This window comes from Pseudoalteromonas sp. APC 3355 (genome assembly GCF_030407615.1).
GTDB lineage: Bacteria > Pseudomonadota > Gammaproteobacteria > Enterobacterales > Alteromonadaceae > Pseudoalteromonas > Pseudoalteromonas distincta.
Genome location: NZ_JASDDB010000011.1, coordinates 1 through 115,343, shown reverse-complemented (window position 1 = coordinate 115,343; position 115,343 = coordinate 1). Strand labels below are relative to the sequence as shown.

Here is a 115,343-nt window from a genome sequence, read left to right as displayed (position 1 = left end):
CAGCAACACGCATTGCCTGCGTTAAGCTAGTGTCTTGAAAGTCTGCCAAGCCTATACTTGTAGTAATTTTAATTGATTTATCGCTGATAGAAAAATCATAACTAGCCAGCTTTTTTCTAAATGCTTCAAAGTATTCACGACCACGTTCAAGCTCTATCTCAGGTAATATTATGGCAAACTCTTCTCCACCAACCCGTGCAACTGTAAACTTTGAAAACGTAGTACGTATTAATGAACCAACCTGCTTTAAAGCCTGATCGCCACCCTCATGGCCTAATGTATCGTTAATATTTTTAAAAAGATCGATATCTAACAATGCGAGAGTATTTTTCTGGTTTTTACTTTTAAGGAGCTTTTCTGCATATTGATAAAAATAGCGTCGATTATGAAGCCCTGTTAAATGATCTCTATGCGCGCTTTCTTTAATATCCGAAATTAACGATAGTTGCTCCATTGTTTGAAGTACTCGACAATGAAACTCCTCATTCATAAATGGCTTTGTTAAAAAATCATTGGCGCCATATTTAATAAATCGCGCTGATAGCCCATGTTTCCCCGCGCCCGACAAGCCAATAATTGCTAAGTCGTCTCTGCCTCTAAAGTTACGTACCGCTTTTACAAGTTCAAAGCCATCCATAGAAGGCATAGCGTAGTCGGTCATAAGTAGCTTTATATCAGGATTAGCTTTTAATATTTCGAGTGCTTGTTGCCCATCGTGGGCATCTGTCACATCAAACAATTGCTTTTCAAGCATTTGCTTCATTAACGAGCGGCTCAGTAATGAATCATCTGCTATTAATGCTTTACAGCCTTGGTTTCTTAGCAATTGCGCAACGAGTTTAACGGCGTAGTGGTAAGAGTCGCGATTATCTTTAATAACATAATCAACAACACCTAATTCAAGCATTTGTTGGCGCTTGTACTCATCTATTTTTGAAGTTAAAACAACCGTAGGAATCTTTTTAGATAAAGTATATTTTGCAACTTCACCGTGAGGAGCATCTGGCAAGGTTAAATCAACTAACGCAAGCGTGTAGTCGTATTTTTCTACGTAAGTGGCACATTCAGCTAAAGACCAAGCAAAATCGATTGCCACATCAAGGTATTGTGCAGTTAAGTGGCGAAGTACCTGCTGCACTACTTTACTGTCTTCAACCACTAATACTCTTTGCATAAAGCTTCTCTTTACCTTTAATTAGTTTTGTCAAAAAACGACAAATACAACACTATTACTGCAATAGCATTAGTCATAAACATCCGGTGTAGAGTGCACTTATTGTGCTTGAAAGCGTAATCCGTTAGATTTTTTTGGTGATAGCCTGTATAAAAAATCAATACAAGTAGGCCGCAATATACCTGAGTTTTGCAATTAACTAAATAAAGAAAGTAAATCCAAAATGACTATAAAAGCGATTAATACGCGTCTTTCAATGTATTAATACCTTACTTAACCAGTATTATCGGCCACTAGTCTCAATACTTTTGTTATTTAACTTATTTTTATCTTTAATGATGTATCAACAATAATAAGGACACCTAATGAAGCTTAGTCGTATTATCAGTTTACCGATAACCGTTATTGCATTAATAATTAGTACAAGCACGCTTGCCGATAACCAACGTCGTATTGATGTAGACAGCAAAGTAGTTACCCAACATAAGGCTAAAATTAATGGCCAGCGTTTTAGTTATACCGTAGCTACAGGCACACAACCTGTATGGGATGATAAAGGCGACGCGGTTGCTACACTACAATACACCTACTACACACGCGACAAAGTTGACGACAGAACAACTCGCCCATTACTTATTTCATTTAATGGCGGGCCGGGTTCGGCTTCTGTATGGATGCATCTTGCTTATACTGGCCCTCGCGTATTAAAAATTGATGACGAAGGCTATCCAATTCAACCTTATGGCGTAAAAGACAATCCATATTCTGTACTTGATATTGCCGATATTGTTTACGTGAACCCGGTAAATACTGGCTACTCACGCGTACTTGAAAACGAAAAAGGCGAACTGCCTTCTAAGGCAAAACAAAAAGAGCTATTTTTTGGTGTTAATGCCGATATTAAATATCTTGCTGAATGGTTAAATACTTTTGTAAATAGGGCTGAGCGTTGGCGCTCGCCTAAATTTTTAATTGGTGAAAGCTACGGTACAACACGTGTATCTGGACTCGCTCATGAGCTTCAAAACAGTCAGTGGATGTACATAAACGGTGTTGTTCTCGTATCACCTACTGATATTGGTATTAAGCGCGACGGTCCGATTAAAGCCGCTAACCGCCTACCTTACTTTGCAGCGACTGCTTGGTATCACAAAGCACTTAACGCCGATTTACAAGCTAAAGATCTTGATGAGTTATTACCTGAAGTTGAAGAATTTACTGTAAACGAGTTAATCCCTGCGCTTGCTAAGGGTGGCTTTATTAATGCTGAAGAAAAACGTCGAATTATTACAAAAATGGCGCACTACGCTGGCTTATCAGAAAAATTTATTGAGCAAAATAACTTAGATATTCCAACTCAATTTTTCTGGAAAGAGCTACTACGTGAACGTGGTCAAACTGTAGGTCGCTTAGATTCTCGTTATTTAGGAATAGATAAACGCGACGCAGGTGAATCCCCAGACTACTGGGCTGAACTTACCTCTTGGTTACACTCTTTCACTCCTGCAATTAATCACTACTTACGTGAAGAGTTAAACTATAAAACTGATGTAAAATATAACTTATTTGGTAATGTCCATCCATGGGATAGAACCGGTAATAATACAGGCGAAAATCTACGTTTAGCAATGGCGCAAAACCCTTACTTAAACGTGATGATCCAATCAGGATACTTTGATGGCGCAACCAATTACTTTGACGCTAAATATACGTTATGGCAATTAGACCCAAGCGGTAAAATGAAAGACCGTTTGAGCTTTAAAGGCTACAGAAGCGGACACATGATGTACCTTCGCCACGCTGATTTAGAAAGCTCTAATAACGATTTACGTGACTTTATACAGCACGCTTTACCCAAAAAAGGGCAAGCGGCTAAATACTAAAATACCTAAAACAAAAAATGGCTCTTTAAGAGCCATTTTTTATGTGCGTTTTTCATATCGTAAACAATAGCTTTTAAGTTGTGTGACTACAGCGTTAAAGCGCTCTTCCAGCTGCTGTATATATTCATTTTTGACTGTTTCGTTTTCTGCCTGCGTTTCTATCTGCTGGCATATATTTGCCAACTCAATAGCCCCAACAGACTTTGAAGATGACTTTAATGCATGAGCCTGAAAAGCTAAATCAACATAGTTTTTACTCTTAGCATACGCGTTAGCTAATTTAATTTGCTCCCCTGCTGTTTGTAAAAACGCATTAAATACCATGCAATGTACGCTAGGATCATCACCAAGCATTGCTTTTAGTAGCGTAATATCTAATTGATCAAAACTATCTGAAGCTATATTTTCACCATCTGATTTTTCTGAACGTGTATTGACCATAGTTTGAGAATGCTCCATCAATAACGACTTTAATTTAACAAGCTCAATAGGCTTTGTTAAAAAGCCATTCATTCCACAACTATAACAATTATCTATGTTGTTTTTGGTAATGTTGGCTGTAATTGCAATTATAATCAGTTCATCAAAATGAGTGTTTTCGCGTATTTTTTTGGCTAACCCTAACCCATCGAGTAAGGGCATTTGAATGTCGGTTAGTAAAATATCAAAGCGTTTATTTTGTATGGCCTCCCAAGCTTGCTCACCGTTACTTACAAAAGTAGAGCACACTCCAAGCATAGTTAATTGCTGTTTTAACACTTGCTGATTTGTAACTTGATCTTCTGCCACTAAAACCTCAAGCGTAGGAAGCGTTACCGCATTTAAGCTTTGCTGTGTTATTTGAGGGGCTTGCACTTGTGCTGGCAAGTCAGTTTGATCAAAACTGTTAAAGTTTAGCGTAAAACAAGAACCTTTGTGCTGCTCGCTCTGCGCGCTCAAAGACCCTTGCATACGCTCTACCAGCTGCTTAGTTATCACTAAACCAATACCTGTTCCATTTACTTTACTGGTTTCAGCTCCTAAGCGGTCAAAAGGTTTAAATAGGCGAGAAATGTCATCTGGAGAAAATCCACATCCGGTATCTATTACATCTATTTCGCATTGTTTATTACTTAACACCCGACAATTAATATTAATGCTGCCATTTGGTTTGTTGTATTTAATCGCATTTGAAAGCAAGTTAAGCATCACTTGTTTAAAGCGGCGCTGATCAATATAAATACTCAACCCTTCTAAGGACTCAAAGCCGTGAGTTTGCAGTGTTATTGATTGCCCTTTAATAAGCTCAGTGACAAGCTCTACTGACTCTTCTAATATGCTTTTAATAGGCACATAAGAAAAACTAAACTGCATATTACCCGACTCAATAGCCGTTAAATCAAGCACATCGTCTATGAGTAATAGTAAATGTTCTCCAGCTTGATAAATGCTTTTCGCGTTTTCTTTTTGTACTTTATTAGCACTCTCATCATATCCATACAGCTGGGCTAAGCCTAAAATTGCATTTAATGGAGTTCTTAATTCGTGGCTCATACTGGCCATAAAATCTGACTTTGCTTTACTTGCAGACTCAGCTTGAATTCGTAATGCATTTAATTTTTGATGGTTATTCGCAACCTCATCAACCATATTATTAAATGCATTTATTACACTGCCCACTTCATTTTGTTGTTGTTTATCTATATGGCAATCAAAGTCGCCTTTGGCTAAACGTGAAAACCCAAGTTTTAGCGTCCTCAAAGGCGATGTAACCCTGTAATCCACCAGCCAAGCTAAACCTATAAAAACGATAACTAAAATAATAAATTGTATATATATTAAGGTGTAATGAAGTTTTGAAGATTCGTTAATTTCATTCGTAAAATTAACAACCAAGCTAATATTAGCCAGCGGTTTGTCTAAAAATACCACCTGTTGAGATAACAGCATGTCGCCGTTTTCATTTGCTCCAACCCAATTCTCAAGCGGATACAATTGGTTTTTTGAATCAACATCAACAATTTTAATACTTTTCCAATTAGGGCGAGTTTGAAGTTGACTGTCTATCTCTTCATATAGCTCTGCATATTGCCTAGTTAACAACGGAGTCGTTATAGAAGTCGATAACTGCGCTAAAGAACGCTGAGCAGCCTTTGAAAGGCCATCGTTTACCCAGCGCGCTTGTTCCGGTAAGGCGTAAAACATAAAAAGACAGGCCATAAGCAAGCCACAAAGCAATACCACAATAAAGCTTTGTGCTCTTAGGCTACGAAACCCTCTAATTTTCAACATAAAAAGAGCGCAACCCCCACTGAGTTAACTGCTGATACTCAGCTAAAGTTGCAATACTAGGTTTAATAATTGGGATACCTGCAAGTAAATGTTTATGCTCTGCGCTTTGCCCTATATCTAAAATAGCTTGCTGTACTTTTAACTGTATTGCAGCATCAACCCTTGGGTGGGCGACAATTGGGTGGCGACTAATTTCACGCGTTTTATAAAGAATTTTAAGTTTATTTTGTAAGCTTTCTGGTTGTTGTTTAAATGTGCCCATTACACCACCGCCCGCCATTGTTGAGTGCAGTGCAACATTTAAATATACCGATGGATGAGTTTGGACATATACAGGCTTTATTGTTAGCCCGTATAACAATGCTAAATCAGCTCTCATTAATAATGACGCACCTAATGCGTTAGGTGCAGGGAATGCTATTTCGGCGCCCTCTAGTTGGCTTAAATTATCAATATCACTGTCTTTGTTTACGAGCAAAATACCTTGCAGCTTTCGCCCTGCATCTTTTATTAGTGGTAAATACCCCTGTTTTTCGTATGCGACAACACTATGCCATGGGTTCATGTATGCAAAGTCGTACTCGCCATTAGCAAAGGCTTTTTCAAATACAGGAATAGACTCAACTGTAATTAGCTTTATTGTTACTCCCGTTTGCTTACTTACTTGCTTTAACAAAGGTTGCCAAATAGCATTTAGCTTTTGCGGCTCGTATTGCGGCACTACACCAAAGGTATATTCTTGAGCTAATAAGAATGAGCTGTGTATCAAAGATAATATAGCCACTAAATACTTCATCAATTCTCCAAATAATAGCGTGTCATTATTGCTTAAGCGTAGTTAAAGACTACTCAACACACCATTAAATTATTATATATTCGATATTTAGCATTGACCTGCTTTGATTACAGGTAGTTTTGGAGTGTATTTTTTATCTATGAGCATATGATGCAAGTTCATAAATGTGGTGTAAGTACTTTTCAATCCGACCTTATTGCTTAGCCAAGTAGGTATTGCCCCATCAGGCAAAGCATATACTTGGTACTCAATATCAAGACGGCCTTTGTCCTCACTCAGTAGCCAGCGTGCATTTAAAGTAGTAATTCTTATAACGCCATTATTTCTGGGCTGCTTATTAGGGCGAGCATTAATAAGCAATTGGCTTTTATTTGCAGTTAACTGTGAATAACAAGAATAAGTAATGCTATCTCTATCTCTAACAGGCCAAGGAGAATTAAAATAACTGTACACTAAATTTTCTGATGGGCTTATGTGCTTAATAACCTTTACCTGAGATATATTTTCGAGCCATTGGGGTGCGGCATCGGTATCACTGAGTAATTCTAAAAACTCATTGGTGGATACGCCTTTCACGCTCATCTGCGCTTTTACCTCAAAGGTATTATCACTGTGGCTTTGATAATACACACTTACGCCATTTTTGTTTTTATACAAATGCCATATGGGCTCAGCGTAAGTGTTAAAACTAACTAATAAAAAAATAACGAATAAACACTTTTGCAACTGAATTTTATTACAAAAGCGCTTCATTTATTTTTGCCAGTAAGGTTCTATGTCAAGTGAAGCAAGGCGACTTTGCTCCATGGCACTCACCAAATATTCAGACTTTTGTTCAAGCCATGACTGGATTTTAGCAAGCTGTTCGTCTTCTTGTCCTGCACATAATTGCTTTAAATACTCAAGCGTACTTAATTCATAAATACCATGAGAAATATCAAGCCAAGGCAATCTAAACTCTAGGCGTTCTTCTTTATCAAATAACGATCCTAAACAGTTACCGCTCAGTAGGCTATTTTCAAGCTGAGTTCGCAGGTTTAAATACGAAGCGACATCGAGTGTTTGCTCCTTTGGAAGCAACTCGTGCAGGTTTTTCCAGTCTTTATTAAAAAGCCTATTGGCAATAGACGAAACATTTTGCTCAGCCGCTTGAAGCTCTGCTTGCCCCCAGTCTTTACGCCATTGCTTATCGATTAACCAGGTAGTTAACGATAGTAATAAACGATTATAACGTGCGCTGTGAAACAGTGCATTTATATCGTCAATGCTTGGCTGTAACTCTTTTAAGTCTCCAATGACTTGAGCAAGTGCTGGCGCCGCATTAATTTTTTTATAAAAAGCATGGCGTTTAGACGTGTACGTTTTTAATTGAATCGCATTTTCTACCCACGCTAACTCACTTAATAACCATTTAAGTTCGGTACGTAAGTGCTCTGTACTTTCTTTAGATACTATATCGTCGTATAGCCAAAAAGTATGGCGGATTAAACTGATGCCGTCAGTTACGCGTTTAAGTGTTTTTAAACTTGGCTTATCGAAATAGCATTGCTCGTGCTTTTGTACAAAACGAATGCCAAAGTTCATGGCTTCAACTAAAGCACGCTCTTGAGTAGTCGACTTTGGTAATTGTACAAAACCAATAGATTTGCTTGGCATTAAAGGTTTTTCATCAGCAAGTCGATAACCACGCGCGGCCTTAGAATACAAACCTAAGCGTATGCAGTTTTGGCTAACTAGTATATCTGCAAATGCAAACAGCTCATTACGACTACCCTCAACAAGCTCAATTTCTAGCTCGCTAATAATTTCAATTTTACCCGAAGCCGCAATTTCACCTTTATCGAGCACAACTTCAATTTTAGCGCCACTTTCGGTTTCAATTAACCAAGTACGACGAATAAAGTTAGTACTAAATATTGGATACAGGTTTTTTGAGATGGCGCTTATTTGCATGCCATGAGGCCAAATATCAGCATCAAACGCCATTAAATTAGGGCGGCTTGATTCAATTGGTAAATTGTACTCTGGACGTTGGTGTAAACCACCTACCACTTCACCTGCAAGCTTTATAGTTTGCTCGCATTCGCTGTCAGAACAACGCGTTCTAAAGCCTATATCAAGCGCTCTAAGCTCTCTGCTTGGCGTATCGTAGTATGCATTTTGTAAGCTGCGAGACGGTTTATTATTCACCGTTTTTGCAAATTGAGTAATTAACGAGGGGATCAGTGGAATAACGGCATCTGATACCAAAAATTTCAGTTCTATCTCAGTATCCATTCGGTTTGCGGATTACCTTTAAAATAAATAAGTGCTCAAAATAAACAAAGCGCCTTAACAATGCAAATTTTTTAACCTTATTTTAGGGCCTGATGACCTTTGCGGATTAAAATTCGTTCTATCTAGGAGCAATTTAATCACAGCGTGAGGTTTGTAACCTAGTGGACTCGATAACTACTCCTGCGTTACCGTACTGGGTTACAATATCAGTCTTGCTATTGATCTATTTAATCCATACTATCTAACTACTTATGTGAAATAAAAATCACGTTCATAACGGACGCAGTTAGATCAACAAGGTAGATAAATGCTAAAACATTGTTTATTAGGGCTACTTTTAACAGCCACCACATTCATGAGTTATGCACAAGAAGCACAACCTGCAAATTCAACGAATGCAAACACCGCTTATATTATCGATAATCTATACACTTTTATGCGCTCTGGGGCGAGTAAAAATTATCGACTACTCGGCTCTGTAGATGCTGGAACAAAGTTAACCTTGTTATCAAATGAAGAAAACGGCTTTATAAAAATTAAAGATGATAAAGACCGCGAAGGCTGGATAGAAACTAAGTTTATTACTAAAACAGCGGGCTTACACCAACAGTACAAAACACTAAGTAGCGAAATGAGCTCTATACAAGAAAAGCTACGTCAAGCTCAAATAGAACTTCCACAGCTACAAGAACAAAACCAAACTTTAACAGATCAAAATCTGCAGTTATCTGCTCAAATTACTAAGCTTAAAACAACGCTAGAGCAAGAGCGCACTCAAAAAGAAGCTGCTAGCTCAAAAGAGAAACGCCAGCTACTTACTTACGGTGGTGCTATTGCGTTTTTAGGCCTGTTTTTAGGTATTATATTAACGATAGTGCTGTCACGTCGTAAGCGCTACGAAGGTTGGGCGTAAAGCTCCATCCAACTAAATACAAAAAAGCCGCTTTATAGCGGCTTTTTATTCTCTGTATTTTCATGCAGTTCGAGTTTTGGTGCACTCATACCTTTGAGCAACCGACCAAATATATCAGCGCCGGTAATAATGCGTTTCACGTCGCTCCACACTAATACCACATCGTGATCAATGGCCCCATCAAACGATTTATCTAAAGAATGATTAGCCCGTATTTTTAAAATCACTTCACTCAAACGCATCGCTTCATCAGCAACAATTATAGGTCTGTGACAATAATGATAAGGGTCAAACGTATCTGGCTCAAATAACGCTGATCTTAAAAAGCCGTCAGCATCTACCACTAATAAAGGCCAACCGTCTTCATTGGTAATGATCACCCAGTTATAACCTGACTTATGTAGTTTGCGTAAAAACTCATTATCAGTTGTTAATGTAAGGTCTGGGAAAATAGGCAAATCAAGCTTAGTAGGCAAAGCAATAATAGAGTCTGGATCAATTACCTCACCCTCTTTGGTTACGCTTATTTCATCTAAGCTAAAAAAGTTAAGCGCGCCTATTCCCTCAACGTGTTGAACATCAGCTTCTTCAGCCTCTATGTGTTTGCGAATAATACCTCTGAGCTCACTTTCAGCAAAGTACGTAATCCCCTCTTTACCTAACCAAGCATCGAGTATTAAAGCCGTTGGCTTAGCAACTATATAAAACAGAATCTGATAAAACTTAATTAACGGCGAAAGTAGGCTTGCCATTTTTAACGCATTACGCGAAAAATAAGCCTGTGGTGTTATTTCACCAATAATAGTAATTGCGATAGTTGAGAATAAAAACGAACTTGCGCCCATTAATACCGAATCAGAAAGTAGTGTAAGTAGTACGTTAATACCTACGTTGCCCCACAAAATAGTCGACAATAAAAAGTTAGAGTCGTTTCGAAGGGCCATTACTTTTATGGCCGCCTCGTTCCCTTTTGCACTTTCCATTTCAAGCTGAAGCCTACTTAGTGAAAAAAACGCTAAGTTTAAGCCCGAAAATATTGCCGATTGTGAAATACACAAAGCAATTGCACACCAAATCATGACTTCAAAGGTCATTGTATTTTCCTGTTAGTAATACCAATTCACTTAATTAAGCGAATTGGTATAAGGCTTATAAAAGCAATAAACTGCCTAAACCTAAAAAGGTAACAAACCCAACAATATCGGTAACGGTAGTTAAAATTACCGAACCAGATAACGCAGGATCAATTTTCATTTTGTCTAAAATAGACGGAATAACAACACCTGCTAGTGACGCGGCCACTAAATTCAATAATATGGCTACCGTAATCGTAATACTAAGCATTAAGTCGTTAAACCATAAAAAGGTTAGTAGGCCTATTACAAACGCCCATACCAAGCCATTTACAGCGCCAACACGCAGCTCTTTTTTAAGCAGCGCATTACGGTTTGAATCTGTAACCTGTCCAAGCGCTAAACCTCGCACAATAACGGTTAATGTTTGACTGCCAGCAATTCCCCCCATAGAAGCGACCACAGGCATTAATACAGCTAGTGCTACAACTTGTTCTATCGTTGCGCCAAATAAACCGATAAACCACGACGCTAAAAAGGCAGTAGCTAAATTAATACCTAACCATATGCCACGGTTTTTAGCACTTTTTCGCACACTTGCGAACAGGTCTTCGTCTTCACGTAAACCACCGGCTTTAGCGGCCGCTTCATCAGCAATTTCTTGTCGTAATTCATAAGCAGAGGCAATAGTTAATCGCCCAAGTAATTTGTTATCAGCATTCACCACTGGCAGTGCCATTTTTTCACTGTGGATCACCACCTCTGCCGCTTCATATAAATCATCATCAGCATGGAGTGATGAAAAGTCATGATTTGCCAATGTCATTAAGTTATCGGTGTCGCTGGCTTTTATTAAATCATTTACCGCAACCTCACCTATTAAACTACCCTTGCGGCTTACTAAATAAATAACTTCACTGTATTGCGGTAAACCTTTGTGTAGCAATTTTTTAGCACCACCGGCTGTTAGCTTCTCCGATACTTTTAAAAAGTCAAAACCTAACCAGTGACCTAATTGTTCTGGCGGGTATTGCTGCGCTAAATCATATTGTTTGGTTTGCGCTTCATCGAGTTGCTTTTTTGCATACTCAACAAATCGCTCTGGTATAACTTCTTCAAGTTCCAGTAGCTCTTCTACATTAACTTCATCAAGAAGTTTAAAAGCCTCAGTGTCTTCTAGCGTTTGCAGCAACCACAAACAACTATCTTCACTTAAATTAACAAAAATTTCGTGTTGCGTGTCTTCATCAAGCAACTGCCAAATTTCAAGTCGTTGTTCTTTTGGTATCGCCTCAAAAAGTAATGACAGGTGCTCTGTTGAAAGCGTTAACTGCGCATCTGCTAATAATTTATTTTTGCGTTCTGTTGTATCGCATTGCAATAAATCATTTATGAGCTGTGGAAGTTGGTCTACCGGATACTCAATCATCTTAAAACCTTAAAATTTAAAAGCGCACATTATTTATAGTCTACTTGAACAATAAAAAATTGCAGAAAAAACGTGAACTTATTAAGCATGCGCAAGCTATTTTTGCGCATTGTATGGGCAAACTAAATGCAGTACTAATATTTATTTTAAAAAATTAAAAAAACAGTAAAAGGAATTGTTTTTGAGGGATCAAACAACAAGTAAGCAAACCAAATGGATTACTTATAATAAAAAAAATCCCATATTAGCTAGGCTAATATGGGCAAAATCACACAATGAATTAGGTGTTTTTAAATTACGGTTTATGCTTTAAATTAAAGTCTATCAGTAATATTTCGTACTAAGTCAGAATCTACAAATTGAGTAATAAGTGCAGCGCCCCACGCATAGCCTCGCTGTATTGGGTAACCTTTAAAAATCCAGCGTTTACGCACGTGATTAAAGCGCTCTAAATAGTCTTGTTTTTTTTGTGGCAGAGGTTGCTCACCCAATTTATTCCATGCTTTATATACGCCTGACATGTCAGATCCTCGCATAAAGCGTTGCAACCAACGTGGAAAACGAGAAAAGCTAATAGTGGACTGAAAATCAATAAAATAAGGTTTACCGTCTGCGCCGCATAAAATATTACCCATATTACGCAAGTCTAAATGCACGATGCCTTTGCGATGCATTTTTGCTACTTGACGCTCAAGCTCACTAAAAAAGTTAACAGGTAGTGTTTTGTCTTCATGAATTAAAGCGCGCAGTGGCGTGCCTTCAATATAGTTATAAGCAACCGCTATCGGCGACAATCTACAAAAGCGGTTAGCAACTGCGTCAAGCTCAGCTAAACGGCTCAACCCTTTATACTCTTGATTTACCGACATACGTGCAAATGTTTTGCGGATAAACCACGGGCTTTGGCTAAAATCTTTAACAATTAAATCAAATTCATTATCTTTATATCGATACACAATCGCGTTAGCAAAACGTCCCTTATGGACAACACTTAAGTGATGTTGCATAAAAGTATGTTCTGGATATTGCTGCTGTAATTGTACTAACAAATTATTTTCAATCATAACAAACCTAACAAGATGATAACTTTAATTGCCTAGGCAACTATATTATCAAAGTTAGATTCTACGCACAATCAGATCAACTAATTAGCACGCTAACTTTCTGTTGAAACAGTATCGCTATTTTATTGATAATCTACTTTTGGGGGGAGTTTGGCAGTGAATCAAGATTATTTATAGCTTTGAATAGTAAGTCGATTATTTGGTTTTTTTCTGGCTCTGAAAAACCATTTAATGCTTGCGCATAGACTTCGTTCACTACAGGCATAATTTCAGGACAAAGAGCTTTACCTTTTTCACTTAAACACAAAATAGTTGAGCGCTTATCAAGCTCACATTGCGTTTTAATAATGAGTCCTTTTTCTTCAAGTCGGTTTAGTAAGCGGCTCATAGCGCCACGATCATAAACCATATATTCGCAAAGTCCTGCAAGCGTATTAACCGACTCTCTCGCAAGTAGTACAACCACAATATATTGCGCAGAAGTTAAGTCCATAGGAAGTAACTTGGCATCAACATGAATGGCTAATCTCGAACGTAAAAAAGAGACTAAACGCCCCAAATCTTGCTCTGGCGCTAACTCTTCTCGAGTACAACGTTTAATTGATGGCATGTTTTGCATGGTTATTTCACTGTATAGGTATATTTGCATGCTGATAGACCTTAACGCATGCAAAAAATTCAATAATTTTTATAAAAAATCGCCCACAAAAATAAAGCCGCTATTAGCGGCTTTTAGTGTAGGGCTTTGAGCTTTGTTAAATCTTAAACTGGCCAACTAAGTGTCCTAAGCTTTCACCACGCCCAGCTAAATGCTGACCAACTGAAGAGGTGGTTTTACTTGAAATAGTTAGCTCATTAACTATTTCTTGAATAGCAAATACATTACGGTTTATTTCTTCTGTAACGCTACTTTGCTCCAGCGCCGCTGTCGCAATTTGCGTACTCATGTCGTTAATTGATCTAACTGAGCTTGTTACCGCGCCTAAACTTTCTGAAATAGCACGAGAGGATTCAACAGAGCGATTACAACTACTTTGGCTTGCTTGCATTGCTGCAACTGCATCTGATACTAAGTTATGTAGCTCACTCAACATTTCACTAATCTCTAATGTGCTAACTTGAGTACGACTTGCTAGGCTTCTTACTTCATCAGCAACAACTGCAAACCCTCTGCCTTGCTCACCTGCTCGCGCAGCTTCTATTGCAGCGTTGAGTGCAAGTAAGTTTGTTTGCTCAGCAATTCCACCAATTACACTTAGTACGCTATTAATCTTTTTAGATTGATCACTGAGTGAATCCACTTGTTCAGCAGCTAGGTTAATTTCGCCCATTAAGTTTGAAACCTCACTGAGTGAAATATCAACACACTCTTGAGCTTTAGCAACTTCTTGCGTTGCCGCTTGAGTTGACTCTGCCACTTGATTTGTATTTTGAGCCACCTCATGAGAAGTAGCCGACATTTCGGTAATAGCCGTCGCAACAAGATCTGTTTCATGATTGTGATTAAGTAACTTGTCTTCAATTAATCGTGTTTGTGTATTTATGTCACCAGAAGCTGTTTTTACATCGTGTGTTACATCAACCACATTAGCAATAATGCCATGTAGCTTACTTACAAACATATTAAATGCTTCGCCAAGCTGACCTATTTCATCGTTAGTATCAATGTCTAGACGCTTGGTTAAATCGCCCTCACCTTTTGCAATATCGTCAAGGCTTTGCGCCATGCGCTGTATTGGTTTTACCATTGTATTTGCGGCAACTAACGCACATATAATTGTTAAAACAACCCAAAATAAAGCAATTAATAATAAGGTCATTATCTTATCATTCATGTGCTTTTGCATTGCTGTTTGGTATTTAAGTAGCTCTGCGTCTATATCATCCATATATGCGCCAGTACCAATCATCCAGTTTGTGCCTGGTATCATTGCTGCATAGCCCATCTTTTCAACTAAGCCTGTGGTATTTGGTTTTTGAAAATGATAGTTAAAAGCGCCGCCGCCTTTTCTAGCTTGCTCTAATAAGCCCACTATTATTTTTTTACCGTTAGGGTCAGTCATCCCTATTTTATTTTGTCCTTCAATAGCATCACCTAGTAATGCATGAAAAACACTAATGCCATTGGTGTCGTATATAAAAAAGTAGCCACCTTGGCCAAATGTTAAGTCTCTTAAAGCGTTTTTAGCATCTTGCTCAGAGCCATTTGCTAATTGATAGCGAACAATTTTGCTAGCAATTTCAATTTCGGTACTTAGTAACGTTTGCTTGTCACTTATTAACTTAGTTTGAAATGCTTCAAAATTTTGTTGCTGATTTTTATTCTCTAAATAATAAGAACTCAGCATTAAGCTGATCAAAAGTAGCATTAGCGGTAAAATAGCTAGTAACAGCAATTTGTTTTTCAAGCTTAAATTACTCATTTTTTCTCCGAGGTGAATAAAGGTGTGTGTGCAGCAACAACTAAAATCTAGCAAAACTAATATAGTTTGCAGATTTACTTATTTGCCCAAAATAACTTCACTCATTTATATCGCTTTAAACTTATATTAAGAAAAGCATAGGTAAAATTAGGTAGGACCAAGTTAGTTAGAAGTCAGCTTAGCCATATTATAATCCCAACTCAGCATTTTAGACACCAATAACGCAGAGACCTTAGTCTTAATAAAAATAATTCATCCAACGTTTATCCATTATTTAAAACACTCTCTATAAATAATATCCACGTAGCCTTACTGCTTTTATTTAAGTTAATTAGTTTTAATTGCAGCGAGTTAGATTATTTGTAAGCGAGTATAAATATTGACCTCAAGGTTAAATTAATATGTAGAGATTAATTTATTATTAACATATAATAATCCTATCTTCCTAGTAACAAATAATCAGATAGATTAAAACATATTGTTTTGAGCCACTGTTATGAATTAATAAAAATGAATTACTAATGAAATATATTTTATATCTTGTGCTTTTAATCTCTAGTCAAGTATTTGCAAAGCCTGTAAATAATAGTATTGCATTTTACTATTCATACCCTATGCCTCTAGCCGAAATGACCTTTTATTCACGCGTTGTAGTTCAGCCAGAACACGTCACTGAGCACGAACTTAATTGGTTGAAACAACGTAATATTGCTGTTTATGCTTATTTAAGTGTTGGCGAGTCTTTTAATAGAAATAAGTCCTCACTTAGTATAAACCCCAACTGGAATAGCCATATTGCCGATTTAGCGTCAGCACATTGGCAACAACATATTCAAAGGAGCGCTGAGACATTAAAAGCACGTGGTTTTAGCGGCTTATTTTTAGATACTCTAGACAGCTATCAACTTTTAGATGACAAGCACAGTAAACCCGAACAACAAGCTGGATTAGTCACCATAATAAGCTCTCTATCTAAAACTTTTGATAAGCACCTTATTCTCAACCGGGGCTTTGAGTTATTGCCTAAACTCGCTGATTTAGCCAATGATTTAGTGGCTGAAGGTTTATATAGCCATTACAACCCAAATGACAATAGCTATAAACTGACCAACAAAAACGACCAAGATTGGCTAAGCGCACAATTAAAAAAAGCAAAAAACTTAGGCCTCAACGTCCAAATTATTGATTATGCAAAGCCCGATAACCGCCTCGCTATGGCACAAAAGATTATAGACGCAGGTTTTAATCCGTGGGTGACAGATGGCCACTTGCAAACATGGGGGACATCATCGATAACACCTGTGCCTAGGCGAATATTAATCCCTTATAATAGCGATATTTCACCCTTAGTTAAAAAATCCGTTCATTCAAAGCTTGCTACAGTCATAGAATACTTAGGGTATATTCCTGATTATGTAGATGTAGCTAAAGAAAGCTTACCTAAAATAGATCCCAGTCTACATGCCGGCATTATTTCTTGGACTACTCATAGTATATTTTATAATACTGAGATTATTAAATGGCTGGAAGGGGGTTTGAAAATAGTACCGGAGCTAATATTAGGGGAATTACCTCAATCAAATAAATTACTAATTAGTTTAGGCGTAGAAAATATAAATAATGCGCAACCTGGCCCTTATGAAGTTAAATACTTTGCCGATTGGCTAAAAGGTGAAACTACAAAAGCACCTGTAATTATCAGACCAAATTTCCTTAAGTTAACCTCAGACGCCACAGCGTTAATTAGCATTAGTTCAGCAAATGGTAAAATCCTAGCGCAAGGAAGTAAGACTAAACTAGGTGGCATAATAGTAGCCCCTTGGCTAATTGATAATTTACCACTGGAAGGCAGTAAATGGGTGATAGACCCTAAGAACTTGTTAACAAAAGTACTAAATTTACCCACAATATTAGCTCCTGATACAACAACTCTGAGCGGAAGGCGTATGTTAACTTTGCACATAGATGGCGATGGATTTAGTAGCGTTGCGCACTTCAAAGGTAAGCCATACAACTCAGAAGTTATTCGCGATGAAATAATAAAAAGGTACAAATTGCCATTAACATCCTCCATAATACAAGCAGACATAGAGCCTAACGGCTTACATCCAAAACAAAGTGAAGAACTTGAGCAAGTTGCAAGAGATATATTTAAACTACCTTATGTAGAGATTGCATCACACACATACAGCCACCCTTACTTTTGGAAAGCATTATCAGGGATACAAAACATAGAGGAAGATGATACGGTATATGGACTTAATTTAAATATTCCAGGGTATCCCTCTGTCGATTTAGAAAAAGAAATTTCAGGGTCAATTCAATACATTAATGAACGACTGACGCCAAAATATAAAAAAACAGTACTAATTCTATGGTCAGGCGATGCAGTTCCAGGACCAAAGGCTTTAGCCATAGCAAGAAAAGCCGGCGTGCTTAACGTCAATGGTGGTAATACTTCTGTAAAAGCTGATAACCCAACACTTACAAATGTATCGCCAATTGGTCGACCTGAAGGTGACTTGTTATACCAAATTTATGCACCCATTATTAACGAAAACGTATATACCAACTTGTGGCATGGCCCTTATTATGGTTTTAAACGCCTAATAGAAACATTTGAAATTACAGAAAAGCCATACAGATTAAAGCCATATAGTATTTACTTTCATTTTTATTCTGGTGAATTACCTGCAGGACTTGATGCACTGAAATACAACATAGACTACGTACTTGCAAGACCGAATACGCCAGTACATTTGAGCCAGTATGCAAAAATAGCTAAAGACTTTTATTTTTCAGCTCTTGCTAAAAACAGCAAGAACGAATGGTTTTTTAGCTCTCAAAGCATTCGAACATTACGTATTCCCAATGATTTCGATATCCCTAACATAGCTCAAAGCTCAGGTGTATCTGGCATCACTCAAAAAGGTGATTACATTCATATAACTGATGATCTAGCAAAGCTTAGCTTTGATCACAGCCAGAAAAACAATGTACCTTATTTAGCTTCAGCTAATGTCTCCATGGATAATTGGCAAGTAAATGGAGCTGTCAGTTTTAAAGCATGGGTGCCTGCTAAAATTGATTTAGTTAATGGTCGTTCTTGTGAATTTGTTTCTAATGATGGAAAGCGCTTTAGAGGTAAATCGGATGTTGATATCACACAGTTTAGTCTGCCAAAAGGACAGTTCTATGGCTACTTAAAATGTAAAATAGCTGCATGATGGTGAGCAATAAAAAACTAAACTCTTATTATAGTTAATATATTGATGCACTCTTTTATCGTTTTTCTAAGTATAGGTTTATAGGCTGATCTTAATAACTTGAGTGGTAAACCAATAAGTTTTACTGCTGTGAGTTAATCAAACCTACATGTAAATTTAAACTATTGAGTATAAGGTTGAATTTACATGTAGAGATCAATCTTTCATTAACATATAATAGTCCTATATTCCTAATACTAAACAACTAGCATTAAATCGGAACACATCACTTTGAGTCACAGTTATAATCTAATAAAAATGAATTATTAATGAAGTATATTTTATACCTTACACTTTTAGTGTCGGCTCACGCATTCGCAACGCCTGTAAATAATAGTATCGCTTTTTACTACTCAGCGCCGATGCCATTAGCCGAAATGACCTTTTATTCTCGCGTTGTAGTTCAGCCTGACCTTGTGACTGAGCACGAACTCAATTGGTTTAAACAGCGTGACATAGCTATTTATGCTTATTTAAGTGTTGGTGAGTCGTTTATTGAAAGTGAGTCTTCACTCGCAGTTAACCCTAACTGGAATAGTCACATTGCCGATTTAACATCTACGCATTGGCAACAACATGTGCAAAATAACGCAGCTACTTTAAAAGCACGAGGCTTCAGTGGCTTGTTTTTAGATACCCTAGACAGCTATCTGCTTTTAGATGACAAGTACAGTAAATCAGATCAACAAAATGGCTTAGTCGCAATTATAAAAAGTCTGTCTGGCACGTTTAATAAACACCTTATCCTCAACCGAGGCTTTGAGTTACTACCTAGACTTACCGGTTTAGCCAGTGATTTAGTGGCTGAAGGTTTATATAGCCATTACAACCCAATCAATAATAGCTACAAATTAACCACCGAGAACGATCAAGCTTGGCTAAGTGCACAATTAAAAACGGCACAAAAGCTTGGTTTTAAAGTACAAGTTATTGATTATGCACAGCCTGACAACCGTCTTGCTATGGCGCAAAAAATAAAACAGGCAGGTTTTATTCCCTGGGTAACTGATGGGCACTTACAAACATGGGGTACATCAACTATATCACCAGTACCAAGACGCATCCTCATTCCGTACAACAGTAACGTTAAGCCACTCATTTACACTACCGTACATTTAAAGCTTGCGACCATGATTGAGTATTTGGGGTATATACCTGATTACATAGATATGGCAAAGCGCGATTTACCTTTAGTTGATCCTAGCTTACATGCTGGTATTATTTCGTGGACCTCAAGCGACGCATTTTACACACCAACACTAAACAATTGGCTTGAAGCTAATTTAGGTGTGGTGCCAGAGCTTATTTTAGGCGAGTTACCACAATCAACTAAATTATTATTAAGCTTAGGTATTGAGTCGTTAAACACACTACCTGAAGGTCCATATAAACAAGATAGCTTTGCACCTTGGCTCAAAGGGGAGTCCACAACACCTCCCCCTATTGTTAAACCATACTTACTCAAATTATCAACTGATGCGACTCCTTTAATTACAATAAAATCATCGGATGACACAATAGTTGTACAAGCTGCTAAAACTAAATATGGTGCAGTAGTAGTTGCTCCTTGGCTAATTGATACATTTCCGATGGAAGGCAGCAAATGGGTTATTGATCCGCGTACATTACTTACTCAAGCAATGGGGTTACCACCTATATTAGTGCCAGATACAACCACCGAAAGCGGCAGGCGAATTCTTACTTTGCATATCGATGGAGATGGATTTACAAGTGTTGCCCACTACGCAGGTAAGCCTTATTCAGCAGAAGTAATTCGAGATGAAATAATTAAACACTACAAACTACCGTTAACGTCATCAGTGATCCAAGCTGATATTGAAGAAGGCGGTATTCATTCTAAACAAAGTGCCAAACTCGAAGGCATTGCGCGTAGTATTTTTAACCTGCCTTACGTAGAAGTTGCTTCACACACTTATAGTCATCCCTATTTTTGGACAGCACTATCTGGGCGAAAAAAAATAGATGAAGACGACACAGATTACGGTTTTCATCTAGACGTGCCTGGCTACAACACAATTAGCCTTAAAAAAGAAATTACCGACTCGATAAAGTACATTGATGAAAAACTCACACCTAAAAATAAAAAAACAGTAATGATGCTATGGTCTGGTGATGCAACACCTGGCCCAAAAGCACTTGAACTTGCTCGTGACGCTGGCGTATTAAATGTCAATGGCGGTAATACTGATGTAAATGCTGATAACCCAAGCCTTTCCCACATCTCCCCTATCGGTCGCCCTGAAAGAGATTTGCTGTATCAAATTTACGCCCCCATATTAAATGAAAATGTTTACACAAACTTATGGCATGGCCCTTATTACGGCTTTAGACGCTTAACCGAAACATTCGAAATAACAGAAAAGCCATATAGATTAAAACCTTACACTATTTATTATCACTTTTATTCAGGTGAAGTTCTTGCGGGCTTAGACGCTCTTAAACACAACATTGATTATGTTTTAGCAAGGCCAAATACACCGGTGCATTTAAGCCACTATGCAAAAGTAGCAAAAGACTTTTACTTTTCTGCACTTGCAAAAAACAGTAATAATGAATGGTTATTTAGCTCAAAGTACATTCGCACTCTGCGCATACCTAGCGATTTTGATGTGCCAAACATAGCTCAAAGTGAAGGTGTATCTGGTGTAACTGAAAAAGGTGACTACATACATATTATAAATAACATAGCTCGCCTTAGCTTTGATCATAGCCAAAATAGTGAAAAACCTTATTTAGCGTCTGCAAATGTTGTTATTAATAACTGGCAAGTTAACGGACCTGTTAGTTTTAAAGCGTGGGTGCCCGCTTCACTTGATTTAATTAATGCACGCTCTTGCGAATTTGTATCTAATTTGGGTGAGCGCTTCAAAGGTATTAACCGGGGTAAATTAACACATTTTAAAATACCTACAGGTGACTTTTATGGTTACCTTAACTGCAACGGATCTGCTCTATAATGAATACTAAAAAGCGCCCTCAGTTAATTTCTATAAAAACAATATTAGCGATACTAGCTGTAAGTTGTTTTGCACTTTATGCGTTATTTCCCCATACCTTATTTTTTGAAGATGATGCACTTTCACAAGATTATACCTTTGAGAAATCTTACCTCAATGCAGCACTCAATGCAGAGCCCGACAACGAAAAGCTTCGCGCAAAATTGGTTGAGCTACATATAGGGCTTAGTGAGTATTCACAAGCCACTAACGAGCTTGAAAAGCTACCTAGAGGCGAGCGCAAAGCAACACTTGAAATAAAGCTGCTTTACTCATTATGGCTAGCAAGTGGTGCTAAAGTTGACGACCGCTTTGAAGAGCTATCTTTAAAAATAGGAGCTCATAAAAATTGGAACGAACAAATACTTACTATTGCAAAAGCCGTTGGGTTAAACGCAAAAGTTGCTCAGTATTATCAAAAAAATAAACAGCCACTCCTTGCAGCCGATTACTGGTTAAGCGCAGGGGAACCTGACAAAGCATTCGCTATTTATAAAACAAATATAAATGCTGACATTGCAGCTAAAGCGATTGAAACTGCACTTGGCGCAAATAATCCGATTCAAGCTTATGCATGGTGGAACACCTACGGTGACAAAGCCGATGTTAAACGCACCCTTTATTTAGCAAACTTGGCTGGCAATACAGAAGATGCAGCTCAAGCGATTGAAAGCTTATTAAAGACCGACCCAAATAACAGCGATTACTTAACACAAGCAATGCACCTGCGTTTAGCAAATGGAAATGCAAAAGGGGCTGAGCAATTACTTGCAAAGCTATTACTACAAAGCCCAGATGACAAAGAGCTACATTTATTAAATTGGAAGATAAAGCGCTGGCAAAACAAGCCTAAAGAGGCACTTCGAGAGTTTAAATGGCTAATGTCTAACAAAGCCGTAACCCCTGCGATGCTTACCGATAGTATTAACGATGCCACCGCTTTATATTTATACCAAGATGCTAATGATATATACGAATATAAAGCCCAAAATAGAAATCTAAAAGGAAATGGCTTTGCTAATTGGATGCAAGCTAACGAATTTATTGGTAACACCAAGCAAGAGTTAAATAATATTGAACGCTTTGAGCAAATAAATGGTAAAAGTGCATTATCACAATATTGGAAAGCAAAAGTACTTCACGATACTGGTAATTTAAAAGCCTTAAGAGCTTTGTGGCCTACATATAAAGGGCCTAAAAATGAAGAAGATTTACTTTGGATTGCCCGCGCATTTTGGCTAGAAGATGACTTTTCTACAGCTCTGCAAGTACTAAAAAACAAACATGAAAGTTCTGACGATGAGTTTTGGAGTGCCCATGTAGACATGGCAATGCGAGTCCAAGACAAAGCTCATGAGCTATATGCATTAGAGCAGTTGCAACAAATAAGCCCTTTAAGCGTAGGCGACATGCTGCACTACCAACAATTGCGCTTTGAAGGTAGGCCTCAGGAGCTTCTTGATTATTTATGGAAAAGTGAGTCGCAAACTGACCGTCAATTGATTCAAATTGCATTATTAAGCACACAAGTAAATGATGCTAAATCAGTTGCACGTATTCATGCTGAACTTGATAAACAACGATATAATAAAGCTCTCTATCCTGCTTGGTTAATTCTTTCTAATTGGTATCAAAACCAAAGTGATTTAAATTCAGCTTATACAACCTTAAACCGCGCTGCTAAATTAAGCGAATATGACTCTGATGTTGTGCTTGCACAAGGTTGGTTAGCGCTGCAAATGCATGACACTGTAATGATTGGCCGCATTTTAACGCGCTATTCTCAAAGCGACACTTCCTATGCGTGGACGCAGCTCTTAGCTAGCCTATCTATTTATGAAAAATCATATAACAGTGCCTACTTTTATTTGCGTAAATTGGCCATTGCAGAGCCAAGTGACTTAACAACACTGGTTAACTTAGCCGATGTAATGAAACAACTTGGATATTATGCAAATGCTGCTGAACTTAATCACTATTTACTGCAACACTTACCTAAAGATAAATATGCATACAGAGGCCTAATGTTCCGCTGGGCGGGCGCGATGGCTGTTCCTCATTTAATGCAATTAAACACAATGGAAGAACTTGCCCCCGACACTATTGGTGAACCTCAAACAAACTGGTGGTTAGCGCGCAGGGCTGCACAAAAATTAGAGCCATGGCAAAAGCTACAACTTTATATGACCAACGGCGAGTTTAATAAAGCGAAACAGCTTATAGCTGAAGGTTCACTAAGCAAATTAGATGAGCTAAACGCCCTACTCTATTTAAAACAACCCTATGCCACCATGCAACGTTGGTACGAAGAACTCACTGAAGAACCAAGTCAATCGCAATTGAGTTTACTTAGAAATGCACGCTCATCCTATTTTAGAGCGCTTGAAATTAACCTATCGCCAGAGGCTGGTTTAAACAGTAGCCAGTACGATGTAAACGTTTATTTTCCTTATGCTAAGGGGCAATGGAAATTAAGTTTAAGTAATCAGCAAAATCTTGATAACAACGGATTACTGTTTGCGATAGAAGATAAAATGACCTTTGGTCGTTGGTATTTTGATGCAAAAATAGATTCGCACCAAGGCAGCTTAGTTAGCCGCCAAGGTCTTAGCTTAGACTCTCGTTATCAATGGGATTCACGAACACAGGTAGGTTTAAAGCTTGAATATAATGTTGAAAACCGCCAATCAGAAGCACTACTTAGCTATGCTCAGCTAGATAAAGCCACGGCCTATGTTAATTACAATATTGATGGTAGACAAAACGTACAGCTATCAGCAGCAGCGATGTCTTTTTCTCGAAGAAGCGATGGCAGCTCACTAATAAACGGCCAAGAATATAATGCTCGTTACCAATACAGCATTTTAAAAGAACGCCCAATTTGGAACGCTTATTTTAGTGCGCAATGGCAAGACTTTGAACGTGTTAATGCATTAATAAATACAGATTCAAGCAGAAGACCGCTAAGAGTTGACCTTCAACCATTTAGACGTTTTGCACTAGGGACCTCATTTGCTTCAACTGGCTCATTAGAACCTCCTTATTTAGGCGCAAGCCCTTCGTGGTTATTTGATATAAGTACTGGCTATCAAACACTTAACGATACAGTAGATGTATCAGTTTCAAGTGGCGCAGGTTGGTCTGTACTGGGCGATGATTTATTTAAATTACAGCTGGGTTACCAAAGTAGTAATAAAGTGGGTAACTCAGATACACAATTACAATTAGGTTATTACGTACATTTTTAATGTTAGGAGAGAGTATGTTTCGTTTAATTATACCGTGTTTGGTATTACTATTATCAGCATGTACCACCAGCAGAGTTGCTGATGATATAGAGCTTAGCCCTTCAAAAACAGTGGCACTAATGCCGCTTGTTAATCATGCTCAAACACCGCTTGCAGGTGAGCGTGCTGAAGATATTTTAGCCAGCATTTGGCAACAAAATAAATTACCAACTTTAATACGTGCACCTCGCGTAAACAGCAAAGAGCTTCCACCGCTGGATGATCAATACCGTTTAGACAATGCTATGCAATGGTTAAGCACTCAACAAGCTGACTATGTACTAACAGGCAGCATTGAAGAGTGGCGCTATAAAGCAGGCCTTGATGGCGAACCTGTTGTTGCACTTACATTATCACTCACTGTAAATGGACAAACCACACCAGTTTGGACAGGTACTATTGCTAAAAGTGGCTGGGGTCGCGATAGCATTGCAGCAACAGCACAAGATGTGATTGCCGATTTAATTTCTTATATAGAGGTTAGTGAGTGAAAACACATTTCCTTAGACCAAGAGACGTTCCTGAGCTACAAATATGGGCTGAGGTATTTATATTTACCGCGCTTGCTTTAGGGCTGCCTGTATTATTTAACGCACAGGACCCATTTTGGACTGAGGGAGGGTTTTCGTGGCCTGTACTTGGCCCACTTTTAGTTTCTTTACGCTATGGCTTTTCAAAAGGCTTTATTAGTATTTTATGTTTGCTTGTTGGCCAACTTTTTTTACTTCAAGCAAATATTTTATCACCGCAAAGCGACTTCAATATTAACGCTATGATTGGCTACATTATTGTAATTATGATCACTGGCGAATTTAGGGATGTGTGGGAGCGTACTAATCAACAGCAAAGTATTCAGCTTGAGTACGTAACAGATCGTCTTGAAACATTTACTCGTCAGTATCATTTAATTAATTCATCTCACGATAGAATTGAGCAAATGCTAGCTGGCCATACGTTGAGTTTACGTGAATCGCTACAAGCAGTAAGAACCTCTATCGGGCTATTAAAAGAAAGAAGACTTGATAGCGCAGCGCAAAAAATAATCGACTTATTTGTTGAGTACGGTTCGCTAGAAAGAGCAGGATTGTATAAAGTTGAAAACGACAGTGTTTTAGAGCCACCACTTGCCTCTATAGGTAAAATGAGTCAAATAGCTAAAAACGATCCTCTTATATTAGCGATGATCGAAGAAAAGGAATTAGTATCGGTAAAAGACGAAAAAGCATCATCGGGTATAAGTAAATACCATATGGCAATCCCACTTATCGACGTAAACAATACTATTTACGGCGCTATTTTGGTTGAAAGAATACAATTTTTTGCGCTTAAAAATACAACTCTAACATTACTTGCTGTAATGGCTGGGCATATAGGCGATTTACTTCGTCATGAAATAACAAACCCAGTAATGACGTATGAAGAGTCTCCATACTTTATTCGCCAAGTTAAGCGCGCAAATAAAGAAGCAAAACGATACAACATTCCATCGCAGCTACTAAAAATAAAAGCCAACAATATTACTGATAAATCGACTCAACTTATGAGTTATTTAAGTGAAGCCCGCCGTGGTTTAGACATTTATTTATATGATGATAAAAATCAGATATTACTGCTATTAATGCCATTAGCTGATGAACTTGAAAAAGCAGGCTTTATTGCCCGAATGAACACTTGGTGTAAAGAGCGCACTGGTAGCACTTTAGCTGAGCTTGATATTGTTATTGAGCAACAACTTGCACTACCAATAAGCTCAGATGACATAAAGAGATTGGTTTCACTTTCATGATTATAATTATTGTAGCGGCTATTTTAGGGTGTATTTGTCAGTACTTTGCACTAATAGAAGTACTGGAAACACCTGATTGGTTTTTAGCTATACTATTGCATGCTATTGCTAGCATCCTTTTTGCTTTTGTTAGCTATTTCCTGATACCTAAAAAATACAAAACGACTCCCTATAGCTCTTTACTACTCATGTTTTTATTGTTGTTTACATTGCCTGTACTTGGAATTATAGGCGTTGTAGTAGCGCTTACGTTTGCTCTGTGTAAACCACTCAAAAACGATGACATAGAAATTGAAGAGCATAAAATACCTGAGCTTCCTTTTGAAGCCAGAGCAATATCAGCAAACCCGACCTATTCTATGGGCGGACTTAAAGCAATTTTGAAGCATGCTAGTGAACCAAATAAACGTCTAAGTGCCGTAATGGCGGCTCGTCACATGAGTGACTCACAAGCTATTCCTATTTTAAAGCTAGCACTTAAAGATTTAGAAGATGATATTCGCCTACTCGCCTACTCAACCCTTGATGGTAAAGAAACCAAACTCAACGAAAAAATCAGTTTGTACCAGCAAGAAATAGCCATTACGACTAAGCAGCCAAAGTTAAGTAATTTACAAAAACAACTAGCCGAACTTTATTGGGAACTTAGCTACTTAGGTTTAGCACAAGGTGCGCTTCGTAAATACGTTTTAGAAAAAGCCGAAGCACTTGCACAGCAAAGTATTGAGCACGTAAAAACACCTGCAACCTTTATATTTTTAGGGCGTATATCTTTAGCCTTAAACAAATACGAAATAGCCCATGAGTACTTACTAAAAGCAACTGAGTCGGGCATGGCAAGGCGTCATGTTCTCCCCTATAAAGCCGAAGTTGCCTTTTGTATGAACAAGTTTGACGACTGTAAACGCTACTTAAAAGAACTCCCAGAACAACCTAAGGGCAGTGAATTACGTCATTTACAGGAGTATTGGCATGAGTAACAAAAATGCAGACATTTTACTGCTTTTAGAAGGTACTTACCCTTATGTGCGTGGTGGCGTATCTAGCTGGGTCCATCAAATAATTGAAGGGTTACCTCATTATAACTTTGAGCTTGTTTTTATAGGTGGAGCGCCAGAGCATTATGGCGAGATTCAATATACCTTGCCTGAAAACGTTACCAAGCTGCATATTCATTATTTAGTACAAAATGATACCTCTGAAATAAAAGCTAAGCACGGGGTTAAATATAAAAAAGAACTCTTTGATTTTTGGCAGCAACTACAAAATTATTTTAGAGATTGTAACGAGCCAATCCCGACTGAATTACTAAAGTTTGCATTTGAAACTTTAGCTAAAAAAGACGGTATTAACGAAGCCGACTTTTTATATAGTGAATCGTCATGGCAAGTACTCACTAATTATTATTCAACTTTTTGTGATGAATCCTCTTTTATTGACTTTTTTTGGTCATATCGCAATTTATATAAGCCGCTATTTAAAATAGCCGAAATTGCACGAGGGCTTCCTAAAGTTAAACTTATTCACTCAATATCTACCGGGTATGCGGGTATTTTAGGATCTGGCGCCAGTGTAATAAGTAATACTCCCTTTTTGTTGACCGAGCATGGTATTTACACCAAAGAGAGAAAAATAGATCTTATTCAAGCCAGTTGGATCAAAGAGTCAGAACAAAGCCTAGGTAAAAACTTAAATACCGAGATGGGCTTTATTCGCCGAATGTGGATCAGCTTTTTTGAGCAAATTGGCCGAACAACATACCAAGAAGCAGATAAGATCATTTCGCTATACGATGGTAACAGGCAGCGCCAAATAAAAGATGGTGCAGCGCCAGAAAAAGCATTTGTTGTGCCTAATGGCATTAAAACAGTGCGCTTTATTGAAGCGCTTGATCAGCGTCCAAAACAGATACCACCGGTTGTTGGATTAATTGGACGTGTAGTGCCTATAAAAGATATTAAAACCTTTATACGTGCGATTAAAGAAGCGCAATCGATATTACCAGAGGTCGAAGGCTGGATCATCGGCCCTTTCGAAGAAGATCCACAATACTACAAAGAGTGTGAGCTACTGGTAGGCAGCCTTGATTTACAAAACAGTGTTAAGTTTTTAGGTATGCAAGATATTACTAAAATTTTGCCTCAGCTCGGAATTGTAGCTTTAACCTCGATTTCTGAAGCGCAGCCTTTAGTGCTTTTAGAAGCAATGGCGGCTGGTGTGCCTGTACTTGCTAGTGATGTTGGCTCGTGCCGCGAAATAATCGAAGGCGGAACCGATGAAGATAAAGCGTTAGGTAAAGCCGGTGAAGTTGTCCCAATTGCTTCTCCGAGCGAAACAGCAAAGCAAATATCAAACATGCTAACAAATGAGCAAACTTGGCTTGAGTATCAAAAAAGTGGTTTAGACCGCGTACAAAAATTTTATGACGAGAGCCACATGTTTGCCCGTTACGATAAACTTTATAAGGATACAATAGCATGGCTGGAATAGGTTTTGAGATACGAAAAATTCTCAAAAAAAATACCCTGCTCTCAGTTTTTGAAGCATACGGCTACGCAGGTTTAATAGGCTCAGGGCCTTGGTTGCTCTCTATTGTAGCGTTAATGCTTATTGGTATTTTAAGTTTAGGAATTGTATTACCTAAAGTACTTATTATTCAATTTTTAACGCTTGTTACCTACATGATGGCCGCCTCACTTATTTTAACGGGTGGTTTGCAGTTATTACTAACTCGATTTATTGCCGATTTATTTTTTCAAAAAGAAGAGGCAAAGGTACTGCCTAATTTACTTGGTGCGCAACTTATAACAACAATAGCCGCGCTATTGGTAGGCTTGGCTGTATGGCCTATGCTCCCTATACCTGTTGTTACTAAGATTATAATTTTAGGTGCCTTTGTAAGCTTATGTAATCAGTGGCTTGGCGCTATTTTTCTATCAGGTATGAAAGAATACCGGTTAATTTTAATAACTATGCTAAGTGGTTACGCCTTTATGGTATTGCTTGCATATTTATTAAGAGACTGGCAGTTAGACGGCTTATTTTTTGCGTTTTTTGCAGGCGAAGCTCTGCTCTTTTTTAGCTTTTTGTTTATGATTATTCGCCGCTACCCAGGTGAAAAACTTATAAGCTTTGACTTTTTAAGCAATAAAAAAGTGTATTACAGCCTATTCTTTTGTGGTCTGTTTTATAACATTGGTGTGTGGGCTGATAAAATCATTTTTTGGTATTCACCAAGCACATCAATTCAGATTATTGGCACGTTAAGAGCCAGCCCAATTTACGACTTACCTATATTTTTAGCCTATTTGTCTATTATTCCCGGTATGGCAGTATTTTTAGTAAAAATGGAAACCGACTTTGTAGAAGAATACGACCGTTTTTACACAGCTATTCGAGAGGGTTCATCGTTAGAAGAGATTTACTATTTAAAAGACAATATGATCCAAACTGCACGTGCCGGTTTATACGATATATTTAAAATTCAAGGTATTACCGTTGCCTGCTTATTATTATGGGGCGAGCAAATACTTACCTTTATTGGTATTGATCCAAACTATAAAACGCTTTTATTTATTGATGTAGTTGGTGTGGGTGTACAAGTTATATTTTTGTCTATTTTAAATATTTTGTTTTATTTAGATAAACGCTCAACCGTCCTGTTTTTAGCGGGACTATTTTTGGTAATAAACGTTGTTTTAACTTTGCTATCAATCGCTTTTGGGCCGCAGTTTTATGGTTACGGCTTTGCTCTCTCAACTATTATTACCTCTGTTGTTGGCTTATTTTGGCTTTCTAAACAATTTGAAGATTTAGAATACGAAACGTTTATGCTGCAATAGCATAATATAAAGGCTGCTGATGCAGCCTTTATATTTAAAGCTTTTCGTACAAAATAAAATAATTAAATATTGGAAAGCGGCTGATACACACCATGTTTATAGCTCATATAAGCGCCTCAGTTTAAAGTAAAAAAGACTAGCTCAGTAAAGATATAAAATGGGTATAAAACAAAGGGCTTATAAAAACCAAGCCCCTACCTTGGCTTAGCTAATCTCTTATACAATTAGACTTAACTAGTTTAGCTTTATACTAAATGAGGTAGCCGTTGCAATTACTTACTCACCCATCGCGCTTTAAAACCACGCGTATCAACATGTATAAATGCGCCTCTGTGCGACTTAGGCCCATAAATACCTAAACCACCTAGCAAACCTTTAAATGATTCACGTCTAGCTAACGACTCCACTATATCGGCCATCGCTTTAGCGTCACCAATTGAATGCTTACCGTCATTATTTATATCATCCATACGGTAGTTGCCATCGTTATCTATAAAAATATCGGCAGCATCACCAAATACATGTCGGCTAAGTTTTACATTGCCAATTGATTTGTTGTAGTACGGAGTTCTATAACCGCTCATAACCACCATATTACTAACCGGTATACCTTCTAAAATCAGTTCTTTGCGTATTTTTTCTAGTTTAAGTAGCAACTTATTTTGTAAAAATAAATACTTTGGGTACTTACTTCGCTGCTTACTAACAAATTCTTTTAGTGAAAAGTGAGGTGATATTTTTACGTTTTCATTTTCAGGCGTTACCTTAACAAAGCCATCGGGCACTATGTAGTGTGAAGCGTCTTTAATCTGTGAAGGTTTAGGATAGTGCCCAATGTGGTAATACTTGAGCTTTCCTCCTTCAACATTGTCTGCCGGTACTTTTACAAATACGTTGATTTTCATACGCTGTTTTTTATCGGGCGACTCAATAATTACCGTTGTTAAACCAGGCTCTTTGGGTGCTTGCCATTGCCAGCGGTTGGTGTCTGTAAGCTTAGATTTCCCTTGAGTGTTAATTAGCGTGTAAGCATTTTTTGATTGCGCAAAAAGCACTTCAAACTCAACTTGCTCTTTGGGCATTACAAATACTGAAAACACCGAATATGGCATAACTATATCGTTAATTTTTAGGCTAAATTCTGCATCTTCAAAGTTGGCTTTGTTTTTTATATCAACTACCTGATGTGCAGGCTTTATAGGCGCGGCAGCAAATACACTATTGCTAAATATAATTGTGAATATGGCGATAGAAATATAATGAATAAATTGCATAAACCCTCTCATTATTTATTTTTTAATAAAGCGGCAATCACCGATTGTTCGTCATTTTTTAATAGCGCTTTTTTATCGCGTTGATATATGTCATCTCTAAAGTTAACCAGCTTATTTTCGTCAACCCATGCAGTCCAATAAACTAAATGAATAGGAAGAGGCTCATCTAAATAAAACGTCTGAGTACTATTTTGAGCAAGTGCTGTGTCCATATTATTGAGTGTTTGCGCTTCTCCTTCGTACTTAATAATTTCACGCGCTAACGAAAAAGGCTTTTCTATTCTTATACAGCCATGCGATAAAGCTCGATTTGCTTGGCTAAAACGGTGCTTTGCTGGTGTATCGTGAACATAAATTGCTTCGGCATTGGGGAATAAATACTTAACCTCCCCTAGGGGGTTTTCTTCACCAGCACGTTTTACTAAAAAGTGATCAAATTGGTACGGCTTAATAGAATCCCAATCAATGTTGCTTGGATTAACAGTTTGTGAGTCTAGGTAGCTGTTTTTTCTAATTTCAATATTATTTTTTACAAGGTAGTCAGGATCCTCGGCTACCTTTGGAGCAATTTCTTTGGTGGCAATTGAGGTGGGTATACGCCATTCAGGATTAACTACAAACTTTTCTATTTCGTCGCTAAATGCAGGTGTTTCCCAACTTGGTTTACCTACAATTACGTTATTTTTTAATTTTACATCGCCAGCTTTTACAAATCGTAAGCTGTATTCAGGAATATTTACATACACATATTGCTCATCACTTGCGCCTGCAAAGTTAGTTATTCTATAAAAGTTAAGTTTTAATTTATCGAGTTTTTGCTGTGCGGGCACATTAAGCGATGCAAAAGTACGCTTACCCACTCGGCCATCAACTTTTAAACCATGGCGGCTTTGAAATTGCTTAACAGCTTGCTCTATATCTTTATCAAACGTGCATATAACTTCGTCGCACACATTAGTTTTTAAGTCACGCTCTTGGTATAAACGCTGTGCAAGTAAGCTCACTTGTTTATTATTACTGCCTAGTTCAAGCAATTCATCGTTATATAAGTGTGTAAAACCACCTTTGTTAACTATTTCTTGATACCAATTAATGGCTTTTTCTGTACGTTCAATTAACTGCGCTGAATATTGGTCAAAGTAGTAGGTGTCATCTGCTTGCACGTAATTTTGTGAGTTGTAAGCAGCTAGTGAAGAGTTAGCGAGTACCACACTTTCAAGCTCATTGGCAGCGAGTGTTGGTGCTGAGCATAAACCGCTCATGCCAATAAACAATGCAGTTATTAAAGTAAAACCCTTTGCTTTAGTATGCGCTTGATTTGAAAATGACCCCTTCACTGTGTACCTCCTCGCTAAATATCGTTGATAAATGCTTTTGTACTTACCACTAAGTAGTACTCTGGAGGTGCAACGGTAATGCCAAATTAAAGTTTCAAAATAAACAATTGAAATTTAATGACTTTTTAAAAACCCTTATTCTAAACGTTAATAAATTAAACTAGAGAATATGTAATTAATATGCTCAAGTGTGTAAAGTTGCTATGGCAATTAATCTTTTAAAAAAGCTAAAAAACCACGTTCATAACGACTCAAGTACTTTGTTTTTCGTGGTAATGAAAGGGACTCTCTCCACGCAGTTTGAGTATCTTCATCTTCTTTACACAGCGTAATTAAATCGGGATGCACATAAGATTTGCGTGCTATAGCGTGAGTATTACCAAGTTGCTCAGATACGCTATCAAGCATGCTTTTTAAACTAAGCGCCCCTTTAGCTTTAGCTAATTGTTTGAATGCAATAACGCTTGCTCGCCAAGTTCTAAAGTGTTTTGCACTAAACTCCTCACCCATTATTTGCTGAATGTATTGGTTTATTTCACTTGATGTAACATTTGTGCGCTCACCTTCATTTATATACTGAAATAAATGCTGCCCGGGTAAATCTTGTAAGTCTTTTATAACATGGCTAAGCACCCTGTCGGTTATATTTACTTCACGTTCTTTACCTGACTTGGCACGATATTTTAGCTGAATATTTTTGCCCGTGAGTTTTGCATGGCGTGTTCGTAATGTTGTAGCACCAAAACTTTTATTTTGCTTTACGTTACGCTCGTTACCTACCCTCAGCGCACCTAAATCCATAAGTCTTACAACTGCTGCTAAAGTGCGCTCAATATTAAGTTCATCGCCTTGTAAGTCTGTTTCTAAACGCGCTCTTAACAAAGGGAGTTTATTACCAAATACTCCACATGCTTGGTATTTTTTTGCTTCTTGTTGCGCCCTAAATTCAGGATGGTAGCGGTATTGCTTTCGCCCCTTACTATCAAATCCTGTCGCTAAAATATGCCCGTTTTCTTCTGGGCAAAACCAGGCGTTTTTATAGGCAGGCGGAAATGCCAATCCATTCAAACGATCAATCACATTTTGCTCTTTTATTTGCTTACCGATTGGATCAAAGTAAAGCCAACTTTTATGTTTAAGTTTACGAGTGATCCCTGGTAAATTATCGTCTACATAAATTAGCTTCATTAACCCTCCAGTTATATTTAAGCATGCGTCGGAATATAAAATGTATCACTTTAAAATAACCTTAAACTGAACAAGATTATTGATATATAATAAAAAACCAACAACAATTATAAATACTTAATATATATTAATAATTCTATTTAGGTTTTCGCAAAAGTAGGTCTAACTTACGCGCCAGCAACAAGTCTATTACGATTAAACTCGATGCACTTAGCGCTAAAATAAAGCTACTTGAGATAGATTTATTATCCTAAGTTCAGATTAATTACACTTTGTCCCCCGCAATTGGGGTGCTGTTTAAATGGAGAATTCAATGGCTTTTGATTATGGATCGATTGATCTTGGACTAAAAAACCCCTTCAAACTGGAAGGTAAAGTAACAGCATTAAGAGGACTCATTGAGTCTATAGCAGGTATTAGTTTACTTGTTATTGCTGCGGGCTCTGTGAAAGAAGATACAACCGCAGGTTGGATTTTAATGGTGTTTGGCATGCTTATTTTAGCATTCGGCATTCGCTCACTATCGTCAGGTATTTATGCAACACTTAAATACTTTGTAGGTAGAAACCACCCAACTTCACTTGCTTATAACTACAGTAAATCGCAAGCATCAACCGCTCAAGAAGAACAAAAAGAAGTAGCCTACACAGCGCAATCACTTGAAGAAATGCTGGTTGGTCGTAAAAACAGTACATTTAAAGAGCCTAATGGTTTTTTATCACGCTTACTTCACAGCTTAATCCCTAAGTTATTGTTTCTACCATATCCAATTCGAAATGTTGCCCAGCGATTATTTGGCTCATGGGTAAGCACCTTTGTCGCCCTTATTGCTTATGGCCTTGTTGCATTTGTATCTTTGTCGGGCTTTACCGGTGAAGCTGGGGAATTAGCATTTCCGGTTTATAGTGCAATATTAATGTTTTACGTGCTTTTTTCTTGGCGCTCTACAGGTAAACCTATCTCTCGAAATGCAGAAAAGAATATTGAAGCACTTGGTACTGGTGCACTTGCTAAAATTATTTCGTTATCTTTTATTTTACCCATCGCTATTGGTCTTTCTATGTCATGGTTGATGAAAGAGCAGCACATTAGTAAACAAGAAATAGATAGCTGGCTTGAGCAACTGCCTAGTCTTCATGCTGGAATGTACTTAATTGCAATTATTATATTAGCAACTCTAAGCTGTGCGCTTGCTTTTATCATGATTAAAGCGCGTTTAAATTCAGTTACCCCTTCAGCTGAAGTATCTGAACTACGTGAAAACTGGCAAGAGTCTGTTCATCCAGACGAGATTTTCATAAACCTCGATAACCTAGTAATGGCTAATCGCCGTTATAAAGAAGTACCTAACAGAGTTTACAGAGAATTAGACCCTAAGCTTCAAGAACAAATAGAAGGTAAAGGCGGTTTTAAAGGTGAAATGATCCAAGAGATTCAGCCTAAACTGCACTCAATGGACTTAGGTAAAAACTTTACACTCGCGAGATTACTTGCTTTGGTGAGCGGTAACTTACTTTATATTGTAGCGTTAGCATTTACTGTACTTTTAGCGTATTCGTTTATTAATATTTACCATTACATTGATGCGGCAAATATTAATAGTTTTAAACAGGCATTTAATAACCAACATGTTATTCAATTTAGTGAGCTATTAATGACAAGCTTTCACTTATTGCTAATAGGCGTACTTATTAAAGCATTTGCGCAATTACTTGCAAACACAGCGCATCTATTTTTTGCAGAAATGCAATTTGAGTCACTGCTTGTGTACTTTAAATGTGAAGGCACTTTTACTGAGTCTAAAATATCAACAGGTACTGGTATTCACGATAGCACCCGTTCAGAAAATACTTTAGTACGCAGTAGCATAACGCCTTGGATTATTGTTTCTCGTGTTATCTCTACTACGTTTGCTGCAACAGGTATGAAAAACCTTGAACATCCTCGCCACATTATGGAAATGCATAAAGACGAAGGACAATTACAAGCAATCAAAAAAGACGTTATTGCATTCTTAAAAGACCGCGAATCTATCGCCTCAATCACCAGTGAGCGTGATTTAGGTAATGCGTCACAAATACATCAACTAAACCAACAAACGCGCGCTATACCTACTCAGCAAGCGATAGCGAAAGATGATGAAGAAGCTGCCGGGTATTTAAGACAAGAAGAAAACTTATCTCCCGAGCCCAAGGGTTAATTAACCTCAAACCTAGATAATTTTTATTAATGCCACCTTGTTAACTTAGGTGGCATTTATTTTAACCTCTATTCAATACTTTTTAACTTTATTACCTCTTTTGCACTCAACAACATGATTAATATTGGATTAGTTCACAAAGCCCTTGCTTTATGTGCCAAAACACAAATAATGAAAGGATTAATTACAGGGTAAGAATGAGGACAATGAGCTATATACTAACCACCCAATGTGCTGATGATGTAGGCTTAATAGCTAAAATTACAGGGCTTTGCCATAAAAATAATTTAAACATTACGCGTAACAACGAATTTGTAGATAAAGACGCGCAGCGATTTTTTATGCGTACAGAGCTTACAGGCGAGCCACAAAGCGACTTTTTAGATCAACTACGCGCATTGTTGCCACAAGGCGCTAAACTTGCGCTACATTGCGGCGCAAAAACTAAAGTAGTTTTACTGGCAACTAAAGAAGCTCATTGTTTAGGTGGTATGCTGTTAAAGCAATTTGAACAAACTCTTAATATTGAAGTACTCGCTGTAATTGCTAACTATGCTGATTTAGAGCCGCTAGCTAAAGGGTTTGGGGTGCCATTTCATGTTGTATCGCACGAAGGGTTAACCCGTAGCGAGCATGATAAAAAGGTAGGCGATTTAATTGCCAGTTACAATCCTGACATTATTGGCCTTGCCAAATACATGCGTATTTTAAGTCCTGAATTTGTGGGTCGATTTGAAGGTAAAATAATTAATATTCATCACTCATTTTTGCCAGCATTTATAGGTGCTAAACCTTATCATCAAGCATTTGAGCGCGGCGTAAAAATTATTGGTGCTACCGCTCACTTTGTTAATAATGAGCTTGATGAAGGTCCTATTATTTTGCAAGATGTAACCAGCGTTACACATGCGAATACCGCCGAAATGATGGCAAAAATGGGCAAAGATGTTGAAAAGACTGTGTTTTGTAAAGCACTTCAACTTGCCTCAGAGCATAAGCTATTTATTAATGGTAATAAAACCGTGGTGTTTTCTTAGCATTACTCCAACTGCTTAATTATTCTACACATAAAAAATGCCAGCATTGTTGCTGGCATTTTTTTGCTCATAAATAAGCTAATAACTTTTTAAATGTAAATTATGCCTGCTCTATTGGTTCGAGCTTTAATTTAGCGGCAATTAAAACGGCTTGGGTACGATTGTACACACCGAGTTTTCTAAATATGGCTGTAATGTGTGCTTTTACTGTCGCTTCTGATATGTGTAGTTCATAAGCAATTTGCTTATTAAGTAAACCTTCGTGCAGATATTGCAGCACTCGGTATTGTTGAGGCGTTAATGAGGCAACTTGCGCTGCTATTTCTCTATCTTCACCTTCAATTTCAGCTACTTTGTTTTTTAGCTCTTTTGGTAGCCATGTATCGCCTTCAAGTATTTGGTTAATTGCACTGGCAATATCATCAGACGATGATGATTTAGGAATAAAACCCATAGCGCCGTAGCCCATTACTTTAGAAACGATATTCACGTCTTCACTACCCGAAACAACGGCAATAGGTAAGCTTGGGTATTCTTCTCTAATACGAATAAGACCATATAAATCACCATTACCTGGCATGTGAAGGTCTAGCAGTAATATATCAAGATCCTCTTGCTCGCTTAACACTTGCAGTGTGCTGTCAAAATCGGATGATTCAAAAACCTCTAAACCCTCAAATTTTGCGCTCAGTGCGCCCTTTAGTGCTTCACGAAATAACGGATGATCGTCCGCTATTAAAAACTGACTCATGGTTCACTCCTAATAAATTCGGCTGCCAGTTAGGTTTAAAACCTTTACTGACAGCCGATATACTACGTTTAGAATCAACTTGTAATCAAGTTTTTAACGCACATTTAACGATTTAATCTGTTCTCGATTAGTTCATCGACAACTGAAGGATCGGCAAGCGTTGACGTATCACCGAGTTGTTGGTGCTCATTTGCAGCGATTTTACGTAAAATACGACGCATAATCTTGCCTGAACGTGTTTTTGGCAAACCCGGTGACCATTGAATCATATCTGGAGATGCGATTGGGCTGAGCTCTTTACGAACCCAATTACGTACCTCTTTAGTTAATTCATCGCTTACTGTTATGCCTTCGTTAGGCGTAATGTAAACATAAATACCTTGGCCTTTAATATCATGCGGGTAACCTACAACAGCAGCTTCTGCTACCGCTTCATGCGCAACTAACGCACTTTCAATTTCGGCAGTACCAAGGCGGTGCCCAGACACATTAAGTACATCGTCCACACGACCTGTGATCCAGTAATAACCATCTTCATCACGACGACAACCATCGCCTGTAAAGTAAACTCCTGGGTAGGCGCTAAAATAAGTTTGTTCAAAACGTTCATGGTCGCCATAAACAGTTCGAGCTTGCGATGGCCAACTATCTAAAATAACTAAATTACCATCTACGGCACCTTCGAGTGTATTACCTTCAGCATCAAATAATGCAGGCGCAATACCAAAAAATGGATGTGTTGCAGAACCTGGTTTTGTATCAGTAGCACCCGGAAGTGGTGTGATCATAATGCCACCGGTTTCTGTTTGCCACCATGTATCAACAATCGGGCAATTAGATTTACCAATACTCTCGTAATACCATGTCCACGCTTCTGGATTTATTGGCTCACCTACTGAACCTAAAATACGTAAACTATCGCGATGTGACGAAGCTGTAGGCTCATCACCTTTAGCCATTAATGCTCTAATTGCTGTAGGGGCGGTATATAAAATAGTAACACCGTGTTTATCAACTACTTCGCCCATACGCCCTGCAGTTGGATAAGTGGGGACACCTTCAAATAAAACCTGAGTACAACCGTTTACCAATGGCCCGTACGCAATGTAACTGTGGCCTGTGATCCAACCGACATCGGCACTACACCAATACACATCATCTTCTTTCAAATCAAATACGTATTCATGTGTCATTGATGAGTAAACTAAGTAGCCACCTGTAGTATGTACAACACCTTTAGGCTGACCAGTAGAACCTGATGTATACAATATAAACAAAGGATCTTCAGCATTCATTGGCTCTGGCTCGCACTGTGCCGGTAAGTCAGCAACTAGCTCGTGCCACCATATATCGTGCTCATTCCAATCAACTTCACCGCCTGTTAATTGGTGCACAATAACGTGTTCAATTGTGGTTACAGTTTCTTGCGCTACCGCTTCATCTACATTTGCTTTTAATGGAACACAATTTCCTGCTCTGCGTCCCTCATCAGAAGTAATAACAACCTTAGCGCCAGAATCTCTAATACGATCAGCAATAGCCGATGGTGAAAAACCACCAAATACAACAGAATGAATAGCACCAATACGTGCACAAGCTTGCATTGCATACACCGCTTGTGGGGTCATTGGCATATAAATAGCTACGCGGTCACCTTTTTGTACACCCAGTTTTTTTAAACCATTGGCAAATTTAGCCACTTCATCATGAAGTTTTTGATAAGTAATGTTCTCACTTTGAGAAGGGTCATCACCTTCCCAAATAAGCGCAATTTTGTCTGCTTTCGTTTTTAAGTGGCGGTCAATACAGTTGTAAGACGCATTTAAATAGCCATCTTCATACCATTTAATACTGATGTGGCCTTTATCAAAAGAGGTGTTTTTAACTTTAGTGTAAGGAGTAGACCAATCGAGGCGTTTGCCATGCTCACGCCAAAAACTTTCAGGGTCATCAATAGATTGCTTATAAAGCGTATTATATTTATTTTTATCAATGAGAGTCGCATCTTTAATATGCGCAGGAACTGGATAGATACTTTGTGACATCTTCGTCTCCATTTAAATTACTTGCCTTAAGCTTTTATCAAGGATTACTCAGCAGTACTTTATTAAGTATTAGACCTTAGTTGTACTCTACTCCAATTTACTCATTAGTAGTTTATAATCCACCTGCTTTCAATTTTTTTACATAAATAATACAACGCGTTAAATGTAAGTAAATGCAAACTAATCAACTCTAAAACCTTAGTCTTATAGACCAATAGGTAATTGAGTAAATATTGCACATATTCAAAAGTGTTTGTGTACTTTAATAAAGATATTTGCGGTATTACTTGCCAAAGCTTTATTTAACGAATGAAAACAATATGTGTATTGAAAAGCCAAATTAACACCCTTTTTTATTCGTAAGTAATACTAGTAGCAAGTAATACAACCTTACATGAAAAAAAAAGCAACAAACAACAAGTAGCCTATAAAGGACACCACAATGAAATTTACCCCATTAAAAACATTAGCAGCAAGCGCTGTATTATGTGCACTATCAAGCACTGCTTATGCAGCGACTGCCGCAAAAATTGGTGATACGGAATTTACTTACGGTGGATACATTAAACTCGACTCTATGTGGAGTGATTATTCAGCGGGTGCGCCTGCAGGCTCAAACGTAGGTCGTGACTTTTACGTACCAAGTACGTTAACAGTTGGCGATGATAACAGCTCAGATGCTGTATTTGATATGCATGCTCGTGAGTCACGTTTTAACTTTGGCACAGCCACTGTTATGGATAATGGTAAAACCGTTAATACTAAAATTGAAATTGACTTTTTGGCCTCGGCTGCTGGCGGTAATGAGCGAGTTTCAAATTCTTACGCCCCGCGTATTCGCCATGCCTTTGTGACTTACGATGGTTGGTTATTTGGTCAAACATGGTCTAACTTCCAAAACGTGGGGGCGCTTGCTGAAACGCTTGATTTTGTAGGCCCTGCTGAGGGCACTGTGTTTGTGCGTCAATCGCAAATTAAATACACCACTGGCGCATGGTCGTTTTCATTAGAAAACCCAGAAAGTACAATTTCTACTACTAGCGGTATGGTAGTAACTGATGATGCATCATTGCCTGACTTTACAGCTCGTTACACACACAAAGCCGATTGGGGTAACATTGTGGTTGCAGCGCTTGCTCGCCAACTTACTTATAAAGTAGGCAGTGTTGATGCAGATGAAACTTCTTTTGGTATTAGTGCATCAGGTAAAATAAACCTTGGTGAAGACAACCTTAAATTTATGCTTACTCAAGGTAAAGGCTTAGGCCGTTACGTAGGCTTAAACGTTGCTCACGGTGCAGTACTTAATGACGATGAACTAGATGCAATTGATTCGACTTCTGGTTTTGTTGCTTACCAGCACAAGTGGACAAGCCAATGGCGTTCAACGTTCTTATATTCATTCTTCAGTGCTGATAACAACACTGATTTATTAGCTATTTCTGGTGATCCGACTGAATCAAGCCAAAGCTATAGTGCTAACATTCTATACTCACCGGTTAAACGTCTAACTTTTGGTGCTGAGCTAAAGCATGCTGAGCGTGAAACTGAAAGCGGCGTTGATGGCGATTTAGACCGCTTACAGTTTTCTGTTAAATACTCTTTTTAATAGCTAAAAAGCTAACTACTTTAAAAAGCGGCCTAGGCCGCTTTTTTTATAAGCGAGATTGAGTTCTATATAATTCATCAATTCGTACCTAAAATCTTTATATGTGGCGCTAAAATCCAAAAAAATAGAATTATTATTGATAAAAACACTAAACACAATTGCAAATCGATATCATTTAGATTAAGTTACGCACTTCTTTTGAACTAACTGGAAAAACTTATGTCGTCCCCTCAAGTTTTGCGTTTATCTAAACTAAGCTTTGCTACTTCTTTAATTTTATCTGGTTATGCACTTGCTGATGAGGCAAATGTAAAATCTGAACCTCTCGAAAAAATTGCGGTATATGGTCAGCATCATAAAAACTACATTACTGAAGAAGCGCAATCGGCTACCAAACTAGGTTTAACAATTAAAGAAACACCACAATCAATCTCGGTAGTTTCACGCGCACTAATGGACGACTTTTCACTAGACGACATAAACTCAGTACTAGAAAGCACGCCAGGCGTAACAGTAGAGCAAATAGAAACAGATCGTACTTACTTTAAGGCCCGTGGTTTTGAAATTACGAACTTTCAAGTTGATGGCTTAGGGATCCCACAAAGCTCAGGCTCTATTCAAGGCAGTCTTGATACATCAATTTATGACCGTGTAGAGATAGTTCGCGGTGCTAATGGTTTAATGACTGGCGCTGGTAATCCTTCTGCAACTGTTAACATGGTTTTAAAAAAGCCAACTTATACAACACAGGCAAATGCATCAGCATCTTATGGCTCATGGAATAAAAAACGTTTAGATTTAGATGTATCTACGCCAATAAATGAAGACCACGCTGTACGCGCTGTATTTACGAAGCAAAAAGCTGACTCATATTTAGATCGCTACGAAACAGATAAAACCATTGTTTACTTAGCCTACGAAGGCAAATTAACAGACAACACATTATTAAGCGTTAACTACGTTAACCAACAAAAAGACGCAGATAGCCCGCTGTGGGGTGCACTACCTCTTTATTATACAGACGGAACAGCAACCGATTACGACGAATCAACCAGCACCGCTGCTGACTGGTCTTACTGGGATAACAGTGCTGAGCAAGTATATGTAACACTTGAACAAAACTTATCGGCAACATGGGTAGCTAGAGCACGTTATGCTCACATCGAAAACGAACAAGACTCAGAGTTGTTCTACGTATACGGCACCCCTGATAAAGATACTGAACTTGGTTTAACAGGTTATGCTAGCCGTTATGATTACGAAGATAAGCATGACTTATTTGATTTATATGCCAGTGGTAAGTTTGATTTATTTGGCCAAGAGCACGACCTATCATTTGGTGTTAGCCAAGCTAAAATGGATTACAACGAGCAGTCTCTTTACGATTACACTACAGGCAATGGTTTTCCAGCTATGCCATCACTTAAAACGTGGGATGGTGTAGTACCAGAGGCAACACTTGCTGATGGCTTAAATGGTAGTGATATTACTAACGAGCAAAAATCAGCTTACATATCTACTCGCATTAGATTAAGTGAGCCTTTAAGTGTGCTCGCTGGTGTGCGTTATACCGATTGGAAAACAAAAGGGAACGCTTACGGTGTTGAGCAAACAAGAAGCGACTCTGAAGTTATTCCTTATATTGGCACGGTGTACGACTTTAACGAGTCTCTATCAGCTTATGCAAGCTACACAGAAACATTTGTACCGCAAAAAGAGCTTGATATTAATGCCAACCAATTAGCTCCCGTAATAGGTAAAAGCAGTGAAGTTGGTATAAAAGCACAGTTACTTGATGACCAAATTTTCGTAACTTTTGCTTACTTCGATGCAAAGCAGGAAGGGCTTGCCATAGCTTTACCCGACTCATTACCTAGTGATACGCGTTATTATGCAGCAGATGGTATCAACAGCAACGGCTTTGAAGTTGAACTAAGTGGTCGAATAACAGATGATTTAAGCGCAAGTGTAAGTTTTAGTAACCTAACTATTGATGGTGATGATTTAGTTAAAGATTACACACCTGAAAATCAACTTAAGCTGGCCGCAACCTACCAAGTACCTTTAGTTGATGGTTTATCATTTGGTGCAAACTATCGCTGGCAGGATTCAACTAGCCGAGTCCAAGTCGAAGATACAAATGGTATTGCAAGCGTCACTACTCACCAAGATGCATACGGGTTACTTGATTTAATGGCCACTTACGAAATTACAGATAACGTAGGAGTCACTTTCAACGTAAATAACACCACCGGTGAAAAATATTTGCACAGCCTGTACTGGGCACAAGGTTACTACGGTGCACCTCGTAACTACGCCCTATCTGTAAACTGGCAATTATAAATATATTTGATTAATTAAAGACTCTAGATTTTTTCTATTGAATTAAAAAACGACACATTTTTAATGTGTCGTTTTTATTTTATCTAACCTGATGTAAGTTTTTAATAACAAAAAAGCGCTAATCATTACTGATTAGCGCTTTTCAAAGCTCGGGTCAAATCAAGCTTAAAAACTCATTTGGGTGCAGTTTAAAGGTCTGGATCGTCGCCTAACTTATCTTCACCGTCTTCAGGTTCAATAGTTGCTTTTAGTAAAAGCATTTCGCGTAACTTACCTTCAATCTCATCTGCAATTTCTGGGTTTTCTTTCAAAAACTTAATTGAGTTAGATTTACCTTGGCCAACCTTGTTGCCACTGTAACTGTACCAAGCACCTGCTTTTTCAACAATTTTATGCTTAACACCTAAATCAATTAACTCGCCTTGCTTAGAAATACCTTCGCCATACATGATGATAAATTCAGCTTGTTTAAATGGCGGCGCTACTTTGTTTTTAACAATTTTAACGCGGGTTTCGTTACCAACAACTTCATCACCTTCTTTCACAGAACCAATACGACGAATATCAATACGTACCGATGCGTAAAACTTAAGTGCATTACCACCCGTTGTTGTTTCTGGGTTACCAAACATAACACCAATTTTCATACGGATTTGGTTAATGAAAATACATAACGTGTTAGAGCGTTTAATATTACCAGTAAGCTTACGTAATGCCTGTGACATTAAGCGTGCTTGTAAGCCCATGTGCGAGTCGCCCATGTCGCCTTCAATCTCAGCTTTTGGTGTAAGTGCAGCAACCGAGTCAATAATAACAACGTCTACCGCGCTTGAACGTACTAACATGTCACAAATTTCTAGAGCTTGCTCACCGGTATCTGGTTGAGATACAAAAAGGTCATCAATATTTACACCTAGTTTTTGTGCATATACAGGATCAAGAGCATGCTCAGCATCAATAAAGGCACATGTTTTACCTTCTTTTTGAGCTTCTGCGATAACTTGTAAAGTAAGCGTTGTTTTACCAGATGACTCAGGACCATACACTTCAACAATACGTCCCATAGGTAAGCCACCTATGCCTAAGGCAATATCAATACCTAGTGAACCTGTAGATACAGATTCAATGTTTAACGCTTTGTTGTCACCCAATTTCATAATTGAGCCTTTACCAAATTGACGTTCAATTTGTGATAGTGCTGCGTCTAACGCTTTTTGTTTGTTATCGTTCATTTTGTTCTCCAATCCAGCTAATGCGAACAAGTATACTGTATGAAATCACAGTATCAAGCTAATTTTTTCATTTTATCTCATCTATTACGCTTTTTAATGCAAATACAATAGCTTGCAGTCTTACTTGAGCCCTATCACCAGTAAATATTTGTTTAAAGGTCAGTACTTTGTCATTAATTTGTATGCCAAACCATACAAGTCCAATAGGTTTACCTTCTGTTGCCCCGCCAGGCCCTGCAATGCCCGATACAGCTATGGATATATTAGCGTTTGATGCTTTAATAGCACCTTCTGCCATTTCATGGACTGTTTGCTCGCTCACAGCACCGTATTGATTTAATGTACTAGCACTAACATTGAGCAAATCTTGCTTTGCTTGGTTACTATAAGTGACAAATGCACGGTCGATATAAGCTGAACTTCCAGGTGTATCGGTAAGCGCATAACTCACTCCGCCACCAGTACATGACTCAGCAGTAGTGATCCATAAGCATTTATCCGTTAAAATAGCGCCTAATTGCGCAGCAAGTGTTTTAATCTCTTGATGTAATTCCATATTCAGCCTTTGGGTAAATACATGTCGTTTGATCTTTATGCACCACACACTATAAAACAACAAACCCCTATGATGCAGCAGTATCTAAAAATAAAATCAGAGCATCGCGATATTTTATTGTTTTATCGTATGGGCGATTTTTACGAACTTTTTTTTGATGACGCTAAACGCGCCGCTCAATTACTCGATATTTCGCAAACGCATCGTGGTAAAGCTGGCGGCGATCCTATCCCTATGGCGGGTGTACCTTACCATGCGGTAGAAAACTACTTAGCACGTCTAGTCCAAATGGGTGAATCAGTCGCTATCTGCGAACAAGTGGGAGACCCTGCAACCAGTAAAGGCCCTGTTGATCGTAAAGTAGTGCGTATAGTTACACCCGGTACAATTTCTGATGAAGCACTTTTACAAGAACGACAAGACAATCTCCTTACCAGCGTTTGGCAAAGTAAAAAAGGCTTATACGGGATTGCTTATTTAGACATTAACTCTGGTCGTTTTAATATTGTCGAGGTAAATACCGACGAAGCCTTTAGCTCAACTATTCAGCGCCTATCACCAGCCGAACTTCTGTATAGCGAAAGCTTTGAAAACGTTCATTTAATTGAACATATAAAAGGTGCTCGCCGTCGCCCAGAGTGGGAGTTCGACTTAGATACGGCTCAGCACTTATTATGCGATCAGTTTGGTACTAAAGATTTAGTTGGCTTTGGTGTTGATAAAGCCCATAGCGCGCTTGTTGCTGCAGGTTGCCTAATGCAATACGTAAAAGATACACAACGTATTGCACTGCCACATATTCGTGCAATTACGCTTGAGCACAACGAACACGCTGTTATTTTAGATGCCGCTACCCGTAAAAATTTAGAATTAACTGTTAATTTATCGGGCGGGTTTGAAAATACACTTGCTCAAGTACTTGATAAAACAGCCACACCTATGGGTTCTCGCTTACTTAAGCGCCGTATTCATACACCAATTCGTAATAAAGACGAGCTAAATTCACGTTTAAATGCAATTAGCGCTATTTTAGATGCGCAGCTTTGCGGTGAACTACACGAATCATTAAAAGAGATTGGTGATGTAGAGCGTGTTATTGCACGCCTAGCTTTATGTACTGCACGCCCGCGTGATTTAACTCGCCTGCGCAGTGCATTGCAAGCACTTGCACCACTGCATACTTTGTTAGATGATGCTAACGATCCTCGTATAGCGGGTATTATCAAGCACTCGCCTGAGCTCCCTGATTTACAAGAGTTATTAGAACGTGCAGTGATAGAAAACCCACCAGTACTTATTCGTGATGGTGGCGTTATTGCTCCAGGTTACAACAGTGAGCTTGATGAGTGGCGCAACTTAAGCAAAGGTGCCACTGATGTCCTTGAGCAATTAGAACTGCGAGAGCGCGAACGTACGGGCATTAGTACGCTTAAAATCGGTTATAACCGCGTACACGGCTTTTTTATTGAAGTTAGTAGAGCTAATGCGCACTTGGTTCCAGCCGACTACATTCGTCGCCAAACGCTTAAAAATAACGAACGCTATATTATTCCTGAGCTTAAAGAGCACGAGGATAAAGTACTCGGTAGCCAATCAAAAGCTCTCGCGCTTGAAAAACAACTATACGAGGAGCTATTTAGATTTATTGCTCCACATATTGAGCAGTTGCAAATGATGGCAGCAGCATTGGCTGATTTAGACGTTTTAAATAATTTAGCTGAGCGTGCATTCGCACTCAATTATGCAAAACCAGAATTGTGCGATAACGACAATATAAGCATTAAGCAAGGTCGTCACCCTGTTGTTGAACAAGTAATGAAAGAACCGTTTATTGCTAACCCTGTTGAATTAAACAGCCAACGTAAAATGCTAATTATTACCGGTCCAAACATGGGCGGTAAATCAACCTATATGCGCCAAACGGCACTTATTGTTCTAATGGCTCACATTGGCAGTTATGTCCCCGCTGACAGCGCTAAAATTGGTAATATCGACCGCATATTTACACGTATTGGTGCAAGCGATGATTTAGCATCAGGGCGTTCAACCTTCATGGTAGAAATGACCGAAACAGCGACTATTTTAAATAATGCCACGGCGCAGTCTTTAGTGTTAATGGATGAGATTGGTCGCGGTACAAGTACCTACGATGGACTCTCGCTTGCGTATGCAACAGCCGATCATTTAGCGTCAAAAATATCTGCTAAAACATTGTTTGCTACGCACTACTTTGAATTAACAGAACTTGCTGAGCAAACCACGGGCCTTGTAAACGTGCACCTTGATGCAATAGAGCATAACGACACTATTGCGTTTATGCATACAGTTCTCGACGGTGCAGCAAGCAAAAGCTTTGGTTTACAAGTAGCCGCTCTTGCTGGAGTGCCAAAAGCTGTGATTGCACAAGCAAAGCAAAAACTTAAGTTGCTTGAAAATCATCAAAGCGTTACTGCACCAAATACAGAACAACAAGCCTTTACTTTTAATAACGAAATTACACAAAGTACACCTTCAGAAGTTGAAGAGCAGTTAAGCGCAATCGACCCTGATAATTTATCGCCACGCCAAGCGCACGATTTGTTATATAAACTAAAAGCATTGTTGTAATTTATACCAACCTGCATAAATCTTTGATCAATTTAACGAATTAAATTGCACTATAACGTCGTTAAAAATTTTTTATTTAGAACAACTAGATACAAAAATTTTTGCCTAGTTCTAGCGTAATTTTCTTAACGTTAAATAGACCCCATATATAAGCAGATTGGTATTATATCATCTAATTTACAAGCATAAAAAAAGCCGAAGAATAAATTCTTCGGCTTTTTAACACACATAGTCTCTTATACTATTTAACTAGTTACGAAAACTGATTAAACAAGCTATCTGTACTTAAACCTTCTTGTTGCAAAATGTCTTTTAGACGACGTAATGCCTCTACCTGGATTTGTCTTACACGCTCACGTGTTAAGCCTATTTCACGACCTACATCTTCAAGTGTAGATGGCTCATAGCCAAGCAGTCCAAATCGACGTGCTAACACTTCACGTTGTTTAGGGTTTAATTCTCCTAACCAATCTACAATATGTTTATTAATATCATTATTTTGTACTTCGCCTTCAGGACCAGCACTTTTTTCATCAGGGATGATATCAAGTAGTACACTGTCGTTTTCGCCACCAATAGGCATGTCTACTGATGCAATTCTTTCGTTTAAACGTAGCATTTTAGTAACGTCTTCAACGGGTCTATCTAGGCAAGCTGCAATTTCGTCAGCTGTTGGCTCATGGTCAAGCTTTTGAGTTAACTCACGCGCTGTACGTAAATAAACATTAAGCTCTTTAACTACATGAATAGGTAAGCGAATGGTACGCGTTTGGTTCATAATGGCACGTTCAATTGTTTGACGTATCCACCATGTAGCGTAAGTAGAGAATCTAAATCCACGCTCAGGGTCAAATTTTTCAACTGCGCGAATTAAGCCTAAGTTACCCTCTTCAATTAAATCAAGTAGAGCAAGGCCGCGATTATTATAACGACGTGCTATTTTAACAACCAAACGTAAGTTACTTTCAATCATACGTTTACGTGAGGCTTCACACCCTCGAAGTGATTTGCGAGAAAAAAACACTTCTTCTTCAGCACTTAGCAAAGGAGAAAAACCAATTTCGCCTAAATAAAGTTGAGTTGCGTCAAGATTTTTAGTTACTTCTTCTTTAGCAAAGATTTCATCGTCGTCTACTTTATCTAGTAGAGCTGTGCTTTCGTCAATATCGATATCATCGAATTTTTCGTCAGTCGTAGTGTGTTTGTCAAGTTTTGCTGCGCTAGCCATAAGCCTTCTCCCGAGCAATTATCAATACCTAAAAATTAGGGTAGGTATTTAGCAGGATTGACAGCTTGCCCTCGGTAGCGAATTTCAAAGCGAAGCGCGGTGACCGGAGATTCTGAATTACCAATTTCTGCTATTTTTTGTCCTGCCTTAACTTTCTGCTTTTCTTTAACAAGTAATTTCGAGTTATGTGCATAAGCACTTAGGTAATCATCATTATGTTTCAATATGATTAAACTACCATAACCTCGAAGGGCGTTACCCGCGTATACCACTGTTCCTTGTGCCGCAGCTAAGACTGAAGCCCCTTTGCGATTAGTAATCTGTAAACCTTTATAACCGTTTTCCTTATTAGAAAAGCGTTTGGTAATTTTGCCCTGTGCAGGCCAAAACCACTTAACTTTACTGCTCGACAAACGTTTAGTATTACTAATTTTGTTACTGGCTTGTTTCTGAACATACTCTCGTTGTTTTGGGGGATCAAGCTCTTTCTTTAAAATTTTGTTATTTTTTTGTGATTTTTTTATAGACTTTTTACTCGAATTCGTATAATTTCCATCCCTTTTTGTTTTTTCGGGCTTAGGGAGTAAGGAGATGTTTTGCCCAGGGAAAATTGTGTAAGGTGATGGAATTGAATTGTTTTTTGCAAGTAATCTAAAGTCTTGCCCAGCACTAAAGGCAATAGAGTAGAGCGTATCTCCTTTTTGTACTTTATAGCTAGCCCCATTAATGTTAACAGTATGACCTAAATCATTAACATTATTATTTAAGCTACTAACAGGTGCAGGAACATGGCGAGAAGAGCAACCAAAGAGAAAAATACTAATAAATATAGTTACATACAGTAAACACTGTTTATTCATTGTATTTTCCCCCTAAATTAGAAAATTGATATTTTTAACGCTTAACGCAATAAAAAGTAAGCTAGCGCAATTAATACCACTAATCCCCAACCAAGTATTTCAATATACTGACGTAATTTTCGCTCCATTTGAGCTCCGCCCCACTTCATTAAGGCTGAAACTAAAAAGAATCGCGCACCGCGCCCAATGGCTGATGCTATTAAAAATGGCAAAAATGCCATTTGTAAAACGCCTGCGCCAATCGTAAATACTTTATATGGTATAGGCGAAAAACCGGCTAAAAACACAACCCAAACACCGTAATCCTTAAACCAGTTTAGTGCTATATCAAACTTTTCTTGCCAGTGCATTTGTGCAATCAATGGCTCTACAACGGGTTCAAATAGCCAAAAACCAAGTAAGTAACCAACCACTCCACCAATAACCGATGCTATTGTGGCAAAGCTTGCAAATCGCCATGCTTTGTTTGGTTGCGCAAGTGACATAGGTGCAAGCATTACATCGGGTGGTATCGGGAAGAAAACTGATTCTGCAAAGCTCATCGCAGCTAAGTAACGTTCCGCATGACGGTGTTTTGCCCACACTAGGGCCATATCGTATAACTTGGTAAACAACTTCAAAATGAATTCCTATTCAATATCGCCAGGTACTAACGGCACAAATCTAACGGGAGCAATAACATGCTCTTTATAATTATCGCCTTTGCGGATAACCATTACTAATTTTTGATCGCTCTCACCAATTGGGGCTAATAACACGCCACCATCGGCCAACTGAGCAAGTAAATCTTGCGGAACTTTAGAGGCTGCAGCAGTCACTATGATACCATCAAACGGCGCTTGTGATTGCCAGCCTTGCCACCCATCGCCATGCTTCATGGTTACATTATATAAATCGAGTTGCTGCAAACGCCTTTTTGCCTGCCACTGAAGTGTTTTAATACGCTCTACCGAGTAAACCTTCGTAAACGTTTTGGCCAATATTGCAGTTTGATACCCAGATCCTGTACCTATTTCTAACACTTTATTGCGCACACCAGCTAAACGAAGTAGCTCTGTCATGCGCGCTACTATGTAAGGCTGAGAAATTGTTTGCCCTTGCCCAATAGGGAGCGCTGTATTTTCATAGGCTTTGTGTTTTAGCACATCATCTATAAAAATATGGCGCGGAATATCAGCTATAGCACTAAGTACTTGCGTATCTTCAACACCTTCACGCTTTAGTAAGTCAGAAAGCGCTTTTGCACTGCGGGTATAATTAGCGAGCACGATTAATCTCCAAATCGGCTAACCATTCTCCTACTGCCTTTAAGCTATCTTTAGCTGTCATATCAACACTCAGTGGCGTAACTGAGGCATAGCCATTATTAATTGCGTAAAAGTCGGTGCCTTCACCAGCATCGCTTTCGGTGCCAAGCGATCCGTACCAATAAATATCACGGCCCCAAGGATCGGTTTGTTTCGTCATCGTTTCGGCTTTATGACGAGCACCTAAACGTGTTACTTGCACCCCTTTTAATTCACTTAATGGAATATCTGGCACATTAATATTTATTATTTGATCTTTTGGAAGCGGATGCGAAGCCAAGCCTTTAATAATATTTACGGTAACAGCAGCGGCTGTTTCAAAATGATCGCCATTATGTGAGCAAAGCGATACCGCAATTGCAGGCAAACCTAAATGGCGACCTTCAGTTGCAGCGGCAACAGTACCGGAATAAAGCGTATCATCACCTAAATTAGCACCATGGTTAATGCCAGCAACAACAAGGTCTGGCTTTTCATCAGCTAACTGATTTACGCCTAAATGTACACAATCAGTAGGTGTGCCATTAACTGACATAAAACCATTTTCGAGTGTAGTCGCTCGTAGCGGGTTCATAAGTGTTAAAGAATTACTCGCGCCACTACAGTTGCGATCAGGTGCAACAAGGGTTACATCTGCAATTTGTATAAGCGCCTGATATAAAACCGCAATGCCTTTGGCATTTACGCCATCATCGTTACTTAACAGTATCTTCATTTATGCCATTATCCTTTTCTTTGCGCTCTCGAGGGCTAGCATCAGTGTAATCCACCAGCTCACGTAATAATGCGGTTGCAAAACACCCTTTTGGCAAACCAAAGCTTAGTTTTAGTGTGGTTTCATCAAGTGTTTCAACGGTTAAGTTTTGTGGAATTAAGCGCAGCATTCGGCGCTCATTTTTAAGGCCTAATTCACCTAAACCATCACACCATGTTTGGAAAGGTTCGAGCCATATTTTCTCTTGTTCGGTTAAGCCTTTTTCGCTTTTTCCCACCATAGGTGCCGACATCATAATATCGCCGGTAGCTAATCGCTCTATGTTTTCGTCATTAATTGCATCTTCAAAAAATGCATTGCTGCCGCTGAGCATAAATACTTCACGGTGCATTGTTTTAGCTAAACCATGCTCTTTTACACGTAAGCTCACTAACTGATTAAATACATGCGATCGTGCTGCTGAAATAATAATACCGCGCAACTTTTTATCGCGAATACGCTCACCGGCAAACATTTTTTCAGCCATAACTAAGTTATGACCGCCATGCCCAAAGCGCTGTTCGCCAAAGTAATTAGGCACACCTGCGCGCACGGCATTAATACGGCATAGAATATCTAGAGGGTTGGTTACGTTACGAAGCGTAATAGTAAATTTATTACCTTTGTGGCAGCCCGTACGTAACTTACGATCGTGGCGCTGTTGCGACACAATAAAAATACTCTCACTATTTAAATCACTAAAATCGATAGGCTTTTTAATTGGTACTTTTACACTAAACCACTGCGAACACACACCGTGGCGATCTTTCATGCCTGCATAGCTTACGTCTCGCGGTGAAACACCCGCACGCTGCGCAATTAGCTTTGCAACGTATTGCGTGTTTTCGCCTTTTTTAACCACCTGCAAACACACGTGTTCGCCACTGCCGGTAAATTCTATACCTAAGTCTTCATCAACCATAAAGTCTTCAGCTGTGGTTTTAAAATCAGCTTTAGAAAGCGGTGCACCGTATAAATAATTTAAATCGCTCATGCGTTTTTTGTACTCGCAAGCTCTTTACTCATAATAACCACCGCATGACTAGAAATACCTTCTTTGCGCCCTTCAAAGCCTAGCTTTTCGGTAGTAGTGGCTTTAACGTTAATTTGGCTAAGGTCGCAATTTAAATCGCTGGCTAAATTAGCGCGCATAGCTTGAATATGTGGCAACATTTTTGGTGCCTGAGCAACAATAGTCACATCGCCATTACCAAGTACATAACCTTGTTCTTTAGCTAAGCCCACCACATGGCGAAGTAAAATACGGCTATCGATATTTTCATACTCGCTAGCTGTATCGGGAAAGTGCTTACCAATATCACCCATTGCAAGTGAGCCTAAAATAGCATCGCATAATGCATGAATAGCAACATCACCATCTGAGTGCGCTAAAAAGCCCTGTGGGTAATCAATTTTTTCACCACAAATAGTTAACGGGCCTTCGCCGCCAAATTTATGTACGTCAAAACCATGGCCAATTCGTATCATAATGCACTCTCGTTTTGTTGTTTATGTAATAAAAACCCAGCCAGGTCTAAATCCTCTGGCGTGGTTATTTTAATATTATCGCTACGACCTGCTACAAGCTTAACCGGTTTACCCGCCCACTCAATTGCACTGGCTTCATCGGTAATAGTAGCCCCGCTTGCTAATGCGTTTTGCAGTGCATTTTTAAGCTCGTCATATTTAAAAAACTGCGGGGTAAGTGCTTGCCATAAATCGTCTCGCGGCACAGTTTGTAGGGCATGAGTGTGGCCGCGTTTTATGGTGTCTTTTACTTTGATAGCTAAAATACCGCCTTCATCAGCGCGTATACATTCATCAATTAAACGCTCTATATCTGTAATATTAACTAGCGGACGCGCAGCATCGTGCACCAACACCCATGTTGGTGGGTTAGGCGCTAAAAAAAGCAGACTGTTAAGCACCGAGTCGGCTCGCTCTTTTCCGCCACTGGCTCGCACAATGCGATTATCAAGCAATGGGAGTTCGTCAAAATAGGGGTCGCTGTCGCTAAGGGCAACAACAATAGTGCGTAATTGAGGTAATTGAGAAAGTTTAGCTAAGGTGTGTTCTAAAATGGTTTTACCGGCTAATTGTATATATTGCTTAGGCGCATTGTGCTGCATTCTACTGCCAACACCCGCAGCAGGTACAATTGCTGCAATAGTCTGTTTATTTGTCATATTGTTTGCCCGGTAAAACACGAATAAATGTTTCGTCCGGTTTAATCATTCCCAATTCGTTGCGTGCACGCTCTTCAATGCCTTCTTGGCCAAGCTTTAAGTCTTCAATATCTGCTTTAAGTACTTTATTACGTTTAATGAGTTTTTCGTTGGTTTGATGATGCGACGTTACTGCACCTTTTAGTCGTGTGTAGTCTTGTAAACCATTATGACCAAACCATAACCTGTATTGTACAAACAGTGCTAAGCACAGTAAGCCAACTTGAAAAATACGCATTTAACACTCCTTATTTTAAATTCCAAATACCTTAACTTTAATACGCTAAGGGGCGCTTTAAATTGCGCCAATTAATACTACCCGCTAAAAGCATTTCGCGTAGTGATAAAACCCGTGGCATGCAACGCTTCGAAAATTGCCACTGATGCCCGCAACATGCAGCGGTTAAACTCACTTTACTTGGCTTTATTAGCTGAGCATTTTGCTGCTCTAACCCATTTCCTAAAAAATCAAACCAACCAAGCTCGTTACAATGCAGCTTATTTTCGCCTAACTGATCGATACTGTCTATTCTAAGACGCACCTGATCGTAGCCATGCAATATAACGGGCACTATAAGCCCCACTTTGGCATACGTTTGATAAAAAAGTTCATTAGCTTGAACATTCACATCGGGTGGGGTCGGTTTTTGCTTTTCAAGCCACGTACCATTTTGTGCATCAAGCGTAAAAGGCGTGTCACCATTGGCAACAAACGTTGCCGCTCGCTCAATATAATAAGGTAGGCTTTTTAACTGGCGGCGCAGTTTATCGGCATTAGGCTCTGCAACTAATCGCTGAACCTCACGCTGATAAAACGCATTGCACAATTGTGCATACAACACTTTTTGTGCATCAGTTTGCCAAATTTCAACTTGCTGTTGAGCACCAAGTGACTGATTTTTAGCGACCAAAAGCTGTACTCAAAAATATTCAGGTAAATGTTTTATAACACAGTATTGAATGTTTTTTAAGCGCAGCGCACTATTTTAAGCGCTTGGCTTTTCACCTAATTTTGCTTTACCTGATTCTAAAAATTGCACAACCGTATTACGCTTTTTACCAATCAATAAACTGCCATCAGCTAAAAACATAAAGTTTTGCCAATTGCGTTTAAATACATCAAATGTTGTTTCGATAATATTATCGCGTGCCATACAAAAATAAACCGTGGTGTTAGCTTCCCAATCTAAAAACGTTAAGATTGCTTCTGGTGGTAGCGCATCACCATTTTCCCACGCATCTTGCCAATCTACTTCTTGGCTAAAGCTTTTTTCTTGGCCACACCAATCGGTGTCTTCAAAAAAATCAGGGTGATCAAACTCACGGCTCACCATGGTTGTCCAAAGTACGGCTGCGCGCTCGTCGCTCATAGGCTTTATTTTTGCTGCGTCTTCATCAGATACAGGTAAATCTTTGTGGCGAAAAACCCACGCCTTTTTGTAATCATCTAAAGAAATATAGTTCATAGTATTGGCAAATTAGTTAACATTAAAAGTGCAAAGCCAAATTATACAAGAGATCAAAACATGACTACAGCAATAAAACCACTTTCCCTAAAACCAGGCATATACCAACACTACAAAGGCCCGCAATATAAAGTTATTCATGTTGCCACCCATAGCGAAACCGAGGAACAGCTTGTGATTTACCAAGCACTTTATGGTGAATTTGGTATATGGGCGCGCCCACTTAGTATGTTTTTAGAAACTGTTGAAAAAGAAGGTGAGGTCATACAGCGTTTTGCTTATATTGGACCTGCTGCTTAACTATGGCATTATAACAAAATAACTTACTGCTCAGACCAGACAAGGGTACACCGTGCAATTTAATTCAACTGACAATTACATAGCGAGTAGCGCGCTTAAACAAGCTGTAAATGCTGCCATTATGCTCGAAAAACCACTTTTAATTAAAGGCGAACCTGGCACAGGTAAAACCATGCTGGCTGAGGAGTTGGCTAAAAGCTTAGATACTACGCTTATTCAGTGGCATATAAAATCGACTACTAAAGCGCAGCAAGGCTTATACGAGTACGACGCGGTTTCGCGCCTGCGCGACAGCCAACTAGGTGACGAGCGCGTACACAACATTAGTAACTACATCGTTAAAGGTAAGCTTTGGCAGGCATTTACATATGCAGAGCTCAACGGTAAACGCCCACTGCTTTTAATTGATGAAATAGACAAAGCCGACATAGAGTTCCCAAACGACTTACTACTTGAGCTCGATAAAATGGAGTTTCATGTTTATGAGACTAACGAGCGCATTGTCGCAAAAGAGCGCCCTATTGTGATCATCACATCAAATAACGAAAAAGAATTGCCGGACGCATTTTTACGCCGCTGCTTTTTTCATTATATTGATTTTCCAAGCTGCGATGAAATGCAGCAAATTATTGACGTGCACTACCCTAACGTTAAACAGGATTTAGTACGCCAAGCACTCGAAGTGTTTTTTAACCTGCGCGAAGCAAACGGCCTTAAAAAGAAACCTTCCACCAGCGAATTACTCGACTGGTTAAAGCTTTTAATGGCTGAAGACATAGACGCTAAAACACTGCACGACAAAGCTAAAAAAGGCGGTTTAATGCCAATGTTTGGCGCTTTACTTAAAAATGAGCAAGACATAAGCCTAATCGAAAAGCTCGCGTTTATGAGCCGTCGCTAGGGCCTGTTGACCTTTCAGGATTAAAATTTGTTCTAACTAGGGACGATTTAATCGTGGCGCGAGGTTTGTAACCTAGTGGGCTAAGTAAAAGCCGAGCAACAAAGAGTTAATCGTCCCTAGGACGAACCTTCAGGCAGCGCGTGTTTGGTATTTATGCTGTGTTATCGCCTATTTATGGGGAATAACCACACTACATAGGCTCTGCCTTGCCTAAATACCAAACACACTGCTGCAAATTTAACCTCGAAAGATAAACAGGCCCAAACATGTTAGTACAGTTTTTTTTCAAATTACGTGAATACCGCCTACCTGTGAGCCTGCGCGAACTGCTCGATTTAATTAACGCCTTAAAAAAAGGCGTTATATTTGCCGACGTAGACGCCTTTTACCATTTAGCTCGCACCATAATGGTAAAAGATGAAACGCATTTTGATCGATTCGACAAAGCCTTTAGCGACTACTTTAGCGGTATTGCCGATCTTGATTTTCTCGAGAGCTTAAAGCAGCAACACAACTTGCCTGAAGACTGGCTACGTAAAGAGTTTGAAAAAAACCTAAGCGATGAAGAAAAAGCCCAACTTAAAGCCATGGGCGGGCTCGATGAGCTTATGAAAACCCTAAAAGAGCGTTTAGAAGAGCAACAAAAACGCCACGCAGGCGGCAATAAATGGGTGGGCACTGGCGGCACATCACCTTTTGGTGCATACGGCTATAACCCAGAAGGCGTGCGTATTGGGCAAGACGGCAACCGTAACCGCCAAGCGGTAAAAGTGTGGGATAAACGAGAATACAAAAACCTCGACACCGACAGAGAAATTAGTTCGCGCACAGTTAAACTCGCCCTTAAAAAGTTACGTAAGTTTGCCCGCACTGGCGCAAGCGACACGCTTGATTTAAACGAGACTATTCGCGCTACTGCAAAACAAGGCGGCATGCTTGATGTAAAAATGGCACCCGAACGCCACAATGCAGTAAAAGTATTGATGCTATTTGATATTGGCGGCTCAATGGATGACTACATCCACACCTGCGAAGAATTATTTAGCGCAGCCCACAGCGAATTTAAACACCTAGAGTTTTACTACTTTCATAACTGTTTATACGAGCACGTTTGGCAAGACAACGCACGCCGCCATTCAAACGTGATTGACACCATGACGCTCATAAACAAGTTCACCAGCGACTACAAAGTAATATTTGTTGGCGATGCCACTATGGGCCCTTACGAAATAGCTTATGCGGGCGGCTCCGTAGAACACTACAATGAAGAGCCCGGCAGTGCATGGTTGCAACGTATAACAAACCACTTTGATAAAGTCGCCTGGCTCAACCCACAACCCGTTGAACACTGGCCGTACTATCAATCAATTGGCTTTATAAAAGAGTTAATGAACAACCGCATGTATGCGCTGAGCTTAGATGGAATAAGTAGAGCGATAAAAGAGCTGAGTTAAAGTGAATAATAGAAATATATTAAAATTAATTTTGTTTGCATCACTTATTATAAATTTGGTTTTTATAACTATCTTTATAAGTGACTCTAAAAAGGATAAAAGCATTTATTTATTAGCAAGCAATGTTGAAGCTAAATGCTTGAATGATTGGAAATTACAAGACTCTAGGGTGCCTTTTATTACCTCTCATCAAATTTTAGGACCAGATCCCTTTACTGAATATAACCTTTTAGAGCTGGGAGGTTATGATCAGTCAACATCTTTCACATACGAATTCTCAGCATGTTTTAAAGATAAATTTTCTACAGTAAGAACAATTGCAGAGATGAAATATGCTATTGATTTCATGGGTAAGCAATCAAAAAATGTTGGATTTTATAAATTACCAAATTCTGACGAAATTATTGTTTACTCAAATGAGTAACAATTAGGCTAGATTGGCTAAACTCACAACTCGTCGAGCATTGGCTGCACTACCAATCAATTGGCTTTATAAAAAAGTTAATGAACAACCGCATGTATGCGCTTAGTTTAGATGGGATAAGTAGAGCGATAAAAGGGCTGAGTTAAAGTTTGACTCAGCTATATTTGTATTAGAGTAGTTCGAATCATCAATTTAAAAAGTAATAGTAGCTTTAGTTATTTACATCAAAAAGAAATACCAACATTACAATTATCTGCAACACATCCAGATAACTCTGAAGAACCTCCATCAGGAAAGGTTACTTTTAAATAATCACCATTAGCTTCAAAATAGAAGCCTGCAAAAACCATATCCAGACGCGAAACCAAAATATCACACTGCTCAGTGATAGTTAGTACAAGATGTATTTTTCGATGCCTTTCTCTAATAGTTATACAAGGGCCTTTAACTTCTACATCCCAGAGAGAAGAATTAGCTTTCCACTCATTATCTTTAATTTCTAGTGAGACTTCTCCATTAGAGTCTGTAAATAGACCAGATAGCAAAAATGGTTGACCTAAGTACTCTGGTTTTTTTAATTGAAATAATGGGTAATTTGCAACTTGAATAGGGATTTTACAGTTGCTTAACTTTACACCACCAAAAATTAAAGAAGGATTACGCTCTGGGAAATCAAAAAACTCATTAGAGTAACCTTGTTGTAAACACTTTGGCATCCGCATTGCTAATTTTACACGTGACTTTGACCACATTTTTGTAGTTACCTTTGAATGGCATTGTGGACATAGGAGGGTCATATTAGCCGGGTCATGTTTTTTTGCATCTTTAAACTCAGGATCTACATGTTCATATTGAATTATTCCTAATCCACAAATAACACACCCGAACCCACATTGCTGACGAATCTCTCGCTTTATTTCTGCTGGAATTACTCTACTCAAACCAAATTTATTAACTTCCATATTATTCTGATCCAGTTAAATTATTATATTAAAGACATTTTATTTTTTCTGTAGAATTTTATTTACTTAATAAACTTACACATTCCTAATCCTAAAACATCTCCATCACGCTTTACATAACCATATTGTCTATAAAAACTTTCTTTACCGTGAGCACTTAATAAAGCTATTGTCGCGCCATTAGAGCAGGTGTTGTTTAGGTAGTTTTCAATGTGGGTCATAACTAAATGACCAATACCTTGTTTTTGATAACTAGGCGCAACAATTATATCTTGAATATAAAAATACATTGCGCCATCGCCGATTACTCTACCAGTGCCTATTAACTTATCAGTATCGTATACGGCAACCCAAAAAAGTGAGTTTTCAATGCTTGCTTTTAATGTTTTATCGTCAGGGTTTTGCCACTTTACTTGTGTGCGTAAATTTGCAAATGCGTCTGATACTGGAGCGGTATGTTCAATTTTATATTTCATAATCTCCCCACTCTCACTTTTAAAGTGCTTTACTCATAAACAAGCTGTACGGATCTAGCTCATAATAACCAAATGGTTCGCATTCTTTAAAACCAAACTGAGTGTAAAGCTTTTGTGCGGGTAAAAATGCTTCAGCAGTGCCGGTCTCTAAACTTAGCTTTTTATAACCACGAAGTGTTGCTTGCTCAATAATATGGGTGAGTAACTTAGCGGCTATGCCTTGGCGTAAATAGCTGCTTGATGTGCGCATTGATTTAATTTCGCCATGCGTTATATTTAGTGCTTTTAAAGCGCTAACACCCGCTAAATTATTATCAATCCATAAGCTATAAAAAGTTATATCGGGCTGAGTGAGTTTGCTCACATCTAGTGCATGTACGCTCTCAACGGGTGAGTGTTTTAGCATATCGTTATGGTGTGCTTGTAGTAGCTCTATAACGTGTGGGTTTGAAAGCTCGCCTGTTCTAATATCCATTTATACCTCATTTAAACTTTAAGCTTTAGGGCTTTAATTAAAACCCTAAAGTAAGTGGCTCTATTTAGGCTGCTAGTTTCCATACTACAAACGCAACAGCAAAGCCTACTAAATACACTAGCCCTAACCACGTTAAACTACGTAATAGCACGCTGTGTTTTATAGCAGGCTCTGAGCGCACAAGGCTAAAGTTAAGCCATGCAAAAACAGGCGTTGTTACAAATGAAAGTGTCATTGCAAAGGTAAGCATGGGGCCAAGGGCTGATTTAAAAAATAAAATAACGGCCATACCGGCAAGGGCTTGTAGTATTAACCAAATATTTAAGCTGTGTTTTGATTGCCCAAAGCCAAGTAGTTTATGGGATTCGTTAAGCGTACGGGCGTAGCCATCAAGCACGGTAAGTGTAGTACCAAACATACATAAAAAAGCGATTGCTGATACAAGCGGCCTTGCCCACTCGCCTATTGTTAATGCGTACATATCAATAAGCTGCTTGGCAAACGCGACACCGCCGAGTTCTATACTACTGGTTTGCCCGTACTGCACTAATACACCTAAGCTAAAAAATACCAAGGCTAAGCCAGCTGTAAGCCAGTAACCTACGTTAAAATCGAACAAGCCTTGGCTTTTAGAAACTGTTTGCTGGGCTTGTTTTTCTTTTAGCCATAAAGAACTTAATGCAGATATTTCGATAGGGGCTGGCATCCAGCCCATTAAAGCCACCATAAAGCTAAGCATGGCAAGTTCATACGGTGAAGGTCCCACATAATCAGCAGGTGCCATTGGGCCGTTACTAAATGCAATGGCAAGGGCGATCAAAGTAGCGAGCGTAAGCAGCCCCATAATGCCTTTGGCAACGTTATCTAGCGCTTTAAAGTGTCCAAGTAGCAATATAACTAAACATACACCCAGCAGCATCCAACAAAGCAAGGTTACTTCAATAACCATGGGCAGCGCGTAATGCAGTAAGCTTGCGGTAAGCAGTAATACGCCGGCGGTATTAACAACAGCGGCAACAATGTTTAAGCCAATAAAACTGTAAAAGTAAAACGGGCCTTTGCTTTTATAGCCCTCCACTAGGCTATTTTTAGTGGCGAGTGTGTATTCCATACCAAAGCGAAAAAACGGGTACTTTAAAACATTAACAACGAGGATTAGCCAAAATAGTTGCCAGCCAAATATTGCTCCAGCTTGCGTAGAGGCAACTAGGTGAGATCCGCCAATAGCGGCTGTTGCCATGAGTATTCCAGGCCCAAGCGCACCTAGTCGAGACTTCCATACTGCTTTTGTTGTGTGCATTAATTTCTCAAAATATGTGTGTTGTGTGTTCTTTTTATTAATTTTTTTAATTAATAAACTGCAAGAACGCATAACTTACCTAAATTACAGGCAATAAAAAAGAGCCATACGGCTCTTTTTTACAATACTTTGGAACTAAATTTTATTTAAGATCCATCTCTTGGATGATCTCGTGTGCGATTTCAGGTGTAGTGCTAACAGGCTTTTCGTGTAAGTTTGCTTTTATCTGCCCTTTTCGATGTTTTAGTGCCGCATCGAGTTTTTTAGCTGCGCTTGCAATGGCTGGGTACATAACTTCGTTTTCCCCTTTTACCGATATGCGAGTGCCTTCGTAATTAGTGCTAATTTCAGCTTGGATTTTATGATGTTCTTTTGACAAAATAATATCGAGTGCAATAAGCGATGGAAAGTGGCTCTCGATTTTTGAAAATTTTTCGTTGATGTGCTCTCTAATAGAGTCAGTAACTTCAACATGGTGACCAGAAAGATTAATTTTCATAGGGTATCCTTTTATTTGTTACCTCATAAATAGTATTGGGGGCTATTTAGATTAACACAAGGAAAAAAGAGAGATATTTGAGGTTTATTTGCGGTTTTTGGTGATTTAAATCATGCGTTGTGCAAAGTTTATGCAAAGCCCATAGTACATGGGCTTTCAGACGTCTAGCTGTATTGATTAATCTGTGTACGAACAACAGTAGTCAGCAAAATCAGATACTTTTACTTTAAAGCTTACATTTGCATCAACATTAAACGATTCACCTGCGTTAAATGTTTTCCACTCACTTGCCCCTGGTAATAAAATATCCCATTGGCCAGCTAAAAGCTCCATGCACTCTTTTTGGTTTGTATCAAAAACAAACTCACCAGGTTGCATAAAGCCTAACGTTTTCGCTTCGCCATCACCTAAAATAACGGTACGGCTCGACACTTTTCCGTCAAAATATACATTGGCTTTTTTTACTACACTCACGTTATCGAACTTTGGCATTTTTAGCTCCTGCTATTAATTTAAGATTTTTATTTATAAATTTTATCGCACTACCTTGCCTGATAGCTTACTTTCTTGCAAGGAAAGCAGCATTGTTCAAGGTGAAGTTGCTTCATGTTAGGGCATAAAAAAACCCGCAACATGTGCGGGTTTTTCAATTACTTACTTTATTTAATCAAAGCGATTAAAAAAGCTCGTTTGCTTTGCTTACAATGTTTGCCACTGTAAAACCAAAGTGCTCAAACAGCTCACCAGCAGGTGCCGACTCACCAAAGGTAGTCATACCTACTACTGCGCCATTTAGACCTACGTACTTGTACCAGTAGTCAGCAATACCTGCTTCTACTGCTACGCGGCGTGTAACAGATGCCGGTAATACGCTTTCTTTGTACTCTGCGCTTTGATCTTCAAAGGCATCAGTACATGGCATAGAAACAACACGTACCTTTTTACCTTGGCTGCGTAGCTCAGTTGCTGAATCTTGTGCTAGTTGCACTTCAGAGCCCGTCGCAATGAAAATAATTTCAGGATTGCCGTCACAGCTAAGGATGTAACCACCCTTTTTAACATCGCTTAATTGCTGTGCGTCACGCGCTTGTTGCTCAAGACCTTGTCGAGTAAAGATTAGCGATGTAGGGCCGTCTTTACGCTCAATAGCTTGTTGCCATGCAATTGCCGACTCAACTTGGTCACATGGGCGCCAGTTGTATAAGTTAGGCGTTAAACGCATGCTTGCAATTTGCTCTACTGGTTGGTGAGTTGGACCATCTTCACCTAAACCGATTGAATCGTGCGTGTATACAAAAATGCTTGGTTGCTTCATTAATGCAGCCATACGTACGGCATTTTTTGCATATTCAACAAACATTAAGAACGTAGCACCGTAAGGAATAAAGCCTTTATGAAGGGCAATACCATTCATAATTGCCGACATACCAAACTCACGTACACCGTAGTAAATGTAGTTACCGCTTGCATCGTCGTGTGTTAAACCTTTAGAGCCATCCCAAATTGTTAAGTTTGAGCCTGCTAAATCGGCTGAACCACCCATAAATTCTGGTAATAACGGACCAAATGCGTTTAATGCATTTTGCGATGCTTTACGAGACGCTGGGTTTGCAGGGTTTGCTTGTAATTGCTCAATGTACGCTTGAGATTTTTCAGCCCAATCGCCAGGCAGTTCGTTATTAATACGACGCTTATATTCAGCTGCAAGCTCTGGGTATGCTTTTGCGTATGCTGCAAATTTTTCGTCCCAGCTTGATTCAAGCTGCTGACCTTTTTCTTTGCTATCCCATTGTGCGTAAATATCATCAGGAATTTCGAACGCATCGCCAGTCCAACCTAAAAATTCACGAGACGCTTTAATTTCGTCATCACCTAGTGGTGCACCGTGACAATCGTGGCTACCAGATTTATTAGGTGAGCCGTAACCAATAATTGTTTTACAACAAATTAGTGATGGTTTATCGGTAACACTTTTAGCTTCTGCAATTGCAGCACTTATAGCATCGCTGTCGTGGCCATCAACACCACTGATTACATGCCAACCGTATGCTTTAAAGCGAGCTGGTGTGTCATCTGTAAACCAACCTTCTACTTCACCATCGATTGAAATGCCGTTGTCATCCCAAAATGCAACAAGTTTACCAAGACCTAATGTGCCTGCAAGTGAACCTGCTTCATGAGAAATACCTTCCATAAGGCAGCCATCGCCCATAAATGCATAGGTAAAGTGATCAACAATATCGTGACCTTCACGGTTAAACTGTGCAGCTAGCGCTTTTTCAGCAATTGCCATACCTACGGCATTTGTGATCCCTTGACCTAATGGACCCGTAGTAGTTTCGATTCCTGGTGCATAGCCATATTCAGGATGACCTGGTGTTTTAGAATGCATTTGACGGAAGTTTTTAATTTCGTCCAGTGGTAAGTCGTAACCACTTAGGTGCAATAGAGAATAGATAAGCATTGAACCGTGGCCGTTTGAAAGAATAAATCTGTCACGGTCAGCCCACTCTGGATTTGTTGGGTTGTGTTTTAGATAATCGCGCCATAATACTTCTGCGATATCAGCCATGCCCATAGGGGCTCCAGGGTGACCAGATTTGGCCTTTTGTACTGCGTCCATTGACAAGACGCGAATAGCATTTGCAAGTTCTTTGCGAGATGGCATGAATTCTCCTACCTTTATGTGTATTTGCGCGGGTATTTATGTGTTTGTTTATGCACCCAAGTAACTTGGGTTTGTTTATATCGACCATTCTTACTTATTGTGGGGGCTGTGTGCAATTAAAAACCCTATAAAAGTGAGGCATTATGAATATTTTTTAAGACCAAAAAGTTATTAGTAATTTTATTTAGACGTCTAGGCGTAAAAACACTATGCAAGGTGTTTTGTTTTCGATAAAATACGCCCCTTAATTTTTTAGCGCTAATACCGACGTTTGTGAAGCGCAATATTTGTGAGCAGAAATACAATGGCAAAACATTTATTTACTTCTGAATCAGTTTCTGAAGGTCATCCGGATAAAATCGCCGATCAAATCTCTGATGCGGTACTTGATGCTATCCTAGAGCAAGACTCTCATGCCCGTGTTGCGTGCGAAACTTACGTAAAAACAGGTATGGTTATGGTTGGTGGTGAAATCACTACTAGCGCATGGGTTGATATTGAAGAAATTACACGTAAAACAGTACGTGAAATTGGCTACACGCATTCAGACATGGGTTTCGATGCAGATTCATGTGCAATTTTAAACACTATTGGTAAACAGTCTCCTGACATTAACCAAGGTGTTGACCGTACTAGCCCAGAAGAACAAGGTGCTGGCGACCAAGGTCTTATGTTTGGTTACGCATGTAACGAAACAGAAGTGCTAATGCCTGCGCCAATTACTTACTCACACCGTTTAGTACAGCGCCAAGCGCAAGTGCGTAAAAGCGGCGAGCTTAACTGGTTACGTCCAGATGCAAAATCTCAAGTTACTTTTGCATACGAAAATGGTAAGCCAGTAGGTATTGATGCAGTAGTACTATCTACTCAGCACAGCGAAGACATTTCGCAAAAAGATTTAGTAGAAGCGGTGATGGAAACTATCATCAAGCCGGTACTTCCTGCAGAGCTTATTACAAGCGCGACTAAATTTTTCATTAACCCAACGGGTCGCTTTGTAATTGGCGGACCAATGGGCGATTGTGGTCTAACAGGTCGTAAAATCATCGTTGATACATACGGTGGTATGGCTCGTCACGGTGGTGGTGCTTTCTCTGGTAAAGATCCATCAAAAGTTGACCGTTCAGCTGCATACGCTGCACGTTACGTTGCTAAAAACGTAGTTGCGGCTGGCCTTGCTGATAAATGTGAATTACAAGTTTCTTACGCAATCGGTGTTGCAGAGCCTACATCTATCAGCGTTGAAACGTTTGGTACAAGCAAGTTAGAAGAAAGCCGTTTAATCGAACTTATTCGTGAACACTTTGACCTGCGCCCTTACGGCTTAATTCAAATGCTTGATTTAGAGCGCCCTATCTACCTTCCTACAGCGGCTTACGGCCACTTTGGTCGTGACGAATTCCCTTGGGAACGTACAGATAAAGCTGATGCACTTCGTGCAGCTGCTGGCCTTTGAGCTAAAAGTGTTGAAGTAAATTAAAAACGGCCCTTAATAGGGCCGTTTTTGTATCTAAAACTTATCAGTTACATTGTTTATAGTGCGTCTACAAAATAACTATAAAATCAACCTCGAATTCTTTTGTACTTTAGGTATATACTCATTTCATTATAAAAGCTTTAGGGATAGTTAAATGGCCGATAACTTTCGCGTTATATTTGCAGGACTTGCCGATAACGTTGACATAAAAACAGCGTGCGCAAACTTAGCTGCAAAATTAAAAACGTCAGATGAAAAAGTAGCTCTTTTTTTTAAAGGTAAGCCGCTGTTTGCGCCAAGCGATAAAGACAAAGCGTTAAAACAGACTAAGTTATTAGCAAGCCTAGGTATTAAAAGTAAGCTGCAAGCTGCCTCAAATGCGATTCAAAATAGCTCCCCCGCAGCTGCAAATAACAACCAACGTGATGAACGTATTTTTGATGCACTTGATTACATCACTAGCAGCTTAATACGCCTTGAAGAAAAGCTAGATGAGCTAGAGCAACGCCTTCCTGAAGCTCAATTAAATACACCAGACGAAAGTGTAGACGAATGGCAAAATGACGACCTAATGCTAGATGAGGATTTAGCGACTCCTAAAAAACGCAGTAACTTACTTTTATATTCATTGATTGCAACTGCCACCATTTTGCTAGTCGTACTGGCTGTTTTTTTAATTTTTCCCGATTTATTCTCTTTTTAAAAATGGCTAATTAGTTTAATGAGCAATAAACGCGCACAAATAAGAGCTGAAATTCGTAACACCCGTAAAAACTTGTCAAATAATCAGCAAATAATTGCTGCGCAATCGCTAAAAATGAATTTTATTCAACACTTAAAAAGCGAAAACACAACAAATTCAAAGCATATTGCCATTTATTTAAGTAACGACGGAGAACTAGACACTTCATTGTTAATTAAAGAATTATGGAACTTAAACCACGTTGTTTATCTACCTATAATACACCCATTCAATGGCGCTAATTTACTATTTCAGCGCTATGAGAAAAACTCACCCATGAGGGCAAATCGCTATGGTATCTTGGAGCCTAAGCTGAACTGCTCTCAAATATGCCCATTACCAGCGCTTGATTACCTCCTTATGCCATTAGTTGCATTTGATAGACAAGGTAATCGCCTAGGAATGGGAGGTGGGTTTTACGACCGGACATTGGCGCGTTTACATGAACAAAATTGGCAAAAACCGCAACTAATTGGCCTTGCACATAAATGTCAAAAAGTTGATGCTCTACCAATCGAGTCATGGGACGTACCACTTAAAACCATTATCACCCCAGATAAAACATACTGTTGGTAACATTTAATTTTGGTTACTAGCCGCATATTTCTGACATACATGAGCACAAAGCAATGACACAAGACGAATTAAAAAAAGCAGCTGCCTGGGCAGCACTCGAGTTTGTAAAAGAAAACACCATTGTAGGTGTCGGTACAGGCTCTACTGTTAATCACTTTATTGATGCCCTTGGCTCAGTAAAGGACACTATTGTAGGCGCTGTATCAAGCTCAGAAGCGTCAACTGCACGTTTGGAAGCGTTAGGTATTGAAGTGTTTGAACTTAATAACGTTGATGCTTTAGATGTATACGTTGACGGCGCTGACGAAATAAACGCTCAAAACGAAATGATTAAAGGCGGCGGTGCTGCGCTAACACGTGAAAAAATAGTAGCAGCAGTTGCAAAACAGTTTGTGTGTATTGTTGATGACACAAAGCTGGTAGATACATTGGGCGACTTCCCGCTTCCGGTAGAAGTTATTCCAATGGCGCGCAGCTACGTTGCACGAGAATTATTAAAACTTGGTGGTGACCCTGTTTATCGCCAAGGCGTAGTTACCGATAATGGTAACGTTATATTAGATGTATTTAACTTAAAAATTACCAATGCCAAACAACTTGAAACACAAATAAATTCAATTGTTGGCGTAGTTACCAACGGCCTATTTGCGATGCGAGGTGCTGATAAAGTGATTATCGGTACCAAAAATGGGCCACAAATTAAATAGGATGAGGTTATGAGTAAGGTATCGTTAGCAAAAGACAAAATTAAAATTCTCTTGCTTGAAGGTGTTCACCAAAGCGCTGTTGAAACGCTAAAACGTAACGGTTACAGCAATATCGACTACGTTAAAACATCCTTACCTGAGGACGAGCTTAAAGAGCGCATTAAAGATGTTCACTTTGTAGGACTTCGTTCTCGTACTCATATTAACCAAGCCGTATTAGACTCAGCTGAAAAGCTAGTTGCTATTGGTTGTTTTTGTATTGGTACAAACCAAGTTGATTTAGATGCAGCACGCGAACGTGGTATTGCTGTATTTAACGCTCCATTTTCTAATACTCGTTCAGTTGCAGAACTTGTACTTGGCGAAATACTACTTTTATTACGTGGTATTCCAGAGCGTAATGCAGCGGCTCATCGTGGTGGCTGGTTAAAAACAGCAAATGGTTCGTTTGAAGCACGTGGTAAAACATTAGGTATTATTGGCTACGGTCACATTGGTACTCAGCTAGGTATTATGGCTGAAAATATCGGTATGAACGTGGAGTTTTACGATATCGAAGATAAGTTATCACTGGGTAATGCAACACAAGTTCATAACCTAACTCAGCTGTTACAACGCTCTGATATTATTAGCTTACATGTACCAGAAACACCGCAAACTAAAAACCTTATTGGTACAGCAGAACTTGCAGTTATGAAGCAGGGGTCTATTTTGATCAATGCCTCACGCGGAACTGTTGTTGATATTGATGCTCTTGCAGAAGCGCTTACAGAGAAAAAACTAAGTGGTGCAGCAATCGATGTGTTCCCTACTGAGCCAAAATCTAACGATGAAGAATTTGTATCGCCACTGCGCCAATTCGACAATGTTATTTTAACGCCACACATTGGTGGTTCTACACAAGAAGCGCAAGAAAACATTGGTATTGAAGTAGCGGGTAAATTGGCTAAATATTCAGATAATGGCTCAACTATTACTGCGGTTAACTTCCCTGAAGTATCGCTACCTGAGCTTGCTAATCGTAGCCGTTTATTACACGTACACCACAACCGCCCTGGTGTACTAACGCAAATTAACCAAGCGTTTGCACAGCACGGTATTAATATTGCTGCGCAATACCTACAAACAGACGCATCTATTGGTTATGTAGTTATTGATGTTGATACAGATCAATCTGAAGTAGCACTTAAAGAACTAAGCGCTGTTGAGGGTACAATTAGAGCACGTATTTTACATTAACCATTCTTTGATATTAAAAAAGGGTCCTTATGGACCCTTTTTTGTATTTAGTTTACATATACTTTCTCAAGTATTTTTTGAATACCGGATCTGTTGCAGCCAACTCTTTTTGCTCAGCTAATATCTCTTTTAAAATAGCGCCTGAGGTAAGCGGGTTAGCAAGGACCACTCTAAATACAACCGTTGGTTGGTTGTCGTATTTAGAAGGCGTTAAGCGTGTACGTGATACAAATGAGCGACCAGACTCGCGTTGACGCTTTTGCATACTGGCAGTAAAACGGTTCAGTGAAGCAAAAATATCTAACCGAGTTGCAGCATCAGCATCGGCTATTGCTTGTTTAATTTGCTTAGGTACATAACGATACGTTAATAAGCACAACTCAGGCTCCGAAATAAGCTCAAAGTCTTCATCAGCCTTAATTAAATCAGCAAAGTAATGTGCTTTTTTGATGCTTCGATCAATCAGCATTTCGTAACCTTTACGACCAATAACACGTAAGCAAGCGTGTACTAACATTGCCATACCCGGTCGGCTGCCTTCAAGCGTGTGGCTACCTAAGTCTTTTGAACCTTTACGTAATATATACTCAGCGTGATGTTCTATTGCATCTGTGGCAGCGGGGTCTTTAAATAAAACCAAACCCGCTCCCATTGGTACATACATTTGTTTATGTGCATCGATGGTAATTGAATCTGCTCGCTCAATCCCTTTTAGTAAAGGACGGTGCGTACTCGATAAAAGGGTCGCCCCCCCCCATGCAGCATCTACATGAAAATGGCAGTTAATGTCTTGTGCTAAGTCGGCCATTTCATCAAGTGGGTCAATATTACCGGTTTCGGTTGTCCCCGCGACCCCAATAATCGCCATTACTTTAATGCCTTGCGCTTCAAGCTCACGTGCTTTTTCGCGCATAGCTGTTACATCGACTTTATTATTTTCACAGGTTTTAATACCAATTAAGTTATCGCGACCAATGCCGAGTAAATCAACCGATTTACCTAACGAGTAATGCCCGCGTTCTGATATTAATACCGCTAAACCTTTATAGCCGTAATGCAGCATACCAGCAATTAAGCCTTGTGCGCCGATACCTCTAAAATCGCCATCAGGTTTTAATAAGCGGTTTCGCGCAATCCAAAGCGCAGTAATATTAGCAACCGTACCACCAGAGCAAAATGCACCTAATGAGGTTTTAGCACTGTGCATCCATTTAGAATAAAATGAGTCTTCTTGCCCATAAGCTAAATGATGCATCATCCCAAGCACTTGACGCTCAAGAGGCGTAAACGCTTTAGATGTTTCTATTTTTACTAGATTTTGATTTAGCCCTACCATCAATTTTGACAGCGGTAATAAAAAGTGCGGCAAGGCAGAGGTCATGTGACCAATAAAACTAGGCGCAGCTGTATGCACAGAATGTGCAACAAGTTGCTCCATTATGTCTTGGGCATAAGCAGAGACAAACGTTGGATCTTCTGGGATCACTGCCGATTGAAAATCTTTTTCTATTTCATGTAATGGTTTTTCAATTGCCGCTATATTTTCGTTTAGAAAACCTGCTAAATTACTCGAAATTTCAAGCTCGATTTTGCTTAAAGTTGAGTCTGGCGCTTCAGGTACAGTAAATATACGCTTAAGGCTTTCTTTAGAGGCGACGGCACAACGCTTTTGATCCATCTTAATACCTAGTGTGTGTGTAGCTAAAACACGCGCTTACTCATCAAAAACGCCTACTTATTAGGACATTTGGAGCAATCGTGTTTCTTTAAAAATTGCGCTAACTTTACTGCAATATAACTAAAATGTCTCGTTTAAACCTATAAAAGCAATCAAAGCGATGACAAAAAAATGATAATTTAATTAAAACTCTACCAAACCTAATTATTTATTGGGCATTTGCTTATTTTGGGTATAATAAATTTGATAACAAAAAAGGGACACATATGCCAGAAGGAAGAGTCAAAGTTAGTTGGATAGTGGCAGGCTTTAGCTTGTTTTTAATAAGCTTGCTAACCTACGTTTACTACACTTACCAAACCACGCGTGCTGAAATAATGCAGTCGGTTGATAATCGCTTACTTAATGCCGCCACCAGCGTTAAACATATTTTAGGTGACGATTATTTAAGTGCGGTTAATCAAGGCGATAATATAAGTTTTTCTTACTATCAAGATAAAAGTAAACAACTCTCTGAGTTTGCTCAAGCACTTGATATTGCTTATGTCTACTCAATGATTTTAAAAGACGGTAAGGTGCTTTTTAGCTCATCAAGCTACACGCAAGACGATCAAAATAATGGCAAGGTAACTCAATTTTTAGATCTCTACCCTGAAGCTACCGATGCAAATATAAGTGCTTTTTATTCAACAGAGCCAGTATTTGAAATATCGAGCGATCAGTGGGGCCACTTTAAAACAATTTTTATTCCTTACGTTGACCCAATCAACGGCAATACCTATTTAACGGGTGCCGATATAACTATTTATGATTTAAACGAGAAACTTAAAGAAAGCGTATCAAAAGCTGCTGCAATGGCTAGCTTCTTCTTTTTTATCGCGATACTTGTTGCCGCCATATATATTTATTTACTAAAACGGTCTTTAGCAACTGACTCAAGTACTGGTTTTTCAAATCATATTGCTCTTGAGTACTTTATTAAAAAAAGTAATGCTCATCACATGCAGTTAGCCGTTATTTGGGTTAATGAAATAGAAGATATAAACAGTTTCTACGGCACGGAAGTGGGTGACAAAGTAATGAAAAACTTACTTATTCACTTTAAACTCAGAAGCTCTGCGCATTGCCATATATACAGACTAGCAACCAACAAAATAGTATTACTCGCGCCTAAAGAAATGAGTAATGACGAATTTACCGATCTCGTAAAAACATATAACTTTAATACCCCAGTGTTAACTGACCCTTTTATCTACATAACCCTATGTGCAGGTATTGCCAGTGGTAATAAATCGCTACTACTTGAAAACGCTCATATAGCAGCGCTGCAAGCAAAACAAGGCAGGCATAGTGTAGTTAACTATTCAAAAGCGCTACACGATGTAAAAACGCAATATCAATACAATGTAGAAATGGCTAAAGAAGTGCGAGAAGCGTTTGATAACAATCGTATAGTGCCTTACTTTCAACCCATTATTGACACAAATACCAATAAGGTCGTTCAATACGAATGTTTAGCTCGAATGGTAACAGCGCAAGGAGAAGTATTAAAACCTGATGCATTTTTAAATGTTGTTACCCGCTCAAGAATGGACGGAATACTTACCCGTACTATATTTTCACAATGTGTTAGTCGCTTTAGAAAAACCGATATTTGCTGGAGTTTAAATATAACAGCACAAGATATGCTCGACCCTAATTTAAGTGAGTTTATTGCGGACGAACTTAAGCGCTACCCGCATCCAGGTAATATCACATTAGAGCTTTTAGAAACCCAAGCTATTGCCAACTTCTCTGAAGTAAAAGCATTTATTGGAATGGTTAAAACGAAAGGCGTTAAGGTTATTATTGATGACTTTGGTAGTGGTTATTCAAATATATCAAACGTACTTAAACTTGAAGTAGATGGTATTAAATTAGATGGCGCACTAATAAAGCAAATAGTGAATGACAAAGATATCTACTTGTTTATTGAGCATATAGCCAGCTTTGCTAATCAACTTGGTTTACAATTAATGGCAGAATCGGTAGAAAATACAACCATAGTAACCGCACTTAAAAAGGCGAATGTGACACTAATGCAAGGCAATTATTTTGCCCACCCAGTGCCACATGTTAATACGGTTACAGAAGAATTAGCACTTTAACTTACTTTAGCAAGGTAAGTTTATAACGAGTCGGTGGCTTTGCTGGCCACTGGCCCAGTATTTACGCTCAAAAGGCGTAATTGCATCGTCTGACTCATAAAGTGTTACATCGCAAGGGTTGCCTGTTAATTCAAGCGCCCGAGCAAACTCCTTAACGTAAATATCCCAATTGCTGCGCACTTCTAATTTTCCACCTAACTTAACGATAAATGGAAAAATAGCTGCGCCATGCCAGCGCCTACGAATATGCTTAGATTTAGGCCACGGGTTTGGATACAACAAATAATGGTGCGTAGGTTGCCAATTGGCGGCTACCGCTAAACGCCAAAAGTCATTTAAATCTGCTTGCACTAAGATGTACTGACCACTGTCGGTTTGCTTATATTCAACATCGTGCTTATCTAATCGGTGTGATGACTTATCAATACCAATGACAAGTGCATCAGGATGGCGCTTAGCTAAGTTAGCTGAGCTTTCACCCACGCCACAGCACGAGTCTAAAATAAGCGGGCCATTAAAGGCCTGTACTTTAGCGTTTACTTCATCAAATGCGGCCTGAGTATGCGCTGCAATCGGTTTTTTAAACTCAGCCTCTAAGTGCTTATTTACTATTTCATCAAGCTTTTCGTGAATACCCGCTTGATTAGATACAATACTACGTGAATTTGCATCACTCATTAGTGTCTTAGCCCCACACCTTTTTTAATTAAAGTTAGCGCTAAAGTAAATAACACCGTAATAAACACCAAAATAACACCTAGCGCTACACTTAAATCAACATCCGACACACCTAAAAAGCCATAGCGAAATGCATTTACCATGTAAATAATAGGATTTATTTGCGATACGTTTTGCCAAAATTCTGGCAATAACGTTATTGAATAAAATACACCGCCTAAGTAAGTTAATGGCGTTAGTATAAAGGTGGGAATAATGCTTATATCGTCAAAGCTATTTGCATAAATTGCATTAATTAAACCACCTAAAGCAAACACAGCTGAGGTTAAAATAACGGTCGCCATAATTACAAAAATATTATGAATTTGAATATCAACAAATAATAACGATACACAGGTAACTATAAAGCCCACCATAATACCGCGCGTCATACCGCCGCCCATATAACCCAGTACAATGATGTAATTAGGCACAGGTGCAACTAAAAGCTCTTCAATGCTTTTTTGAAATTTTGTTGAGTAAAAACTAGAGGCTACGTTGGAATAGGAATTAGTAATAACCGACATCATTATAAGGCCAGGTACAATAAACTCCATATAACTAAAGCCGCCCATATCACCAATACGTGAACCAATTAAGTTACCAAAAATAACAAAATATAAGCTCATCGTAATTGCTGGCGGCACTAAGGTTTGTACCCAGATACGTAAAAAACGAATACACTCTTTAATCCATAAACTCTTTAAGGCTACGCCATATTTAAACATTTATTCGCCCCGCCCTTGCTCTAATAATCCTACAAATAACTCTTCTAGTCTGTTTGCTTTATTTCGCATACTCAATACTGTATTACCTTGGGTTGTTAATGCGCTAAATACCGCATTTAAGCCCTGTGATTTAGCGACTTCTACTTCAACAGTATGATCGTCCGTCATCGTAAACTTATAACCTTCAAGCGTGACAGGGTTTGCTGGCATCTTTAAATCTAAAATAAAGGTTTCTTTATCAAGTTTTGCAAGCAGTGCTTTAATGGTGGTGTTTTCCACAATTCGACCAGAATCAATAATCGCTATGTTTTTACACAGTAACTCAGCTTCTTCAAGGTAGTGTGTGGTTAAAATAATAGTAACGCCTTGCTCATTTATTTGGCGTAAAAAATCCCACATTGAACGACGAAGTTCTATGTCTACACCCGCTGTTGGCTCATCAAGTATAAGTAATTTTGGCTCGTGCATAAGGGCGCGTGCAATCATTAATCGACGTTTCATTCCGCCTGAAAGCGTACGAGCTTGCTTGTCTTTTTTCTCTAATAACCCTAGCTGCGCTAGGTATTTATCAGCACGTTTATGGGCTTCGCCACGAGGCACACCATAATAACCGGCTTGGTTAACCAGTATTTGGCTAAGCGTTTCAAACTGGCTAAAGTTAAACTCTTGCGGCACTAAGCCTAAATGCGCTTTTGCAGCTTCTAAATCAGTATCAATATCACAGCCAAATACTTCTACTTTGCCTTTTGTTTTATTAACAAGTGACGAAATAACACCAATAGTAGTTGATTTACCAGCTCCATTTGGACCAAGCAAAGCGAAAAAATCGCCCTCTTCAACTTGTAAATCAACGCCTTTAATAGCCTCAACACCATTTTTATAAACCTTGGTAAGGCCTTCTATATTTAAAGCAATATTTTGCTTATTCATTACTTACCCTCACCATAACCCCAACGTTTTGTTAGGTTATGCTCAATATTTAAATGATCTAAAATTCTCGCCACCATAAAATCAACTAAGTCTTCAATACTTTGTGGCTTATGATAAAAACCAGGCGCGGCTGGCATAATAGTTACCCCTAAACGAGATAACTTAAGCATGTTTTCTAAATGAATCTCGTTAAATGGTGTTTCGCGAGGCACTAAAATGAGCTGTCCGCGTTCTTTAATTACCACATCAGCGGCACGCTCTAATAAATTATCAGACGCCCCCACTGCAATTGCAGAAACCGACCCGGCACTACATGGGCATACTACCATTTTTTTAGGAGCAGCAGAGCCCGAAGCCACAGGGCTAAACCAGTTATCTTTACCGTATACTTTTAGCTGATCAGGTTTGGCATTAAACAGCGTACTTAACTGCTCTGTGGCTTTATCTTCATTACCAGAGAGCTTAATATCTGATTCTGTATCAAGCACCACGCGTGCTGCACTTGAGATGAGAACGTAGACCTGAAATTGCTGCTCTAGTAATACTTCAAGTAACCTAAGCCCATAAGGCGCACCCGATGCACCACTAAAAGCGAGCGTAATTCTATCTTTAAATTGCACACTATTCTCCGCTGTATTTATCAGCTAAACCATCAACAAGGTGTTGATGAAGGCCATTAAAACCGCCATTGCTCATAATTAAAATGTGTTGATTAGGCTCAATATTTTCAAGCACCGTATCAATAATTGTTTGCGTGCTGCTAAAGCACTGCATGCCTGCTTTATCTGCTTGCTCTTTTAGCGACCAATTTAGATTCTCTGGTTCAAAAAGGAGTACGTTGTCAGCATCACGTAATGAATCTAATAATGTATATTGGTGCACGCCCATTTTCATGGTGTTTGAGCGCGGCTCTAAAATAGCGATAATTTTTTCATCGCCTACTTTTGCGCGCAATCCCGCAAGCGTTGTTTTAATTGCTGTTGGGTGATGCGCAAAGTCGTCATACACTTTAATATTATTTATATCCGCCTTTAGCTCCATACGCCTTTTAGGGCTAATAAATTCTCCTAACGCATCAATACTATGATCAATAGCTATACCCACATGGCGCGCTGCTGCGATAGTCATAATCGCATTTTTAACGTTATGCTCGCCTATTGCTTGCCAACAGACAGTGCCCTGCTTTTCGCCATTAAGTAATACATTAAACTCACTTCCATCGGCTTTTATTAATTCATAGCTCCAATCATCGCCTAGCGTTTCGCTTTCGCTCCAAAGCCCTTGTGCTATTACGTCATTAAGCGCTACGTCTTGCTTTGGCCAAATTACCTTGCCGCTTTGAGGTAATGTACGCATTAAGTGATGAAATTGTTTTTTTATTGCGTTTAAATCTTCAAAAATATCAGCGTGATCGAATTCAAGATTATTTAAGATAAGTGTACGCGGGAGGTAATGCACAAACTTACTGCGCTTATCAAAAAAAGCTGTGTCGTATTCATCGGCTTCAATAACAAAAAATGGCGTTTCACCCACTTTTGCCGATACACCAAAATTTTGCACTATGCCGCCAATTAAAAACCCTGGTTTTAAACCTGCGTACTCTAATACCCACGCAAGCATACTTGCTGTGGTTGTTTTACCATGCGTACCAGCAACCGCAAGCACCCAAGAATCTTGCAGTAAGTTATGCTTAAGCCATTCAGGGCCAGATGTATAAGGTAGGCCTTTATCAAGCACATATTCAACACACGGGTTACCACGGCTCATTGCATTACCAATAACGACCATATCTGGCTTTGGCTCTAACTGAGATACCGCATAGCCTTGAGTTAGTTCAATGCCAAGCTCTTCAAGTTGCGTACTCATTGGTGGGTAAACGTTTTGATCGGAACCCGTTACTTTATGACCCAACGATTTAGCAATGGCTGCAATACCGCCCATAAACGTGCCACAAATGCCCAAAATATGTATATGCATATACTTTCCTTAAATCGTATGCTCACTCTACAGCTATGCAAAGTTTAATGGCGCTATAATGCCAAAATTCGTGCTTAGTTACCATTGCGAGTAAGCATTTCACTCGTGCCAAAATGACCACTTGATAATAAAAAAGCCTTCTTAATTAGAAGGCTTTTTTATTAGTCATTATTTGCTACATCATTAAAAATACTATTAAACCTACACCGAGCAATAATCGATATATCACAAATGGCAACATACCCATTCGCTCTATTACTTTTAAAAACATAAATATACATGCATAAGCCGATAAGAACGATAGCACCACACCTAGTAATAATGTATTCCAATCAACCACATGGTCACCCAGAGCAAGCTCTGCAGTATAATAAAGCCCCATCATAGAAATAATTGGAATTGCCAGTAAGAACGAAAAACGCGCTGCGCTTTGCTTATTCATTCCAAGCATTAAACCAGCAGTCATCGTGATACCTGAGCGAGAAGTTCCCGGGATCATTGCAACAGCTTGTGCAAAACCAATAATAAGTGCTGTTTTCCAATTAAGCTGATAAATAGTTTTAATTTGCTTACCTTTTGCATCCGCGTACCAAAGCAATAAACCAAACACAATTGTGGTAGTAGCAATTACCCAAGCGCTTCGTAGGTACAACTCTATAAAGTCTTTTAAAAGTAAGCCTAAAATAGCGGCAGGCACAGTGCCTAAAATTATCCACCAACCTAGCTTACTATCATCAGTAGTACCCTGTGCTCCAAAGGATTTAAACCACGCACTGAGTATGTCGACGACCTCTTTGCGAAAATAAATAACAACGGCAATTAAAGTACCAACATGTACTGCCACGTCAAACGCAAGCCCTTGATCTTCCCAGCCTAAAATTTGCGATGGGAGAATTAAGTGCGCAGAACTAGATATTGGTAAAAACTCAGTAAATCCCTGTATGAGGGCTAAAATAATTATTTCGATGATACTCATGGGTTAGAAAACTCCACCTTCCATAGCTTTTGTTGAGGGTTATTATATTCATTCCATAACTGCGCAATCGTTTGTTTAGCTACAGGATGATAGAAATCTGGGGCAACCTCGCTAAGAGGTTGTAATACAAATGCGTTTTTAGTTATTTCATCTCGTGGTAATTGTGCTGGAGAAGCGCAAATTACATCATCATAAAATAGTAAATCTAAATCGAGCGTTCGTGGACTAAATTTTTTATCGTTCGCTGTGCGTCCATTATCACGCTCTATTTGTTTTAATAAAGCGCATACATCAACAAGCGACATATCAGTTGTAGCGCCAACGACTGAATTATAAAAATTATTGCCAGCAAACCCAACTGCTTCACTTTCAAAAACAGACGAGTGTACAATATGTTCAAAGTGCTGCTTAAGTGCAATTAATGCACATTGTATATAATGCGCTTTATTTATATTTGACCCTAGGCTGATATAAATTTGAGCCATTTAGTCAGTTGCCTTAACACGTGTAATTTCAACACCTACAGTTTGCGCTTGTGCTACTGCTGCTGGTTTACTTACTCTTATAGTAACTTGTGGAGTATTAAACTCGCTTAAAATAATATGCGCTAATTGTTCAACTAAAGTTTCTAGCAACTCTACAGGTTTTAAAGTGCAGTGCTCAATAACTCGCTCACTTACTTTTGAGTAATCGAGTGCTAAATTAATATCGTCATTTTCAGCTGCAGGCTTAATATCGCTTAGCATTTCAATATCAAAATAAAGGCTCTGTTTACTTTCTTTTTCAAAGTCGTACACTCCAATAATAGTGTCGACGTGCAATTGAGATATAAAAACCTTATCCATTGATACTCCAAATAACAACAAACTACTAAGCAACTATACTAAGCATCAATAAAATTAATACTGTATATGGTTTAGCCAGTGTTTAAATATGTAAAAATAACTTCTACAATAGCAAAATAACTAAACTAGCTATTAAATAGCCTGTTAATAATTTTTACGATAAATTTTGCTGCCAATAATAGCCTAAAAGCACTATCAATTGGTATAGCAATTAAAAAATAAGGAAGCGCGTGTTAGCCACTATAATGTTTGTTTTAGCTTATTTACTTGGGTCGATTTCGTCGGCTATTTTAGTGTCGCGGTTGTTCAAACTCCCAGACCCTCGTAATAGTGGTTCTAACAACCCAGGAGCTACAAATGTTTATAGATTAGGCGGAGCATTTCCGGCTTGCTTGGTTTTAGTGTTTGATATTTTAAAAGGCACTATTCCGGTATGGGGGGCTTATTTTTTAGAAGTTGAACCTTTAGAGCTTGGTTTAGTCGCAGTAGCTGCTTGTTTAGGCCATATGTACCCACTGTTTTTTAGCTTCAAAGGCGGTAAAGCCGTAGCAACGGCATTTGGCTCATTATTACCTATTGGCTTATCATTGGCAGGTTTACTTGTGTGTACTTGGTTAGTTATAGTGGCAATAACACGCTATTCATCACTGGCGGCGCTTGTAGCTGTATCTTTAGCGCCCTTGTATACATGGCTAATAAAGCCACTTTATACTCTTCCCGTTACTTTTATCACGCTGTTAATTATATTTCGTCACCGTACTAATATTATTCGATTATTTAGTGGGGAAGAACCAAAAGTGGGTGCTAAAAAAGCACCCACCGATGAAAACAAAAATATCTAAAATATGAGTCATTAAATAGGCTCAAGGCTATCTATAGGCCAACGAGGTTTTGTTTTCATATCAAGCGTGGCAAATTGCCCTGCTTTTAAACGTTGCATTCCGGCATAAGCAATCATTGCACCATTGTCGGTACAAAATTCAGTACGCGGATAAAACACTTCGCCTTTCATACCTTTCATTACGCGTTCGAGCTGCAGTCGAAGCTGTGTATTTGCACTCACACCACCGGCGATAACCAAACGCTTAATACCTGTTTGTTTAAGCGCACGCTTACACTTAATAACGAGGGTATCAATAACCGCAGTTTGAAATGCATGCGCTATATCAGCTTTGGTTTGATCGTCGTCGTCATTTTCACGAATCGTGATTGATGCCGCTGTTTTTAAACCACTAAAACTAAAATCAAGACCTGGCTTGTCGGTCATAGGGCGAGGAAATACAAAGCGCTTTGCTTCGCCTTGTTCAGCCATTTTAGCTAAGCGCGGGCCACCGGGGTAATCAAGACCAAGTAACTTAGCCGTTTTATCAAAGGCCTCGCCTGCGGCATCATCAACTGACTCACCTAGTACTTCGTATTGTCCAATACCCGCTACTTTAACCATCATGGTATGACCGCCCGATACAAGCAATGCAATAAACGGAAACTCAGGGGTATTTTCCTCAAGCATCGGAGCAAGTAAATGCCCTTCCATGTGGTGTACTGCTACCGCAGGTATATCCCAACCGTATGCTAATGAACGACCTATAGACGTACCTACCAATAATGCACCAACTAGACCTGGGCCTGCAGTATAAGCAATACCGTCTAAATCTTCAGGGCCACAACCTGCTTGTGCAAAAGCTGCATCTATAAGTGGTAATGTTTTACGAACATGATCGCGCGATGCAAGTTCCGGCACTACACCGCCGTAATCAGCGTGTACTTTTACTTGGCTGTATAATTGATGAGCTAACAAGCCTTTTTCGTCATCATATATTGCAATACCCGTTTCATCACATGACGATTCAATGCCTAAAATTCGCACTGTACTTCTCCTGCCTTTTAAATTCTACTTTGCTACTTTTATAACGTAAGACCAATATTTGTTTGGCCATCTTCAAGGGCAAACTTTTTTAGTGCCTTTACGCTATCAGAGGTAATACGCCCCATATTTTCTACAAAATCAATTAGCTCACCTAATACTTCAATTTCGTACTGCATTAATGGGTGCTCTCTCACTGCTGTGTTATCAGCAATCTCACCTTCAACCGTCATTTGATATTCAATAAAGCGAGCCACTGTTGCTTGAGATATTTTGCTCACACTAATGAACTCTTGCTCATCTTGCGCCACTAAACCGTGCATTAAGCTAAGTAAAGACGTTGCAGCATCAATAGCAGGATAAGTACCAAACATATCAAAATCAGCAAGTTCAGGAACATTTGGCTCTATTTTTTCAACTTGTTTTTCGAGATCTATTTTACTTTTAGGCAGTAATATTTTTTCCCAACAAACATTAAGCGAATTACGTAATAAGGTTTCATCACCAAACCCCGTTGCTTCGCTAAATAAACCGTAATTTGGCAGCATTCGCTCTATTAAAGCACTTGCTAAGACGGCCTTTTGTAAATAGTTAAGCTCTCTAATACGCTGAAAATTATTTGCTTTAGTCATTCTTTAACGTCTCACACGACCAACAAAAATCAAATGTTGATCCATTATGCTCATTACAATTAGGGCATACCCAATCTGGAGCGGATTGTTTTACTTGTTGATAGTTTACCAATATTTGCCGCGCATGGCGCTCTTTTATCGCATAAACCTGCACACTAACTTGCGCCTGATCATATGGGATTTCTCCAAGCGCCCCTTGGAGCATCTCGCCTTTAATTTTACACTCTATTCCAGCAGTTTGTATTAAGCCTTTTACGATATTCGCTTCCAAGGTATTTTCAGCTTTATAAATTGTAACCCATTGAAAAGAGCTATCTGTTGAATTGTTATTATTAATATTTTGCAATATTCACCTCATTTATTTTGTGTTAACAATATCCTGCGCTAGATTATTAGCATGCTGTACTTTTAAGGAATAAACATGACATTAACAACCCCAGGCTTACTTTTTCCGGCCATATCGCTGCTATTACTCGCCTATACAAACCGATTTTTAGTTTTAGCGCAATTAATTAGGGAGCTAAATGCACGTGAAGGTGAATCTATTCGGCCTGTTGTAGTGGCTCAAATCACTAACTTACGTAAACGTATTAAGCTAATTAGAACGATGCAAGTGTACGGGGTAGCCTCTTTTCTACTGTGTACACTATCAATGTTTGCATTATTTATTGAGTTTAATGCCACAGGAATTATTTTATTTGGCATTAGCTTAGCTTGCTTAAGTTTATCGTTATTAACGTCTTTATTTGAAATACATATTTCCTGTGATGCAATCGAGATAGAACTACAAAGCATTGAAAATAAACCACTAAGTAGCCGAATAAATAGAAATTTTGTAAAATAGTTTATTATAAATAAAACACTCTATTATTTGTCACAATCATGTTGTATGAACGCCCCTTTTTGGGGCGTACTTTTTTATTAATTAGAACAATTTAATCCAAATATACTAACTAACTTACTGACTACAAATAAGTTTACTTAGCTAGCCCATTGCAAAAACATAGATAAAATACAATAAACAACTAGTTATGAATTTAAAAAGTAATACTATTTGGTCGCTTTTCTCTTTAATTAATACTAAAAGGGGGGTATCCTGCTGGAAACACGTATGAACTTGCAACCGTATTTCAATATAGAATTTTACTAAACTTTAGAATAAAAATTAATATATTTGATGTCCGTGGTATCTGCGACTTACTTATAAAAAGGGACTATAAAGTGAGATTTGAACAATTAGAGCAATTTGTAGCACTTGGTATATTACGTCATTTTAGACAAGCTGCTGAACAAACCCAAATTAGTACTTCAGCGCTAACGCGCAGCATTCAAACACTTGAAGATGAAATGGGATATGAGTTAGTAAAACGCTCAACACGCTCTGTTAAATTAACGCCAGAAGGCGAGCTTTTTCTAGAATATGCTAAAACAACCCTATCGGAACTTGAGCTAACTAAAAAGCGGATTTTTCAATCAGTAAACGGTAATGCCAATGAAAAGCTCGTTATTGGGTATACCAATAAGGCAAGCAGCATAGTCCCTATTTCTTGTGGACAGTTTTTAGCTCAATACCCTCATATAAAAATTGAGATGCAGCTACAAGATCAGCAAGAGCTAACACGCAAACTCCAACAAGGTGAAATAGACATTAGCGTATACTCTCAAGCTATTAATAGTATTGGCAGTGACATTCACTTACCTGATCAGCTTGTGTTATTTGTTTCAAAAAATCACCCTCTTGCCCATAAAAACGATATAAGTAAACAAAACCTTGATAGCTACCCGATGTTTGGCTGTTTCTCTGAGTCTAAACAAGTACAAACTATGCTTAATGAAGCAATTGATTCTTTAAATAAATCATCAAGTATTAAAGTGGGTAGTATTGAGCAAGTAATGGCAGGTGTAGTTAAATCAGATCATTTTGCTATTGCAAGCATTGAACATGCTAATGCAATCGCAGAGAATTCTGAATTAGTACAACTTAAAACAAATAAAGATTTAAACCACGAACAACTCGTTGTACAAACAAGCCAACAGACGTCGATTACTGAACATGTAGAGCATTTACTATCGCTTATAAAAAAAGCGGGTGCTGCATTTAGCTAATCTGATGTTTCAAAAAGTGCGGCACAATAAACAGTAGCTTTTAACAGCTTTTCGGCTACACTGTCGCACCTTTTTTAAACAGCTGATGTGAATGAACACACTTTTTGGTCCTGATGTCTATTTAGATGATATAGAACGCCAAGGATATACCGTAATTCATAACGCGCTTATTGCCGATTTAGTTAACGATTTAGTTGCAGACTGCCACCGTATAAACCCTCACTTTAGCCTTGCTGGTATTGGTCGATTAAATGACTTACAAATAGATAAAACCGTACGTACTGATAAAACCTATTGGTTTGACGGCAGCTCTCAAGCACAGCTTACCTATCAAGCAATAATGCAAAGTATAAAGACCACGTTAAATCGCAGTTTTTTTATGGGGTTATTTGATTACGAATGCCATTATGCAAAATATACACAGGGTGATTTTTACAAAAAGCACTTAGATGCATTTAAAGGTCGCTCTAATCGAGTATTTACAACGGTACTTTATTTAAATACGCCTAAGCAAGGTGGCGAACTTGTTATTTATAAACCTAAAAGTAAAGAGATAGAAATAACAATTAAACCAACTGCTGGCACATTAGTAATGTTTGAAAGCGAACGCTTTGCCCACGAAGTACTTCCCGCCGTTGACGATCGCTATTCTATTGCAGGCTGGTTTAGAAAAAACGCCTCTATTAGCGGCATTATTGATCCGCCCCGATAACCCCTAATAGAGCATTTGAATAGCCTTTATTGAGGCTTTTAAAATGCTATTGGGTATGAAAGTAATAACCCTATAAAAATAGCCAAACCCACGTAATGATTATTTAAAAACGCTTTAAAACAGGCATCTCTTTCACGTTTATGAATAAGCGTTTGTTGGTATGCCAATAGGCCCGCAGCAATACTTAAACCAACGCCAAACGCGACACTTAAATGATTGCTTATACCAATAAAAGCAACCAACGCTATAAATACAGCATTAAGTAAAAAGATAATATGGCGGTCGTATTTACCAAATAAAATAGCGGTTGATTTTACCCCTATTTTTAAATCGTCGTCCCTATCAACCATCGCATACATGGTGTCGTAAGCCACTGTCCAGCAAATATTGGCTATAAATAATAACCATGCCTGCTGTGGTAGTGCATTAATTGAAGCCATATACGCCATAGGAATAGCCCAACCAAATGCAGCCCCTAAAACAACTTGAGGTAACTGTGTATAGCGCTTCATAAAGGGGTAACAAAAGGCTAAAGCCAAAGCTCCAAAAGAAAGCAAAATAGTATTAACGCTAAGCATTAATACTAAAATGAACGCAATAACTATGAGTAGTAAAAATAGACTAAGTGCTTCACCACTACTCACCTGCCCTGAAGCTAGCGGCCGTTGAGCTGTGCGTTTTACCGAGCCGTCTATTTTTCTATCTGCAAAATCATTAATTACACACCCTGCGCTACGCATAACAACAACGCCCAGCGTGAATATAATAAAGTTGAGTAAGCTCGGCATCCCACTATTAGCAAGCCATAAAGCCCAGTATGTTGGCCAAAGTAATAACAAGGTACCAATGGGCTTATCTATACGCATTAACTGTATATAATAAGGAATATGTTTTGGCTTTAAAGCGGCTAATTTCATGAGTATAAATATGCTCCAGGTAAAAACACTTCACACACTAAAAACTTATATTCTTTGAGTGAGAATACACTTCGACGCCCTAGTAAGTTTTTCTCGGGTAAGTTCAATTTTGTAACTAATTGCTGAATAGGGTGCGTGTCATCAAAATAAGCAATTTCTATATCCGTTCGTTTTAATGCTGGGTCTTGAAAAATCACATCACCTAAAGGACGCTCGCCCATATTGTGCAAAGGATTAATAGAATCATTTTTCGGAAGCCAGCTTTGTGCGTACACCACAGGTTTGTTATCGCACAGTAAGAGAACTTCTCGATTAATAGCTGTTTTAGCTGTGCTGTTTAGTAGTAAGTTTTGCTCTGGGCTTAAAGTAAATAACTGCTCACTTAATACCTTTACATTAAAAGTTTTTGAGTTGCTTTTTAATTTAGCCGTTAATGAATTCTGTTCAAAAAGCCACTCTTGCTCTAGAGGAGATAAGTCACTCATATAAGAAGTGGACTGCCAATTAGCAGATATAGACAGAGGATAAGTAATCACAATAGCTCAACAAAATAAAAAACAACGAGATGATACCATTGCCAAAGCTTTTGAAAAAGTGATGTTTTATAACCATAAATAATTGCTTGGCGCTGTTTATTACCTACTATTAAGTATAAACTATTTGTAACAAGTTTTAAGAAACGCTTTAAATATGAAAAAAATAGTATACGCAGGTCTTTTTACGTTCTTTGTAAGCGTTATAAGCTTTACAGCTCGTGCTGAATCCACTGTTGGTTATTTTGGTTTTGAGCCAGATATAATCACCAACTACATTGGCGCATCAAGTAAAAAAATGGGCTATGTACGTGTAACTATTGATTTAATGCTTACTGATACTTCTGATATTGCAGTGGTTGAACACCACACGCCATTACTTCGTGATGCCCTAGTAGAGATTTTATCTAAAGAACCAGAAGAAAAAATAAAATCACTTACTGGCCGTGAAGAAATACGTGCAAAGTGCGCCGAAAAACTAAAAAGCCTGCTAAAAGAAGAAACAGGACAAGAGATCATCCGTGAAGTCTTGTTCACTAAATATTTATATCATTAGTATTTAACGTTTTGCGTTAAATATTTTGGCGGTATAGGCAAAAGCCATACCGCTAACTAACCCACCTAAGTGCGCCCAATTAGCCATACCTACAAACAATACATCAGCAAACCCAAGCACTAACCAAATCAACATAAAGCCAACAATAGCCGTACTTACAAGCGCAGGCTTGTTAGGATTTAAAAAGCTATGAATCCAGCAAAAACCAAGTAGCCCATACACCACACCACTCAAGCCGCCAAAATTGGGGCCAACCATTAAGTATTGTGCCCAATTACTTATAAGTGCAGTTACTAAAAACAAACCTATTAGGCTGAGTTTCCCGCATTGCTTTTCGATATTGTCACCAAGCGACATCCACCAAATTAAATTAAACACTATATGCATCGCGCTAAAATGTACGAGGGCGGGCGTTAACCAACTTAAAGGCTGCGTAGGTTTAAACTGCATCATGGTGTAAATGGTCTCAAAACCACCTAGTAAAAAAGCAAAATAAATTATAACGCTTACAATACTTACGGTTTGATTAAGCCAGCTGAGCGCTTTAAATCGCGTCATTAGATTAAGTGATTGCCCTTGATATTTAAGCGGCGATTGTGTGCTACCTACATCCCATGAAGCTTGTTGATAGCGTTCATGGTTAGGGTTTTGTGTAAATTCGGCCCATAACGGCTGAACTTGATGAAAGTCCTCCTCAGTCACGCTAATAATGACATTACTGCCATCTGCCGAGTGTATCTTTGCATCTAGGCCTTGGCTTTTTAAATAATCTATAAAGCCTTGTGCGGCGCGCGGGTTATTTAAACTGCCAAGCTCTATCATCGCTCTACTTTCTCGCTGTAAGCAGCTTCCCAAGCTGTAAAGCCGCCATCCATACTGTAAACGTCTTCAAAACCTTGCTCAACTAGATAGCTAGCTGCGCCTTGTGAGCTCATACCGTGGTAGCAGACAATAATAATTGGCTGATAGAATTCTTTTTCCATCATAAATTGTGCGATATTACCGTTAGAAAGTGCTTCTGAGCCTGGAATGCGACCGGCTTGATACGAATTAGGATCGCGAATATCTGCAATTACCACGTCTTCTTTATCTAAAAGCTCTAACGTTTGCGCTATAGAAATATGTTTAAATGCCATTGAAGTCTCTTTAATTAATAGTATAAAAAAGGCGGCTAGGGCCTGTTTATCTTTCGAGGTTAAATTTGCAGCAGTATGTTTGGTATTTAGGCAAGGCAGAGCCTATGTAGTGTGGTTATTCCCCATAAATAGGCGATAACGTAGCACAAATGCCAAACATACGCTGCCCGAAGGGTTCTGCCTAGGGGCTATTTACTCTTTGTTGCTCGGTTTTTACTTAGCCCACTAGGTCACAAACCTCGCGCCGCGATTAAATAGCCCCTAGATTGAACAAATTTTAATCCTGAAAGATAAACAGGCCCTAGAGCCGCCCTTCTTGTAATTTAGTGAGGAACTAATCCCAGTTTAAAATCACTTTACCTGACTGACCTGAAATCATCATATCAAAGCCAGCTTGGAAGTCATCCACAGAATACTGATGTGTAATGATTGGGTTTAAATCAAGACCAGATTGAATCAAGCTTGCCATTTTGTACCACGTTTCGAACATTTCGCGACCGTAAATACCTTTAATCACTAAACCTTTAAAAATAACTTGGTTCCAATCAACAGCCATATCAGATGGTGGAATACCCAGCATGGCAATTTTACCGCCGTGGTTCATATTATTAAGCATTGAATTAAACGCGCTTGGCACACCTGACATTTCAAGGCCAATATCAAAACCCTCTGTCATACCTAGCTCTTTCATTACATCTTCAAGCTTTTCATTGGCAACGTTTACAGCGCGTGAAGCCCCCATTTTACGTGCTAAATCTAGGCGGTATTCGTTTACGTCGGTAATTACAACGTGGCGAGCACCAACATGTTTTGCAACAGCTGCAGCCATAATACCAATTGGGCCGGCACCAGTAATAAGTACATCTTCGCCAACTAAGTCAAACGATAATGCGGTATGAACAGCATTGCCAAACGGGTCAAAAATTGAAGCCAGCTCATCAGAAATATTATCTGGAATTTTAAATGCATTAAATGCAGGAATAACTAAATATTCGGCAAACGCACCTTCACGGTTTACACCTACACCCGTTGTATTACGGCATAAATGTACACGCCCAGCACGACAATTTCGACAGTGACCACACGTAATATGCCCTTCGCCAGATACGCGATCGCCAACCTGAAAGCCACGAACTTCTTGACCCATATCAACGACTTCACCAACATATTCATGGCCAACAACCATAGGCGTTGGAATAGTTTTACTTGCCCATTCGTCCCACTTGTAAATATGTACGTCGGTACCACAAATAGCTGTTTTGCGAATTTTAATCAGTAAGTCGTTATGACCTACTTCTGGCTTTGGTGCATCTGTCATCCAAATGCCCGGTTCTGCTTTTAATTTAGATAATGCTTTCATAATCCACACTTAACTAAAAAACCGAAGCGAGGCTTCGGTTTAAAATAAAATTAAATAACGCCCATTTCTTTACCAATACGGGTAAATGCATCGATAGCTGTATCGAGTTGCTCAATACTATGTGCCGCTGAAATTTGTGTACGAATACGCGCTTGCCCTTTTGGTACTACAGGGAATGAAAAACCGGTTACGTAAATGCCTTCAGCAAGTAATTTATCAGCCATTAACGAGGCTACTTTGGCATCCCCTAGCATTACGGGGATAATTGCATGATCTTTACCTGCACACGTAAAACCAGCAGCTTCCATTTGCTCACGGAAATATTTAGCATTTGACCAAAGTTTAGCGCGAAGCTCGCCGCCATTTTCAAGCATTTCAAGTACTTTAATTGATGCAGTAACAATTGAAGGCGCTAATGAGTTTGAGAACAAGTATGGGCGTGAACGCTGACGTAACCATTCAACAATTTCTTTTTTACCTGATGTATAACCACCTGAAGCACCGCCCAGCGCCTTACCTAATGTACCGGTGATAATATCTACACGGTCTAATACATTACAGTACTCAGGTGTACCCTTACCGTTTTCGCCAACAAAGCCAACTGCGTGAGAGTCATCTACCATTACAAGCGCATCATATTTATCGGCTAAGTCGCACACAGCTTCTAAATTACAAATAACGCCGTCCATAGAAAACACGCCATCGGTAGCAATTAGTTTAGTTTTAGCACCGGCTTCATCTGCTGCAATAAGTTGCTTCTCAAGATCAGCCATGTCGTTATTTGCATAACGAAAACGCTTAGCTTTACATAAACGTACACCGTCGATAATTGATGCATGATTTAATGAATCAGAAATAATAGCGTCTTCTGCGCCTAAAATAGTTTCAAACAAACCTGTGTTTGCATCAAAACATGAAGAATATAAAATAGTATCTTCTGTTTCTAAAAACGCACTGATTTTTTGCTCTAGTGTTTTATGGATATCTTGAGTGCCACAAATAAAACGTACTGAAGCCACACCAAAACCATGATTATTTAAACCGTTTTGCGCCGCTTCAATTAACTCTGGGCTATTAGCTAAACCTAAATAGTTATTAGCACAAAAGTTGATTACTTTACCTGATGCAACTTCGATTTGAGCTTGCTGCTGGGACTTAATAATACGTTCGTTTTTATACAAACCTTCGGTTTTTACGTCTTCAATTTGCTGTTGTAGCTGGCTAAAAAAAGCAGATGCTCTCATCTAGGTTCTCCATATATTTGAACGGGTAAACAACCGCACTTTCGCGGCTGTTTATTATGCGGGGTATTGTAAAAGTTTAATGGGTAAAATGCACGGTTTGCAGTTCGTCGCAAACGCCCTAAGTTGGAAGGAATTCCTGCCAGTTTACAGGCTGTTTATTTATGTTTTTAAAAGTGCAGGTAAACTACTTATAGAATCGATAATTAAATCAGCTTCTTGCTTAGCGCTTTCGTCAAAGCTTTGCCCTGAACGCACTAAAACGCGTGTAGTGATGCCCGCTTTTTTCGCAGCCTGCATATCACTGAGTTTATCGCCCACCATAATACTGCAAGCAGGGTCGATATTATGCTCTTGTATGCCTTGTAATAACATACCTGACGCAGGCTTTCTGCAACTGCACTCTTTCAAATATTCAGGGCGCGCTTTTTTAGGGTGATGCGGGCAAAAATACACATCGGTAACTTCAATGCTGTGGGCACTAAACTGGTCTTTCATCCAGTCGGTCAGTGCTAAAAAATCAGCTTCGCTGTAATAACCTCGACCAATTCCAGATTGATTAGTGACGATTATGATTTTATAGCCTGCATCATAAAATGCTTTACAAGTGCTAAAAACACCGTCAATAAATTCAAATTTATCGCTTTGATACACATAACCATGATCAACGTTTACCACGCCATCTCGGTCTAAAAAAAGCGCTTTATTTTTTTGTTGTGCATTCATTACAAAGACTCTTTTTGTACAACATGGTCAAACATCGCTTTTACATCATCAACTGTAATTTGGCTCATTAAATCATCGCCTTTTACGCGTGTACCCCACGAGACTTGCTCAGCCGTTTTACCTGTTTGCTTAAACAAGTTTTGATGATAAACCTCTACCACGTAGTCTTGATATAAATAAGGACCTGTGCGTGCTGGATTTGAATGTGCATATAAACCAATAACCGGCGTACCAACTGTTACTGCCATATGCGCAGGACCCGTATCGGGCGCAAGCACTAAGCTGCCACGCTTTAACACGCACAACAACTCTTTGAGTTTTGTTTTACCTACTAAATTTAAAATAGGCGTGTTGCTGTGCTCAATAATGCTATTTGCTAGGTTAATTTCAAGCTCTGTTGGGCCACCCGTCAATACCACCTTAAAGCCTTGCTCGCTTGCATAATCAGCCAATGTGGCATAACGATCAGCGAGCCAATTACGCTGCGCTTTACTAGCTGCGGGCGATATTACTAATAGTTTATTAGTAAGGTATTCTGGTGTTAGTAACTCATCTGCAACCGCTTGGTCTTGCTCGGTATATGGCATGTTCCAACTCGGTTTATAATCAGCTACACCAATGGCTTTTGCAAAACCTTTAAAGCCTTCAAGCACATGCGCCTGGGCTTGTGGGTCTATTCGTTTATTAATAAATAAGCTGTGCAATTCTTTTGAACGAGCCCAATCGAACCCTATTTTTACTTTTGCAGGAATACAACGCGCTACAAACCCAGCCCTTAATGCAACTTGCATATTAAGAAGCACATCAAATTTTTGGTTGTTGAAGCGTTGCTTTAAGCTTTTAAGCGCTGCTTTGCCTTGCTTTTTATCAAATACCACCAGCTCAACACCCGGTAAGTCAGCAAGTAACATGGCTTCTATTTTGCCAATTACCCAGGTGATTTTTGCATTCGGGTGTGCCTTTTGAATAGCTTGTACTGCACTCACACCATGACATACGTCACCAATGGCTGAGAGTCTTAATATACAAATAGATGAATAATTAGGAGCTTGAGTCACACATTCCCTTAGGTATTAAATACAAAAGCCGATCTTAAATTATAATCACGCTATTGCAAGCACTTATCCTGCGCTTTAAAACGCGCTAATATAGACTCATTATTTAGCAATTACACAGAGCTATGTTTAAACAACACGTGCAAGGCAATCACACGCTATTAAGCCACCCTAAATACACAAGCCAAATTACCCTCGATTGGTTTGATGCAAATTATTGGCAACAACAAAATAAAATTGTGGGCGCTAAAAAAGGTCGAGCAACTGCGTGGTTTTTTAAGCAAGACGAATTAACAGCTGTACTTAGGCATTATTGGCGCGGTGGCTTAGTGGGTAAATTGCTAAGCGATCAATATTTATACCCAGGACTTGAACAAACCCGCGTATTTAAAGAGTTTAGCTTAATGAGTAAGCTTATAGAGCTTGGTTTAAACGTACCCACCCCTATTGCAGCTAAAGTAACCCGCAGCGGGTTAATTTATCGTGGTGATATTATTACCGAGGCCGTTACAGGTGCTAAAAGTGTACTCGATATATTAATTGAACGCCCATTGACTGAAGATGAGTTAGAGCGCATTGCTAAAACAATCGCGCTATTTCATTCAAAAGGCGTTTACCACGCTGATTTAAACATTAATAACATTTTATTTAATGATATTGGTGATGTGTATATTATCGACTTTGATAGAGGTGAAATAAGAGCGCCTAACCCACAGTGGCAACAAAGTAATATGGCACGCCTTGAGCGCTCATTTTTAAAAGAGCAAGGTCGAAATGATGTATTTAATTGGCAAGTGAATGACTGGCAAACTCTGCACAACAACTACTTCAAAGCGCTCGCGAATATCAGTTAACCTAATATAAGTTAACTTAGTTAGCCAAGGCTAAATACTGCAGGGCAACTTGCTCTGCCTGTACTTGTTTTAGAATATCTGCGTTTTCTACATTTGGCTTATCTGCTAGCACCTGCTTAACGGCATTGGCTAATGCCTCACTTTGTTGAACGGGTACTAAATATTTACTCAGCTCGCCTGTTAATATCTCGCTTGGTCCAAATGTACAATTAGTGCTAACTACCGGAGTACCCACCGCTAAAGCCTCAATTAATACCGTTGGCAGCCCTTCAAAATCAGAGCTCAAAACTAAAGCTTTGGCATGCTGAATCCAGTTGTACGGGTTTTGTTGAAATCCAGGCACTACTAACTGTTTATCTATGCCATATTGCTGTGCAAGCTTTAACGCTTTTGCAGGTTTATTACATAAAAGGACTAACTTGTATTTTTTATCAAGCTTTGCAAATGCTGCAAATAATATATCGTGGCGTTTTTGTTTGGCGAGCCTTCCTACATGAATTAAGTAAGGCTCATTTGGGATGTCGTTATTTTTCTCATTTGCTTGTTGGTTTATTTTTTCAAAATCGAACGGGTTATAAATAGTCACGATTGCACTTGGGTTAATTAAATCCCCTTGTGTTATTTCTTTTTCAACACCCTTTGATACGCAAATAAGTGATTTACCATTTAAGTTTTGCTTACTTTTTTTAAGGTATAAATATGAAAATGGACCTAACTTTTTTTGACGGGCAAGTTCTGCATTAACTGAGTTATGAATAACAAAATGAACATTTTTGATATTACTACGTGCAAGTAAATTATTACTTCTATCAAGGTTAGAAAGCACTAGATCAATATTGCCAATCTCGCTTTGTTTTTTTTCAAACCACGCTTCTAATCGCAAAATACTGTTTTTTCGCTGCCAGAATCTATCTACTTTAGATGCTCTATCAGGAAAAAGGCTATCAACTTTAACTATATCAGGAATGTCATACTCAGCGTTGCTCGCAAGAGATAATATAGTGACGTTGTGCTGTAGTTTCGCCATTTTTTCAGCCAAAGTAAGCATTACTTTTTCAGCACCACCACCTACTAGTGAATCAATTACAATCACTATATTCATAAGCGATCTCCTACAAGCATATTTTTTATACCAGTAGTGATCACGTCGAAGCTATGTGTGCTATCGAGTTGCTTATACTTACCAATAAATTCACTATAAAAAGGCTCGGTAATAACTTGAGCTATTTTCGTTGTAATTTCATCAATATCAAGATTCGCTTTTATTACAACACCTGCATTAACGCAATGATCCAATCGTGTATTTTGATCTTTTGAGATAGCACATGCCACAACAGGGGTTTGAACTGCAATTGCTTGCAATAAGGTATCTCCACCACTAAGTAATGCGACTTTAGCTTGGCTCATTAATGCCAAAAATTCGGTTCCTTGCAGGCTTGATAAACAAGTAACCTCATCACTTTTCGGAATTGCTTTATTATAATTTGCACCAAACACTACAACTGCTTTTAAACCAGTATGCTTAGTAATTTTAAGCGCGGCTTTAAAGTAAACCTCAGCACAATTAAGATTATTTAATATATGCCCGCCAGAACCCGCATTAACAATAAAATAGCCATCAGATACTAAGTTATAGCGATTTAAAACATCACGTTTTTGCTCACAAGAAGCAAATGGAACAAAAGGGCCTACATTACGAGGGTGTGCCAAGGGAAACATGTCTAACTTCGCACTTTCAGCCCACGTAAGTGGCTCAATACAATAATCAGGCTGTACAACCCAATGTGTATCAATTAAATTAATCCTGTTTAGCTTCAATCCCTTAGCGCGTTTTTTTGCATGCTGAGAAATAAATACAACTTTAGCGCCTACTTTTTTAGCCGCTTTCATATGCCCTGCACGTCCTGCACAATCAAAAACAACGACGTCAGGTTTAAATTGCTCTATAAAGTCGCAAACAGAATCAAGCTCTTTAGTCGCTGAGTGTTCAAGCAATGTGGCTTTAAAAGGACACTTTTTTGCGTAGCTTGTATGCTTGTTTAGTATGAAGTGAATATCGAGAGAATCAGTAAGTTCTGCCTTTAAACTTTGAGCCAACAACAACGAGCGCATATATTCACCAATGCCTTCTGGTGATGATACGGGAATAAATAAAAGTCGTTTGTTGCTCATTACATTCTCAATTTCCTATTTGAACTCCAGTATACCAATCAGATACTTATTACGATAGCTAGGTTACATTTTAATATATTAAATTAGCCCTATAAATTTGATTATTTACTGCAATAACAAGCTTAGGTTGATAAACTTAGCCGCAATCTAAATCACAAGGATCTGAACTTTGCGAAACAGAATTTTTCTTCTTTCTTCTCTTTTTTGCGCTATGAGCGCGTCAGTTAATGCTGAGCCATGGGTAAAACCCGATGATTACGGTCTTAGAGCTGATATTCAACAATTAGCTGATGCCGGTGTTATTTTAGCTCCTGTAACTACCTATCCGCTTATGTGGAAAAGTTTTATAAGTGATGTGCAAAGCATGCCGCTTGAGCAATTATCTCCAAGCTTGCAAGATGCTTTAATTCGCGTTAAGCATCGATATAAATCAGAAAATAGCAGCTCGCATAGTCTTCAATTATCAGCTTTTGCAGCCACAGATCCGATCATAGCAACAAGCTTTGGTGCAACAAATACACAAGAAACAGAGCTTTCAGCAGCTTACGCTTATTTAGGCGATAACTTTGCAGCTAAAGTAGCTATAAATTACAGAAAAGACGGTAAAAAATGTTTAGTTGATGGAAAAACGACTGACGATATAGTTACCGATGAGCAAGCTTTAACCGATTGTAACGATACCTCACTTGACGATAGTTACTTAGCTTACCGTTTAGGTAACTGGATTTTTAGAGCCGGTGCTGTTGAGCAATTTTGGGGACCTGGTGTTGATAACAGCTTAATTATGTCTGGTAATGCGAAACCTTTACCTGCACTAAGTGTAACCAGAGAAAAAAGTACTGCTTTTGAAACACCATGGTTAAGCTGGATTGGTCAATGGGGCTTTACCGCACAAATGGCTAAACTTGAGTCTACACGTGTAATTCCTGATGCTTTACTTTGGAGCAGTAGATTAAATATACGCCCAATACAACAATTAGAAATTGCTGTTAGCTGGTCTGCGCAATGGGCAGGTGACGGACAACCGGGCTCTGCGGGTGATTTTATTGATGTCATAACTGGGCAAACAGCATGTATTGATGGCAATGTTAGTTGCGATAGCCAATTAGAGTCAAAAATAGGTAATCAATTAGCTGGCATAGATATTCGCTGGTCAGATACACTTTTCAACCAACCTTATGCTGTTTATGCCAGTACGATTGGCGAAGATGCCAGTTCACAATTTAAACCCGCTGATAGAGCCTACTTATTTGGTGTACAGACAACACAACGTGTATATTATCAAAACTTATTAATAAATGTAGAGTACATAGACACAGGTGTTTCATGTTCAGCAGAGTCTACCAATGAAAATTGCTACTATGAGCATTCAGATTACAAATCGGGTTACCGTTACCACGGTCGCACTATTGGCTCTACTTATGATAACGATGCACAGTCAGTTGTTTTAACCCTATTAGGTCAGTTATCTAATGGAGACGATTGGCAGGTAAAATTACGCAGTGTTGATTACAACAGCGATAACCGTGACCTTTATCCTAACAATCCAGACTTAGGAAATACAATTACTAAAACAGGGTTTAATAGTAAGCAATTAGAGCTTCGTTATAGAATGCTTTCGATGGGAGGGCGAGTCACTTTAGGTGCTTTTGCATCTAACAACGACGGTGCTGAAAACGATACATCAGCATTTGCTAAGTACGAATATAACTTTTAATACGTTACTATTAATAAAGTAACGTATTAAATGTAAAAAAGGGATGAAAACAGTGTTTTCATCCCTTTTTTGTATTTGTTAAGTAAACTTAATCTATAATTACTGTTTAATTTTACTAATTACTTTTGATGTTGAGCACCCATCTAAAAATTCAAGCACTTCAACTTTTCCGCCATGGCGAAGTACGTGCTCAGCACCCGCTATTTGCTCAACGGTGTAGTCGCCACCTTTAACTAAAATATCAGGGCTTATCTGCTCAATTAATTTAGCGGGAGTGTCGTTTTCATCTAAGCTACCAAACGGAATAACCCAATCAACAGATGAAAGTGCGCTAAGTACCATCGCACGCTCATCTAGTGGATTAATAGGACGTTCTGCCCCTTTTAAACGCGTAATTGATTCATCATTATTTAATCCAACAACGAGTCTATCGCCTCGTGCTTTAGCTTGCGCTAAATAACGTACATGCCCAGCATGTAAAATATCAAAACAGCCATTAGTGAATACAATGGTTTCGCCGTTTTGTTTTGCAAATTCAATATGCTGAAGTACATCATCAAATGGTGTTTGATAATGCTCACCCGTAGTATGTAAATACTGACCAAGCTTGCGGCTTAGCTCTTCTGGCGAGACAGTTGCAGCCCCAAACTTACTCACAACGATACCTGCGGCTAAATTAGCAATTTCGACAGCATCTTTTGGTTCCATGCCCGCGCCAAGCATAACCGCGAGTGTAGCTATAACCGTATCACCAGCCCCGGTTACATCGCTTACTTCAAGCTCTTGCGCTGCAAAATCAAACTTTTCATCTGCACTAATAAGCGACATACCTTGCTCAGAACGCGTAAGTAACATGGCTTTAATGCCATTTTTGCTTATTAAATCACGCGCACTTGCTGCTAAAGCTGCTTCTGAATCGGTTTGACCACCCGCTAACTTAAACTCATGTAAATTAGGCGTAATGTAATCAGCACCTTCGTATAAGTGTAAGTCTGGCGATTTAGGGTCAATTAAAACGGTTTTTCCGGCGCCCTTAGTAAGACTTATCATCTCTTTAATTAAGCTTAAAGATCCTTTGCTGTAATCAGAAAACACAATAAAGTCGTATTCATCAAGTACAAGCTCTAAACGGTTTAATAAAAGTTGGCTATGTTGCTCGGTAAATGTTTCTTCTAAATCAAGACGAACCAGTTGTTGGTGGCGGCTAATAACACGCATTTTTGAAATAGTCGGTAAATCACATACACTGACTAATTGTGAACTTATTTTTTCACCTTTTAGAATAGTCTCTAAAATCTGCCCGCTTTCATCTTCACCAATTAAGCCCAGTAAGCCAACTTTTGCATCTAACCGCGCTATATTTTTTGCAACGTTAGCTGCGCCGCCCGCTTTGTCTTCAAATTTACTCACTTTAACAACCGGTACTGGCGCTTCTGGCGAAATGCGACCTGTATCACCATACCAATAGCGGTCTAGCATTACATCGCCAACAACTAATATTCGTGCCGCTGATAAGTTTTTTAATAACGATAAATCCATTACTGCTGCTCCGCAACAACCATATCCATGGCTTCACATAACCAGTGACCTATAAACATGTGAGCTTCTTGAATACGTGCTGTTTCGTCATTTTTTATAATAATAGGTAACTTAGCAATATCTTTTACTTTGCCGCCATCACGTCCAGTTAATGCCACAGTAAAAGCGCCTAGTTTATTTGCAGCTTCCAATGCTAAATTAATATTGTTACTAGTACCTGATGTGGTTAAACCAATAACTAAATCTTCTGGCTTACATAACGCTTGAACTTGGCGTTCAAACACCGTATCAAAGTGATAATCGTTGCTGTGCGCTGTTAAAATAGAGGTGTCGGTGGTCAATGCCATTGAAGCAAGCGGACCACGTTCTAACTTATAACGCACTACAAATTCTGCAGCTAAATGCTGTGCATCTGCTGCACTACCACCGTTACCAAACCAAACAATCTTGCCACCAGCTTGTAATGCACTATGGCATGCTTCTAACAATTGCATAGATTCTTGATGATAAGCCTCCATCGTTTCAAATAATGCCTGATGACGGTTTAATGTTTCAACGTAGCTAGTTGCCACTGAATCGATAATTGACATGAAAAAATTCCTCTTGGAACTGAAATGGCAGGAAAAATTAAATTCATTATTCCATAATTTTATTTAATTGTGTGTATTTTATCGGGTTATAACTGAACCCAGACCATATTTTATAACGAGTATGTTTAGAAAACGGCTATTTCACGGTAAACTAACACCACTTCCCTTTAAGAAAGATCAGTATGGCACGCATTTTTTACTCATTCGCATTAATTATTATTAGCCCACTGATTGTATTTTATCTCTATATTTTACGAGGTAAAAAAAACCAAGGCTATCGTGCACACTTTAAAGAGCGCTTTGGGTTTGTCAGTAAGTCTTTATTTACGGTTAAAACCAAACCTTTAGTTTTTCATTGTGCATCTGTTGGTGAGGTGCTTGCCGCAATGCCACTTATTAAAGCTTTGCAAAAAGCGCATCCAAATTTAAATATACTTATAACCTGTAATACTCCAACAGGCAGAGAGCAAATACTTAGCCAGTTTAAAAACTCTGTGGCGTGTAGCTACTTACCAATCGATTTTCCGTTTGCGACAGCCCGATTTTTAAAGCGTATAAAGCCACAAGCATTATGTATCTTAGAAACCGAGCTATGGCCAAATTTAATGGCGATAAGTCACAAAAAAAACATACCAGTACTTGTTATCAATGCAAGACTCTCAGAGAAGTCACAGCAGGGCTATCAAAAGGTCGCTAAATTAACGCATATTATTATGCGCTCAATTACGGTACTTGCGAGTCACAATAAAACAGATGCTAAACGCTTTATTGAACTTGGTCTTGAAGCTTCAAAAAGCCATGTAACAGGCTCAATAAAATTTGATATAACACCAAGTGAAGAGCAACTAGCTAAAGTACTCAACCTTAAACAGCTTTATAGTAGTAATGAACGCTTTGTGTGGGTGGCAGGCTCAACACATCCTGTTGAGCATGAGCTGGTACTTTCAGCCCATCAAGAGTTACTAAAAAAACAACCGAACGCATTACTTATAATTGCCCCGCGCCATCCAGAGCAATTTGACAAAGTGGCTGAGCTTTTAACGCAAAGCCCACTTAGCTTTAGCCGTCGTAGCCAAAATAACTATAATAATGAGCAAGTACTTCTTGCTGATACGCTTGGTGAATTACAGTGTTTATATGGCGCTGCAAATGTGAGCTTTATTGGTGGCAGCTTAATTCGCAGAGGTGGGCATAACCCACTGGAATCAGCAGCGTTTTCGGTAGGTGTAATAACAGGTCCACACACATACAATTTTGACCATGTTTATCCCGAGCTAACAAAGCTCAAAGGTGCTGTAGTGGTTGATAGTAACGACGAACTCGCAAAGCAGCTTATAACGTTTAGCCAAAACACAAAAGCGTGCCAAACCTTAGGTATTAAAGCTGCGCAATGCGTAACTAAAAACCAAGGTGCTATACAAAAAACACTTAACATTATTAATCAATATTTAGAGCCAAAACCGTGACCAACATAGCTATAAGCCAAACCCGTGAATGGGTGTCATCTGTTATTGTTAAATATAACTTTTGCCCGTTTGCTCGAAAAGAAGTAGAAAATAACTGTATTCATTACATCGTAAGTCCAGCAACGAGTATGGATGATGCTGTAATGGATATGCTTGAGCAATGTGTTGAGCTTGACCGTGAACCAGAGCGCGAAACAACCCTTATCATGTTTGACAATGGCTTTAGTGACTTTGAAGACTTTTTAGACTTGGTCGATTTAGCTAATGCACTTTTAGTCGCGCAGGGCTTTGAAGGTAAGTATCAAATCGCTAATTTTCATCCTGACTACGTATTTGCTGATAGCGATGAAACCGATGCCGCAAACTACACAAATAGAGCGCCCTTTCCTACATTGCACTTAATCCGCGAAGCAAGTATGAGCGAAGCACTTGATAGTTATAACGAGCCTGAATCTATTCCTGAGCATAATATAAATCTAGCAAGGCGTAAGGGGATTGATTTTTGGCAGCAGTTACTTGAAGGCTGTAAAAAACCGAGCGCTTAAATGCTCGGTTTTATTTTGGTTTGTGCAAAACAAGACAATAACAAACGCTTATTTTTTAACCCAGTTACCATTGACTTCAACGTAATGACCACTTTGGGTTTTTTCAATTGTTTTAGCAGCAGCAAGCGCTTCTACTTGTGAAAGTGACAAGTTATTCTTTTTAGCCAACTTTAAGTACTGCGCTTTACGCTTTGCATTTATATCATCAACAACGGCTTTTGCTTCTGCGTTTTGTACAACAAGCCCTAAATAACCAGAGCTATCTTCACCTACTAGACCTTGGTTTTTAGCGTCATCAAGGCTAATAGCCCACGCAGAGAACGACATACATACTGCACTAACTAACGTAATAATGTTTAATTTTTTCTTCGTATTCATGTTCTAGCTCCTTAAAATAACTCACTGTCGTCACTAAATAAATTGTCGAGTTCTTTATCTACTTTTACGCGAATTTCGTGATCGACCTTCACATTTAAATTAATAGTAATGGGCTCTTTAGCAGACACCTCAACACGATGCGTGCAAGCACTTAGCGCACTAATAGCACCCAGCGCAAGCAGTACTTTTATCAATAACGACTGTCTCATTATTAGTTTCCTTTTTGTGAGTATTGTTGCTCAACTTTTTGTGTAATTTCGTCACTTAAACGCAGTGCACGCAAAAGTGTAAATACGTTTTCTTCGTGGTTATAATTAAAGTTAACCTGCTGCTGCTCTGCTTTATTATAGCCTTGCAAATTAACCCCTAGTTTTAACCAACCATCATTTTTTAGTGCCACACTGCTATTCAGTTTTTGAATATCTAAATTAGTTAATAGCCCTAACACAGGTTGTAACTCTTGCTGTTGCTGCATTACTGAATCAAACGCGGCATTATTGGTAATTTTTAAATTACCTGTTCCTTGGCTAAATAAGCTACCGTCAATTATTTCAATTTTTCCACTATCAAAGTGAACTGGTAAAGACCCCGCCAAGCGCCCCGTTAATACAATGCCCGACTTATCGTCGAGTGTAACGAGTTTACTTGCATCAATGTTTTCAAACTTAACATTAGCAACTTGGTTTGGCTTCCCTACTGTGTAGCTACCTAATGAAAACTCGCCACCAAACACACTTCCTTTTACATCATTTATAAGCGCGGTATTGTTATTAACTTGCCATTGACCTTCAATCGCTTTAACTACAGCACCTGCTCTAAATTCATTTAAATTAAAGGTAGTTGGTTTTACATTAAGCTTACCTGAATTATATTCCCCGCTAAATACACTGTTTAAATCACTCGCAAGGTAATCGTTATACAATGCATTTGTATGGCTAATCCCTATATTGAACAGTGCATTTTGTAAGTTTATATCGCCACTAATATAGCCATTAAATTCGCCCTCTGTTAACTGTGCAAGTGGCTCAAATTGACTAATAAACGCATTTAACGACAGCGCACTTTGTTCAGGAATAACCACTTCAAACGGATGAGCTTGCGACGACACATGATGATTTATCACTAACTCAACATCGTTTATAAATGCGTGATGCGTAGCTTTTAGTGCACGGCTTTGCAAGCCCGTAGACTCTACTTTTATATTATTAAGTTTTATGTCGGGGCTATTAACAGCCTTTATATTCGTTTTTGCTGTTAGATCAGCAAATAACTCACCTACGCCTAAATTAGCATTTGCTGTTAATGTGTTACTTATATCTGTGACTTTAAATTCTTTATATTCTGCGCTTTTTAATTGCTGAGTTAACGCTACCTCTGCGTTTAACTGTTTATCCATTTTTGCTGTTAAATCACCTTGGTATTGCACTGCACTTATATCAAACGCATCTACACTATTAAGCGTTAATTTAGCATTTATAAGCCCAATTGCTTTTGAGTCTATAAACTCACTTATATTAAAGTGACCACTAAGGCTAAGCCCATCAGCTGTTGCGGGTACAAACTCAGGTAAATTTTCAAGCATAACGGCGTAATCGCCTTTAATCGCAGCGCCAGATAACTGAGCATTAACGTTAATATTATTTATATCGGGTGTATTTATTTGAGCTGATAAAGTTGACTGTAAGTCTTCAAATGGAGATGTAATATTTAGTGTTGTATCTGTTATTAAAATATCAAATTGCTTATCGCCCACGCTTACCAAATTAATTGCAGGTACACTGAGCTCACTAGCCTCTAAGCTAATTGATTGAGGGAGTTTAAGTTGCCAATTTAAAGGAACTTGTTTGCTAATAAAGCCTGCATATTCACTTGGTGGAATTAACTCAGTACAGCTTGGTGTTAAATTAATTTTGTTATTAAGCAAATCGGTATTAAACATTAACGCTTGGCTATTTAAATTAAAACGCGTCGCCAATTTACCAGTGGTTAATACGTTAACTTTGCACTGCTCATACGTGTGAGCAAACTGGGATCTAATATCGCCATTTAGCTCAAGTTCTATACCATCAAAGCTAAATGCTTGCTGAGTATTAAAGTTAAAATCTGCTATTAATGTATTTTTAGTGTTTATAACGTGCTTTAAAAAAGTGTCATTAATTTCAAACTGACCACTTACTTTATTAGCAGTCAAAATTGCACTTGCGTTTATATCACCTGAGACATTAAATTTATTTAGTTCGGGTTCTAATATGCTTATTTTAAGTGGCTTATTGAGCTCATCACTTTTTACTACAAGCTGTTTAATATTGATTAATGGGCGATTTAAGGGAAGTGCTAAATCGAGATTTTTAGCAAGCTGATTAGCATTATCACTTTTAGGGAGTGGATTAACTGTTAGCACTGCATTTTCAATATCTACACGCTTTGTATTTGCAGTAATACCAGTGAGTTGTAATTGTTGATTTTGATAATTTAAACACACTCTATCAGCATGAATATTTAAGCTAGACGTAATTGAAAAATCGAGACAACTTAACGTAATGTCTGCTTTTTTGAGCTCAGGCGCTATAACCCATTGTAATAACGGCAAGCGAAATACATAACTAAGCAGCAAGGTACTTAGTAATACAGCTCCAACAATTAAACCAATTCGCTTAAACATACTATCCTTAAATGCTTTGTGCTTTTAGCTAAACTAATACCAACCTGCATAAATCTTTGATCAATTTAACGAATTAAATTGCACTATAACGTCGTTAAAAGTTTTTTATTTAGAACAACTAGATATAAAAACTTTTGCCTAGTTCTAGCGTAATTTTCTTAACGTTAAATAGACCCCATATATAAGCAGATTGGTATAATCAAAAAAGGCTGCACAATGCAGCCTTTTTTATTTTACAGTAAGATTATGAATCTAACTTGTATAAACGTAAATATAATTAACCTACGTTTTTACGTGCGTTACGGAACATACGCATCCACGGGCTATCCTCGAGCCACTCATCAGGGTGCCAAGAGTTGGCAACGCTTCTGAATACACGTTCTGGATGCGGCATCATTACAGTGGCACGACCATCAGTTGACGTAATACCGGTAATACCTTCTGGAGAACCATTAGGATTCGCTGGGTACTGCGTTGTAGGGTTACCGTAGTTATCTACAAACTTAACCGCTACAGTGCCGCTATCAAGCGCCGCTTTAGTGGCTGCATCGTTTGCAAACTCAGCATGACCTTCACCATGAGAAACCGCTATAGGCATACGCGAGCCAGCCATTCCGTTAAAGAACACAGACGGATTTTCTTGTATTTCTACTAAACTAAAGCGTGCTTCAAAACGTTCTGATTTATTAGTTACAAAGCGCGGCCAATGTTCAGTACCAGGGATCAACTCTTTTAACGTTGATAACATTTGGCAACCGTTACATACACCTAAGCTAAAGGTATCTTCACGGTGGAAGAAGTTTTGGAACTGATCGCGTGCCATGTCGTTAAACAAAATAGACTTAGCCCAGCCTTCCCCCGCACCAAGTACGTCACCGTATGAGAAACCACCACAGGCCACTAAACCTTTAAATTGCTCTAGTGTTAAACGACCTTCTAAAATGTCGCTCATGTGTACATCAACGGCTGCAAAACCTGCGCGATTAAATGCTGCCGCCATTTCTAAATGAGAGTTAACACCCTGCTCACGTAAAATAGCCATTTGCGGTTTAGCACCGGTTGCAATGTATGGCGCTGCTATATCTTCGTTTAAATCAAAGTTAAGTTTTACGTTTAAGCCTGGATCTTTTGCATCAAATTTAGCATCAAACTCTTGCTTAGCGCACTCAGGGTTGTCACGGCGTGCTTGCATTTGATACGTTGTTTCAGCCCAAATAGTACGAAGCTCAGTACGCGTATGATTAAGTACCGTATTTTCGCCACGGTTAAATATAATCGTATCGTCACTGTTAAGCGTGCCAATGTTGTGGCTAATTGCTGCTATACCATGTTGTTCAAACACCGCATTCACTGCATCTAAATCAGCATTTGCAACTTGAATTACTGCACCTAGCTCTTCGTTATAAAGCGCTTCAATGTCAGAACCTGTTAAAGCTGCTAAATCAACCGTTACACCGGTATGACCCGTAAACGCCATTTCAGCAACCGTGGTAAATAAACCACCGTCTGAGCGGTCATGATAAGCAAGTAACTTACTATCAGCCACAAGCGCTTGCATTGCGTTATAAAAGCCTTTTAATAACTCTGGGCTATCAACATCAGGGGTTACATCACCTAATTGCTTATAAACTTGCGCAAGGCTTGATGCGCCCATGCGGTTTTTACCCGCACCTAAATCAATTAATATAAGCGATGTATCGCCTTTATCTGTGCGCAGTTGTGGTGTTACTGTTTTACGTACGTCGTCAACACGACCAAACGCAGTTATAACCAGTGAAAGCGGCGATGTTACTGACTTCTCTTGTGAGTCACCTTCATCTTTCCATGTCGTTTTCATCGACATAGAATCTTTACCTACTGGAATCGTTAAACCAAGCGCAGGACAAAGCTCTTCGCCTACGGCTTTAACCGCTTCGTATAAACCAGCATCTTCACCTGGGTGACCCGCTGCTGCCATCCAGTTTGCCGATAACTTAATGTTTTCAAGGCTACCGATGTTTGCACAGGCAATATTAGTTAACGACTCCGCTACAGCTAAACGAGCAGATGCACCGTAATTAAGTAATGCAGCCGGAGTACGCTCACCAAGTGACATGGCTTCACCGTGGTAAGTATCATACGTTGCCGCAGTTACTGCACAATTAGCAACAGGTACTTGCCAAGGACCAACCATTTGGTCGCGCGCCACCAAACCAGTAACTGAGCGATCGCCGATTGTTATTAAGAATGTTTTTTCTGCAATGGTAGGTAAACGCATTAAGCGCTGCGCTGCATCTGCTGCATTTATTGATGTGATATCAAGCGCTTTGCCAACAACTTGCTTTGACGTTACATCGCGGTGCATTTTAGGTGCTTTACCTAATAATACGTCCAGCGGCAAATCAACAGGGTTATTTTCAAAGTGGCTGTCTGACACTGTTAAGTGAGGTTCAGCTGTTGCTTCACCAATAACAGCGTACTGGGCACGTTCGCGCTTACAAATTGCTTCAAAGCGGTCAAAATCCTCTACGCCAACAGCGAGTACATAACGCTCTTGTGATTCATTACACCAAATTTCGTGTGGTGCCATGCCTGGCTCATCGTTAGGGATGCTACGTAATTGGAATTTACCACCACGTCCGCCATCATTAACAAGCTCAGGAAACGCATTAGATAAACCACCGGCACCTACATCATGGATGAATGCAATTGGGTTTTCGTCACCTAGCTGCCAACATTTATCGATAACTTCTTGGCAACGACGTTCCATTTCTGGGTTTTCGCGCTGTACTGAAGCAAAGTCTAAATCTTCGTTTGACTGACCTGAGGCCATACTTGATGCAGCACCACCGCCTAAACCAATGTTCATTGCAGGTCCGCCTAGCGCAATTAACTTAGCGCCAACAGGAATATCGCCTTTTTGAACATGATCAGAGCGAATATTACCTAAACCACCGGCAAGCATAATTGGTTTATGGTAACCACGTACTTCTTCACCGTTATGGCTTGTTACTTTTTCTTCGTAAGTACGGAAGTAGCCTAATAAGTTAGGACGACCAAACTCATTATTAAATGCAGCGCCACCTAGTGGACCTTCTGTCATTATATCAAGTGCGTTTACAATTCGACCCGGCTTACCAAAATCGCTTTCCCACGGTTGCTCGTAACCTGGAATACGTAAATTTGATACAGTAAAGCCAACTAACCCTGCTTTTGGCTTAGAGCCACGACCCGTTGCGCCTTCATCGCGAATCTCACCACCAGAACCTGTAGCAGCACCTGAGAATGGCGCAATAGCTGTTGGGTGGTTATGAGTTTCAACTTTCATTAGTATTTCAATGTCTTCTTGATGATACGCATATTCACCTTGCGCATTTGGGAAGAAGCGACCCGCTTTTGAGCCTTTCATTACTGCCGCGTTATCTTTATAAGCCGACAATACATTTTCAGGATTTAGCTCAAACGTATTTTTAATCATTTTAAACAGCGATTTTGGCTGCTCTTTACCATCGATTGTCCAGTCAGCATTAAATATTTTATGGCGACAATGCTCTGAGTTCGCTTGTGCAAACATAAACAATTCGATGTCGTTAGGGTTACGTCCTAACTTTGTAAAATTTTCTACTAAGTAGTCTATTTCGTCATCAGCAAGCGCAAAGCCTTGCTCAACATTGGCTGTTGCTAGTGCTTCACGTCCACCACCTAAAATATCGACAGACGACATTTGGCGTGGGGCATCACTGCGAAACAGCTGAGCCGCATCTTCAAGTTCATTGTGTGCGGCTTCAGTCATGCGGTCGTGCAATAACGCAGTTACTTGTGCAAGTTGCTCTGCGTTTAAATCACCTTCAACATAATAAGCAATACCACGTTCAACACGGTGAACCTGCTTTAAACCACAGTTGTGGGCGATGTCGGTAGCTTTAGATGCCCAAGGTGAAATGGTACCTGGGCGAGGTGTAACAAGTACAAGTTTGCCAGCTGGGGTATGCTCAGCAATAGTTGGACCGTAAGTTAATAGTTTTTCAAGCTTGGTTTGCTCAGCGCTACTCAACGGCGATGTTAAATCGGCAAAGTGAGCATACTCGGCGTATACGTTAGTGACTGGAAGTTGCGATTGTTGGCAACGCGCTAAAATTTTATTAACTCTGAACTCTGAAAGTGCTGGTGCACCACGAAGGATCAACATAGGTAATTTCATCCGGGGTTAGGGATTGAACGATATTTTAGGCACGCATTATAGTCCAATTAGCATTCAGATTTAACTCAAAATTACGCTTTTCATAAAATTAACTTTTTAGCTTTATTTATAGCCTCTTTTGGTTAATAAAATAAAAGGTAAAGTGACGCGATGGCTTAGTTTTGCTATAACGGTGGCTGGCGAGCTTAAGGGGCACTCAATGTTCAAAGAAAAACTAATAATAATCATTACTTTAGTTATGCTGTTATGTGCATGTGATATGCAAGAGCAGCCAACTCAACTCGCCCAAATAAAAGAGCAAAACAAAATACGTGTGGGTACACTTGCAAGTGCTAGTAATTATTATCAAGCCGTTCAAGGTGAACAAGGCTTTGAATATGAGCTATCTCAAGCATTTGCTGAATATCTAGGTGTAGAGCTTGAAATAGTGCCATTTTTTAACTTATCCGATATGTTTGAACGCCTGGAAAGCGGTGATTTAGATTTAATTGCCTCAGGACTTACCTATAATAAAACCCGTGCAGAGCAATACCGTTATGGACCAACTTACAGAACAATCAGCCAAAAGTTAGTTTATAAGCAAGGACGTGTTCGCCCTCGAGAGTTTGCCGACTTAGATGGCAACTTTACTGTTATCGCTAAAAGTAGTCATTCGCTTACTCTGCAAAAAATGAAAAAAAACAATCCAGATCTTACTTGGATAGAAAGCGAAGAGTTTGATGAAGAAGAACTACTTCAAGCAGTTATTGATGGCGAGATAGATTACACACTCGCTGATACGCATACCCTATCGCTGTTTCGACGTTATCATCCAAATTTAAGTATCGGTTTTTCTGTTAGTCATAACGACCCGATTGCATGGATACTTAATAAATCAAAAGATGATTCTTTATACTCCTTATTAGTGCCATTTTTTGGCGATATAAAACAGAGTAATCAGCTCTACGTACTTGAAGAAAAATACTTTGGCCACGTGCGCCAATTTAACTATGTAAATACCCTTGCTTATATCGAAGCTATCAAAGAAACCTTACCAACATACCAACCATGGTTTGAACAATATGCTGGTAGCCTTGATTGGCGTTTATTAGCGGCACTTAGCTATCAAGAATCTATGTGGAATCCTCGCGCTAAATCGCCAACAGGCGTTCGCGGTATTATGATGCTAACCCGCAGTACAGCAAAACAAGTAGGTGTTACCAACCGCTTAGAGCCAGAGCAAAATATTCGCGGTGGTGGTAAGTATTTAAGTAAACTGATTAAGCGTATTCCTGATAGAATTCCTCAACCAGATAGAACATGGCTTGCACTAGCGGCTTACAATGTAGGTTGGGGGCACGTTAACGACGCGCGTATAATTACCGAGCAGCAAGGCGCAAGCCCTGATAAATGGGCTGATGTAAAAAAACGCTTACCGCTGTTAATTAAAAAGCGCTATTACCGTAAAACTCGCTATGGTTATGCGCGTGGCGATGTAGCGGTTAAATATGTTGATAATATTCGTCGCTATTACGATGCACTTGTTTGGCTAGATGAGAATAATGCTATTGCTGTAGAACCTGAACCAGAACCAATCACAGAGCAGAGCACTGATACCGAGCCAAAGCTAAATGAAGAAAGTGACGAAAAAAGTAACAAAGATGAAGCGCAAACAGAAAAACAACAGCCTATAATTGAGCCCGAACAACCGAGTGAAAACAATAACTAAGATTTGTATAGGTATCAGTTTTTTGAGCAAGCAAGTAAGCAAAATTTAAGTAAATTAAATATCTGTTTACTTGTCATCAAATGATCACTAATGTGTATTACTTGTATATTATTATTTTATAAGATATACCCTGCGCCTTTCTCACTCTTGCATTAGGAGAAAACATGCTAAAACGTAGACGCACACAAAAATTAAAACGCAATGTGATTTATTCAACAGCCACACGTCGTCGTGTTATGCTAAGAAAACTGCACAAAAAAATCATCTGGCGCCGCCGAATGTTTGCTATGCAACAAATGGCTGAAACAGAAATAGAGCCAATCGCTAGTTAACTCTAGCTAGGTTTATTTATTTGTTCATCACGAGCAGCTTTCTTAGCTGCTTTAATTTGCGCTCTTCTACGTTTAAAAAAATTCGAAATAGTATCACCGCACTGTTGTGCTAAAACACCACCGCATACCTCTACTTGATGATTTAACCTCGGCTCTTGTAATAAGTTCATAATTGAACCTGCAGACCCAGTTTTAGCATCGAGGGCACCAAATACTAAACGCTTTATTCTGCTATGCACTAACAATCCCGCACACATAGAGCAAGGCTCTAACGTTACATATAGTGTGCAATCAATTAAGCGGTAATTGTTAAGGACTTTTCCAGCTTCTCGCACTGCAATCATTTCGGCATGGGCTGATGGGTCGTTATCGGTTATTGAACGGTTGTACCCGACTGAAATTAGCTGGTTATCTTTGACTACAATCGCTCCAACCGGAATTTCATCAAGCAACTCTGCTTGCTTTGCATACAAAAGCGCTTGCTCCATCCAGTAGGAATCATTAAATGGCTCGTTCATTCTTTCTACTTAAATAACTTTTTATGCTGTAATTATACCTAGTTAGCACTCTAAAGTGCGTCATTCATTACTTTATTGCAAAAATAAAACGATATTTACCTGTTTGTAATGGCTCACTCGTGTGGATTTACGCTATAATCTCACGCTTTTTTTATTTAGCTCACAACACGGGTAGCAAATGAAATTTCCTGGACGCCGCAGGCATAAACATTATTTTCCAGTGGAAGCCAAAGATCCACTTACCAATCAACTTAACGCAACAGAGCGATTACAACGTAGTTATATTACGGGTATCGACCAGATCGTTGTTGATATAGAGGCAAAAGTTGATCAAGCTTTCCTTGACGAATTTCAACTACGTAGAGGTATGTCACAAGTTATTGATAGCGACATAACGAACGCCTTATACGATCGTTTAAAATTAAACGATATGGTTGATTTTGAGTTTGCCGGTGGGACCATTGGTAACACTATGCACAACTACTCTGTACTTGCAGATGATCGCTCAGTTTTATTAGGCGTAATGAGCGAAAATATAAAAATAGGTAGCTATGCTTACCGCTTTTTATGTAATACCTCAAGCCGTGTAGATTTAAACTATCTTCAACCAGTAGATGGGCCTATAGGTCGTTGTTTTACATTAATTGATGAAACCGGTGAGCGTACTTTTGCAATAAGTGCGGGCCTAATGAATCACTTACGTCCTGAATCTATCGATAAAAACCTTATTGAAAATTCATCAGCATTAGTGATCAGTGCCTACCTCATGCGTACGCAAGGTAGTGAAACGATGACTGAAGCGACTATGCAAGCGGTAAAATACGCTAATGATGCAGGTGTGCCAGTTGTTCTTACACTCGGAACTAAATTCTTAATTGAACAAGACCCGACCTGGTGGGCAAACTTTGTTGAAAAGCATGTTGATATTCTTGCTATGAACGAAGAAGAAGGGTTAGCTATTACAGGTTTTGAAGACCCTCTCCTAGCTGCCGATAAAGCACTTGATTGGGTGGATTTGGTAATTTGCACCGCTGGCGAAAAAGGCTTATTTATGGCCGGCTACGTAGACGAAAGCTTAAAGCGTGAAACCGAATACCCTTTACTACCAGGCGCCATACCTGATTTTAACCGTTACGAATTTTCACGTGCTATGCGTAAAACCGAGTGTGATGAGCCTATCAGAGCATATAGCCATACAGCCCCATTTATGGGTGGACCTGATTCAATCAAAAACACCAATGGTGCAGGCGATTGTGCTTTAGCGGCTGTGCTACATGACTTATCAGCAAATGTTTATCATAAACTTAATGTGGCAAACTCTGCTAAGCATCAGCAACAAGCTATTACTTACTCGTCACTATCGCAAATTAGTAAATATGCTAACCGAGCTAGTTATGAAGTGTTAGTTCAGCACTCTCCTCGTTTATCTCGCGGTTTACCAGAACGCGAAGACTGCTTAGAACAGGTTTATTGGGAACAATAATAACGGTGGGAGCAAGTATTGCTCCCTATCAACTTCCTAAAAAATAGAAATATCGAGCTTTTTAGATAGCAGTTCCAACGCTGCAATTCCTGCAACCGAATTACCAAACGAATTAAGTCCCGGAGAATAAACAGCTACCGTAAACTTATTTGGTAACACGGCTAAAATAGTCCCTGACACTCCCGATTTACCTGGCATACCTACTCTGTAACCAAAATCCCCCGCAGCATCGTATAAGCCACTGGTAAATAATAGCGAATTAAGCTGCTTATTTTGACGGCTACTTAAAACACGATCGCCCGATCGATTATCAACACCTTTATTTGCTAAAAAATTATAAGCTTTGGCTAATTCAATACAGTTGAGCTCAATAGAACAAAAGTTAAAGTAAGACCATAAAACATCATCGACTTCATTTTCAAAATTACCAAACGACTTCATTAAATGTGCCATAGCAGCATTACGGTGTCTAAATTCATACTCAGAATTAGCGACTTTTTTATCAATCACTATCCCTCTATTACCAGCTAACAACCTAAAGGTCTCGAGCATAGAGTGCATTGGTGCAGATAAGCGGCTGTATAACGCATCACACGTTACAATTGCGCCTGCATTTATGAAAGGGTTACGAGGAATCCCTTTTTCAAACTCAAGCTGTGTAAGCGAATTAAAGGCAGTACCTGAAGGCTCCTTTCCAACTCGATGCCAAAGTTCATCACCATAACGTTGCAGTGCCATAGTAAGTGTCATAACTTTTGAAACAGACTGAATGGTAAAACGTTGAGAGCAATCCCCCGCACATACAGTCTTACCATCAGTTGTATAAATAGCGATAGAAAATTGCTCAGGATCGACCTCTGCAAGGGCCGGTATATAATCAGCTACTTTTCCTTGTGATAATAAAGGGCGTACTTCATGTGCTATTTCATCAAGCACCTTTTGGTAATCAGCTGTAGGCAAACTAGACCTCTATATCATCATTCATAAAAATTGGATTTTAGCACGCGCGAATAGACGCAACTAGTTTTGTTGTTGAATTTAAAGGGGGGATGTTTTTCTTAATTTAAAAAAGCAAAAAACCCGTCACATTACTGCAGTGAGTTTCTTTTAGTTGAATTCGGATAATGTGGTAGTGCCCATAGCCGTGGAGAGCCACATAGCAAATGCTACACTATTAATCGTGTCGTCTTTTAGTATGCAGAGTTTTACTAATTTCAAAAAACCCGTTACATTGCTGTAATGGGTTTCTCTTAATTAAATCCTAGTAATGTCGTAGTGCCCACAGCGGTGGAAAGTCACATAGCAAATGCGACACTATTATTAATCGTGTCGTCTCTTAGTATGTAGAGTTTTACTAATTTCAAAAAGCAAAAAAACCGTCACATTGCTGTAACGGGTTTCTCTTAATTAAATCCTGGTAATGTCGTAGTGCCCACAGCGGTGGAAAGTCACATAGTAAATGCGACACTATTAATAATCGTGTCGCCTCTTAGTGTGCAGGGTTTTACTAATTTCAAAAAACAAAAAACCCGTTACATTGCTGTAACGGGTTTCTCTTAATTAAATCCTGGTAATGTCCTACTTTCACATAGCAAATGCTACACTATCATCGGCGCTGTTTCGTTTCACTACTGAGTTCGGCA

102 protein-coding genes (1 of these 102 running past the window's edge) are annotated in these 115,343 nt (G+C 39.0%); 37 read left to right on the top strand and 65 right to left on the bottom strand.

Annotated elements, in window-relative coordinates; translation table 11 throughout:
• Nucleotides 1-1,174, bottom strand: the 5' portion of a protein-coding gene (locus QMA08_RS15345; protein WP_290174854.1) for a diguanylate cyclase. 50 nt of this gene lie to the left of the window's left edge; 1,174 of the gene's 1,224 nt are visible here — the first part of the coding sequence; the start codon lies at nucleotides 1,172-1,174; its stop codon lies off the left edge, out of view.
• A 365-nt stretch (nucleotides 1,175-1,539) separates the two neighbouring features.
• On the opposite strand from QMA08_RS15345, the gene QMA08_RS15340 reads away from it, so the two are divergent.
• Entirely contained in the window at nucleotides 1,540-3,057 is a 1,518-nt protein-coding gene (locus QMA08_RS15340) for a carboxypeptidase (protein WP_290174852.1), read from the top strand.
• A gap of 39 nt (nucleotides 3,058-3,096) precedes the next feature.
• On the opposite strand, the gene QMA08_RS15335 is transcribed toward QMA08_RS15340, so the two are convergent.
• From QMA08_RS15335 to QMA08_RS15320, 4 genes are all read right to left on the bottom strand, one after another.
• Nucleotides 3,097-5,328 carry an ATP-binding protein gene (locus QMA08_RS15335; RefSeq protein WP_290174851.1) on the bottom strand — a complete coding sequence of 744 codons (2,232 nt, stop codon included), beginning with the start codon at nucleotides 5,326-5,328 and terminating at the stop codon, nucleotides 3,097-3,099.
• Nucleotides 5,315-6,124 (bottom strand): phosphate/phosphite/phosphonate ABC transporter substrate-binding protein, encoded by an 810-nt coding sequence (locus QMA08_RS15330; protein ID WP_290174850.1) that lies wholly within the window; start codon nucleotides 6,122-6,124, stop codon nucleotides 5,315-5,317. The genes QMA08_RS15335 and QMA08_RS15330 overlap by 14 nt, the downstream gene beginning before the upstream one ends.
• A gap of 87 nt (nucleotides 6,125-6,211) precedes the next feature.
• Nucleotides 6,212-6,877, bottom strand: a complete 666-nt coding sequence (locus QMA08_RS15325) for an START domain-containing protein (RefSeq protein ID WP_290174849.1) — start codon at nucleotides 6,875-6,877, stop codon at nucleotides 6,212-6,214.
• Nucleotides 6,878-8,401, bottom strand: a complete 1,524-nt coding sequence (locus tag QMA08_RS15320; RefSeq protein ID WP_272450592.1) for a CYTH and CHAD domain-containing protein — start codon at nucleotides 8,399-8,401, stop codon at nucleotides 6,878-6,880. It lies immediately after the preceding gene.
• 307 nt (nucleotides 8,402-8,708) lie between these two features.
• Between QMA08_RS15320 and QMA08_RS15315 the strand changes: the two genes are divergently transcribed.
• Nucleotides 8,709-9,314, top strand: coding sequence for a TIGR04211 family SH3 domain-containing protein (locus tag QMA08_RS15315; protein WP_290174848.1), 606 nt, complete (start codon nucleotides 8,709-8,711; stop codon nucleotides 9,312-9,314).
• A 32-nt stretch (nucleotides 9,315-9,346) separates the two neighbouring features.
• Here the strand turns inward: QMA08_RS15315 and QMA08_RS15310 are convergent, their stop codons facing one another.
• From QMA08_RS15310 to QMA08_RS15290, 5 genes are all read right to left on the bottom strand, one after another.
• A complete protein-coding gene (locus QMA08_RS15310; protein WP_024598984.1) occupies nucleotides 9,347-10,408 on the bottom strand; it encodes a CNNM domain-containing protein in 1,062 nt (353 codons plus the stop codon).
• Nucleotides 10,409-10,463: 55 nt separating this feature from the next.
• Nucleotides 10,464-11,816: a magnesium transporter gene (locus QMA08_RS15305; protein WP_007584828.1), complete on the bottom strand. Its 1,353-nt coding sequence runs from the start codon at nucleotides 11,814-11,816 to the stop codon at nucleotides 10,464-10,466.
• 314 nt (nucleotides 11,817-12,130) lie between these two features.
• Nucleotides 12,131-12,880: an RIO1 family regulatory kinase/ATPase gene (locus tag QMA08_RS15300; protein WP_039486764.1), complete on the bottom strand. Its 750-nt coding sequence runs from the start codon at nucleotides 12,878-12,880 to the stop codon at nucleotides 12,131-12,133.
• Nucleotides 12,881-13,013: 133 nt separating this feature from the next.
• A complete protein-coding gene (locus QMA08_RS15295; protein WP_238719423.1) occupies nucleotides 13,014-13,529 on the bottom strand; it encodes a MarR family transcriptional regulator in 516 nt (171 codons plus the stop codon).
• A gap of 106 nt (nucleotides 13,530-13,635) precedes the next feature.
• A complete protein-coding gene (locus QMA08_RS15290) occupies nucleotides 13,636-15,303 on the bottom strand; it encodes a methyl-accepting chemotaxis protein (protein ID WP_290174845.1) in 1,668 nt (555 codons plus the stop codon).
• Nucleotides 15,304-15,824: 521 nt separating this feature from the next.
• Between QMA08_RS15290 and QMA08_RS15285 the strand changes: the two genes are divergently transcribed.
• The 8 genes from QMA08_RS15285 (at nucleotide 15,825) to pelG (ending at nucleotide 30,501) form a co-directional block, all read left to right on the top strand.
• Entirely contained in the window at nucleotides 15,825-18,530 is a 2,706-nt protein-coding gene (locus QMA08_RS15285; protein WP_290174844.1) for an endo alpha-1,4 polygalactosaminidase, read from the top strand.
• 308 nt (nucleotides 18,531-18,838) lie between these two features.
• Complete coding sequence (locus QMA08_RS15280) at nucleotides 18,839-21,547, top strand: endo alpha-1,4 polygalactosaminidase (RefSeq protein WP_290174843.1); 2,709 nt, start codon at nucleotides 18,839-18,841, stop codon at nucleotides 21,545-21,547.
• On the top strand, nucleotides 21,547-24,834 hold the full coding sequence (locus tag QMA08_RS15275) for a tetratricopeptide repeat protein (protein WP_290174842.1): 3,288 nt from the start codon (nucleotides 21,547-21,549) through the stop codon (nucleotides 24,832-24,834). The genes QMA08_RS15280 and QMA08_RS15275 overlap by 1 nt, the downstream gene beginning before the upstream one ends.
• A gap of 14 nt (nucleotides 24,835-24,848) precedes the next feature.
• Complete coding sequence (locus QMA08_RS15270; protein ID WP_002958938.1) at nucleotides 24,849-25,364, top strand: hypothetical protein; 516 nt, start codon at nucleotides 24,849-24,851, stop codon at nucleotides 25,362-25,364.
• On the top strand, nucleotides 25,361-26,659 hold the full coding sequence (locus tag QMA08_RS15265) for a PelD GGDEF domain-containing protein (protein WP_039486759.1): 1,299 nt from the start codon (nucleotides 25,361-25,363) through the stop codon (nucleotides 26,657-26,659). The genes QMA08_RS15270 and QMA08_RS15265 overlap by 4 nt, the downstream gene beginning before the upstream one ends.
• Nucleotides 26,656-27,639: a HEAT repeat domain-containing protein gene (locus QMA08_RS15260; protein WP_033020714.1), complete on the top strand. Its 984-nt coding sequence runs from the start codon at nucleotides 26,656-26,658 to the stop codon at nucleotides 27,637-27,639. The genes QMA08_RS15265 and QMA08_RS15260 overlap by 4 nt, the downstream gene beginning before the upstream one ends.
• Nucleotides 27,632-29,149 carry a GT4 family glycosyltransferase PelF gene (gene pelF / locus QMA08_RS15255; RefSeq protein ID WP_193226202.1) on the top strand — a complete coding sequence of 506 codons (1,518 nt, stop codon included), beginning with the start codon at nucleotides 27,632-27,634 and terminating at the stop codon, nucleotides 29,147-29,149. The genes QMA08_RS15260 and pelF overlap by 8 nt, the downstream gene beginning before the upstream one ends.
• Nucleotides 29,137-30,501, top strand: coding sequence for an exopolysaccharide Pel transporter PelG (pelG, locus tag QMA08_RS15250; protein ID WP_010554451.1), 1,365 nt, complete (start codon nucleotides 29,137-29,139; stop codon nucleotides 30,499-30,501). Before pelF ends, pelG begins: the two co-directional genes overlap by 13 nt.
• Nucleotides 30,502-30,773: 272 nt before the next feature.
• Here the strand turns inward: pelG and QMA08_RS15245 are convergent, their stop codons facing one another.
• The 3 genes from QMA08_RS15245 to QMA08_RS15235 all read right to left on the bottom strand — a co-directional run bounded on the left by QMA08_RS15245 (nucleotide 30,774) and on the right by QMA08_RS15235 (nucleotide 34,300).
• Nucleotides 30,774-31,775 (bottom strand): D-Ala-D-Ala carboxypeptidase family metallohydrolase, encoded by a 1,002-nt coding sequence (locus QMA08_RS15245; protein ID WP_290174841.1) that lies wholly within the window; start codon nucleotides 31,773-31,775, stop codon nucleotides 30,774-30,776.
• 11 nt (nucleotides 31,776-31,786) lie between these two features.
• Nucleotides 31,787-33,112 (bottom strand): L,D-transpeptidase family protein, encoded by a 1,326-nt coding sequence (locus tag QMA08_RS15240; protein ID WP_290174839.1) that lies wholly within the window; start codon nucleotides 33,110-33,112, stop codon nucleotides 31,787-31,789.
• A gap of 210 nt (nucleotides 33,113-33,322) precedes the next feature.
• On the bottom strand, nucleotides 33,323-34,300 hold the full coding sequence (locus QMA08_RS15235; protein WP_290174838.1) for a DNA topoisomerase IB: 978 nt from the start codon (nucleotides 34,298-34,300) through the stop codon (nucleotides 33,323-33,325).
• Nucleotides 34,301-34,613: 313 nt separating this feature from the next.
• Between QMA08_RS15235 and QMA08_RS15230 the strand changes: the two genes are divergently transcribed.
• Nucleotides 34,614-36,500 (top strand): hypothetical protein, encoded by a 1,887-nt coding sequence (locus QMA08_RS15230; protein ID WP_039486747.1) that lies wholly within the window; start codon nucleotides 34,614-34,616, stop codon nucleotides 36,498-36,500.
• Between the two features lie 206 nt (nucleotides 36,501-36,706).
• Nucleotides 36,707-37,537: a formyltetrahydrofolate deformylase gene (purU, locus tag QMA08_RS15225; RefSeq protein WP_024597310.1), complete on the top strand. Its 831-nt coding sequence runs from the start codon at nucleotides 36,707-36,709 to the stop codon at nucleotides 37,535-37,537.
• Between the two features lie 100 nt (nucleotides 37,538-37,637).
• On the opposite strand, the gene QMA08_RS15220 is transcribed toward purU, so the two are convergent.
• Both QMA08_RS15220 and acs read right to left on the bottom strand, forming a co-directional pair.
• Nucleotides 37,638-38,288, bottom strand: coding sequence for a response regulator transcription factor (locus QMA08_RS15220; RefSeq protein WP_002958948.1), 651 nt, complete (start codon nucleotides 38,286-38,288; stop codon nucleotides 37,638-37,640).
• A 104-nt stretch (nucleotides 38,289-38,392) separates the two neighbouring features.
• On the bottom strand, nucleotides 38,393-40,333 hold the full coding sequence (gene acs / locus QMA08_RS15215) for an acetate--CoA ligase (RefSeq protein WP_039486744.1): 1,941 nt from the start codon (nucleotides 40,331-40,333) through the stop codon (nucleotides 38,393-38,395).
• Between the two features lie 442 nt (nucleotides 40,334-40,775).
• Between acs and QMA08_RS15210 the strand changes: the two genes are divergently transcribed.
• Together QMA08_RS15210 and QMA08_RS15205 are read left to right on the top strand one after the other, a co-directional pair.
• Nucleotides 40,776-41,942 carry a DcaP family trimeric outer membrane transporter gene (locus QMA08_RS15210; protein WP_290174837.1) on the top strand — a complete coding sequence of 389 codons (1,167 nt, stop codon included), beginning with the start codon at nucleotides 40,776-40,778 and terminating at the stop codon, nucleotides 41,940-41,942.
• Nucleotides 41,943-42,161: 219 nt separating this feature from the next.
• Nucleotides 42,162-44,285, top strand: a complete 2,124-nt coding sequence (locus QMA08_RS15205) for a TonB-dependent siderophore receptor (protein ID WP_193226208.1) — start codon at nucleotides 42,162-42,164, stop codon at nucleotides 44,283-44,285.
• Nucleotides 44,286-44,473: 188 nt separating this feature from the next.
• Here QMA08_RS15205 and recA read toward each other — a convergent pair whose 3' ends face one another.
• Both recA and QMA08_RS15195 read right to left on the bottom strand, forming a co-directional pair.
• A complete protein-coding gene (recA, locus tag QMA08_RS15200; RefSeq protein WP_002958952.1) occupies nucleotides 44,474-45,517 on the bottom strand; it encodes a recombinase RecA in 1,044 nt (347 codons plus the stop codon).
• A 67-nt stretch (nucleotides 45,518-45,584) separates the two neighbouring features.
• Nucleotides 45,585-46,073, bottom strand: a complete 489-nt coding sequence (locus QMA08_RS15195) for a CinA family protein (RefSeq protein ID WP_290174835.1) — start codon at nucleotides 46,071-46,073, stop codon at nucleotides 45,585-45,587.
• Between the two features lie 21 nt (nucleotides 46,074-46,094).
• Here QMA08_RS15195 and mutS point away from each other — a divergent pair, with 21 nt between their 5' ends.
• The gene (gene mutS / locus QMA08_RS15190; protein WP_290174834.1) at nucleotides 46,095-48,680 is read left to right on the top strand and encodes a DNA mismatch repair protein MutS; all 2,586 of its coding nucleotides are present in this window, start codon (nucleotides 46,095-46,097) and stop codon (nucleotides 48,678-48,680) included.
• Nucleotides 48,681-48,933: 253 nt separating this feature from the next.
• Here mutS and rpoS read toward each other — a convergent pair whose 3' ends face one another.
• The 11 genes from rpoS to QMA08_RS15135 form a co-directional block, all read right to left on the bottom strand.
• Complete coding sequence (rpoS, locus tag QMA08_RS15185; protein WP_182694481.1) at nucleotides 48,934-49,908, bottom strand: RNA polymerase sigma factor RpoS; 975 nt, start codon at nucleotides 49,906-49,908, stop codon at nucleotides 48,934-48,936.
• 35 nt (nucleotides 49,909-49,943) lie between these two features.
• The gene (locus QMA08_RS15180; RefSeq protein ID WP_024600610.1) at nucleotides 49,944-50,768 is read right to left on the bottom strand and encodes a peptidoglycan DD-metalloendopeptidase family protein; all 825 of its coding nucleotides are present in this window, start codon (nucleotides 50,766-50,768) and stop codon (nucleotides 49,944-49,946) included.
• 41 nt (nucleotides 50,769-50,809) lie between these two features.
• Nucleotides 50,810-51,388, bottom strand: coding sequence for a YqaA family protein (locus QMA08_RS15175; protein WP_002958957.1), 579 nt, complete (start codon nucleotides 51,386-51,388; stop codon nucleotides 50,810-50,812).
• A gap of 9 nt (nucleotides 51,389-51,397) precedes the next feature.
• Complete coding sequence (locus QMA08_RS15170; protein WP_002958958.1) at nucleotides 51,398-52,036, bottom strand: protein-L-isoaspartate(D-aspartate) O-methyltransferase; 639 nt, start codon at nucleotides 52,034-52,036, stop codon at nucleotides 51,398-51,400.
• Nucleotides 52,026-52,790: a 5'/3'-nucleotidase SurE gene (gene surE, locus QMA08_RS15165; protein ID WP_024600608.1), complete on the bottom strand. Its 765-nt coding sequence runs from the start codon at nucleotides 52,788-52,790 to the stop codon at nucleotides 52,026-52,028. Before surE ends, QMA08_RS15170 begins: the two co-directional genes overlap by 11 nt.
• Nucleotides 52,771-53,823, bottom strand: a complete 1,053-nt coding sequence (locus QMA08_RS15160) for a tRNA pseudouridine(13) synthase TruD (RefSeq protein WP_165743874.1) — start codon at nucleotides 53,821-53,823, stop codon at nucleotides 52,771-52,773. The genes surE and QMA08_RS15160 overlap by 20 nt, the downstream gene beginning before the upstream one ends.
• Nucleotides 53,820-54,317, bottom strand: coding sequence for a 2-C-methyl-D-erythritol 2,4-cyclodiphosphate synthase (gene ispF / locus QMA08_RS15155; protein WP_024604077.1), 498 nt, complete (start codon nucleotides 54,315-54,317; stop codon nucleotides 53,820-53,822). Before ispF ends, QMA08_RS15160 begins: the two co-directional genes overlap by 4 nt.
• The gene (gene ispD, locus QMA08_RS15150) at nucleotides 54,314-55,015 is read right to left on the bottom strand and encodes a 2-C-methyl-D-erythritol 4-phosphate cytidylyltransferase (protein WP_290174832.1); all 702 of its coding nucleotides are present in this window, start codon (nucleotides 55,013-55,015) and stop codon (nucleotides 54,314-54,316) included. Before ispD ends, ispF begins: the two co-directional genes overlap by 4 nt.
• Complete coding sequence (gene ftsB / locus QMA08_RS15145) at nucleotides 55,005-55,292, bottom strand: cell division protein FtsB (RefSeq protein ID WP_002958963.1); 288 nt, start codon at nucleotides 55,290-55,292, stop codon at nucleotides 55,005-55,007. Before ftsB ends, ispD begins: the two co-directional genes overlap by 11 nt.
• Before the next feature lie 37 nt (nucleotides 55,293-55,329).
• Nucleotides 55,330-55,965, bottom strand: a complete 636-nt coding sequence (locus QMA08_RS15140; RefSeq protein ID WP_290174831.1) for a hypothetical protein — start codon at nucleotides 55,963-55,965, stop codon at nucleotides 55,330-55,332.
• A gap of 75 nt (nucleotides 55,966-56,040) precedes the next feature.
• Nucleotides 56,041-56,520: a DUF2947 domain-containing protein gene (locus QMA08_RS15135; RefSeq protein WP_002958965.1), complete on the bottom strand. Its 480-nt coding sequence runs from the start codon at nucleotides 56,518-56,520 to the stop codon at nucleotides 56,041-56,043.
• Between the two features lie 60 nt (nucleotides 56,521-56,580).
• Here QMA08_RS15135 and QMA08_RS15130 point away from each other — a divergent pair, with 60 nt between their 5' ends.
• The 4 genes from QMA08_RS15130 (at nucleotide 56,581) to QMA08_RS15115 (ending at nucleotide 59,599) form a co-directional block, all read left to right on the top strand.
• A complete protein-coding gene (locus QMA08_RS15130) occupies nucleotides 56,581-56,820 on the top strand; it encodes a DUF1653 domain-containing protein (RefSeq protein ID WP_039486721.1) in 240 nt (79 codons plus the stop codon).
• Between the two features lie 52 nt (nucleotides 56,821-56,872).
• Entirely contained in the window at nucleotides 56,873-57,721 is an 849-nt protein-coding gene (locus QMA08_RS15125; RefSeq protein ID WP_290174830.1) for a MoxR family ATPase, read from the top strand.
• A gap of 266 nt (nucleotides 57,722-57,987) precedes the next feature.
• Nucleotides 57,988-59,175 carry a VWA domain-containing protein gene (locus QMA08_RS15120; RefSeq protein WP_290174829.1) on the top strand — a complete coding sequence of 396 codons (1,188 nt, stop codon included), beginning with the start codon at nucleotides 57,988-57,990 and terminating at the stop codon, nucleotides 59,173-59,175.
• A gap of 1 nt (nucleotide 59,176) precedes the next feature.
• Nucleotides 59,177-59,599: a hypothetical protein gene (locus QMA08_RS15115; RefSeq protein ID WP_290174827.1), complete on the top strand. Its 423-nt coding sequence runs from the start codon at nucleotides 59,177-59,179 to the stop codon at nucleotides 59,597-59,599.
• 224 nt (nucleotides 59,600-59,823) lie between these two features.
• Here the strand turns inward: QMA08_RS15115 and QMA08_RS15110 are convergent, their stop codons facing one another.
• From QMA08_RS15110 to tkt, 7 genes are all read right to left on the bottom strand, one after another.
• Complete coding sequence (locus QMA08_RS15110) at nucleotides 59,824-60,561, bottom strand: HNH endonuclease signature motif containing protein (protein WP_182196698.1); 738 nt, start codon at nucleotides 60,559-60,561, stop codon at nucleotides 59,824-59,826.
• A gap of 62 nt (nucleotides 60,562-60,623) precedes the next feature.
• Nucleotides 60,624-61,037, bottom strand: coding sequence for a GNAT family N-acetyltransferase (locus QMA08_RS15105; RefSeq protein WP_290174825.1), 414 nt, complete (start codon nucleotides 61,035-61,037; stop codon nucleotides 60,624-60,626).
• A 19-nt stretch (nucleotides 61,038-61,056) separates the two neighbouring features.
• Entirely contained in the window at nucleotides 61,057-61,512 is a 456-nt protein-coding gene (locus tag QMA08_RS15100; protein ID WP_290174824.1) for a GNAT family N-acetyltransferase, read from the bottom strand.
• Nucleotides 61,513-61,576: 64 nt separating this feature from the next.
• Complete coding sequence (locus tag QMA08_RS15095; protein ID WP_290174913.1) at nucleotides 61,577-62,752, bottom strand: divalent metal cation transporter; 1,176 nt, start codon at nucleotides 62,750-62,752, stop codon at nucleotides 61,577-61,579.
• Nucleotides 62,753-62,954: 202 nt separating this feature from the next.
• Nucleotides 62,955-63,311, bottom strand: a complete 357-nt coding sequence (gene raiA, locus QMA08_RS15090; protein WP_007376058.1) for a ribosome-associated translation inhibitor RaiA — start codon at nucleotides 63,309-63,311, stop codon at nucleotides 62,955-62,957.
• 177 nt (nucleotides 63,312-63,488) lie between these two features.
• A complete protein-coding gene (locus QMA08_RS15085) occupies nucleotides 63,489-63,803 on the bottom strand; it encodes a pyrimidine/purine nucleoside phosphorylase (protein ID WP_002958974.1) in 315 nt (104 codons plus the stop codon).
• A gap of 184 nt (nucleotides 63,804-63,987) precedes the next feature.
• A complete protein-coding gene (gene tkt, locus QMA08_RS15080; protein WP_138489545.1) occupies nucleotides 63,988-65,979 on the bottom strand; it encodes a transketolase in 1,992 nt (663 codons plus the stop codon).
• Nucleotides 65,980-66,283: 304 nt separating this feature from the next.
• Here tkt and metK point away from each other — a divergent pair, with 304 nt between their 5' ends.
• The 5 genes from metK to serA all read left to right on the top strand — a co-directional run bounded on the left by metK (nucleotide 66,284) and on the right by serA (nucleotide 70,720).
• A complete protein-coding gene (gene metK, locus QMA08_RS15075; protein WP_002958976.1) occupies nucleotides 66,284-67,435 on the top strand; it encodes a methionine adenosyltransferase in 1,152 nt (383 codons plus the stop codon).
• A 175-nt stretch (nucleotides 67,436-67,610) separates the two neighbouring features.
• Entirely contained in the window at nucleotides 67,611-68,159 is a 549-nt protein-coding gene (locus QMA08_RS15070) for a hypothetical protein (protein WP_002958977.1), read from the top strand.
• A gap of 18 nt (nucleotides 68,160-68,177) precedes the next feature.
• Nucleotides 68,178-68,774: a 5-formyltetrahydrofolate cyclo-ligase gene (locus QMA08_RS15065; protein WP_290174823.1), complete on the top strand. Its 597-nt coding sequence runs from the start codon at nucleotides 68,178-68,180 to the stop codon at nucleotides 68,772-68,774.
• Between the two features lie 53 nt (nucleotides 68,775-68,827).
• Nucleotides 68,828-69,481, top strand: a complete 654-nt coding sequence (gene rpiA, locus QMA08_RS15060; RefSeq protein ID WP_002958979.1) for a ribose-5-phosphate isomerase RpiA — start codon at nucleotides 68,828-68,830, stop codon at nucleotides 69,479-69,481.
• A gap of 9 nt (nucleotides 69,482-69,490) precedes the next feature.
• Complete coding sequence (gene serA, locus QMA08_RS15055; protein ID WP_024595232.1) at nucleotides 69,491-70,720, top strand: phosphoglycerate dehydrogenase; 1,230 nt, start codon at nucleotides 69,491-69,493, stop codon at nucleotides 70,718-70,720.
• Between the two features lie 52 nt (nucleotides 70,721-70,772).
• On the opposite strand, the gene panP is transcribed toward serA, so the two are convergent.
• Nucleotides 70,773-72,398: a pyridoxal-dependent aspartate 1-decarboxylase PanP gene (panP, locus tag QMA08_RS15050; protein ID WP_002958981.1), complete on the bottom strand. Its 1,626-nt coding sequence runs from the start codon at nucleotides 72,396-72,398 to the stop codon at nucleotides 70,773-70,775.
• Between the two features lie 266 nt (nucleotides 72,399-72,664).
• Between panP and QMA08_RS15045 the strand changes: the two genes are divergently transcribed.
• Nucleotides 72,665-74,545, top strand: a complete 1,881-nt coding sequence (locus QMA08_RS15045; protein ID WP_290174822.1) for a GGDEF domain-containing protein — start codon at nucleotides 72,665-72,667, stop codon at nucleotides 74,543-74,545.
• Between the two features lie 6 nt (nucleotides 74,546-74,551).
• Here QMA08_RS15045 and QMA08_RS15040 read toward each other — a convergent pair whose 3' ends face one another.
• From QMA08_RS15040 to folB, 8 genes are all read right to left on the bottom strand, one after another.
• On the bottom strand, nucleotides 74,552-75,223 hold the full coding sequence (locus QMA08_RS15040; protein WP_197121290.1) for an SAM-dependent methyltransferase: 672 nt from the start codon (nucleotides 75,221-75,223) through the stop codon (nucleotides 74,552-74,554).
• Entirely contained in the window at nucleotides 75,223-75,990 is a 768-nt protein-coding gene (locus QMA08_RS15035; RefSeq protein ID WP_002961025.1) for an ABC transporter permease, read from the bottom strand. The genes QMA08_RS15040 and QMA08_RS15035 overlap by 1 nt, the downstream gene beginning before the upstream one ends.
• Complete coding sequence (locus QMA08_RS15030; protein WP_024595485.1) at nucleotides 75,991-76,920, bottom strand: ABC transporter ATP-binding protein; 930 nt, start codon at nucleotides 76,918-76,920, stop codon at nucleotides 75,991-75,993. It abuts the gene before it with no gap.
• The gene (locus QMA08_RS15025; protein WP_290174821.1) at nucleotides 76,920-77,540 is read right to left on the bottom strand and encodes a flavin prenyltransferase UbiX; all 621 of its coding nucleotides are present in this window, start codon (nucleotides 77,538-77,540) and stop codon (nucleotides 76,920-76,922) included. Before QMA08_RS15025 ends, QMA08_RS15030 begins: the two co-directional genes overlap by 1 nt.
• A gap of 1 nt (nucleotide 77,541) precedes the next feature.
• Nucleotides 77,542-78,897: a UDP-N-acetylmuramate:L-alanyl-gamma-D-glutamyl-meso-diaminopimelate ligase gene (gene mpl, locus QMA08_RS15020; protein ID WP_290174820.1), complete on the bottom strand. Its 1,356-nt coding sequence runs from the start codon at nucleotides 78,895-78,897 to the stop codon at nucleotides 77,542-77,544.
• A gap of 175 nt (nucleotides 78,898-79,072) precedes the next feature.
• Nucleotides 79,073-79,873: an undecaprenyl-diphosphate phosphatase gene (locus QMA08_RS15015; protein ID WP_149603106.1), complete on the bottom strand. Its 801-nt coding sequence runs from the start codon at nucleotides 79,871-79,873 to the stop codon at nucleotides 79,073-79,075.
• Entirely contained in the window at nucleotides 79,870-80,358 is a 489-nt protein-coding gene (folK, locus tag QMA08_RS15010; RefSeq protein ID WP_024604057.1) for a 2-amino-4-hydroxy-6-hydroxymethyldihydropteridine diphosphokinase, read from the bottom strand. Before folK ends, QMA08_RS15015 begins: the two co-directional genes overlap by 4 nt.
• On the bottom strand, nucleotides 80,359-80,718 hold the full coding sequence (gene folB, locus QMA08_RS15005) for a dihydroneopterin aldolase (RefSeq protein WP_024604056.1): 360 nt from the start codon (nucleotides 80,716-80,718) through the stop codon (nucleotides 80,359-80,361). It lies immediately after the preceding gene.
• 230 nt (nucleotides 80,719-80,948) lie between these two features.
• Between folB and plsY the strand changes: the two genes are divergently transcribed.
• Complete coding sequence (gene plsY / locus QMA08_RS15000) at nucleotides 80,949-81,560, top strand: glycerol-3-phosphate 1-O-acyltransferase PlsY (RefSeq protein ID WP_002961038.1); 612 nt, start codon at nucleotides 80,949-80,951, stop codon at nucleotides 81,558-81,560.
• 11 nt (nucleotides 81,561-81,571) lie between these two features.
• Here plsY and tsaD read toward each other — a convergent pair whose 3' ends face one another.
• Genes tsaD through QMA08_RS14985 form a run of 3 tightly spaced genes read right to left on the bottom strand, consistent with a single transcriptional unit; the run spans nucleotide 81,572 to nucleotide 83,560 of the window.
• Complete coding sequence (gene tsaD, locus QMA08_RS14995; protein WP_290174819.1) at nucleotides 81,572-82,585, bottom strand: tRNA (adenosine(37)-N6)-threonylcarbamoyltransferase complex transferase subunit TsaD; 1,014 nt, start codon at nucleotides 82,583-82,585, stop codon at nucleotides 81,572-81,574.
• Between the two features lie 38 nt (nucleotides 82,586-82,623).
• Complete coding sequence (locus QMA08_RS14990; protein WP_002961040.1) at nucleotides 82,624-83,214, bottom strand: YjaG family protein; 591 nt, start codon at nucleotides 83,212-83,214, stop codon at nucleotides 82,624-82,626.
• Nucleotides 83,207-83,560: a DUF2007 domain-containing protein gene (locus tag QMA08_RS14985; RefSeq protein ID WP_002961041.1), complete on the bottom strand. Its 354-nt coding sequence runs from the start codon at nucleotides 83,558-83,560 to the stop codon at nucleotides 83,207-83,209. The genes QMA08_RS14990 and QMA08_RS14985 overlap by 8 nt, the downstream gene beginning before the upstream one ends.
• Nucleotides 83,561-83,635: 75 nt before the next feature.
• Between QMA08_RS14985 and QMA08_RS14980 the strand changes: the two genes are divergently transcribed.
• The 3 genes from QMA08_RS14980 to QMA08_RS14970 all read left to right on the top strand — a co-directional run bounded on the left by QMA08_RS14980 (nucleotide 83,636) and on the right by QMA08_RS14970 (nucleotide 86,032).
• On the top strand, nucleotides 83,636-84,058 hold the full coding sequence (locus QMA08_RS14980) for a DUF2721 domain-containing protein (RefSeq protein WP_002961042.1): 423 nt from the start codon (nucleotides 83,636-83,638) through the stop codon (nucleotides 84,056-84,058).
• 377 nt (nucleotides 84,059-84,435) lie between these two features.
• Nucleotides 84,436-85,320, top strand: coding sequence for a LysR family transcriptional regulator (locus QMA08_RS14975; RefSeq protein WP_138489549.1), 885 nt, complete (start codon nucleotides 84,436-84,438; stop codon nucleotides 85,318-85,320).
• Nucleotides 85,321-85,411: 91 nt separating this feature from the next.
• Nucleotides 85,412-86,032 (top strand): 2OG-Fe(II) oxygenase, encoded by a 621-nt coding sequence (locus QMA08_RS14970; protein ID WP_002961046.1) that lies wholly within the window; start codon nucleotides 85,412-85,414, stop codon nucleotides 86,030-86,032.
• Between the two features lie 38 nt (nucleotides 86,033-86,070).
• Here the strand turns inward: QMA08_RS14970 and ubiA are convergent, their stop codons facing one another.
• Nucleotides 86,071-86,949 (bottom strand): 4-hydroxybenzoate octaprenyltransferase, encoded by an 879-nt coding sequence (ubiA, locus tag QMA08_RS14965; RefSeq protein WP_138489550.1) that lies wholly within the window; start codon nucleotides 86,947-86,949, stop codon nucleotides 86,071-86,073.
• The gene (locus QMA08_RS14960; protein ID WP_290174818.1) at nucleotides 86,946-87,485 is read right to left on the bottom strand and encodes a chorismate lyase; all 540 of its coding nucleotides are present in this window, start codon (nucleotides 87,483-87,485) and stop codon (nucleotides 86,946-86,948) included. Before QMA08_RS14960 ends, ubiA begins: the two co-directional genes overlap by 4 nt.
• Nucleotides 87,486-87,639: 154 nt before the next feature.
• Between QMA08_RS14960 and QMA08_RS14955 the strand changes: the two genes are divergently transcribed.
• Nucleotides 87,640-88,038, top strand: a complete 399-nt coding sequence (locus QMA08_RS14955) for a flagellar basal body-associated protein FliL (protein WP_002961049.1) — start codon at nucleotides 87,640-87,642, stop codon at nucleotides 88,036-88,038.
• 3 nt (nucleotides 88,039-88,041) lie between these two features.
• Here QMA08_RS14955 and glpG read toward each other — a convergent pair whose 3' ends face one another.
• The 6 genes from glpG to QMA08_RS14925 all read right to left on the bottom strand — a co-directional run bounded on the left by glpG (nucleotide 88,042) and on the right by QMA08_RS14925 (nucleotide 93,559).
• Nucleotides 88,042-88,860 carry a rhomboid family intramembrane serine protease GlpG gene (gene glpG / locus QMA08_RS14950; RefSeq protein ID WP_039489665.1) on the bottom strand — a complete coding sequence of 273 codons (819 nt, stop codon included), beginning with the start codon at nucleotides 88,858-88,860 and terminating at the stop codon, nucleotides 88,042-88,044.
• Nucleotides 88,857-89,174: a thiosulfate sulfurtransferase GlpE gene (glpE, locus tag QMA08_RS14945; RefSeq protein ID WP_290174817.1), complete on the bottom strand. Its 318-nt coding sequence runs from the start codon at nucleotides 89,172-89,174 to the stop codon at nucleotides 88,857-88,859. Before glpE ends, glpG begins: the two co-directional genes overlap by 4 nt.
• A 334-nt stretch (nucleotides 89,175-89,508) precedes the next feature.
• Nucleotides 89,509-90,534, bottom strand: coding sequence for an L-threonine 3-dehydrogenase (gene tdh / locus QMA08_RS14940; RefSeq protein WP_024595694.1), 1,026 nt, complete (start codon nucleotides 90,532-90,534; stop codon nucleotides 89,509-89,511).
• Between the two features lie 50 nt (nucleotides 90,535-90,584).
• Nucleotides 90,585-91,778, bottom strand: coding sequence for a glycine C-acetyltransferase (locus QMA08_RS14935; protein ID WP_002961055.1), 1,194 nt, complete (start codon nucleotides 91,776-91,778; stop codon nucleotides 90,585-90,587).
• Nucleotides 91,779-91,937: 159 nt separating this feature from the next.
• Nucleotides 91,938-92,501, bottom strand: a complete 564-nt coding sequence (gmhB, locus tag QMA08_RS14930) for a D-glycero-beta-D-manno-heptose 1,7-bisphosphate 7-phosphatase (RefSeq protein WP_290174816.1) — start codon at nucleotides 92,499-92,501, stop codon at nucleotides 91,938-91,940.
• On the bottom strand, nucleotides 92,501-93,559 hold the full coding sequence (locus QMA08_RS14925; protein WP_290174815.1) for a glycosyltransferase family 9 protein: 1,059 nt from the start codon (nucleotides 93,557-93,559) through the stop codon (nucleotides 92,501-92,503). The genes gmhB and QMA08_RS14925 overlap by 1 nt, the downstream gene beginning before the upstream one ends.
• A gap of 122 nt (nucleotides 93,560-93,681) precedes the next feature.
• Here QMA08_RS14925 and QMA08_RS14920 point away from each other — a divergent pair, with 122 nt between their 5' ends.
• Nucleotides 93,682-94,410: a 3-deoxy-D-manno-octulosonic acid kinase gene (locus QMA08_RS14920; protein ID WP_290174814.1), complete on the top strand. Its 729-nt coding sequence runs from the start codon at nucleotides 93,682-93,684 to the stop codon at nucleotides 94,408-94,410.
• Between the two features lie 16 nt (nucleotides 94,411-94,426).
• Here the strand turns inward: QMA08_RS14920 and QMA08_RS14915 are convergent, their stop codons facing one another.
• Both QMA08_RS14915 and QMA08_RS14910 read right to left on the bottom strand, forming a co-directional pair.
• Nucleotides 94,427-95,512 carry a glycosyltransferase gene (locus QMA08_RS14915; RefSeq protein WP_290174813.1) on the bottom strand — a complete coding sequence of 362 codons (1,086 nt, stop codon included), beginning with the start codon at nucleotides 95,510-95,512 and terminating at the stop codon, nucleotides 94,427-94,429.
• Complete coding sequence (locus QMA08_RS14910; RefSeq protein ID WP_290174812.1) at nucleotides 95,509-96,582, bottom strand: glycosyltransferase family 1 protein; 1,074 nt, start codon at nucleotides 96,580-96,582, stop codon at nucleotides 95,509-95,511. The genes QMA08_RS14915 and QMA08_RS14910 overlap by 4 nt, the downstream gene beginning before the upstream one ends.
• A 211-nt stretch (nucleotides 96,583-96,793) precedes the next feature.
• Between QMA08_RS14910 and QMA08_RS14905 the strand changes: the two genes are divergently transcribed.
• Nucleotides 96,794-98,299, top strand: coding sequence for a capsule assembly Wzi family protein (locus QMA08_RS14905; RefSeq protein WP_290174911.1), 1,506 nt, complete (start codon nucleotides 96,794-96,796; stop codon nucleotides 98,297-98,299).
• Nucleotides 98,300-98,398: 99 nt separating this feature from the next.
• Here the strand turns inward: QMA08_RS14905 and hldE are convergent, their stop codons facing one another.
• Together hldE and QMA08_RS14895 are read right to left on the bottom strand one after the other, a co-directional pair.
• Complete coding sequence (gene hldE, locus QMA08_RS14900) at nucleotides 98,399-99,838, bottom strand: bifunctional D-glycero-beta-D-manno-heptose-7-phosphate kinase/D-glycero-beta-D-manno-heptose 1-phosphate adenylyltransferase HldE (protein WP_290174811.1); 1,440 nt, start codon at nucleotides 99,836-99,838, stop codon at nucleotides 98,399-98,401.
• Nucleotides 99,838-100,428, bottom strand: coding sequence for an SIS domain-containing protein (locus tag QMA08_RS14895; RefSeq protein ID WP_002961065.1), 591 nt, complete (start codon nucleotides 100,426-100,428; stop codon nucleotides 99,838-99,840). The genes hldE and QMA08_RS14895 overlap by 1 nt, the downstream gene beginning before the upstream one ends.
• 182 nt (nucleotides 100,429-100,610) lie before the next feature.
• Here QMA08_RS14895 and waaA point away from each other — a divergent pair, with 182 nt between their 5' ends.
• Both waaA and QMA08_RS14885 read left to right on the top strand, forming a co-directional pair.
• Nucleotides 100,611-101,894: a lipid IV(A) 3-deoxy-D-manno-octulosonic acid transferase gene (waaA, locus tag QMA08_RS14890; protein ID WP_290174810.1), complete on the top strand. Its 1,284-nt coding sequence runs from the start codon at nucleotides 100,611-100,613 to the stop codon at nucleotides 101,892-101,894.
• Nucleotides 101,891-102,439, top strand: coding sequence for a DUF1415 domain-containing protein (locus tag QMA08_RS14885; protein ID WP_165729383.1), 549 nt, complete (start codon nucleotides 101,891-101,893; stop codon nucleotides 102,437-102,439). Before waaA ends, QMA08_RS14885 begins: the two co-directional genes overlap by 4 nt.
• A gap of 48 nt (nucleotides 102,440-102,487) precedes the next feature.
• Here the strand turns inward: QMA08_RS14885 and QMA08_RS14880 are convergent, their stop codons facing one another.
• The 4 genes from QMA08_RS14880 to purL all read right to left on the bottom strand — a co-directional run bounded on the left by QMA08_RS14880 (nucleotide 102,488) and on the right by purL (nucleotide 109,647).
• Nucleotides 102,488-102,817 (bottom strand): YdbL family protein, encoded by a 330-nt coding sequence (locus QMA08_RS14880; protein ID WP_002961068.1) that lies wholly within the window; start codon nucleotides 102,815-102,817, stop codon nucleotides 102,488-102,490.
• Nucleotides 102,818-102,828: 11 nt separating this feature from the next.
• Complete coding sequence (locus QMA08_RS14875) at nucleotides 102,829-103,026, bottom strand: YnbE family lipoprotein (RefSeq protein WP_002961070.1); 198 nt, start codon at nucleotides 103,024-103,026, stop codon at nucleotides 102,829-102,831.
• Between the two features lie 2 nt (nucleotides 103,027-103,028).
• On the bottom strand, nucleotides 103,029-105,479 hold the full coding sequence (locus QMA08_RS14870) for a YdbH domain-containing protein (RefSeq protein ID WP_290174809.1): 2,451 nt from the start codon (nucleotides 105,477-105,479) through the stop codon (nucleotides 103,029-103,031).
• Nucleotides 105,480-105,756: 277 nt separating this feature from the next.
• The gene (purL, locus tag QMA08_RS14865) at nucleotides 105,757-109,647 is read right to left on the bottom strand and encodes a phosphoribosylformylglycinamidine synthase (RefSeq protein ID WP_290174808.1); all 3,891 of its coding nucleotides are present in this window, start codon (nucleotides 109,645-109,647) and stop codon (nucleotides 105,757-105,759) included.
• Nucleotides 109,648-109,858: 211 nt separating this feature from the next.
• Here purL and mltF point away from each other — a divergent pair, with 211 nt between their 5' ends.
• The gene (gene mltF, locus QMA08_RS14860; RefSeq protein ID WP_188161820.1) at nucleotides 109,859-111,367 is read left to right on the top strand and encodes a membrane-bound lytic murein transglycosylase MltF; all 1,509 of its coding nucleotides are present in this window, start codon (nucleotides 109,859-109,861) and stop codon (nucleotides 111,365-111,367) included.
• 164 nt (nucleotides 111,368-111,531) lie between these two features.
• Nucleotides 111,532-111,699 (top strand): hypothetical protein, encoded by a 168-nt coding sequence (locus tag QMA08_RS14855; RefSeq protein WP_002961076.1) that lies wholly within the window; start codon nucleotides 111,532-111,534, stop codon nucleotides 111,697-111,699.
• Nucleotides 111,700-111,701: 2 nt separating this feature from the next.
• Here QMA08_RS14855 and tadA read toward each other — a convergent pair whose 3' ends face one another.
• The gene (gene tadA / locus QMA08_RS14850; RefSeq protein WP_002961078.1) at nucleotides 111,702-112,217 is read right to left on the bottom strand and encodes a tRNA adenosine(34) deaminase TadA; all 516 of its coding nucleotides are present in this window, start codon (nucleotides 112,215-112,217) and stop codon (nucleotides 111,702-111,704) included.
• 178 nt (nucleotides 112,218-112,395) lie between these two features.
• Between tadA and QMA08_RS14845 the strand changes: the two genes are divergently transcribed.
• Nucleotides 112,396-113,700, top strand: a complete 1,305-nt coding sequence (locus QMA08_RS14845) for an inosine/guanosine kinase (protein WP_033021433.1) — start codon at nucleotides 112,396-112,398, stop codon at nucleotides 113,698-113,700.
• Between the two features lie 36 nt (nucleotides 113,701-113,736).
• On the opposite strand, the gene glsB is transcribed toward QMA08_RS14845, so the two are convergent.
• Entirely contained in the window at nucleotides 113,737-114,660 is a 924-nt protein-coding gene (glsB, locus tag QMA08_RS14840; protein ID WP_002961081.1) for a glutaminase B, read from the bottom strand.
• Nucleotides 114,661-115,343: the final 683 nt, after the last annotated feature.

What these genes read in the sequence shown, in the direction of transcription:
- QMA08_RS15340 (WP_290174852.1), top strand. Translation starts at nt 1,540, where the DNA reads ATGAAGCTTAGTCGTATTATCAGTTTACCGATAACCGTTATTGCATTA.
- QMA08_RS15335 (WP_290174851.1), bottom strand. Translation starts at nt 5,328, where the DNA reads ATGTTGAAAATTAGAGGGTTTCGTAGCCTAAGAGCACAAAGCTTTATT.
- QMA08_RS15330 (WP_290174850.1), bottom strand. Translation starts at nt 6,124, where the DNA reads ATGAAGTATTTAGTGGCTATATTATCTTTGATACACAGCTCATTCTTA.
- QMA08_RS15325 (WP_290174849.1), bottom strand. Translation starts at nt 6,877, where the DNA reads ATGAAGCGCTTTTGTAATAAAATTCAGTTGCAAAAGTGTTTATTCGTT.
- QMA08_RS15320 (WP_272450592.1), bottom strand. Translation starts at nt 8,401, where the DNA reads ATGGATACTGAGATAGAACTGAAATTTTTGGTATCAGATGCCGTTATT.
- QMA08_RS15315 (WP_290174848.1), top strand. Translation starts at nt 8,709, where the DNA reads ATGCTAAAACATTGTTTATTAGGGCTACTTTTAACAGCCACCACATTC.
- QMA08_RS15310 (WP_024598984.1), bottom strand. Translation starts at nt 10,408, where the DNA reads ATGACCTTTGAAGTCATGATTTGGTGTGCAATTGCTTTGTGTATTTCA.
- QMA08_RS15305 (WP_007584828.1), bottom strand. Translation starts at nt 11,816, where the DNA reads ATGATTGAGTATCCGGTAGACCAACTTCCACAGCTCATAAATGATTTA.
- QMA08_RS15300 (WP_039486764.1), bottom strand. Translation starts at nt 12,880, where the DNA reads ATGATTGAAAATAATTTGTTAGTACAATTACAGCAGCAATATCCAGAA.
- QMA08_RS15295 (WP_238719423.1), bottom strand. Translation starts at nt 13,529, where the DNA reads ATGCAAATATACCTATACAGTGAAATAACCATGCAAAACATGCCATCA.
- QMA08_RS15290 (WP_290174845.1), bottom strand. Translation starts at nt 15,303, where the DNA reads ATGAGTAATTTAAGCTTGAAAAACAAATTGCTGTTACTAGCTATTTTA.
- QMA08_RS15285 (WP_290174844.1), top strand. Translation starts at nt 15,825, where the DNA reads ATGAAATATATTTTATATCTTGTGCTTTTAATCTCTAGTCAAGTATTT.
- QMA08_RS15280 (WP_290174843.1), top strand. Translation starts at nt 18,839, where the DNA reads ATGAAGTATATTTTATACCTTACACTTTTAGTGTCGGCTCACGCATTC.
- QMA08_RS15275 (WP_290174842.1), top strand. Translation starts at nt 21,547, where the DNA reads ATGAATACTAAAAAGCGCCCTCAGTTAATTTCTATAAAAACAATATTA.
- QMA08_RS15270 (WP_002958938.1), top strand. Translation starts at nt 24,849, where the DNA reads ATGTTTCGTTTAATTATACCGTGTTTGGTATTACTATTATCAGCATGT.
- QMA08_RS15260 (WP_033020714.1), top strand. Translation starts at nt 26,656, where the DNA reads ATGATTATAATTATTGTAGCGGCTATTTTAGGGTGTATTTGTCAGTAC.
- pelF (WP_193226202.1), top strand. Translation starts at nt 27,632, where the DNA reads ATGAGTAACAAAAATGCAGACATTTTACTGCTTTTAGAAGGTACTTAC.
- pelG (WP_010554451.1), top strand. Translation starts at nt 29,137, where the DNA reads ATGGCTGGAATAGGTTTTGAGATACGAAAAATTCTCAAAAAAAATACC.
- QMA08_RS15245 (WP_290174841.1), bottom strand. Translation starts at nt 31,775, where the DNA reads ATGCAATTTATTCATTATATTTCTATCGCCATATTCACAATTATATTT.
- QMA08_RS15235 (WP_290174838.1), bottom strand. Translation starts at nt 34,300, where the DNA reads ATGAAGCTAATTTATGTAGACGATAATTTACCAGGGATCACTCGTAAA.
- QMA08_RS15230 (WP_039486747.1), top strand. Translation starts at nt 34,614, where the DNA reads ATGGCTTTTGATTATGGATCGATTGATCTTGGACTAAAAAACCCCTTC.
- purU (WP_024597310.1), top strand. Translation starts at nt 36,707, where the DNA reads ATGAGCTATATACTAACCACCCAATGTGCTGATGATGTAGGCTTAATA.
- QMA08_RS15220 (WP_002958948.1), bottom strand. Translation starts at nt 38,288, where the DNA reads ATGAGTCAGTTTTTAATAGCGGACGATCATCCGTTATTTCGTGAAGCA.
- acs (WP_039486744.1), bottom strand. Translation starts at nt 40,333, where the DNA reads ATGTCACAAAGTATCTATCCAGTTCCTGCGCATATTAAAGATGCGACT.
- QMA08_RS15210 (WP_290174837.1), top strand. Translation starts at nt 40,776, where the DNA reads ATGAAATTTACCCCATTAAAAACATTAGCAGCAAGCGCTGTATTATGT.
- QMA08_RS15205 (WP_193226208.1), top strand. Translation starts at nt 42,162, where the DNA reads ATGTCGTCCCCTCAAGTTTTGCGTTTATCTAAACTAAGCTTTGCTACT.
- recA (WP_002958952.1), bottom strand. Translation starts at nt 45,517, where the DNA reads ATGAACGATAACAAACAAAAAGCGTTAGACGCAGCACTATCACAAATT.
- QMA08_RS15195 (WP_290174835.1), bottom strand. Translation starts at nt 46,073, where the DNA reads ATGGAATTACATCAAGAGATTAAAACACTTGCTGCGCAATTAGGCGCT.
- mutS (WP_290174834.1), top strand. Translation starts at nt 46,095, where the DNA reads ATGTCGTTTGATCTTTATGCACCACACACTATAAAACAACAAACCCCT.
- rpoS (WP_182694481.1), bottom strand. Translation starts at nt 49,908, where the DNA reads ATGGCTAGCGCAGCAAAACTTGACAAACACACTACGACTGACGAAAAA.
- QMA08_RS15180 (WP_024600610.1), bottom strand. Translation starts at nt 50,768, where the DNA reads ATGAATAAACAGTGTTTACTGTATGTAACTATATTTATTAGTATTTTT.
- surE (WP_024600608.1), bottom strand. Translation starts at nt 52,790, where the DNA reads ATGAAGATACTGTTAAGTAACGATGATGGCGTAAATGCCAAAGGCATT.
- QMA08_RS15160 (WP_165743874.1), bottom strand. Translation starts at nt 53,823, where the DNA reads ATGAGCGATTTAAATTATTTATACGGTGCACCGCTTTCTAAAGCTGAT.
- ispF (WP_024604077.1), bottom strand. Translation starts at nt 54,317, where the DNA reads ATGATACGAATTGGCCATGGTTTTGACGTACATAAATTTGGCGGCGAA.
- ispD (WP_290174832.1), bottom strand. Translation starts at nt 55,015, where the DNA reads ATGACAAATAAACAGACTATTGCAGCAATTGTACCTGCTGCGGGTGTT.
- ftsB (WP_002958963.1), bottom strand. Translation starts at nt 55,292, where the DNA reads ATGCGTATTTTTCAAGTTGGCTTACTGTGCTTAGCACTGTTTGTACAA.
- QMA08_RS15135 (WP_002958965.1), bottom strand. Translation starts at nt 56,520, where the DNA reads ATGAACTATATTTCTTTAGATGATTACAAAAAGGCGTGGGTTTTTCGC.
- QMA08_RS15130 (WP_039486721.1), top strand. Translation starts at nt 56,581, where the DNA reads ATGACTACAGCAATAAAACCACTTTCCCTAAAACCAGGCATATACCAA.
- QMA08_RS15120 (WP_290174829.1), top strand. Translation starts at nt 57,988, where the DNA reads ATGTTAGTACAGTTTTTTTTCAAATTACGTGAATACCGCCTACCTGTG.
- QMA08_RS15110 (WP_182196698.1), bottom strand. Translation starts at nt 60,561, where the DNA reads ATGGAAGTTAATAAATTTGGTTTGAGTAGAGTAATTCCAGCAGAAATA.
- QMA08_RS15105 (WP_290174825.1), bottom strand. Translation starts at nt 61,037, where the DNA reads ATGAAATATAAAATTGAACATACCGCTCCAGTATCAGACGCATTTGCA.
- QMA08_RS15100 (WP_290174824.1), bottom strand. Translation starts at nt 61,512, where the DNA reads ATGGATATTAGAACAGGCGAGCTTTCAAACCCACACGTTATAGAGCTA.
- QMA08_RS15095 (WP_290174913.1), bottom strand. Translation starts at nt 62,752, where the DNA reads ATGGCAACAGCCGCTATTGGCGGATCTCACCTAGTTGCCTCTACGCAA.
- raiA (WP_007376058.1), bottom strand. Translation starts at nt 63,311, where the DNA reads ATGAAAATTAATCTTTCTGGTCACCATGTTGAAGTTACTGACTCTATT.
- QMA08_RS15085 (WP_002958974.1), bottom strand. Translation starts at nt 63,803, where the DNA reads ATGCCAAAGTTCGATAACGTGAGTGTAGTAAAAAAAGCCAATGTATAT.
- tkt (WP_138489545.1), bottom strand. Translation starts at nt 65,979, where the DNA reads ATGCCATCTCGCAAAGAACTTGCAAATGCTATTCGCGTCTTGTCAATG.
- metK (WP_002958976.1), top strand. Translation starts at nt 66,284, where the DNA reads ATGGCAAAACATTTATTTACTTCTGAATCAGTTTCTGAAGGTCATCCG.
- QMA08_RS15070 (WP_002958977.1), top strand. Translation starts at nt 67,611, where the DNA reads ATGGCCGATAACTTTCGCGTTATATTTGCAGGACTTGCCGATAACGTT.
- QMA08_RS15065 (WP_290174823.1), top strand. Translation starts at nt 68,178, where the DNA reads ATGAGCAATAAACGCGCACAAATAAGAGCTGAAATTCGTAACACCCGT.
- rpiA (WP_002958979.1), top strand. Translation starts at nt 68,828, where the DNA reads ATGACACAAGACGAATTAAAAAAAGCAGCTGCCTGGGCAGCACTCGAG.
- serA (WP_024595232.1), top strand. Translation starts at nt 69,491, where the DNA reads ATGAGTAAGGTATCGTTAGCAAAAGACAAAATTAAAATTCTCTTGCTT.
- panP (WP_002958981.1), bottom strand. Translation starts at nt 72,398, where the DNA reads ATGGATCAAAAGCGTTGTGCCGTCGCCTCTAAAGAAAGCCTTAAGCGT.
- QMA08_RS15045 (WP_290174822.1), top strand. Translation starts at nt 72,665, where the DNA reads ATGCCAGAAGGAAGAGTCAAAGTTAGTTGGATAGTGGCAGGCTTTAGC.
- QMA08_RS15040 (WP_197121290.1), bottom strand. Translation starts at nt 75,223, where the DNA reads ATGAGTGATGCAAATTCACGTAGTATTGTATCTAATCAAGCGGGTATT.
- QMA08_RS15035 (WP_002961025.1), bottom strand. Translation starts at nt 75,990, where the DNA reads ATGTTTAAATATGGCGTAGCCTTAAAGAGTTTATGGATTAAAGAGTGT.
- QMA08_RS15030 (WP_024595485.1), bottom strand. Translation starts at nt 76,920, where the DNA reads ATGAATAAGCAAAATATTGCTTTAAATATAGAAGGCCTTACCAAGGTT.
- mpl (WP_290174820.1), bottom strand. Translation starts at nt 78,897, where the DNA reads ATGCATATACATATTTTGGGCATTTGTGGCACGTTTATGGGCGGTATT.
- QMA08_RS15015 (WP_149603106.1), bottom strand. Translation starts at nt 79,873, where the DNA reads ATGAGTATCATCGAAATAATTATTTTAGCCCTCATACAGGGATTTACT.
- folK (WP_024604057.1), bottom strand. Translation starts at nt 80,358, where the DNA reads ATGGCTCAAATTTATATCAGCCTAGGGTCAAATATAAATAAAGCGCAT.
- folB (WP_024604056.1), bottom strand. Translation starts at nt 80,718, where the DNA reads ATGGATAAGGTTTTTATATCTCAATTGCACGTCGACACTATTATTGGA.
- QMA08_RS14990 (WP_002961040.1), bottom strand. Translation starts at nt 83,214, where the DNA reads ATGACTAAAGCAAATAATTTTCAGCGTATTAGAGAGCTTAACTATTTA.
- QMA08_RS14980 (WP_002961042.1), top strand. Translation starts at nt 83,636, where the DNA reads ATGACATTAACAACCCCAGGCTTACTTTTTCCGGCCATATCGCTGCTA.
- QMA08_RS14970 (WP_002961046.1), top strand. Translation starts at nt 85,412, where the DNA reads ATGAACACACTTTTTGGTCCTGATGTCTATTTAGATGATATAGAACGC.
- ubiA (WP_138489550.1), bottom strand. Translation starts at nt 86,949, where the DNA reads ATGAAATTAGCCGCTTTAAAGCCAAAACATATTCCTTATTATATACAG.
- QMA08_RS14955 (WP_002961049.1), top strand. Translation starts at nt 87,640, where the DNA reads ATGAAAAAAATAGTATACGCAGGTCTTTTTACGTTCTTTGTAAGCGTT.
- glpG (WP_039489665.1), bottom strand. Translation starts at nt 88,860, where the DNA reads ATGATAGAGCTTGGCAGTTTAAATAACCCGCGCGCCGCACAAGGCTTT.
- glpE (WP_290174817.1), bottom strand. Translation starts at nt 89,174, where the DNA reads ATGGCATTTAAACATATTTCTATAGCGCAAACGTTAGAGCTTTTAGAT.
- tdh (WP_024595694.1), bottom strand. Translation starts at nt 90,534, where the DNA reads ATGAAAGCATTATCTAAATTAAAAGCAGAACCGGGCATTTGGATGACA.
- QMA08_RS14935 (WP_002961055.1), bottom strand. Translation starts at nt 91,778, where the DNA reads ATGAGAGCATCTGCTTTTTTTAGCCAGCTACAACAGCAAATTGAAGAC.
- gmhB (WP_290174816.1), bottom strand. Translation starts at nt 92,501, where the DNA reads ATGAATGCACAACAAAAAAATAAAGCGCTTTTTTTAGACCGAGATGGC.
- QMA08_RS14920 (WP_290174814.1), top strand. Translation starts at nt 93,682, where the DNA reads ATGTTTAAACAACACGTGCAAGGCAATCACACGCTATTAAGCCACCCT.
- QMA08_RS14915 (WP_290174813.1), bottom strand. Translation starts at nt 95,512, where the DNA reads ATGAATATAGTGATTGTAATTGATTCACTAGTAGGTGGTGGTGCTGAA.
- QMA08_RS14910 (WP_290174812.1), bottom strand. Translation starts at nt 96,582, where the DNA reads ATGAGCAACAAACGACTTTTATTTATTCCCGTATCATCACCAGAAGGC.
- QMA08_RS14905 (WP_290174911.1), top strand. Translation starts at nt 96,794, where the DNA reads ATGAGCGCGTCAGTTAATGCTGAGCCATGGGTAAAACCCGATGATTAC.
- hldE (WP_290174811.1), bottom strand. Translation starts at nt 99,838, where the DNA reads ATGGATTTATCGTTATTAAAAAACTTATCAGCGGCACGAATATTAGTT.
- QMA08_RS14895 (WP_002961065.1), bottom strand. Translation starts at nt 100,428, where the DNA reads ATGTCAATTATCGATTCAGTGGCAACTAGCTACGTTGAAACATTAAAC.
- waaA (WP_290174810.1), top strand. Translation starts at nt 100,611, where the DNA reads ATGGCACGCATTTTTTACTCATTCGCATTAATTATTATTAGCCCACTG.
- QMA08_RS14880 (WP_002961068.1), bottom strand. Translation starts at nt 102,817, where the DNA reads ATGAATACGAAGAAAAAATTAAACATTATTACGTTAGTTAGTGCAGTA.
- QMA08_RS14875 (WP_002961070.1), bottom strand. Translation starts at nt 103,026, where the DNA reads ATGAGACAGTCGTTATTGATAAAAGTACTGCTTGCGCTGGGTGCTATT.
- QMA08_RS14870 (WP_290174809.1), bottom strand. Translation starts at nt 105,479, where the DNA reads ATGTTTAAGCGAATTGGTTTAATTGTTGGAGCTGTATTACTAAGTACC.
- purL (WP_290174808.1), bottom strand. Translation starts at nt 109,647, where the DNA reads ATGTTGATCCTTCGTGGTGCACCAGCACTTTCAGAGTTCAGAGTTAAT.
- mltF (WP_188161820.1), top strand. Translation starts at nt 109,859, where the DNA reads ATGTTCAAAGAAAAACTAATAATAATCATTACTTTAGTTATGCTGTTA.
- QMA08_RS14855 (WP_002961076.1), top strand. Translation starts at nt 111,532, where the DNA reads ATGCTAAAACGTAGACGCACACAAAAATTAAAACGCAATGTGATTTAT.
- tadA (WP_002961078.1), bottom strand. Translation starts at nt 112,217, where the DNA reads ATGAACGAGCCATTTAATGATTCCTACTGGATGGAGCAAGCGCTTTTG.
- QMA08_RS14845 (WP_033021433.1), top strand. Translation starts at nt 112,396, where the DNA reads ATGAAATTTCCTGGACGCCGCAGGCATAAACATTATTTTCCAGTGGAA.